This is a genomic window from Pectinatus cerevisiiphilus (genome assembly GCF_004341685.1).
GTDB lineage: Bacteria > Bacillota > Negativicutes > Selenomonadales > Selenomonadaceae > Pectinatus > Pectinatus cerevisiiphilus.
The window spans coordinates 1-115,343 of the sequence record NZ_SMAA01000007.1 but is presented as its reverse complement, the minus strand read 5'-3'; the positions used below and the strand labels follow the sequence as shown (position 1 = coordinate 115,343).

Below are 115,343 nucleotides of genomic sequence, written 5' to 3'. Positions count from 1 at the left end.
GGGAAGACTATGCTTGCTAGAAGAATGCCTTCTATATTACCATCCATGACTAGGCAGGAAGCATTGGAGATAACCAAGATTTACAGTATAGCTGGTCTTTTGAAAAACGGAGCGGGACTTATTCGGCACCGTCCTTTTCGCAGTCCGCACCATACGATATCAAACGCCGGGATGATTGGTGGCGGCCGTATTCCCAAACCTGGTGAAGTTACACTTAGCCATAATGGTGTATTGTTCCTTGATGAATTGCCGGAGTTTAATAAGACAACACTTGAAGTATTGAGACAGCCGCTTGAGGACAGGCAGATTTCAATTGTCCGCATAAATGGCGCATATACCTTTCCTTCTAATTTTATTCTTATAGCCAGCATGAATCCGTGTCCATGTGGATTTCTCGGCGATAAGGACAGGCCTTGTTCTTGTACACCGACCGAGATCAAACGCTATACGAAGAAAATATCAGGGCCGCTTTTGGATAGAATTGACATTCATATTCAAGTACCACGCCTTGCCTATAAGGAAATGATAACTACTGAAAAGACGGAAAGTTCAGCATGCATTAGGGAACGTGTGGAGAAGGCTAGAAAAATTCAGACTGCGCGATTAGCACCATATTCCCTTTACTGTAATGCACAGATGAATCATGCACTTATAAAGGAGCTTTGTTTTTTGACAAAAGGCGCACAGGATATGCTTAGGACGATATTTGACCAACTTAAGCTTAGTGCCCGTTCGTATGATAGGCTTATTAAGGTCAGCAGAACTATTGCTGATCTGGAGAGTTCGTCTACAGTCACAGACCGACATATTGCAGAAGCATTGCAGTTTAAAAATAATACAGAACTTAGGGAACTATAATATTGGCTAAATTATCGAAAGAAGGTGGCAACTTGTCCATTATCTATACAGGAAAAACAAAAAATCTAGGGGTTATAGGTTATCCTATCCATCATTCACTTTCTCCAGTTATCCAAAATACTGTATTGCAAAGCATGGAGTTGGATTATGCGTATATTGCCATGCCTGTAAAAGAAAATGAATTAGAAAGTGCGGTAAAGGGGTTAAAAGCATTAAATTTTAGTGGCTTCAATGTTACAATTCCCCATAAAATAAATATTATAAAATATCTTGATGAAATAGACGGTGCCGCTAGTCTTATTGGGGCGGTAAATACAGTGCTCATAAAAAATGACAGACTTTATGGCTACAATACAGATTATGAAGGCTTTCTAAGCGCTTTTCAGGCCAAAAAATTCTCACTTAAAAATATAAACGGCCTTATTTTAGGGGCAGGCGGCGCTGCACGAGCTGTTGTTTATGGATTACTTAAGGTTGGCGTTGGTTCACTTTGTATTGCAGCGCGGAATGTAGTTAAGGCACAAAAATTAGTTGATGATTTTAAGAAAATGGGTAATATTAAGGCATGCGATTGGGCAGATGTTTCTGTTAATGAAATTTTGCAAAAGGCAGATTTATTGGTGAATACAACGCCATTAGGGATGTATCCCAATGTAGATAAGATGCCTCCGGTAGATATGTCTATACTTTCTTCAAAAGCAATTGTTTATGATGTAATTTATACACCGGAGAAAACGAAATTTCTTATTGAAGCTGAAAAATACGGACATGTTGTTTTAAACGGTGAATATATGCTGGCAGGACAAGGGGCGGCCGCTTTAAAGAAATGGATTGGCTGCAAGGATGTTGATATTGATCTCATGCGTATTGCGTTACATGAGGCTTTGATAAAAAAGATATGACAACTATGGAAAATAATTCCTTGAATGAGCTCGCAGAAAAAACTCTGCGCTCATTTAAGCGAAATAATAATAATTTGAATTCAACAGATCTGAATATAACTGGAGCACCAATAGTCGAATTAGTCGATAAAATCATAAATAACGCAATTTTGCAAAAAGCAAGTGATATTCATTTTGAACCAAGAGAAAAAAATATGTGCATACGTATGCGTGTAGATGGTATTTTAAAGAATTATGCCGTTTTCCAGCGAGAACTGCATCCACTGCTTATTTCCCGTATAAAGATAATCAGCAATATGAATACTGTAGAAAAACGCAAGCCACAAGATGGCAGCATGTCTTATAAATATTCAGATAGGATAATTGATATAAGAATTTCAACCATTCCCTCCATACACGGAGAAAAATTGGTGATGCGACTCCTAAATATCCTAGGACGATGTTTTACGATTAATGAGTTAGCGCTGAGTCCGGCAAATGAAAATATGTTTTGTAAATTATTCCATCGCTCAAGTGGCTTGATTTTAAATACAGGCCCGGTTAATTCTGGGAAAACAGCAACATTGTATGCCGCCTTAAATGAACTGAATGCACCAGAAAAAAATATTGTGACGATTGAAGATCCTGTTGAGTATAAACTTGACAATATCACACAGATACAGATTAATGAAGGAATTGGTCTGACTTTTGAGGAAGCTTTGCGAGCCACTTTACGACAGGATCCTGACATTATTTTAATCGGTGAGATACGCGACGAGCAAACGGCAGCCATTGCTGTGCGCGCTGCTTTGACAGGTCATTTAGTATTGTCCACATTACATACGGGCAGTGCTGTTAATGCTATTTTACGAATGCTTGATATGCGAGTAGAGCCATATTTACTTTCTGAAGCACTTGCTGGATGTCTGTCGCAAAGATTACTGCGTTGTATTTGTCCCCATTGTAAAACTGTTTATAAACCAGTTGAAAATTCTTTGGAGGATGCATTTATGAAGAAATATTCCTTAAAATATTCTTTTTATGGACAAGGGTGTGATTTTTGTGAAAATAGCGGATATCTGGGAAGGATGGCTGTTCAGGAGATTTTTATTGTTCGCTCAGCAATGCGAAAATCTATTTGTAGGCGGGAAGACAGCAGTATATTGAAAGAAATTGCCATGAAAAATGAAATGAAGCCTTTGTTAAATGATGCTATTGAAAAAGTTTTAGAGGGAAAAACAACAATAAGTGAAATTATGAGGGTAATTAATGATGACGATGGATAGCAGTATTGATGATAAATTTAATGACCTTATATTGGCAGTGGGGAAATCATGTTCTGACCTGCATATAACAGCAGGCAGGGAATGTTTCTACCGTGTTGATGGCATTTTGAAAGTTCTACCAGCTGCATTATTCAGTGACGTGGAAATACAACAGCTTGTCCATGTTTTTTTACCGGAAAAGGAAAGGAGGGAATATTTGCGGAAAAATGCCATTGATACTGCGTATACTGCTTGTGGCAGGCGGTTGCGGATAAGCATATACAGGCAGTCAAATCAATATGCTTTTGCAATACGGTTTATCAACAAAGAGATACCGTCAATAGATGATGGTATCTATCCTGAAATTATAAAAAAACTTGTTTTAAAGCATAGCGGATTGATTTTACTCACGGGGCCGGCAGGGTCGGGTAAATCTACGACTCTTTCAGCAATGCTCGCTTATCGGGCGGAGCATAGCCCCTGCCACATAATAACATTAGAAGATCCGATTGAATATATATTTTCATCAACCAAAAGTCTTATACACCAAAGAGAATATGGCAGTGATTTCTTTTCTTTCGCGGAAGCAATGAAAAGTGCATTACGACAAGATCCTGATATCATTTTTCTGGGAGAAATACGTGACCAGCAGACTATGCGTGCTGCCCTTTCGGCTGCCCAGACAGGACATTTAGTGCTTTCCACACTGCATACTGCCAGTGCGGCAGAATCCCTCATCCGCATAGAGAGCCTTTTTAAAGAAGAAGCTGCATTTATCCGCGTCGAACTTTCTATGGTATTGCAAGCAATAATAAGTCAGCAGTTATTGCAGAAAAAAACAGGTGGTAGAATTTGTGCCATGGAAATATTAACAGCGACAGATGCTGTTCGTTCACTAATTGCAGCAGGCCGTCCACAGCAGGTGGTGTCGGTTATGCAGACAGGGAAAAATGAAGGAATGCAGACGATGGAAACTGCCTTGAGTCAATTGCGGCAGAAAAAACTTATCGACTGATTTATGACAACGGAGTGCCTATTGTGAAAAAGTATTTTTACTGTGCCAAAGATTATTCAGGAAAAACATTTAAAGGGAATATATTTGCCGAATCTTCTGATGAAGCAGCTGAAATACTGCGCTCGCAAAAGTATTTTTTACTCGAATTAAAAAGGGAAAAAAAGTATTTTCAACAGTATTTCCAAAGATATTTTCTTTATAAAATAAAACAAAATGATATTGCGATATTTTGTAGACAACTCAGTATTATGCTGCAGTCTGGTATAACTTTAAAAGAATCCCTTGATGTAATAAATACGCAGATGAAAAATAAAAAATTTAAAAATATCTTATATGAAATTTCGCTACAGATTCAGACTGGTAAAAATTTTTCGGATAGCCTGATTATGTATAGGAATTTTTTCCCACAAAGTTTTCTAGCACTTGTTACGGTAGGTGAAGCAAGTGGCAGGCTTGAAGATGTTTTGAAGAAAGCGGCAGAGTACCTTGAACGCGACTATACTGCAAAAGAAAAATTAAAAACAGCAGCTATATATCCGCTTATATTAATTCTTATTTTTCTTAGTACAGCCTGTATTATGTTTATGGTAGTATTGCCTATATTTGCCGATTTATTAAAAAACTTGCAGATAGAATTGCCCTTTTTGACAAGAGTAGTCCTTTTTGTGGGAAATATTTTAAAAGAATATAGTATTTTAACAGGTGGCAGTTTCGTATTTTTAATAATAATTTTTAGATTATTCTGGCAGCAAGAGAAATATCAAGTTGCAGCATATAAATTTTTTTTGAAAATACCATTGTTTGGACGTTTATTGTCTGAACTGCTATTATTGCAATTTTGTAATGAATTGGCGGTGATGCTTTCAGCTGGACTTACTATAGACAAAAGTATTGTCATCGTAGTTGATAATGCGCCGAATATATTGATCAGAAAAATCTTGCAGCGCACACGGGCTGATATAAAAAAAGGCTGTGCATTGTCAGCATCATTGTCGGGTGAATCGTTTTTTCCGCCATTGTTTATGCAAATGCTTATGACAGGAGAAAAGAGCGGTAATTTGGCACCTATGATGGAATTGACTGCCGTATTTTATCAAAATGACGTTGACTTACTTTATAAACGCAGCATTGCTTTTGTTGAACCATGCATGATTGTAATTATTTCAATATTTATTGGTATTTTTGTGGCTGCTGTTGCAATGCCAATGTTTGAAGCAGTATCTTATGTGCCGTCATAGAAAGGATTGAATTTATGCAAAGGAATTTATTGAAGGACCAACGTGGTTTCACTCTTTTAGAAATGATGATAGTCATAGTCATCTTGGGAATCTTAGCAACCTTGGCTATCCCTAAGTTTAGTAATTCTGTCGCTTTGGCTAATACGACGAAAATACAGGCTGATCTCCAAACCTTAAATACAGCAATAGCCATGCATGTAGCAGCACATGGAAAAAAGCCGCAAAATATTAAGACAGATCTTGCAGAATACATAGATAATATAGAAAATCTTAAACCGCCTCAAGGTGAGAGCTACCTACGTACGGGTGAAAAGTTAGCAATAACAGCGACAGCTTATGAGTTGGACAGTGTCAATGCAGCAGCACTTTGCCAAGGACATGCTTTAAAAGAGTTCGGAGCGTCCCAGAAATGAAGCAAATACCGTTATTGATAGAAATAGGTACTTTGCCAATATATTATTTTTATGCTGGAATATCAGCAAAATTTGCTGGTGTAATATTTTTGTTATTTTTCTTGCTCAAAATTTCTTATATTGATTATAAAACATATATAATTCCCGATAAAATGCTGATTTTTATTACATTGGGGGGATTAATACATCATTATTTGAAAAATGAGTTTTTCCTATTTTACGATATTTTTTTTGCAGTGTTATTCATAAGCATAGTATTTTTACCAATTTATTTTTTTACAGATTCTATAGGCGGTGGTGATATTAAACTAAGTTATGCTTTATGCTTATGGCTCCCCTATCCGTTTATAGCTGAGGCAATTTTTTTGGCAGTATTGGCAGCTTCTTTTGTAGGAATTTATTTGTTGCTTAAAGATAAATGTGCATTTAATTCTGCCATTCCTTTCGGTCCTTTTATTGCTTTGGGTACTTTGCTGGTTTTTATATTTTCTAATTAGTTTTTTACATGTCATTATGCGTTAAAAAAATAAATCAGTTGGAGTAAAGAACATTTTCGATTGGAGCATGTCATGAAAAAAGCGCAAAAGGGATTTATGAGTATAGAGTTGATTCTTTCTCTTGCTATAGCGGCTATATTTTTCCTTGTGGCTGTGCCAAAAATGTTGTTAACGGAAAAAATGAGAGTTGATTTTCAGGCACAGTACCTTATAAGTAATTTACGCCTTATTCAACAGGCCAATTTTTCATTGCCTCACCAAGCATGGAGAGAGCCTACGCCATATATAGTTATCAATAGATCTTCTTACGAAGTCTATTTAGATCCTGCGAAACCGCCTGTTATTGCAAATATGCCAGATGATATTGTTTTGACTTCCAATAATGGTGACGTGTTTTCGTTTAACCGTGGTGATAAATCTACAGCTAACGCTGCCACAATAAATATTACAGGAAAAACATATAAGGCCAAAGTTGTTATTCATTCATATGGACGGATAAGGATGGCAGAATAATGAATAATAAAGGTTTTTTTATGCTTGCCCAGGTATTGGCACTGAGTCTATTGTTACTGGCGGCAGCAACACTTTTCAGCGTATTCAACATCTACGCTAAAAATCAGGTGGCAGAGGATGCCCGCTTAACTGCTGTTTACCTTATACAAAAAGAAGTGGCAATGTTTGAAGGCCAATTACTGTCAGCAGAAGGTGCTTACTACACTGGTATTGTAAAAGAGACTGACATAAGTAAAAATAATATACTTTTCCATATGCAAATGTCTTTAGCGGTCAATGGTAAATTAAAAATTATTACGGCAAAAATAAATTGGTTAATAAACAATAGAGAAGCCGATTATACCTTGACTAAGACGGTGTACGTAAATGAGTAGGCAGATAAATAAAAACACAGCGGGCAGTTTGCTGCTTGAAACTTTATTGTCTTTAAATCTTTATGTAGTCATCTTAATAAGTATTTCTATTGTTTTTTTGTCAATGCTGCATATGTATTTACAAAATCTTTATCAGATGGAACTTCGCTCCCAAATGAGATTTGCGATTGAATGTATGGTACAGGACATAAAATATGCTGATTCTGTTACAGTTTACCAAGAAGATGGGCATGATGCGCTGGCCATCACTACACATGCTGTAAGTGGTGGTAATGCGACACCAGAATTTATCAAATACAGACAGGATGATCTGGCTTTTTTCCCACGTATAATAAAAAAAGGGCAGCCGTTAACAGGCGATAATGACTTTTGTTATACTTATGTGCGGTTTTTCTGCCGCCCCTTATCACAGGATCAGGATAATCGTGTCTATATACTTGAACTGAAAGGAACTCATCAGTTTTCTTCCCAATATTTTTATTTAGAAACAGCTGTTGTCAGGCTGGGCAGCCGTCCTTTAAATTGAGAGGTGAGGAATGAATAATAAGGGATTTTCTACTTTAGTGGGATTGTGCTATGTAATACCAATGATATTTATTGCGACAACTTTTTTCCTTTTATCTACCAATGAGCAAAAAACAGAATTATTGTCTACTAACGGGGTTAATGCTCAATATATTGCCGAAAGTGCGCTGGCAAAAACATTTGATTTACTGTGTGCAGATGTATCACTTTATGATGATATTAGGCAGAAAGCTAGCAGTGGTTTTATAACTTACGAGAAGGAACTTTTGACTGAAAGCAGGCAAGAAAATGGGCAACAGGTAAAAGCAAATGTTTATCTGCATTTTTTTAATTATAGGGATTCTTGCTTTACTCTCACTGCGGTAGGAAAGTTTGCCAATGCTTCGAAACGGGTTACGGTGTATATCAAGGAAAATGAACATAAATTTTCTATACTGTGGTGGGATTATCATGAACAAAAACTTTAATGATTTTAAGAAAATTTTTTACAATAACTATACAGACGTAGTATCCTTGGCGGTGTTGGGCAATAATGTATATATGGCCAAGTTGAACCTTACTGGCGATTTATGGCATATAAAAAATATTGAGCATTATTCACTAGAAGAGTTTTTAGCAGCTGATTCATACGATATATTGAGAAATGCAGTTTTAAAAATTGGTTGTAAAGATTTACCTGTATATATAGGCTTGTCTGCTGAGTGGTTTGACACTTTTCCTTGTAATTTCCCGGCAATAGCTGTTAAAGAACTGGAAAAGGCTGTTTATTGGGAAGTACGTGGCAACAGTGCGATAAGCAAGACCTGTTACTATTCCTATGATTACGAGATCTTTCCGGAAGCAAACCATGTTGAAATATATACAGTCGAAAAAGATTTTATCAAAAAACTTTGTCAGACCAGTATAGCAGCGCAGCTTTGTCCCGCGGGAATTTTTCCGCAGCAAGATAGCCAATATGGACAAGCAGGTGATGATATGTTTTGGTTTTCTTGGCATGAGCAAAAAATAATATGTAGAGTATCAATAGAAGGACAGGATGTTCCTCCTTACGTAGTGGCGTTAGTGCAAAATATTTTACTCAGAAATGGTCAGCTTAATTTGCTACCAGAAAACGAAAAACCACCAATCTTGAATTGGCGACATATAATGCCATTAGGTATGGGACTAATTATGCTTCCTTGTATTATTTTTATTCTTTTTTCCCATTTTACAGTACTGGAGGCGAGGGAAGAGTTAGCACAGCAAAAAGTGGCAATTAATAATATGCAGGCTGTAATTGATGAAAAAAATTTAGTTGAAGAACAGCAAGCTGATATACAGCATAGAAAAGATGTATTATTGGCATTAAATCCAAAAAGAATGTCTGCACATGCTGTCTTAAGTAATTTAGGATCTGTATATATTGATTCAGTATGGCTCGATGCTGTTAAAACAGATGAAAACAATGATATCATCATTACAGGGACAAGTTTAAGCTACGAAACATTGGAAGAGTATACAGAAGCTTTAAAAAAATATTATTTCCCCAGTATTTATTTATTGTCTGGAGAAAATGAAAAAGATGCAGAATATATAAAATTTAATTTAAAAATACCTAGCAACAGGTGAAACTATGGTAAAAAAAGATAAATATTATTTAACAGGGATTTTATTGATTCTCGGCATATGTGTTACAGCTGTTTATATCTTGTATTATATTCCTTATAATGCTGAAATGCAGAATATAAAAAATGTTATAAGGGATGACGAGCAGAAGCTGAGAATGCTGAAAACTTTTGCTGTTCAACGGGAAAAAGATGAGAGTTTTATAAATAAAATGGCAATGGACAATTTATATTGGGAAAATAAACTACCCGAGCAGAATGATGAAACGGTTTTTATTTCCTTTTTACAGGAAGCTGCAAAGCATAGTGGTACAGAGATCAGTTCTATTGAGCCAATTTTTCCATTGACTAAAAGTAGTACATACGAAGAAATAATTATAAAGATAAAAATAGAAGGCAATTATTTTCAATTATTGGCTTTTTTGACTCAATTAAATGAAGCTCAAAGATATAATATAGTCGATAAAATAAACATAATTTCCCAAAATAATTTATTAAAGGCTGATATGGCGATAAAAATTTTTTCTCTGCATGAATAGATATAATACCGATAATTGTTTTGTACATAGCATTAAAATTATTTTTGGCAGCAAAAAAGAACGGCCGTATGTTATAAAACATACAGCCGTTCTTTTTTTACGTAAACTTTATTTATATATAAGGGTACTTGCCTCTTACATCATACCAGGCATTCCGCCGCCCATACCACCAGGCATTCCACCAGGTGCAGGAGCATCTTTTTCAGGTTTGTCTGCTACTAATGTTTCGGTAGTAAGAACCATAGCTGCAATGCTAGCAGCATTTTGCAATGCTGAACGTGTAACTTTTGCTGGATCTACTATACCCGCATTTACCATATCAAGATATTCACCAGTAAGCGCATTGAAGCCTTTGCCTGTACCAGCTTTCTTTACTTTTTCAACTACTACAGAACCTTCAAGTCCAGCATTGTCAGCAATCTGACGTACCGGTTCTTCAATAGCGCGTTTTACTATATCTACGCCTGTCTTTTCATCGCCAACAGCTTTGATTTTATCAAGAGCAGGTAAAATGTCGATGAAAGTTGTACCACCGCCTGCAACAATACCTTCTTCAACTGCAGCACGGGTAGCATTTAAAGCATCTTCGATGCGGAGTTTCTTATCTTTCAGTTCTACTTCAGTTGCAGCACCAATTTCCAGTACAGCTACGCCACCAGATAATTTAGCAAGGCGTTCTTGTAATTTTTCTTTATCAAAATCAGAAGTTGTTTCTGCGATTTGTTTCTTGATTTGTTCGCAACGGGCATCAATAGCTTTTTTATCACCAGCGCCGTCTACGATTGTTGTTTCTTCTTTTGAAGAACGAACCTGACGGGCACGGCCGAGGTCTTCAAGTTCTACACTATCAAGTTTTCTGCCGAGTTCTTCAGTTATGACATTGCCGCCTGTCAAAATAGCAATATCTTCAAGCATTGCTTTACGGCGATCACCAAAACCAGGAGCCTTTACTGCTAAGGCTTTGAAGGTACCACGCAATTTGTTGACAACGATAGTAGCCAAAGCTTCACCATCAAGGTCTTCCGCGATGATAACAATTTCTTTACCTTGTTTTACAACTTTTTCGAGAATAGGAAGAATATCACCGATAGCTGAAATCTTGCGGTCGGTAATAAGGATATACGGATCATCCATTACTGCTTCCATTTTGTCGGTATCAGTAACCATGTATGGGGATATGTAACCGCGGTCAAATTGCATACCTTCAACAACAGAAAGATTTGTTGCCATGCCTTTTGATTCTTCAACGGTAATGACACCGTCTTTACCAACTTTTTCCATGGCATCGGCGATTAAATCACCCATTTCTTTGTCGCTGGAAGAAATAGTAGCAACCTGAGCAATAGCAGCTTTGCCTTCAACTTTATGAGCTTTTGCTTTTATTTCTGCTACTAAAGTTTTTACTGCTTCTTCAATACCTTTTTTAATGACCATAGGGTTTGCACCGGCAGCTACGTTACGCATGCCTTCACGAATCATAGCCTGAGCGAGTAAAGTTGCAGTAGTAGTACCATCACCTGCTACATCATTAGTTTTGGTAGCAACTTCTTTAACGAGTTGAGCGCCCATGTTTTCAAACGGGTCTTCAAGTTCTATTTCACGAGCGATAGAAACACCATCGTTAGTGATTGTAGGTGCGCCAAATTTTTTATCGAGAACAACATTTTTTCCTTTAGGTCCAAGTGTTACTTTGACAGCATTTGCTAAGGAATCAACGCCTTTGCCGAGAGAGCGGCGAGCTTCTTCACCAAATAAAATCTGTTTAGCCATTATAAAAAAACCTCCTGAATTCTTAATTTATAAACAAGTTGAATTAGGCTATTGCCAATATATCGCTTTCACGAACAATTAAATAGTCTGTACCGTCAACTTTGATGTCTGTACCAGCATATTTTGAGAAAATAATTTTATCTCCTACTTTTACTTCTGGAGCAACTTTTTGTCCGTTGTCGAGAACTTTACCGCTGCCGACAGCTACGACTTCACCTTTTTGCGGTTTTTCCTTGGCTGTGTCCGGCAGTACGATACCGCTAGCGGTTTTCATATCTCCTTCAGAAACTTTGATTACAACTCTGTCGCCTAGTGGCTTAATCATTGTATGTTCCTCCTTATAAAAACTTAATTACATTTATATTTTTGTTAGCACTCACTTTAGCTGAGTGCTAACTACAGTTCTTATAATAAATAAATTTTGGGAAAAAATCAAGTGTTTTTAAAAAAAATATGTAAAAATTTCTTATCGACAGGGCATGGAAACCTGCTAAATGCTAGAAAAATACTTGCCCATTGATTATTTGCGAGCTGCAAGGCCAACAGCTGTAGTTATCTGATTTCTAATTTATATAGGTTTGATTTTTAAAAAGCGGTTTGTTATAATTTCTAAGGAAGTATATAGATTAGCGATGGGCGAGAGGTGTCTTTGCTTAGCAGAAAATAGAGAATGGTAGTTGTTGGCATTCTTTTTATGTCATGTTAAAGAAAAATTTTTAATGTCCTGCATTGATGCGTGTTATAAATTTGATCGTCGTGATATTTATTTTGTTAAGGGTGTGTTTGTTGCACGCCCTATATTTTATATAAGGCTATTTACTGTTGAGAGGCGGATGACGATGAAAATAAAATTATTTGCTACTGATTTGGACGGAACCTTGTTGACCAGTGACGATAAAATTTCTTCCAAAAACATTCAGGCTATGCGTGACGCTGTAAATGCAGGAATCATGGTGACTTTAGCTACGGGTAGAATGTATTCGTCTGCGGTGCAGTATGCGCGGCAGATAGATATAGATGTACCACTGATAACTTATAATGGAGCACTGATAAAGGCTACATCAGGCAGGGTATATAACGAAAAGTATATTAAGCAGTCAGTTGTAAAGGAAATTGTTGCTTATTGTGCGCAAAAGCAATGGTATTTGCAAGTGAACAGCAATGATGCTTTATATTTTCCTGTTTATCTGGAAAGATCTGCGGCTTATGAAAAGAGTACAGGAATTAAAGGCGAAACTGTCGGTTGGCAGGGATTAGGCCAGAAAAATGAAAATGTGGCAAAAATGCTCCTAGTTACTGAAGATTACGGGAAAAAAGATGGAACAGAAAAAATTCAAGAAGAAAATGAAATGCTTTATGAACTGACACAAAAATTTGCGGGCAAAGTAATGTTGGTAAAGTCAAAAAAAGGATTGATCGAAATAGTTAATCCTGAAGTAAGTAAAGCCAATGCTTTGCATATACTTGCCGGGCGGTTCGGTTTTAGCATTGAAGAAGTAATGGCTATAGGCGATGCCGATAATGATCTACCAATGCTTGAAGCTGCAGGGAAAAGTGTAGCAATGGGAAATGCTGCGGCTAATATTAAAGCAGCATGTGATTATGTAGTTGGCACAAATGACGATGATGGTGTGGCTGAAGCCATATATAAATATGTATTGAATAAATAATTTGTGCAAGCTAGGGTCTAAATGTTGAAGGGAAGTGATGAGGTTGCAGAAGAAAGATGATTTTCGGCTCATTATTGTTACAGGAATGTCTGGCAGTGGTAAAACACAGGCTTGCCGCAATTTAGAAGACTTGGGATATTTCTGTGTTGATAATCTTCCGCCGGTATTTATTCCCAAATTTGCTGAACTATGTGTGCATTCAGCTGGGCATGTGAACAGGGTTGTCCTGGTGGTAGATACGAGAAGCCGTGAGTTTTTTGATACCTTTGTCCATGTTTTAAAACAAATGTATGAAGAAAATAAACCGTTTGAACTTTTGTTTATGGAAGCTTCAGATGAAGCGATTATAAGACGCTATAAAGAAACACGGCGGCGTCATCCTATGGCACCAAATTCACGTATCAGTGAAGGAATCAATATGGAACGGGAACGGTTGGCTGGTGTTCGCAACGAGGCCACCTATATTATTGATACGTCAACGCTGCGCAAAACGGAACTCAAGCAAAAGATTGTCAGATTGTTCGGTGATGCTTATGTTGAACAAATGAGTATAAACATACTTTCGTTTGGATTTAAATTTGGAATGCCGCTTGATGCTGATATGGTCATAGATGTCAGATTTTTACCAAATCCGTTTTATATAGAAAAAATGCGCCATAAAAGCGGAGCTGTGCCAGAGGTAGCTGAATATATAGCTAAGTGGCCTGTTACGCAGCAGTTTATGGAAAAACTTGATGATTTAGTGAACTTTTTAATACCACAGTATATAAAAGAAGGAAAAAGTCAGCTGGTAATTGCTATTGGCTGTACTGGCGGGATGCACAGGTCGGTATTCATTGCCCGGCATTTGTTTGACTTACTAAAAAACAGAGGCTATTTGGCAAATTTGGAACATCGTGATTTGATGAAAAATGACGTTTATGAGCATTTGCAATAGCACTATTATGGAGGCAATGCATTTATGCATCTTTTGAAATGGCTTTATCCTGGTATGCGCTTCAAACGATGGCTGCTTTTATTTGCAGCGGGCGTGCTTTTAACGAGTATCGGCCTGACCATTGTTTTTAATTATAAGTACATCGATGGAGTGGAGGAATTTATCTTCCGCATAGTTTATACTGCTACAGGAACGTATAATTACATGGTGACCAATATTGTCGGTTTTTTTGTTTCCTTTATTGGCCTTATGATAATGCTTATAGCTATGCGGATGACTATAAGGTCTATTATTACGGTGCTGCTGCCAGACAGTTCTGAAAAATTGGTTGATCTTATTTATGAAAAAAGAAAATTGGACAGAGGGCCAGCGATAACCGTTATTGGCGGCGGCACAGGCCTTTCTGTCTTGTTGCGCGGCTTAAAAGAAGTTACTAATAACGTAACAGCGGTAGTTACCGTTGCCGATGATGGTGGCTCTTCTGGTAGATTGCGCAGCGAGTTTGGGATAATACCACCGGGAGACCTTAGAAATTGTCTTGTCGCTTTAGCAGATACAGAACCGCTTATGGAAAAGTTGTTCCAGTATCGTTTTGCCGGAAAAAGTGAGCTTGCCGGACACAGCTTTGGTAATTTATTTATAGCAGCGATGACTCAGGTAACGGGCGATGTGGAAAAAGCTTTGATGGAATCGAGTAAAGTTTTGGCTGTTAAAGGGCGGGTTTTTCCGGCAAGTACAGCTAAGATAAGGCTTGATGCTACTATGCAGGATGGCACTGTTGTGCAAGGGGAATCACAGATACCGCTTGTGCATAAAAAAATTAAACGCGTCCATATTTTTCCAAGGGTGGTTGAACCCGTACCTTCTGCAATAAATGCGATAAAAGATGCTGAAGCTATAATTTTGGGGCCAGGCAGTTTATACACCAGTATTATGCCCAATTTGCTTGTAAATGGAGTAGCCGAAACAATAAAAAGAAGTAAAGCTGTCAAAATATACATATGCAACGTAATGACGCAGCCGGGAGAGACAGACGGGTATACTGTGTCTATGCATGTGAAAGCTATTTTGGAACATGCCGGTATTGGCAGTGTCGATTATGTCCTTGCCAATAATAAACCGATTTCACCACCCCTACAGGATTTTTATGCGAAAAAAGGACAATATCCGGTTGTAATAGATGAAGATGAAATACATGCGCTGGGCGTGGGTTTTGTAAAAGCGGATATTATAAACGAAACGAACGTCATTCATCATGATTCGGAAAAGCTTGCACATAATATAATGCAGATGGTATATGGATTAAAAACAGATACCAAAAGGCGTAAAAAGAGATCTCGTTAAGGGGGTGCGACCATGCCTTCTTTTTCCATGGAAGTGAAAAATGAATTGTCTCATTTTAATGAGACAAACCTTTGTTGTCTTTATGCGGAATTAGCTGCCCTTTTACGGATGGATGGCACCTTTGTTTTGAGTGCGAAACACCATTTAGGAATTAATTTTTCGACGGAAAATGCAGCAGTAGCTCGGCGTGCACTTGCTTTTTTAAAAGGGCTGTGCATTGGTGAAATTAATACAGAGCTTGTTGTGAAACGGTCGCGGCGTTTGCAAAAGAATAATTATTACATTATTAGGGTGATGCCATCTAGCTTAGTCGATGAATTACTTAAAAATATGGGGATTATTAATGCCGATGGATTTAATATGGGAAAAGACAGCAGTTTATTGAGTAAATACTGCTGTAAGGAATCTTACCTGCGAGGCGCTTTTTTGGGTGGAGGATCAGTAAACAAGCCGGACAGAGGTTATCATTTGGAGTTATCTACCAGCAATTATGAATTTTCGCGGCAACTTTTAACGCTTCTAAACCAGTTTAAGTTTCCTGTCGGTAAAACTACACGGAAGGATTATTATGTTTTATATCTTAAGGAAAGTGAAGCAATTATAAGTTTTCTGCGCATGATTGGGGCAGAACAGGTATTAGAAGAATTTGAGAGCACACGTAACTTAAAAGAAGTGCGCAACCAGGTGAATAGGCTGGTTAATTGTGAGACTGCAAATTTGCAGAAAACAGTGGAGGCTTCACTGCGCCAGGTACAAAACATGAAGAAGCTGTTGAAGGATGCAAAGGCAAAAAATTTACCTGATGCTTTAAAAAAGACAGCATGGGCAAGGATCAATAATCCGGATGTTTCATTAAGTGAACTGGCGCAGATCCTTGGCATAGGCAAGTCAGGCGTCAATCATCGTTTGCGGAAATTAGAAGCTATGGCACTCCAATTGAGAAGATGTGAGAATAAATGAGAAATATGCGTAGTTTTATAATTGTAGGTATATTTTTTTTGTTTTTAGGTGGAGCATTCATTATATATTTTTCCCAAACAGAGGAAAAGGGTGTTTTCATCTTGGAATATCATCGGATAAATGACCAGGATGATGATGAATATACAATAACAACAAAAGAATTTAAAGAACAGATGGAATATTTGCGGGAACAGGGATATAAAACAATTTCCTTTATGGATTTTGTACGGGCTAAAAAATATGGTGAAAAATTGCCGGAGAAATCGGTGATTTTGACCTTTGATGATGGATATGAAGATAATTATACAGAAGTTATGCCTATTTTAGCGGGATATGGTATGAAGGGGACAGTGTTTATTATAAGTAACCGGGTGGGGTTAGAAGGTTACCTGACATGGGAACAGCTGAAAGAGATGCAAACCGCGAATATAGAACTTGGCGGTCACACTGCAAACCATTTGCCTTTGGCGTCACTGCCACCTCAGAAGATAGATGATGAACTCAGATTGTCAAAATTGCTGATGGAATGGAATGGCTTGCAAACAATATATTTCTTTTCTTATCCGAATGGTTCGTATAATGATACAGTAATAAAAGATCTGCGGAAAAATGGATATTTAACTGCTGTTACAGGCACCCCTGGGGTAAATACTTTTGCAACTGATCCTTATCGTTTGCAAAGAACATACATTCCCCGATCAAAATTAGGATTGTTGGACTTTAAGCTGAGATTGCTGAAAAGCAGACTTTATACAAAATTTAATATAAGGCAAAATATAATATAGAATCTTGCGAGGAAAAATGGATTTTTTAAAACATGTATTATTATTTATTTTTGCTGCAATTATAATTAGCAGTACTTTATTTTGCAGCACTGTGCAGGCACGTCATCGGGAAAAACCGCAAAATACAGTAACAGAAGAGGTCAAGAATGATAAAAGTAAAGTGAATGCACAGGCAATTGGTGCAGGGAGGAAGCATTTGGCAGGAAGTTTTAAAACACAGATAAATAAGATGACAAACTGGCCAGTTAAACGTATTGATAAAGGGGGAACGCTGCTTTTTTCTGATAGTCCTGAAACTGTATATCAGGATGGTATTCTTTATGAGGACACTATCAGTGGAAAGGGGCGGCTCTATTATTATCACGTAAATGGGACTGAAGAGGATAAAAAAGTTGTCGTTATGCTGACAAATACAAATAAGGAAAAAAGTGTTAATTTCCATATTACCCGTTCAGCGGAGGCTGGCCCTAGTGCAGATTATTTATATGTTGGCAAGACTTCCCAATTACGTTATTTTGGCTATCAAATCCCGCAAGATATTTTTATTGACAAGGATAGTGCACGGATATTAGATGGCAGGACAAACAACATCCTGGTTAAAAAAGATGAGTTGGTATGCGGCATATACGATTTTGAAACGAAAAGTCCGGTAAAAATTACAGTGATGATGCTGCCGCTAAATGAGGATCCATATACATTTATGAAGACAGCTTCGGTGTTATTGAAGGATGACAGCAGACTACGTGGTACTTTTAAAAATATGGATCGCGTTTTACAAGGGGAAAAAAGATATAATCCGGAAAATGATGGCACTGTATATTTCACTATTGCGGATGATCGAGACGATGCGTATTTGACAGGCGTTGATGCCACAGATGGCAGTTCTGTCAAAAACTATGGGAACTATGGAATTTTATATTATTTGGATATACCAATGAGTGGAATGGGAAAAGTACATTATTATCTCCAACCATTAGGTGGAGTTTATGCTGGGGCAATGTCTGTACAGATAAATGACGCAATAAATTTCAATGTGCTGCCCACTCCTTCAGAAAGAGCCTTCTTTGGTGAAAATCTCCGAGAGGATTATTATGCGGATCTAGGTGTATACGGAGCAAGGGACAGTCTTTTATTCAAATATTCACCACCAGGAGCTTCTAATCTCCCTGTTAAGATTATATTGTCACCAGAACGATAAATATATTTTTGGTATATATGTTGCTTGCACTGTAAAAAAATTATACAATATACTATGTTATTGATTATTGATATAATAAGGAGGCTTTTTCGTGAAACATATTAAAACAATCAATAAGCCCTATCTGCAAAGCACTTTGAAAACTGGCGGCTGTGGTGAATGCCAGGCTTCGTGCCAGTCTGCTTGTAAAACATCCTGTACTGTTGGTAATCAGGTTTGTGAAAAAAAGCAATAGTGTTTATTTAGTCTAAAAAGGCTGTGTATGCAGCCTTTTTTTAATGTTAGAGAGGATTAAGAGAGGATTTATCGGTCAATGAATAAGAATATCCATAAGTTTCACTATAAAGATGTTTATTTTATACTTGATGTAAACAGTGGAGCAGTCCATGCTGTTGATAAGATGGTTGCAGATATGATGGATGTATTTGATGGTGAAAATGATGAGGCAGTACTAGAGAAGTATAAAGGAATATATAAACCCGAAGAAATGCAAGAAGCCTTGTCTGAATTACACGAGCTAATTAAAAAAGAACAGTTATTTGCACCAGATATCGATGTGCCACCGGTATTTTCAGAAAAAGGAATTGTGAAGTCAATGTGTCTTTTAGTAGCACATGACTGCAATTTGCGCTGCAAATATTGTTTTGCTGATACAGGTGATTTTGGGGCAGCTAGGCAGCTCATGAGCAAGCCAGTTGGTGAAGCGGCTATAGAATATGTAATCAAGCACAGCGGCAGCCGTAAGCATTGTGAAATAGATTTTTTCGGGGGAGAACCACTTGTGAACATGCCGTTGGTAGAACATATAACAGCATATGTTCGTAAACGGGAAAAAGAAACAGGAAAAATTTTTAAGCTTACCCTTACTACTAATGGGATGCTGTTAAATGATAAAAATATTAAATTTTTAAATGATAATAATATAAGCGTGGTTATAAGTCTGGACGGAAGAAAAGAAGTCCATGACCGGATGCGGCCTGATGCTGGTGGACATGCTACCTATGATAAAGTAGTGGCTAATTTTAAAAAATTAGTCAAATCAAGAAATGATGAAAATTACTATATGCGTGGTACCTATACAAAGTATAATCTTGATTTTACAAAAGATGTAATTTCGATGGCTGATGAAGGTTTTGATATTTTATCTATTGAACCTGTTATTGCTAAAGATGCAGATTATGCCATATTAGAAAGTGATTTACCACAAATATTTGATGAATATGATAAACTTGTTGATGTATATTTGCAGTACCGCCGTGAAGGAAAAGGCTTTTTCTTTTTTCATTTTAATATGGATCTCAATAATGGACCGTGTGTGGCAAAACGGCTCAGTGGCTGTGGCGCAGGACATGAATATTATGCAGTAGCCGCAAATGGCGATTTGTATCCATGCCATCAATTTGTCGGGCGTGAAAAATATTTATTAGGCAATATTTTTGATGGGGTGCAAAATGAAAAGCTGCCCCAGTATTTTAGAAACTGCCATGTTCTTAATAAACCTAAATGTCGTGATTGCTGGGCTAGATATTTTTGCAGCGGTGGCTGCCATGCTAATGCGGATTTATTTAATGATGATATATATAAACCGTATGAAGTCGGTTGCGAATTGCAAAAAAAGAGATTGGAATGTGCTATTGCAGTACAAGCTTTAATGAAGATGGAAAAATTTTGAGAAATGAGATTTAATCAACTTTATAGGGGACTTTATTAAAATCTTCTGTAAAATTTTCTCATAAGTGTTTTCATAGTAAAGAATAAGAAGAGGACTTACGGAATAAAGTCTACAAATTTCAGACGAAATTTGTAGACTTTATTTTTATAAACTTTATAAATTAAAGATAATATTCAGATAATAAAGAAGGTATAGCAAATACCGTTAAAAACACTAAGCCAGACAATAAGTTTTATTCATAATTTTCGGTTGGTTCGAACTGATTTATATTACAAGCAAAAACGTTGACAAATAATGGGATTCTATTGTATCATAAACAGTGGAAAGACTGTTAGACTTTTCCGGCAGTTTATATTTTGTAAATTGCCTGGGTAAGGCTGCTGATTGCCTTTTAGCAGTGGGATTATTCAGTCAACATATTCTGAAAGCTTTTTCAGAAAACTTTTTTTAAAATTTTAGGGGGTATTTTTAGAATGGCAGTTAAAGTTGCTATTAATGGTTTCGGTCGTATTGGCCGTCTCGCATTCAGACAGATGTTCGACGCAGAAGGATATGATGTTGTTGCACTTAATGATTTGACAAGTCCGAAAATGCTTGCACATCTCCTGAAATATGATTCTACACAGGGCAGATATAAATACGCTGATTCTGTAGAAGCAGGCGAAGATTCCATTACAGTAAATGGTAAGAAAATCACTATTTACAAAAAACCTAATCCTGAAGAATTACCTTGGGGAAAACTTGATGTTGATATAGTACTTGAATGTACAGGTTTCTTTGCTTCAAAAGACAAAGCTGCTGCACATATCAAAGCAGGCGCTAAGAAAGTTGTTATTTCCGCTCCGGCTGGCACTGATCTTCCTACTATTGTTTACAACGTAAATCATAAGGCTTTAAAAGCAAGTGATACTGTTATCTCCGCAGCTTCTTGTACCACAAACTGCTTAGCCCCTATGGCTGATGCATTAAACAAATTAGCACCTATTCAAAGCGGTATCATGACAACTGTTCATGCTTACACTGGCGATCAGATGATTTTGGATGGTCCTCAGCGCAAAGGTGATCTTCGTCGTTCACGTGCTGCTGCTATCAATATCGTTCCTAACAGCACAGGTGCTGCAAAAGCAATTGGTCTTGTTATTCCTGAATTGAATGGCAAGTTGATTGGTTCTGCACAACGTGTTCCTACACCTACTGGTTCAACTACTATTTTGGTAGCAGTTGTAAAAGGTAAAGTATCTATTGAAGATATCAATAAAGCAATGAAAGCTGCAAAAACAGAATCCTTCGGTTATACAGAAGATCCAATCGTATCTAGCGATATTGTTGGTATGAGATACGGTTCTTTGTTTGATTCAACTCAGACAATGGCTGCTCAGATGGATGATGGCAATACTCATGTGCAGGTTGTTTCTTGGTATGATAATGAAAACAGCTTTACCAGCCAGATGGTTCGCACAATCAAATATTTTGCTGAACTGAAGTAATATTGTTCGGCCTTATGCCTAATAAGGTCCGGCCTTAATAGGCCGGACTTATTTTATGATTAGCGGGGGACTGCAATGAAGAAAAAGACGATCAGAGATATTGATGTAAATGGTAAAAAAGTATTTGTCCGTGTGGATTTTAATGTCCCTATGGATGAAAATCAAAATATTACAAACGATGAAAGAATAAGAGCTACACTGCCAACATTAAATTATTTGTTGGAAAAAAATGCAGCACTCATTCTTGCATGTCATGTTGGCAGACCGAAAGGCCAAAGAGTTCCCGAATTATCTGTTAAGCCGATAGTAAAAAGACTTTCTGAACTTTTGGGAAAAGAAGTCAAATACGCTGAAGACTGTGTTGGCGAACCAGCCCAAAAAGCTGCTGCTGCGCTAAAACCGGGTGAAGTGCTTTTACTGGAAAATCTTCGTTATCACAATGAAGAAACAAAAAATGATCCGGAATTTGCAAAGCAACTCGCATCATTGGCTGATGTCGCAGTAGATGATGCATTTGGTGTTTCCCATAGAGCACATGCATCAAATGTGGGCATTGCCAAATATATCGAAGTTGTCAGCGGTTTCCTTATTGAAAAGGAAATAAAATTTATAGGACAGGCGCTTACTGCACCTAAAAAACCATTCGTGGCTATTATTGGTGGAGCTAAAGTTTCAGATAAAATTGGTGTTATTTCTAACATGCTTGAAAAAGTTGACGCTATTATTATCGGTGGCGGGATGGCTTATACTTTCCTTGCATCCCAAGGCTATAATGTTGGTAAGTCAATTTGTGAAAAAGATAAAATTGCTTTGGCAAAAGAACTTTTGGCTAAGGCTGCTAAAAATGGCGTAAAAGTAGTATTGCCGGTAGATGTTGTTATTGCCGATAAATTTGCTGCTGATGCTGCTACAAAGATTGTACCTGTAGATAAGATTGATCCGGAATGGATGGGTCTGGATTGCGGACCGAAAAGCTGCGAAGAAAATGCCCAGGTATTAAAAAATGCAAAAACTGTTGTTTGGAACGGACCTATGGGTGTATTTGAATTCGATGCATTCGCTAAGGGGACGGAAGCCGTTGCTAAGGCAGTTGCTGAATCTGGTGCAATAAGTATTGTCGGTGGAGGAGATTCCATCGCTGCTTTGAAGAAAACAGGTCTTTCTGATAAGATTACCCATATTTCTACTGGTGGCGGTGCTACTCTGGAATTCCTCGAAGGAAAACCAATGCCGGGAATAGAAGCAATTGAAGACCTTTGATACAATATATTAAAATTAATAGGCATGACAGTTACTAAAGCAATTTGGACTGTTTTGGTGATTTGTTGTGCCTTATAAACTTGTGACTTAGGGGAAAGCCTGAAGAGGCTTATTAAATTGAAAAGGTGGCTTTATTATGCGTAAACCAATAATTGCTGGCAACTGGAAAATGAATAACACTATTGCTGCAGGAACACAGTTGATCAAAGATCTGGCTCCGCTTGTAAAAGAAAACAACAAAGTGGATATAGTGGTATGCCCTACATACACTGCTTTGGCAGCTGTAGCTGAAGCTGCTAAAGGTACTAATGTCCATGTAGGCGCACAAAATGTGCATTGGGCAAAAAATGGTGCGTTCACTGGTGAAATTTCTACAGATATGTTGAAAGAAATCGGTGTCGAATATGTTATTATTGGACATTCCGAACGCCGTGAATATTTTGGAGAAACGGATGAAGGCGTAAATAAACGCTCGAAAGCAGCTTTGGCAGCAGGACTTACACCTATTATCTGTTGTGGTGAAACATTAAAGACACGTGAAGCAGGTACAACAAATAGCTTTGTTAAAGGCCAGATTGAAGCAGCACTTAACGAAATGACAACTAATGATGTTGCTAAAGTTGTTATTGCTTATGAACCTATCTGGGCTATTGGTACTGGTAAAACAGCTACTTTTGAACAGGCAGAAGAAGTATGCGCCGTTATCCGTAAAACTGTTGCAGCAAAATTTGACCAAGCAACTGCTGATAAGGTACGTATCCAATACGGCGGAAGCGTAAAACCGAATACAATTGATGGACTTATGCAGAAACCTAATGTTGACGGTGCTTTAGTCGGTGGAGCTTCATTGAAGGCACCTGACTTCGCACGTATTGTAAATTTTAATTAATAAATCAATAAGCAAGAGGTTATTTACACATGTCAAAACTGAAAAATCCGGTTGCTCTTATTATAATGGACGGATGGGGAATCGGTGCTGCCGATGATCCGAATAATGCCGTGATCCAAGGCCAAACGCCTGTTATAGATAAACTCTTTAAAAATTACCCGCATGCTAAACTGGCATGTTCTGGTGAAGCAGTGGGTCTTCCTGATGGGCAGATGGGTAATTCAGAAGTAGGGCACATGAATATGGGCGCAGGAAGAATAGTATACCAAGAATTAACCCGTATTACTAAAGCTATACGTGAAAAAACTTTTTTTACTAATCCTGTGTTTTTAGATGTTATAAATCAAGTCAAAAAATCTGGTGGGGCATTGCATTTGATGGGGCTCTTATCAGATGGAGGAGTACATAGCCACCAGCAGCACCTATATGCACTTCTTGAACTTGCTAAAAAGAGTGGTCTCAAAAAAGTATATGTGCATGCATTTTTGGACGGACGTGACGTACCTCCTTCCAGTGCAGCAGGTTATATTGCTAAGTTGGAAGATAAGATAAAAGAAATAGGTATAGGAACTATTGCTACTGTAGCAGGCCGTTACTACGCAATGGATCGTGACAAAAGATGGGATAGAGTTGAAAAAGCCTATAATGCTATTGCAAAGGCACAAGGAAACCAAGCCCCAAATGCTTCAGAAGCGATAAAGGCATCTTATGATGCCGGTAAAACAGATGAATTTGTTGTGCCAACAGTTATTGTTGCATATAAGGGAATGCAAGATGGTGATGGAGCAATTTTCTTCAACTTTAGGCCTGACCGGGCGAGAGAACTCACACATGCGTTTACAGATAAAACTTTTAGTGGATTTACCCGCGGTGATGCTATCAAGTTAGTATTTGCAATGATGACGCAGTATGAAAAAGGGATGAATGCCCAAATAGCTTATAAACCGGAAAAGCTTACTAATACTTTAGGTGAAGTTATTTGTAAGAATGGATGTAAGCAGCTGCGTATTGCCGAAACTGAAAAATATGCACATGTGACGTTTTTCTTTAATGGCGGTGTCGAACAACCTTTGCAGGGAGAAGACCGGATTTTGGTACCATCTCCTAAAGTGGCAACATATGATATGCAGCCAGAAATGAGTGCTATCGAAGTTACAGATAAAGTAGTGGCCGCAATAAAATCACAAGAATATGATTTTATTATCTTAAATTATGCTAACGGTGATATGGTTGGGCATACAGGAATTTTACCGGCTGCGGTAAAAGCTGTGGAAACTGTTGATACGTGTGTAGGACGTTTTGTCGATGCTATCAAGTCAGTTGGCGGTACGGTTTGCATTACAGCAGATCATGGTAATGCTGAAAAAATGCTTGATGCAAAAACTAATGAACCTTTTACAGCACATACCACAAACCCAGTTCCTTTTATTGTCGTTAACGATAAAGTAAAAGCAGTTCATGATGGTGCTTTATGTGATATTGCACCAACATTGCTCAAGCTTGCTGGTATTCCTATACCGCCGGAAATGACAGGGAAACCACTCATTAGTTAATTGATGGCGGATAGGCTGGACATATAAGGCGGATATATATTATTGTTTAGTGGAGATATTATAGTAAAGAGAGGAATATAGATATGATTTATTCAGAAGAAGTCAGCAACATGACATGTGTTGCCAAAGGTGTTGAAAATCACGGTCCTGCGCCGATTCCTGAAGAAGGGAAATGGGTACAGTCCAAAGAAATAAAAGATATAAGTGGTTTGACCCATGGTGTTGGCTGGTGCGCACCTCAGCAGGGTGCCTGCAAATTGACACTAAATGTAAAGGATGGCATCATCCAGGAAGCTTTGATAGAAACAGTAGGCTGTTCAGGGATGACCCATTCGGCAGCAATGGCTTCTGAAATTTTACCAGGTAAAACAATCCTGGAAGCACTCAATACTGACCTTGTTTGCGATGCGATAAATACTGCTATGCGTGAACTGTTCCTGCAAATTGCTTACGGCAGAACACAGACAGCATTTTCTGAAGGCGGTCTTCCTGTTGGCGCAGGTCTTGAAGATTTAGGTAAAGGCCTTAGAAGCCAGATAGGTACAATGTATGGTACACTTAAAAAAGGTTCTCGTTATTTGGAAATGACTGAAGGCTATGTAACAAGAATAGCTTTAGATAAAAATAATGCTATCATTGGCTATGAATTTGTTAATCTTGGCAAAATGATGGAAATGATTCATGATGGTGTACCTGCCCAGGAAGCTATGGATAAAGCCAAGGGTTCCTATGGTAGATTTGCTGAAGCCGCAAAATATGTGGATCCGCGTAGAGAATAATATAAGGGAACGGGAAGGAATGAGCGAGTATGGCATTATTTGAAAGTTATGAACGTCGTATAGATAAGATCAATAAGGTATTGAGTGAGTATGGTATTTCCTCTATAGAAGAAACAAAAAAGATTTGCGATGAAAAAGGTATTAATGCTGCTGAAATAGTAAAAAGCATTCAGCCTATTTGTTTTGACAATGCTTGTTGGGCATATACTTTAGGTGCTGCTATTGCAATAAAGAAGGGCTGTACTAAAGCTGCTGATGCAGCAAAAGCCATCGGCGAAGGCCTGCAGGCTTTTTGTATACCGGGTTCTGTTGCCGATCATAGAAAAGTCGGACTGGGACATGGTAATCTGGCATCAATGCTTTTATCAGAAGATGCCCATTGCTTTGCTTTTTTAGCAGGACATGAATCCTTTGCTGCAGCTGAAGGTGCTATTGGTATTGCTGGTAAAGCCAACCGTGTCAGAAAACAACCGTTGCGTGTTATTTTAAATGGTCTTGGTAAAGACGCAGCGCAGATTATTTCTCGTATTAACGGTTTTACTTATGTGCAGACACAGTATGATTATGCTACTGGTAAACTGAACGTTGTAAAAGAAATAGCTTATTCTGATGGTGTTCGCAGCAAGATTAAATGCTATGGTGCTGACAGCGTACAGGAAGGCGTTGCTGTTATGCATAAAGAAGATGTAGATATTTCCATTACAGGGAATTCGACAAATCCGACAAGATTCCAGCATCCTGTAGCAGGTTGTTATAAAAAAGAATGCATCGAAAAAGGTAAAAAATATTTTTCTGTTGCATCTGGCGGCGGCACAGGCCGTACTTTACATCCTGATAATATGGGAGCGGGTCCTGCTTCATACGGTATGACTGATACAATGGGTCGTATGCATTCTGATGCACAATTCGCAGGTTCCTCCTCTGTTCCAGCACATGTTGAAATGATGGGCTTGATCGGTATGGGGAATAATCCTATGGTTGGTGCGAGTGTAGCAGTAGCAGTAGCAGTTGAAGAACATTCGAAATAGGAATAAGAGTGGTAAAGGTGTGTAGGAGGTAATACCTCCTATACATCTTTTTAAGTTGGCATAGCACTTTATATGTATGACAATTTATGATACAATATACGTGCAGTATTATAAAAATGGGAAGAAATATTTTAATTAGGTGGGGGTTTTATGTTGAAAAAAACTAAAATTATCTGTACTATGGGTCCTAATGTTGACAAAGATCCAACAATTCTCGAAGACATGATCAAAAACGGGATGAATGTTGCTCGTTTTAATTTCTCACATGGTGATTATGCAGAACATGACAAACGTATCAATTTGGTGAAACAGACTGCTCGTAAATTAGGCAAAACGATTTCTTTAGTGCTGGATACAAAAGGACCAGAAATGCGTTTAGGTGAGTTTGCCGGTGGTAAAGTATTTTTGAAAAAAGGTAATAAATTTACTATTACTAACGATGATAAAATTGGTGATGAAACACACGTATCAGTAAATCATAAGAATTTGTACACAGAAGTTAAACCTGGCAATATTTTGTTGCTGTCCGATGGCTTAGTAGCACTTCGTGTTGATGAAATTTCTGGTAATAATATCGTTACAACAATTCTTAATGATGGACCGATGAGCACACGTAAACGTGTAGCTGCACCTGGTGTATCACTTGGTTTACCAGCTGTTTCCGAACAAGATAAGAATGATATCATCTTTGGTATCAAACATGATATGGATTTTGTTGCTGCTTCTTTTATACAACGTGCTGATGATGTAGAAGAAATACGCAGTCTTATCGAAGAAAATAACGGGCATATGGAAATTATCCCTAAAATCGAATGTGCCGAAGGCGTTAAAAATATTGATTCAATCATTGCAGCAGCTAACGGAATCATGGTTGCCCGCGGTGACCTTGGTGTAGAAATACCGGCTGAAGATGTTCCTCTTATTCAGAAGGAAATCATTAAAAAATGTAATAAAGTAGGAAAACCGGTTATTGTTGCAACCCAGATGCTTGAAACAATGACAACGAATCCTCGCCCAACACGTGCTGAAGCATCCGATGTAGCTAATGCTATTTTTGATGGTACTGATGCGATAATGCTTAGCGGTGAATCTGCTAATGGTGATTATCCAGTAGAAGCCGTTAAAGTTATGGATTCTATTTCTAAGCGCGTTGAATCAGCTCTTGAATATAAACATATCTTTATAAATAAAGGTTTTACCCGTCATTCAACAACTACAGATGTCATTGCACATGCTACAGTTCAAATGTCTTATGAACTTGGCGCTGCAGCTATTATTGCACCTACCGAAAGCGGTTATACAGCTCAGATTGTATCTAAATACCGTCCGGAAGCAACTATTATAGCTTACACACCAAATGAAAAAGTAGCTCGTCATCTGAATCTCCGCTGGGGTGTAATCCCTATCGCTGGTTCGGATTGGGATGATGTAGAAGAAATGATCACTACTGCCTCTACTGCTGCTATTGAAAAGGGAATAATTAAACACGGAGATAAGACAATTATTACCTCTGGTGTGAAATTCGCTGAAGGCAATACAAGCACCATTCGTATTCGTACAGTTTGATTATCCGTATTTACTTGGGATAATAAGCATAAGGTGTGCATTAACGCTGAGATATTATTATATCTCAGCGTTTTGTTATTCATGCAGGAAAAATAAAAACTACCATCGCTATAAATTAAACTGTCCCTGCTAATTAGCCTTTATGGGTAATTAGCAGGGACAGTTTGAAACGATGATAGTTTTATTTTTGGATGTTTTTATTTTGCCATTAAAGCAGCAATTTTATTGGCCATTTCAGCTGGATTATCAGGCAGTATGCCTTCGATCAAAAGAGCCTGGGTATATAATAATTCACAGTAGTTCTTGAACTCAGTATTGTCTTTACCAAGATCGTGTACTGCTTGCAGACGGGTGAATAGTTTATGATGTGGATTTATTTCTAAAATACGTTTAGCTTTGAACATAGGGTTATTGGCTTCAGCGAAAGCTTGTTCCATTGAAAAACTAGGACCTTGTTCATCAGCAACAAGGCAGACTGCACTGGATTTTAAGCGATTGCTGATTTTAACGTCAGCAACTCTTTCGCCAAGGCTTTCTTTGATGTCCTTGATAAGATTTTCGTTCTTTTTGGCAATATCTTCGTTTTCCTTTTTCGCCTGCTGGGATTCAACATCATCAAGACCGAGATCGCCGCGGCTTATTGAATGGAATTGTTTTCCTTCATATTCACGGAGTGCTTCAATAGCAAATTCATCAACATTGTCAAGCAGATAGAGAACTTCTATATTTTTGTCGCGCAGAAGTTCCATCTGTAGAAGGCTGTCAATAGCCTTGCGATCTTTACCGGTGGCATAATATATTTTCTTTTGGCTTTCCGGCATACGTTCCAGATATTCTTTAAGTGAGCTCAGACCTTTGCTTTCATCTGATGTGGCAAAAAGCAGTAAATTTTTCAATTTATTTATCGTGTCGTTACCGCTGTACATGCTGCCGTATACGCCTATTTTAAGTGATTTACCATATTCGGCCCAGAACTTTTCATACTTTTCACGATCATTTTTAAGCATGCGTTCTAATGTTTTTAAAATGCTGTTTTCTAGATTGCGGCCAATTGTTTTTAGTTCACGGCTCTGCTGCAATAGTTCACGGGAAATATTTAAAGAGAAATCCGGAGAATCAACAAGTCCCTTGACGAAACGCAGATATTCCGGTAACAAATCTTTGCAATTATCCATGATAAAGACATGGCGTGAATATAATTGCAGACCTGGTTGGTAATCTGTATGATAAAGATTAAATGGAGCATGTGCAGGGAAGAAAAGCAGTGAAGTATATTCGATAGTACCTTCAGCTTTATTGTGTAGAACTTCCATAGGATCTTCCCAATCGTGGAAAAGATTTTTATAGAATTCGTTATATTCTTCAGGTTTTATTTCTGATTTATTTTTGGCCCATAGCGGCTGCATTGAATTTAAAGTACGGATTTCATCGCGTTTGATTTTTTCTGCATCTTTTATTTCTTTGCCGTCTTTATCTTTTGGTGTTTCTTCTACGACAAATTTCATTTTTATAGGATAACGTACATAATCTGAATATTTTTTAACGAGACTTTCTATTTTGTTAGTGTCAGTGAAATTTTCTTCTGCTTTATCACCATAGAATTCAGGCAATAATGTCAGGGTAATGGTGGTGCCACGTCTTTTTTTATCACATTCTTCAATTGTATACGATCCGTCACCGGTCGATTCCCATTTATAAGCTTGATTTTGTCCTGCTTTGCGGGTTACCACTGTGATTTTTTCAGCTACCATGAAGGCAGAATAAAAACCTACACCAAATTGGCCGATAAGTTCTTTTCCAGAAACAGCGGCATTACTTTCCTTCGCGTCCATCATTTTCTTTAAGAAAGCCTTGGTACCGGATTTAGCTATTGTACCGATATTTTCAATAAGTTCTTCCTTAGTCATGCCAATGCCGTTATCAGAGATAGATAACGTATGTGATTTTTCATCTGGAACAAGAAAAATTTCATAATCGTCATCGCCTTCTAATAAGTCTTTATTAGTAAGGCTTTCAAAATGGATTTTATCAATGGCATCGGAAGCGTTAGATGTTAATTCACGTAAAAATATTTCACGATTTGTATAGATTGAATGGATCATCAAATCAAGTAATTGTTTAGTTTCTGCTTGAAATTCATGTGTTTCTTTCGACATAATTCAAACCCCTTCATTAATTATTACTTTGTTAGCACTCATTAACAGTGAGTGCTAAGAATTACTTTTACTATACAACGCTTTAAGAAAAAAATCAATACTTTAGGAAAAGTTCATTATATCTAACATATAAATACGAGTGTTGTGATAGGTAAATCGGTTTTATTTTTTATTGTAGTTTTATATGATATTAAGGAAGGGCAGGTTGTATTTGTATAATTTGGGAAGAATAATGCTATTATGTATTTGCCATTATAGAAGAATTCAATTATAATGTATATGAATTTACTTATATTTGAATAATGACTGATGAGAAGGTTTTTTATTCCAGCTGAATATATTTTCTAAATTCGGCTGTGCCGTTGTATTTAGACGGATTTGAATAAAAAACCCTATTTGTTTTATCGCTTAGAAATCAGTTGGTCTATATACAGGGGGATAATATGAAAATACGTGGCTTTGAAGTCGTGACTGCTTATAAAGAAAAAAAAATTATTCTGCCTGAGCGAAAAACAGATAAGAGTGCAGGTTATGATATAGCTTGTGCACAGGATGTTGTCTTAAAGGCGGGAAAAGTGACCATTGTTCCTACGGGGCTTAAAGCATATATGCAAGAAGATGAATATCTGGGTATTCATATCAGATCGAGTATGGCTTTAAAAAATTCGTTGTCATTTATTAATGGGCAGGGAATAATCGATGCTGATTATTATAATAACACCAATAATGAAGGACATATTATGCTGGCAATTTTTAACCATGCCGCTACGGATTTAGCGGTAAAAAAAGGAACACGGTTGGCGCAGGGTATTTTTTATAAATATCTTATGATTGATGGAGACAATAGAAATAAGGGCCTTGTCCGTCAAGGCGGTATAGGTTCTACGGGAGTTTAGTAATGGAAGATTTAGATCTTTTTTCTTATGCTGCTCAAAAGGCTGAAAATGGCAGCAAAAAAAATAATAGGCCATTGGCAGTGAGAATGCGTCCTAAAAATTTTGCTGAATTTATCGGGCAAGAGGAGTCTGTCGGTAAAGGGCATTTTCTACGTGTGATGATTGAAAATGATAATATTCCTTCTTTGATTTTGTTTGGTCCGCCTGGTACAGGAAAAACTACATTGGCGCAAATGATAGCTTCGATGACAAAAAGTGATTTTAAACAGCTTAACGCAGTTTCTTCTGGTATTGCGGATATACGCAAAATTGTAGAGGAAGCTGATCAACAGCGAAAATTTTATCAGAAACGGACAATAATTTTTATTGATGAAATACATCGGTTCAATAAGGGACAACAGGATGTTTTGCTGCCTTATGTCGAAGATGGCAGACTGATCCTGATTGGTGCTACTACGGAAAATCCTTATTTTGAAGTCAATCATGCATTATTGTCACGTGTACGTGTAATCAGACTGCATTCTTTGACGGATGCGCAGATGATCAAAATCATGAGACAAGCATTGGCAGATAAAGAGCGTGGCCTTGGCAGCTTGCAAGTCACTTGTACAGATAAGGAATTGCAGATAATAGTCGCTGTTTCTTCAGGTGATGCGCGTGTGGCATTAAACCTTTTAGAACAGGCTGCAATAATAGCGGATGCAGAGAAGACCAACATCACAGAAAAGATTTTGCAAGAAATAGTCGGTGAAAAGATACAGTCTTATGATAAAAATGGGGATAATCATTATGATACAGTGTCCGCTTTTATAAAAAGTATGCGCGGCAGTGATCCAGATGCAGCCATTCATTATTTGGCGAGGATGCTGGAAGCGGGTGAAGATGCTAATTTTATTGCCCGGCGAATTGCTATTTGCGCAGCTGAAGACGTCGGCAATGCTGAACCGATGGCGCTGGTTGTAGCAATGGCTGCCGTGCAGGCTGTACAGTTCGTGGGAATGCCAGAAGCCCGTCTGCCCTTGGCGCAGGCTGTAACATATATAGCTTCCGCACCAAAGAGCAATGCTTCTTATATGGCTATAGATAAAGCTCTTGCGGATGTGCGTAGTGCACAATGCGGCAGTATCCCCGCCCATTTAAAAGATGCGCATTATAAAGGAGCACAAAAATTAGGACATGGTATCGGTTATAGATATCCACATGATTATGAAGGACATTTTGTAAAACAGCAATATATGCCTTCGGCACTTGCTGGTAGGAAATATTATAATCCTAGCGACAATGGCAAGGAGAAAAATATAAAAGAATATTTGCGGGAACATCAAAATTCTTTGCACAAATAATGTGCTAACTGTTATAATATATAGTAAACATATAATATTAGTAGAGTTTTCGTTTTGCTTAGGGCATTTGGTTTTAATAAGGTGTGAATGGAGGAAGATATATATGAAATTGTCGACGAGAGGACGCTATGGTGTTACCGCTATGTATGAATTGGCACTAAACTATGGCAAAGGGCCTTTGTCATTGCGGACTATTGCTGCTAAACAGGATATTTCCGATAATTATTTGGAGCAGCTTATCTGCGCGCTCAGGAATGCTGGTCTTGTTAAAAGTACACGGGGAGCACAGGGCGGATATGTACTAACAAGGGATCCAGCTGAGATTACTATCGGTGATATAATAACTATAATGGAGGGGCCTATTGCACTGGTGGATTGTTTGCTTAATGAGGCAGATTCCAGCAATCAGATTTGTAAAAAAGCAGAAAAATGCGTTACCCGTGGTGTATGGGAGCGGGTATGCCAAAGCATCAGTGAGGTTTTAAACTCGATTACGCTGGCCGATTTATGTGAAAACAGTAGAAAAACAGCTATTTTGGAGAATAGTATAGTTGAAGCATAGATTTTCTTAATTTATTGTGCGTTATCGGGATGGATACAGGGATTTCCTGTTATCCATCCCTTATTAATTTTATAGCAGGTGAGAGAATTGGTGGAAAAGAAGAAAATAGCCGTTGCTATGAGCGGCGGGGTGGACAGCTCAACAACGGCTGCCATATTATTGGACAAGGGATATGATGTATTTGGTGTTACGATGGTATTAAGTGATGAAGGGAGAGGTTTTACTAAAGAGGATAGCTATGATGAATTGAGCTCAGTCAAGGATGCGCGTAAAGTTTGCAATATGCTGGATATCAAGCATTACGTCATGGATCTTAAAGATGTATTTGCCAAAGAAGTAACAAATTATTTTGTGGATGAATATATGTCAGCACATACACCTAATCCTTGCGTGCGTTGCAATCATTACATAAAGTTTGGTCGGTTGCTCAGTGAATGCCTGAAGCTGGGCGCTGATTATATGGCTACCGGCCACTATGTTACAATAGAAAAAAATGAAGCGGGAAGATATTTGATCAGGCGTGCTGCTGATACACATAAAGATCAGTCTTATGTGATGTATCATTTAGAGCAGGATGTACTTAGCCATATAGTTTTTCCGTTGAGTAAGTTTACTAAGACACAGACGCGCGAAATGGCGCGATCATATAATTTACCAGTGGCAAATAAAAAAGAAAGCCAGGAAATATGCTTTATACCAAATGATGATTATAAAGCATACTTACGAAATCATGCAAAAATGCATTTTGAACCGGGCGATATTGTCGATGTGCACGGTAATGTATTAGGCAGGCATGATGGGTTACCTCTCTATACGATAGGCCAACGGAAGGGATTGGGGATTGCAGCAGCTGAACCTTTATATGTAGTAAGGCTTGACAGTGATAAAAACCAAGTAATAGTCGGTGGCAATAAAGATGTTTTCTCATTGGGCCTTATGGCAAAAAATTTGCATTGGATTCCTTTTGATAGTTTGGAAGGGCCGTTGGAAACGAATGCCCAGATTCGGTATGGAAAAAATGTGTGCAAAGTAACAGTGTATCCATTGGCAAATAATACTGCAAAGGTTATTTTTGAAAAACCGCAGAGAGCTGTTACACCAGGGCAATCAGTAGTTTTCTACGATGGAGATATCCTTCTGGGCGGCGGTATAATAACAGAACCTTTGAAATAAGATTTATTTACCGTTGACAGCTTGAAAGGCAGCTTGACATTTTAATTTTTTACTTTTATACTGGAAACAGGCAAAGGTGCTTATCATGAGTGATAGGTGCCTTTTTTTATTGCATAATAATTTAAAAGTAAAATAATGGAAAGATGTTGTTTTATGTAGTCTGGATGTCTGAGTTTAATTATTGTCTTTAAATAATAGCATGGAGGAAAAATATGTCTGCAAAAATAATTTCAGCGGCAGAATGTCCAGTTGCTGAGTGGGGTGGCGGAACCACTACACAGTTATATATTTGGCCGCATAATTCACAGTATAAAGATAGAAGTTTTAAATTGCGTCTGAGTTCAGCTACAGTGACCACAAATGTATCCCAATTCACGGAATTGACAGGGATAGACCGCATTTTGATGAGTTTGGATAATGTAATTACACTTATCCATAATGGTCAGGAAACAATTAAATTGATGCCCTTTACAGCTCATTTTTTTGATGGTGCAGATAAAACAATCAGTTATGGGTGTTGTACTGATTTTAATGTTATGCTCAAACATGGAGCTTATAAAAATGCTGAACTCTTTACTGATGACAGCAAAAATTTTGTTTTGGAGACAGATTGTGATTATTTTATATATGTAGTAGCAGGAAAGTATAAAATTGTAGATGGGTGTAAAGAACTTACTTTGTGTGCGGGGAAATTACTGCACTTGGATGGTCATTCGGCAAGCACAGTAATAAGTACCGTGGAGTCGGCAAAAATTGTTATTTGCAAAATTGAGTGGTAAATATATTTTAGATATTTTATTCTAAAATATATTAGAAAGCGCACTATCTTTGCTGTATAATAAATATATTAAGTATTAATATTAATATATGAATTATTATATTAATAAAAGAGAGGATAATATATGGGAAAGAATATTGAGACTTTTGAACAATTGACAGTCATGTTGAAATTTATTGCGGATACATCACCTACGTATAAGAAAATTGCCATATATATAAATGATAATTACTTACAGATCGTTTTTATGACAACTAATGAATTGGCCGAACAGGTGGGTGTTAGTCAGGGAAGTATATCAAGGTTTTTTATGGCACTCGGCTACAGGGGATATAATGATTTTTTGCAAAACTTGCAGAATATAGTAAGTAAGGAATTAACGGCACCGAAAAGGCTGCAATTTACAGAAAAGCATGGGATTAAAGATAAATATATGCATTCTATATTTGATAATGAATTGGCAAATATGGAAAAACTCGGTAGTATAATGGAAACTGATGAATATAAGAAAATAGTAAGTATGCTTGCTTCCAGTAAACCTTTAATTTTATTATCAGCACGGATGTCGTCAACCATAGTCCCCTATGTACAGTATATTTTGAATAAAATGAGAGGGATGGTTTATAAATATACACCGTCGTCACCGCAATGGGATACAATAGAGCTTGCTGATCCGGAAAATGTGAACATATTAGCTGTAATGATGCCACGGTATCCGCGTGTTCTTGTGGAAAAGTGTCAAAGGTTAAAAGAAAAAAAATTCCATATATACGGTGTTACTGACAGTGAATTTTCACCACTGATGGAATGTAGTGATGCCGCTGTATGTGTACCGCTTACCGTATCGTCAATTTTTGATATTTATAGTACACCTATGATTTTTTTCAATATACTTTTGCGTGATGCTGCTAAGGAAATTCCGGGAATATCAAAACGAATGGAAGATATAGAAAAGATTGAACTGGAAAATAAAGTTTACTATTGACAATTAGAAAATGAAATTTTATAATAATTACATTAGATTAGAAGCAAAGATGCTTTATTCATTTTGAATAAGGCATTTTTTTTATTATCAACTGAATGATTTATTTATTATATTAAAATATAAATGAAATAATTCAACAAGTAGCTTAATAGGGGATGATGCTGTGTGGTTGAAAAAGTTGACGAAAAGAAAATTTTAATAAATAGTGAACGTTTATTGGCTAGAATTGAAGAAATGTCACAATTTGGATTGGATGAGAAAACAGGTGGGATAAACAGGCAGCTGGGTAGTCAGGCTGATAAAGATACACGTGAGTGGTTGAAAACTATTTGGGAAAAGGATATAGGGTTAAAGGTTACAATTGATGCTGCTGCTAATATGTGGGGAAGTTATGGTAAGCACCTTAGTGACAGGCCTATTGTTTTTGGTTCACATCATGATAGTGTGCCGAACGGTGGGAAGTTTGATGGAGCACTTGGTGTATTGATGGCAATGGAAGCGATGCAGTCGATAAGAGAAAGAAAAATAAAAACACGACATCCCCTTGAAATAATTTCTTTTACTGGTGAAGAACCAAATAGTTTTTCTGTTTCTACATTAGGCAGTAAAATTTTATGCGGGCGGGTAACTCAAAAAGATATAAATATATTCAGTGACCGAGATACGGGACGACCTTTAACAGAGGCAATTGATTGGCTGGGAGGGGATAGCAGGCGAATCAATGAGGCCAGATTGAAAAAGGGAATGATGACGGCGTTCTTGGAATTTCATATCGAACAAGGACAGAATTTATACCGTAAAAAATTGGCAGTGGCAGCGGTAACTTGCATTACTGGTATTTATAGAGAGAGTATAACAATAAAGGGTGAAGCAAATCATGCAGGTACAACGCAGCTGCAAGATAGGCACGATGCATTATGCGCAGCGTCAGAATTGTGTTTATCAATTGAGCAGTTAATGGCGAAGTTTAACGCACTTTCGGTAACAGTAGGGCATATGCAGATAAAGCCGAATGCTTCAAATATTATACCCGGTGAAGTGTATTTTACTATAGATTTGCGTACAGCTTTTCCAGCAGAACGAGAAGAAGCATTATTGTTATTGACAGAAAAAGTAAATGAAATAATGAAAAAACGAAACGTGCAGATAATTCGTAAGTTAAATCTTGACCAACCGGAAATGCCAATGAACGAAACTGTAATCGACGCTGTGGTAAAAGCTATGCAAGAAGAAGGGCAACCACCGGTAAAACTTGTAAGCATGGCTGGACATGATGCAGCCAATATGGCTAGATTGACTAAAGCCGCTATGCTCTTTGCACAGAGCGTTGGTGGTTACAGTCATTGTCCGCAAGAGTATACTGCACCGAGAGAGGTGATTATAGCAGCGCAGGTTTATCTTGATACATTATTGATTTTAGATAAGGAGTTTGAATAATGTCGATAAAAATAATAAAAGCAGCAGCTATCTTTCTTGAAGGAAAACTTGTAAAAAATTTGGCGATAGCAGTAAATATGCATACTGGTAACATCGAAAAAATAGATGCTGAAGAAAAATTAGGTAAAGAATATAACGATGCGCTAAAGGAGGATTGGGGCGGGCTTGTTATTGTTCCAGGCAGTATAAACGCACATAATCATAGTTTTCAAAGTTTGTTGCGCGGCATAGCAGCAGATCGGCCTTTTCTGGAATGGCGAGATAATTCACTGTATAAATTTTCACCGCGTATGCGATTACAGGATATTTATACAGGGGCACTATTTGCTTTTACGGAGATGCTGAAATGTGGAGCAACAACTGTAGCTGATTTTTTTTATCTGCATCAATTTGGCAGCGAAAGTGATGAAGCAGTTATTCAGGCAGCAAAAGATTGTGGGATTAGATTGGTTCTTGCCAGGACAATGTATGATTGGCAGGGTGCACCTTCTGGTTATGTGGAAGATGTGCAGACAGCGGTTAATCGGACGGAATCCCTCATGAAAAAATATACGGGGGGAATGGTGAAAGTTTTACCTGCACCACATAGTCTTCATGCTGCTTCACCAGAAATGATTAAAGCTGGGTATCATCTCGCCCAGAAGTATAATTCACCATATCATATTCATGTAGCAGAAGAAATGTTTGAAGTAGAACAAGTAAAAAAAGAACACAATGGTATGACGCCATTACGTTATCTTGATTATTTAGGTGTAGTTGATGCACATATGTCAATAATCCACGGAGTGTGGCTTAATGAAGACGAAGTGAAGATAATGGGACAAAAAGGAGCACATCTTATTTACTGTCCATCAAGTAATATGTTTCTTGCCGATGGTATCACAAATATTCCAGCGTATATGGCAGCTGCTGTACCTATAGCATTGGGTAGTGATGGAGCCTGTGGCAATAATCGCATTAGTGTATTTGAAGAAATGCGCATGGTATCAATTCTGCAAAAAGCTGAAACGTGTAATGCGCTTTGTGTCAATTTTCATGATGCATTTAAAATGGGAACAGAAAATGGTGGTACTGTATTGGATTTACCTGTCGGTAAAATTACAGTAGGTTGTAAAGCCGATTTTGTTGGCATATCTGTGCAGGATTTTTCTATGCAACCATTGACTAAAAAGGGACAACAATTCCTGCCAAATCTCGTCTATTCTATGCAACCAACAGCAATCAAGCGCGTTGCTGTAAATGGAAAAACAACTGTTATGCAGGGGAAATTAGTAAATATAGCAGAAGAACGTATACTGGAAGAAATAGGAAAAACAATGGAGCATCTTGAGGCAGTATAAAGTATTGCTAAAATTTTATGCAGTCGTTGATTATGCAAAAGGGTAATTCATTATCAAATAAATAATTAATTGGGGAGGTTTACATATGTATTTGACAAAAGAAGAGGAAAAAATGCTGGATGGTGTTTATGGAAAAGGAACACAACTGGCTATGAAAATATTGGTCGCTATAGGGGAAGCTTATGATGCTCCTAAAATGGTGCCTGTAACGCGTACTCATGTAGCGCTTAGTAACCAGGAGGCCGATCTTTGGTTTGCTGAAAAATTAGCGGATGGCGGAGCAAAATGCCGTGTACGGCCAACAGTGAATCCGAGTTTTAATTTGGAACAGTTTCAGGCAATAACTAATATAGACAGCGAGGATGAAAAAATAGTCAAGCGCACGCATGCCGCTTATGTAAAACTAGGGGCAATAATGACTTATGACTGTACGCCTTATTTAGAAAGGAATGTACCACGGTTTGGTGAAATCATTTCATTTTCCGAGTCAAGTGCTACACCCTTTGTAAATTCTGTTTATGGTGCCCGCTCTAACAGAGAATCAGCACAGAGTGCATTGTGCAGTGCTGTTACAGGCGTAACACCATATTATGGTTTTTTATTAAAAGAAAATCGGGCGGGACAGGTGTTAGTGCATGTAGAAGCTGATATGGAAGATGATTTTGCTTATCAGATGCTTGGTTATTTTGCACCAAAAAAAATTGGTTTTGCTATACCAGTATTTGCCGGATTAAAAAATCCCAGCAAGGAGGCTTTAATGAATTTAGGTGCGCAGCTTAATACAGGTGGTAATGTAGCTCTTTACCACATATTGGGTTTTACACCGGAAGCTCAAACTATGGAGGATGCATTCCAAGGGAAAAAACCACAACGTGAAGTAACTATCACAAATGCTGATCTAAAATCTATGCGCGAAGAAATATCTGATAAAAGCGGTAAGATAGATTTTGCTTTGTATGGGTGTCCTCATTTTACGATTGATCAGGTATGTGCTATTGCTGAACTGGTGGATGGAAAAAAACTGGCGGTTCCTTTGTTTATCATGACCTCTGCCTTGACGCGCAATTTGGCAAAAAAAATGGGATATATGGACACAATAAGGGCAGCAGGTGGTGAAATAGTAGAAGATACTTGTATGGATCAGCCATGCTGGAAATTTTTATATGGCAAAAAAGGAATAACAGATTCTCCCAAATGTGCTTATTATACCAAAAGACGGGATATGCAGTTTGTTATAGCACCGCTTAAAGATAGCGTGCTCGCAGCATTGAAAGGGGAATATTAAAATGGAAAAACAATATAAGTGCCATAAAATATCAGGTGGTAAGGTGAGTGGAGAGTTGCTTTTTTCGAAAGATGGAATGTGTTTTTATCTTATTGAACCTAAAAATGGTAAGATTATAGAAAAAGAACACTGCTTATACGGACAGTCAATTGCTGGTAAGATTTTAGTATTTCCTTATGGTAAAGGCAGTTCTGTAGTACAAGCAGATGGCATGTACCAGTTGAAAATGACAGGTATGAATCCCGCGGGCATGATTGTCGTAAATGCTGATACAACCTTGGCGGCAAGTGCAATTATTTTAGATGCACCAATGGTGAATAAGATGGAAGAAAACTTTTATAAAGATTTGCACGATGGTGATATGGTGGAATTAGATGCTGAAAATGGTATTTTAAGAAAACTATAGGCAAAAATTGCATAGAAGATGAGGTGAAGCTAATGAATCGCCTGCTTGTAAAAAATTTGGCTGAAATTGTTACTCCACTTGGTAAAACCGCATTGAGAGGAAAAGCAATGCAGGATGTCAAGGTTTATAAAAATGCGGCTGTTTATTGTGAAAATGGAATAATAAAACTGGTTGGAATAGATGAGCAAGTATTGTCAAAGTTAGATGGTATAACAGATATACAAGTACTGGATGCGCAGGGGAAATGTGCAGTACCAGGATTTATAGATCCACATACCCATTTTTTGTTTGGCGGTACCCGTGCTGATGAATTTATTTCACGGCTTGAGGGTATCCCCTATATGGAGCTGTTAAAAAGAGGCGGCGGTATAGTTAGTACTATGCGACAGACACGGCTTATGACAGAAACGGAGCTGTACAATACTGGTAAAAAAACTCTTGAAAATATGCTAAGGCAAGGATTTACGACAATAGAGGGTAAGAGTGGTTATGGGCTTGATAGAAATACGGAGCTTAAAATGCTGCGGACAATGAAAAAATTACGCAAAGATATGCCAGTTACCTTGAAAACAACTTTTTTAGGAGCACATGCCGTACCACCAGAATTTGCGGATAGGTCAACTGATTATATAGATTTTATAATAGAACAGGTACTGCCGATAATAAAAGAGGAAAATCTTGCGGAATTTTGTGATGTATTTTGTGAAAAAAATGTATTTACAATAGATGAAGCAAAAAAATTGCTTTTAGCGGCAAAAAAAGCAGGTATGAAACTTAAAATTCATGCCGATGAAATAGTGTCAACGGGCGGAGGCAGTTTGGCTGTAGAAATAGGTGCAATAAGTGCCGACCATTTATTGTCTGTTACAGATGCGGATATAGAAAAATTGGCAGTGAGTGATACGACAGCGGTATTATTGCCCATGACAGCATTTTGTATGCGTAAAGAATTTGCTCCAGCTCGCAAAATGATAGATAAAGGCTGTATAGTAGCTTTGGCGAGTGATTTCAATCCGGGCAGTTGTTATTCATATGCAGCGCCTTTTATGCTTGCACTTGCTGTGATCAGTATGCATATGACGATTAATGAAGCACTCACGGCTATTACATTAAACGCAGCAGCGGCGGTGGATGCTGCTGATGTTATTGGCAGCATAGAAAGTGGTAAAAAGGCGGATATTTTACTTTTAAGCAAACCAGATTACCGATTTTTGGTTTATTTAACGGGAATAAATATAGTTGAGCATGTGATAAAAGATGGCAAAATTATATTTTAGAGTAAAAATAAAGGAGCAAAAATAAAATGGTACAGGCAATGACGGAAATAAAATTGGATAATATTTTTCCTGATAAACCAGTATTTATAGAAGGAATACGCAGGGCACCAAGCAGAGGATTTCACTTGACGCAAGAGCAGACAAAAGTTGCCTTAAAAAATGCTTTGCGTTATTTGCCGGCAGAGCTGCATGCAAAAGCAGCTCCAGAATTTTTACAGGAATTAAAAACATATGGCCGTATATACGCTTATCGGTGGAGGCCGCAGGGGCGGATATATGGGAAACCAATAGATGAATATAAAGGTAACTGTATAGAAGGAAAAGCTTTTCAGGTCATGATAGATAATAATCTTGATTTTGAGGTAGCATTATATCCTTATGAATTAGTTACTTATGGTGAAACAGGCAGTGTATGCCATGATTGGCTTGGTTATAGGCTTATTAAAAAATATTTGGAAATATTGACTAATGAACAGACACTGGTAATAGAATCTGGAATGCCACTTGGTCTTTTCCCTTCAAAACCGGATGCACCGCGTGTTATAAACACTAATGCTTTGATGATAGGGATGTTTGATAATGAAAAAGATTGGGAAATAGCCGAAGAAATGGGTGTTGCAAACTATGGGCAAATGACGGCTGGTGGTTGGATGTATATAGGACCGCAGGGAATCGTTCATGGTACTTATAACACATTGTTAAATGCAGGACGTATGCATCTGGGTATTTCTAATGATGGAGATTTGCGCGGGCATTTATTTGTAAGCTCTGGCTTAGGCGGAATGAGCGGTGCTCAACCAAAAGCTGTAGAAATAGCTAATGGTGTTGGCATAATTGCCGAAGTAGATTATTCACGTATAAAGACACGTCTTGAGCAGGGCTGGGTCGGTGAATGTTATGATGATCTTAATAAAGTTTTTGCAGCGGCTAATAAGCATTTACGGGATAAAACAACTATTTCTATAGCGTATAATGGTAACATTGTTGATCTTTTAGAATATGTGGTGAAAAATGATATCAAGGTTGATTTGATGAGTGACCAGACTTCATGCCATGTAGCTTATGAAGGTGGCTACTGTCCGCAGGGGATAAGCTTTGAAGAGCGTACCCGTATGCTGGCGGAAGACAGAGAAACGTTTAGCAAGCTTGTCGATAAAAGCCTGCGCCGTCATTATGAATTGATAATGGCATGTGTCAAAAAAGGAACATATTTTTTTGATTATGGGAATTCTTTTCTTAAAGCAGTTTATGATGCGGGTGTGAAGGAATTATCAAAGAATGGCATTGATGAAAAAGATGGTTTTATTTTACCGTCTTATGTAGAAGATATAATGGGACCGCATCTTTTTGATTATGGATATGGCCCATTTCGCTGGGTATGTCTAAGTGGCAGACATGAAGATCTAGTACAGACAGATAAAGCAGCGATGGAGTGTATAGATCCAAAGCGCAGATACCAGGATAGAGATAATTACAACTGGATCCGTGATGCAGAAAAAAACAAAATGGTGGTAGGAACACAGGCACGCATTCTTTACCAAGATGCTGAAGGCCGTATTAAGATTGCGCTCAAGTTTAATGAGCTGGTTCGCGAGGGTAAAACCGGACCGATAATGTTGGGACGCGACCATCATGATGTCAGTGGCACTGACTCACCGTTTCGGGAAACTTCCAATATTAAGGATGGCAGTAATGTGATGGCTGATATGGCAGTACAGTGTTATGCGGGCAATGCGGCTCGCGGTATGAGCCTTATTTCTCTCCACAATGGTGGAGGTACAGGTATCGGCAAAGCTATAAATGGTGGTTTTGGGCTGGTACTTGATGGTAGTGAACGTGTTGATAAGATTATAAAATCGGCTATACTTTGGGATGTGATGGGGGGCGTTGCCCGTCGCAGCTGGGCACGTAATCCGCACGCAATAGAGACTTCTGTAGAGTTTAATAAAAAGTACGCCGGTAAAGGGCATATAACAATTCCTTTTATTGCTGATGAGGATTTAATAACAAAATTAGTAGATAAGATGTTTATTGAGAAGTGATTTTGTATAATATAGAAGATAATATATAAAAAACCAGTTGTTATTGTATGTTAAAAATATAATAGCAGCTGGTTTTCTATTATTGGAAATGGAGGAAAAAAGAAAAAGCTTATTAAAAATTAGCATTGACAAATATTTGAATATGTAATATATTTGAACATGTTCAAGGAGGGAGGGGAAGTTTTGGAAAAATCTGCTAATAATCAGACAGGCAATGTATCCGCAAGGATTTTGGCAATGGCTAAAGCCCTTTTTGTTGAGCAGGGCTATAAAAAGACAACGATTCGGCAGATTGTGGAAAAATCGGGTATCTTAACAGGCAGTATATATCATTTTTATAAAAATAAAGAAGCTATTTTTCGAGAAATAGTACTTTTAGTAGTGAAGCAGAACACAGTACTTATTAATAAATATTTTGCTGATGAATCGCCTGCTTTTAAATATGCAGCTATGAATGTGATAAGTATAAAAGCTGCTGATGTCAATGAATTTATCAGAGAGTCTTATTATGAAGGATATACATCGAATGCAATTTTTGAGCAGATTGTTGAGCATGTGACGGATACAACAGAAACAATGTTTAAGGAACGCCAGCTTCATTATAGTAGACAAGATTATTATGTCAGAAATCTACTTATCAGAGGAGCGCTACGTAGCTGTGCGGCAAAACTTTATTTTAAAAATGATGAAGTATCATCTAAAAAATGTTCTGATATGTTAGTGGAGATGTCTTTATCATTATTTGAATATAGTAAAGATGAAATAAGGACTGTATTAAAACGTCTGGAACAATTAGATGGGCGTCTAACGAGTATTGCCCATCAATTGATCAGGGATTCAGTTAAGCTATAATATGCTAAAATAATAGGCATGTAGATACGCACTCTACAGTATTGGTAATCAGGTTACTTTATGAAATTATTAATACTTGGTAGAGTGTATTTATATATAATTTTGTTGAACATGTTCAAAAAAGGGGAAAGAGCAGTGAAAAATAAAATACAAGATAAGAAAGTTATATGTATAGCAGTATTAGTAATTATTTTGTTAAATATATGCGGTTGCGGATCACAGGAAACCGCTGAAAATGAAATATGGGGAAGAGCAGATGCCAAAGAAATTGATGTCAATTCTAAAGTGGCAGGCAGAGTAGTGCAACTCTTGGTCAAGGAAGGCGATACAGTAAAAGAAGGACAAGTATTGGCTTATATAGATAAGAGAGATTTGGTAGCGCAGCGGGAACAACTTGTGGCAAATATACAGTCGTTGCAGGAACAAGAAGAACAAGCTTCTGCCCAAAGCTCGTTAAATGGGGGAACAGTATATTCTTCCTTGGATATGGCACAAGCAGGGCTCAAACAGGCTAAAACGGAACTGGATCTTGCTAAGAGCGATTATGACCGTTTTTCCAATCTGGTTGAATCTGGTGCTATTTCCCAACAGATGTTTGATGAATACAAGACTAAATATGAAGCGGCGCAAGCTACTTATATGCAAGCTTCATCTGCGGTAGATAAAGCAAATGCAGGTTTATTGCAGACCGGCGTTGATAAAGCAAATGAAAATGTTGTAGATAAAAAGATCGATCAAGCTAAAGCTGCATTGCAGCAATTGGATGTCCAATTAGATGAAACAACTATAAGAGCGCCTTTTGATGGTGTCATAACAGAAAAATACATAGAAGAAGGGTCAATGATATCATTAGGTACGCCACTTGTTGCTGTCCAAGATCCAACTGATAACTGGGTTGATTTCAAGATACCAGAAACAGAGCTTTCCAAATTCTATGTGAATCAGGATCTTAATTTAATTGCCCGTGACAATACTACCCAAGTGAGCGGGACAGTATCAGATATCAGTAAAAAAGCTGACTTTGCCACACAGCGTGCAACTAGTGAACGCGGTGACAGTACTGATATAATAAGCTTTAATGTAAAAGTTCAGGTAAACTCGGATAAACTGCGCCCTGGGATGAGGTTCAAGTTAAATGGTGGCGCTGCATCATGAAGTTAAAAAAAATAATTCGCGACGAATTTGCCCTCCTTTTTAAGGGCAAATTTCCTATCGCATTGTATTTTTTTATTGTACCGATTCTTTTTTCTGTATTGTTTAGTATGGTTTATGCCCAAAATAGTGTAAAGCATATTCCTTTAGTTATTTTTGACCAAGAAAATAGCTCTATCAGTAGGCAATTAGTTCAGATATATAATGATTCGGAAAAATTTACGATTGTTGATTATGTGCCAGACCAAGAATCTTTTGAGGAAGATTTAGCAACAAATAAGGCATTAGTCGGACTTTCTATCCCACCTGATTTTACGAAAAAAGTAGAATTGGGGGATGCAAGTAATCTGTTATTGGTAGTTAATTCTACTAATAATTTATTTGGTAATGTTGCTCTCATGTACAGTAAGCAAATGAATCAGACCTTTTCTATTGCCATATCGCAGAAACTGTTTGAAGCGGGCGGAATATTGCCTAGCCAATCAATGAATCTGGTCTATCCAATACACATGGGTTTACGCGTATTGAATAATCCTGTCACAGGGTATAAACCATTTATGCTGCCAGGATTGATGCTGAATGGTTTGCAGATAGGCATTTTACTGGCAGTAGGACCGTTGCTGGTGCGGGAATATAAGTCTAAAAAATATGGGAAAGAATATTCATCGTTGTCTTTATTGATAGGAAAAACTATTCCATCCTGGATTTTAGCTGTGCTGTCTTATGTAGTTTCTATGACGGTATTGTTTTTTATTATGGATTTACAAATAGCACATAAAGTAATTGAGTTACTTGCTATAGGTGTAGCGTTCAGTTTTTTTGTCATTCAGGCAATGTTCTTTTTTTCGTCTATCAGTGTGGATGAGGTTTTTTCATTACAGGTTCCACTTGTTTATTTGATGCCTGGATTACTTTTCAGTGGTCTGACATGGCCAGATTTTTTGATGACTTCATTTGGGAAGTTTTTTTCCAGTTTGTTACCAATAAGTTATGCCGCAGTTAATTTAAGAAGTGTGTTATTTTCGGAATCTGATCCGTTTTTGTGGCGTGATGTATCCTATATGCTTTTGTTTGGTTTATTGGCAGCAGCAGTGACGCTAAAGATATTTTCTTTTAGAAGAAAAAAGTCTTATGTGAAGGGATGAAAAGATGACATTTTGGCAAATAATAAAACGAGAGCTTCATCAGATTTTCATAGAGGATTCTAGACGGGTAACATTTTTGTTTGGTGCAGGGATAGCATATCTGCTTTTGTTCGGTGGTTTGTATTACAATAGTACTGTTACACATATCCCTCTCGTCATTTGTGATGAAGCGCAGTCGAGCCTTAGCCGGCAATTAGTACGCAATCTTGATTATGATGAAAGATTTAAAATAGTTGCTGAGGTGACATCTGAAGAAGAAATGCAGCGTCTAATCAATGAAAAAGTAGTATATGCTGCTGTTGATATACCGGCTGATCTTTCTAAGAAGGTTAGGACGGGGTCCTATGCGACAATACTGTGTATGGTAGATGGGAGTAATCTGGTCACTACAAGTGCTTCCAGCATAGCGATGATGGATAGCATCCAGGATCTTTCGAACAAGGTAGCAATAGAAAATGTTTCTTTGAAAGCAGGACTCAGTTATGAAGATGCAAAAAAGAAAGTTGAACCGGTAGAGTGTAATCTGCGTGTCTTGGGGAATCCGACACAAAGCTATCTACAATTTTTTGTTTTAGGGTTGGCAATGATTGCTATGCAGCAAGGGTTGTTTTTTTCTGTTGGGGCATCCATCCAGAAAGAATATACATTGGCAAAATTTAAGCTGCTAACAAAGAAGATTAATTTTGATAAACTGTTAGTAGTAAAATTTTTAATTTATTGGGTGATGTCAATGCTGGCGTTTGGTGTCATTACTTTATTAGCAAGAAATATTTTTTACATAACTAATAAAGGATCTCTGTCTTCTACCCTACTGCTAAGCGGGACTTTCTTTTTCACGGCAGTTTCACTGGGCATGTGTTTGTCAGCTATTTTTTCCAGAGAAATATATTTTGTAAGAGCAGCGCTTATTTATGTTGTGCCGGCGTTTATATTGTCTGGATATACATGGCCGCTCGAATCCATGGATCTATATTCAGGTACACTGGCAAAATTTTCTCCCTTTACGTATATGGGCAACAGTATCAGAAGGTTGTTTTTTACCGGGACTTTGACTGACATGTGGCAGACTTTGTCAATCCTGGCTTGCATGGGAATCTTTTTCCTTGTTGTCTGTAGGTTTATGTTTAGGCGAAGACTACGTAAATGGCAATAGTCCTATTTTATATAAAAGCATATCTTTTTTTACTTGACAAAACCTTTGGGTATAAGTATATTGAAAACAGTAAAAATACTTATGCCTAAAGGTTTTGTTGCATTTTTTAGGGGACGTTAATTTAGTTTTATTATGGCAGTATGGAGATAATTATGCAGTATATTTTATTATTTCTGGAAGGCATTATTACATTTATTTCACCGTGTCTGTTGCCAATGCTGCCAATTTACATATCGTATTTTTCCGCGGGAAAGGCGAATAAAAGAAGGGCATTTTTAAATTCGATAGGTTTTGTCTGCGGTTTTACGTTTATTTTTGTCATAATGGGTGCGTTTATGGGCATCTTTGGCAGATTGTTGCGTGAATATGCAATGGTATTGAACCTTATAACGGGACTGGTCGTCATTGTTTTTGGTTTGAATTTCATGGGCGTGTTTAATTTTTCTTTTTTGAATAGAATTTATGCTAGAAAAGCTGATGTTAAAAACCTTGGCTTTTTTTCTTCAGTGCTTTTAGGCATTGTATTTGCAATAAGCTGGACACCTTGTGTGGGTTTTTTCTTAGGTTCGGCTTTATTGACGGCATCTGTAAAGGCTTCGTTAGTACAGGGAATTACGATGCTGCTCGCGTATTCCCTGGGATTGGGTATCCCTTTTATTGCCAGTGCCGTTTTGCTAGACCAAATGAAGGACGCTTTTTCTTTTATAAAAAGGAACTATCGGTCTGTTAATATGGCAGCGGGCGGTTTGCTGGTTATTGTTGGACTGTTAATGGCAACAGGATATATGGGCGATTTTCTTTCACTTTTGACTTTTTGAAGAGGGTACGGTATGAATAAAAAAACAGGGATTGTTATTTTTGTTGCTTCGTTTGTATTGCTCATAGTTGTGGCATCTTTTGCCTATAATTTGTTGGGAAAAACAGCTTATATGCGGGACAGTGTTGCCGTTGGCGATGACAATACGCTGAGTAGGCAGGGGGATGTTGGTACTGCCAAAAAAATGCCGGCACCGGATTTTACAGTAGTAGACAGTGCGGGAAAGCAGGTAAAGTTGTCTTCACTGCGGGGTAAACCTATTGTCCTTAATTTTTGGGCAAGTTGGTGTCCGCCTTGTAAAAAAGAAATGCCAGAATTTGATAATGTATATAAGCAAGAAGGTAAGGACGTCCTTTTTATGATGGTTGACCTTGTGGATGGGCAGAGAGAAACACAGGAAAAAGGCAGTGCCTATATAAAAGAGCAAGGGTTTTCTTTCCCGGTTTATTTTGATATTAAGCGCGAGGGTATGGATAAATATGGTATAGCAGCTATTCCTTCCACTTTTTTTATTGATCGGGATGGTTATATTGTAACGAGTGCGCAGGGAGCAATTGATGCGTCAGCTTTGCGCAAAGGTATAGAAATGATAAAATAAGGATAAAGTAAAGGCATGGAAAAACATCTGCTTTTCCATGCCTTTACTTTGTCCTTAGCGTCCGTATTTAGCGTTCAGAGGGTTGTTTATCTTTTTCGGGAAAGATCACTACCAATATCATCTTAAAGTTAGTTTCAGCATATACTGCATGCGGATGCTGTGCTGGCATAACAATGGATTCACCAGCGGTTATTTTATGGGAAACACCGTCTATTGTCATTTCACCACTGCCGTCAAGGCAGGTTACGAAAGCATCACCTTTTGATTCATGGGTACTAAGACCTTCACCGGCAGAAAAGGAAAACAAGGTAATACCTACCGCATCGTTTTGGATAAGAGTTTTGCTGATTACCTGGCCATCTTGGTAGGCGACAAGGTCTTTTAAAGCTAATACTTCTGATTCTTTGATATTTTTTAAAATGGTTTGCATTTTTTTAACCTCCCTTGTATTTGTCTTTAGTATAATTTAATTTTGTAAATATTACCGTAATAATTGTTACATTATTACAGTAATATTTGTGTATATCTGACATTTTCCTATAGCTTGCAAAAGAATAAAAAAAGTATTATGATAAATCCAATGAACCGGAATTTGAAATAAAAATATTGAGAAACTGTTGATTGAAAAAATTATTTTGTTGTATGGATGATTGATCGGTCATAGTTTCTGAAAGGCAGATGAAATGGATGAATGAAAAACAATTCCAGAGAATAAGCCATGATAAAGCATTTATTGCGGCTTTGGACCAAAGTGGAGGAAGTACGCCTAGAGCTCTAGCAGCTTACGGGATCAAAGAAAATGAGTATAATGGCGACGATGAAATGTTTGCCAAAGTACATGAAATGCGTACAAGAATCATAAAGAGTCCGGCATTCAGTTCTAAGTATATTTTGGCAGCTATATTGTTTGAAAATACGATGGATAGAGAAATTGATGGGGAATTGACAGCAGATTACCTGTGGAATAAAAAGGGAATCGTTCCTTTTTTGAAAGTCGATAAAGGTTTGGCCGCTGTAAATGATGGCGTCCAACTCATGAAGCCTATACCTAATTTGGATGGTCTTTTAAAACGCGCTTCAAAACGAAATATTTTTGGTACGAAGATGCGTTCAGTAATAAAGCAGACAAGTCCGACGGGAATAAAAGCTATTGTTAAACAACAGTTTGAACTAGGCAGACAAATAGCTGCAGCAGGGCTTGTTCCTATTCTTGAACCTGAAGTAGATATCCATAGTGAAAATCGTGCTGAATCAGAAAAGATATTAAAGGCTGAAATTCTTAAAGAACTTGCTGTATTACCAGCCGATGTTAAATTTATGTTTAAAGTATCCATTCCTGTAGTTGATAATTTTTATAGTGATCTGATAAATGGACAGCCAAATGTTGTTCGCGTGGTAGCCTTATCGGGCGGTTTTTCCCGGAAGGAAGCAAATGACAAACTGGCTCGTAATAAAGGCCTGATAGCCAGTTTCTCGCGTGCGTTGGCTGAAGGGCTTAGTGCACAGCAGAGTGATGCCGATTTTGATGCTGTTTTGGCAGCAAGCATAAAGGATATATATAAGGCATCTATCACCTGATTGTTTGTCTTTTACGTGTATAAACTTAAACTACACTATGTCCTTTGTCCGCTATGCAGCCGACTATTGCAGTCAGGTTGTATGGCGGACTTTCTGTTTCATAAGATCAATAAATGCATAGGATATTTGTTCAGTACTTGTTATATTGACAATTATAAACATATTAAATCAGCTAAAATATTAGCCGATGTATTTTTTATGTTTTGGTATAAAATACAGGAATGGAAATAAATAGGGAATTCTGTACTGGCGGCGGACAGGGAAAGTTGATTTTTGTGATTAATGTATCAATAATTGCCATGCAGAAAATATATGGTTGCTTTTTGTACATCTAAAAACTCAAGCGTTTACATATATAAGATGATATGCAGATGCTGATTACTTTTATGGCAAAGGGAGTTTATATTGATAAATCGTAGAAAATTTTTATTATATGCATTGGGTACTATGGGCAGTGTTTTGCTGTCACCTAAAAATACTTTTATGAAAATTGCACAAGCAGCTTCAGTGGGACGTCCATTACTTTCTCCTTCCGTAAAGGAAACATATTTGAACTTCGTTATGCCATTAGAAAATCGTCAGCAAACCGATATGATTATAATCCATCATGTGGGTGGGACAAATAGAGATGTATCTGCTGCTGAAATACATCAATGGCATTTAGCTAATGGTTGGGCTGGCATAGGCTACCATTATGTTATACGAAAAGACGGGACTATTGAACGCGGCAGGCCGCGCGATGTGATCGGTGCACATTGTTACGGATATAATAAAACATCTATTGGTATCAATTTGGTTGGTAATTTTGAAGAAGCATATCCAACTGAAGCGCAGCTGGCTTCAGGTGAACAGTTGACGGCATATCTATGCCAACTTTATAGATTGAATGCAACTGATAATATTATTTTTGGGCACCGTGACCTTAATGATACGTTGTGTCCGGGAGAGAATTTGTACAATCAGCTAGAAGATTTTAAGCAAGCGGTTTTTGCAAAATTATAGGAGTATATAAAAAGCGGACTGTTCGCTGTGGTAATAGCGATAAAAGGCTTAGACTTGCAAGTAAGACTGCTATATTATATACTTAATAAATATGTAGCAGGTAATTGCTCTAATGGTGGTAATAGGAACAGCATTATTAGTTTTTATTTACCGCGGGTTCAAGTAAATTCACAGGAGGAATAATTTAATGTTCAATCCTATGGGCGGCGGCAATATGGCCGGCATGATGAAAAAAGTTCAGAAATTACAGCAGCAAATGGCAAGGATGCAGGATGATTTAAAACAGAAAACAGTAGAAGTATCAAGCGGTGGCGGTGTGATCAAGGTTGTTATGAATGGGGAAAAGCAAGTGGTTTCCCTGACAATTGATCCTTCAGCAGTTGATCCGCAGGATGTGGAAATGCTTCAAGACCTTATTTCTGCAGCAATCAATGAATCTGTGAAAAAAGTGGATGATATGATGGCATCAGAAATGGGAAAACTTACAGGCGGTCTTAATCTTCCACCAGGGATGTTTTAATGCAGTACATTGAACCTCTGGCAAAATTGATTGAGAATTTGCGTGCGTTGCCGGGAATTGGTTCTAAAACGGCAGCGCGGCTGGCTTACCACATATTGGATATGGAACCATCAAAGGCAAAAGCTTTGGCTAAGGCTATAATTGATGCAAAAGAAAAGATAGGTTTTTGCAATACCTGTTTTAATTTAAGTGATGTTAATCCATGTAGTATCTGTGCGGCAGCAAATAGGGACCATTCTACAATTTGCGTTGTTGAACAACCGCGCGATGTTGCAGCAATGGAACGAATGCGCGATTTTAAGGGTGTTTATCATGTTTTGCATGGCGTATTATCACCGCTTGACGGAATAGGGCCTGACAATATAAGGGTGAAAGAGCTTTTAGTAAGGCTCCAGACTACAAAGGTGAAAGAGCTTATAATGGCTACTAATCCTAATGTAGAAGGTGAAGCAACGGCGATGTATATTGCCAAGCTAGTAAAACCAGCAGGGATAAAAGTCACCCGTATAGCCCACGGATTACCTATGGGCGGAGATTTAGAATATGCGGATGAGATTACTTTGGCAAAGGCTTTAGAAAATCGTCGGGAAATTTGATATGTTATTAAGGAGCTATAAGCAATTATGGAATTTAGTTTGATTATCGCTTTTTTTGTAGGCATAATAATATTGTGTATAGTAACCCGGATACTGTCCTTACCAATGCGCATTTTATGGAAACTTATTTATAATAGTATTATTGGTGCCATCTGTTTATGGTTGGTTAATGCTGTCTTAGGGCTGTCTATAGCCATTAATTTTTTTACGGCCTTATTGGCAGGTATATTAGGAATACCAGGGGTATTACTGATAATAGTCTATTATTTGATCAAATGATTCTGTACTGAAAAATTAGAAGTTAAAGTTAAAAATTATATAAAATACAAAAGCCGGACTTTATTATGTTTATCATAAAGTTCGGCTTTTTGCGATGCATCTTTCGGTTATTTTATTTTAATAATGCCATAATGGATAGAACTATAACGCCCGCCACAGATCAGAGGAAAACCAAGACGATGAAATTCATGGCTTTTGCTGTTTTCTTTAAGTACAACCCGATGTCTGGCAACGCGGCAGGCAGCTTGGATGCTTGCCGGTGTTATTGCTGACATATTGGCAAGGGTGCGTAATGGATTAAAACTAAGGCTGTTGGTTAAGGGATGGCGAAACATAGGATCAAAGTAAACGATGTCAATACTTTTATCTGGTATTTTTTTTAGGTATTCCCCATAGTCCGTATTTATTACACGAATATTGGCCGCAGCTTTAGCAGTTTCCTCTGTCGAAAAAGGGAATAAACCTAAGCCTTCTGCTGTTATCAGTGATATTAAGGGGTTTGACTCAAGGCCGATGACAAGAGATTTGCTTTGGAAAGCACTGACGAGTGCATCAGAGGCAAATCCTAATGTACAATCTAGTACAGACATGCCCTGCTTTAGATCCATTGCGGTGAGCATATTGTCATTTTCGTTTTTCAAAAGTTTTTTTATCCGCAGCTGTGCCATGTTAGGGTGGAAGAACAGTTCACCAGAAGAAGTATTGATGCTTATTTTTCCTTTTTTAACGACAACTGCTATTGTAGAATTGAGCTCTTTTTTTATTTGTGGTAATGATTTATTATTGCGATAAACGAAACGTGCGTGATATTTTTCGGCAAGGAAGTGGGCTTTAGCTATGCAGTTTCCATCTGTTTTGCGTCCTGTGGTAATAAAAAAATTATCCATTTGCCTCATTAATATCAGTCCAGACTGATATTTCTCCGTAAAACAAAATTTTATTGTATTCGTTTAAACATTTTTGCCAGATCACGGTGTTCAAATCTGATGATTGTAGGTCTGCCATGCGGGCATGTATATGGCAACCGAGTTCGTGATAATTCATCAAGGATGATTTTCATTTGTTGCACTGTGAGCTTGTCACCTGCTTTGATGGCTGCCCTGCAGGCTGCTGTAGCCAGGCAGGCATGTCTTATTTCCTGTGGGGTAGGTGTATGCAGGCTGCCTAGAGAAGCAAGTATGCTTCGTATCGTATTTTCCGCATCATCCATGGGAATATCTGCGGGTATTTCTGTCAGCCGGAATTGTTCGGGGCCTGATGCTTCTACATTGAATCCTAGTTTGTATAAAGCAGCTTTATTAGCTTCCAGCAGGTTGTATTCTGCGGGAGAAATATTTAAAAGAACATGTACTAAGAGCTGCTGGGAAACAACACGGTCTTTTGCCAGACCAAAACGGTCATAAAGTATTCTTTCGTGCGCAGCATGCTGGTCTATTATATACATACCATCTTCTCCTTGGGCTATAATATAGCACAAATCGATTTGCCCCAGAGGAAGTAAATCGCCAGCAGCAGGGAGTTGGGCGGGTTGTTCTAATTCATTTAAAATATCTTCATTTTGCATATTTTGGGAAAGGGTAGAAGTGTTCTTTAAGGCATAGACTTTTTCTCGTGCTATTTTGAAGGCATCTTCATTAGCATTTGGATTAAAGGTATTTCCGGTATTCGATAGGCTCTTACTGTAGCTTTCACGTATAAAATTGGCTGAGGGAGCGGCATTATCATAAGCGGGTGGTGTGTGCAATGATTGTTGCAGCATTGTTTTTTCATAACGCGGTTTGATGAACCCCGCTGGTGCGGCAAATGAGTCAAGATTGTGGTCGCTATTGCCAGCGGGGCGGACAGCATCGAGTATTGTTTTGTAAACAGCTTTAAAAAGACGACTTTCATCAGCAAATTTTATTTCTATTTTTTGCGGATGTACATTTATATCAATTGTGTTTTTGGCAATTTCAATGTTTAGGACTGCCAGAGGATAACCGGATTTCGGCAACAGTGAATGATAGGCGTTGTCTATTGCCCGGCTTATCATTCTGCTGGAAATGATTCTGCCGTTGACAATAAAGGTTTGCCAAGCGCGGCTGCTTCTTATGACAGCGGGTTTACTGATAAAACCTGTTATTTTTACGTCATTGTCACAAAAATCAAGTGGCAGCAGTTCGTGTTCAACAGTCCTGCCATATATTCCGGCAATAGCATCTTTGAGTGAGCCAGTTCCTGGCGTAGTGGCCGTAATTTTGTTATTACTTATAAGTTTGACGGCTATCTGGGGATTGGAAAAGGCTAATTTGATTACATAATCACTTATTTTATTTGTTTCAGTAGGAGTTGTTTTTAAAAATTTCTTTCTGGCGGGTGTGTTAAAAAAAGGTCTTCAACCTTAATAGTGGTACCAATTGCGCAACCTGTTTCCCCAATATCGTCAAGTTTACCACCGGTAATTTTAACACTGGTGCCGAGTTCGTCCTGCGGTTTGCGGGTTAAGATCGAAAATCTGGAAACGGCAGCTATTGAGGGGAGCGCTTCACCGCGGAATCCTAAAGTGGATATTTTCTCCAGATCACCTACGGCAGTAATTTTACTTGTCGCGTGGCGAAGAATGGCGACCTGTACATCTTCACGGCTCATTGCGCGGCCATTGTCCTGTACTCTTATAAAACTGGTGCCACCGGCCATTATTTACACTTCAATTTTATCGGCACCGGCATCAATTGAATTTTCCATGAGCTCTTTGACAACGGAAGAAGGTCGTTCAACGACTTCGCCTGCGGCTATTTTATTTATGGTATTTTCATCAAGCACATGGATGTTGCTCATAATTTTCCAGCCTCCCTTTTGGCATGCTGTTGTAATTTATAAAGTATGTTCATTGCTTCTAAAGGTGTCATGGTAGACACATCAAGTTTCATCAGTTCTGTGCTCAGTGTAGAGGCAAATAAGGTATCCATCATCGGCTGCGGTGCAGTCTCTTTTGCAGGCACAGTTGTTTTGGGAGAAGAGTTTTTTTCTTTATCAGCGGTTTCAAGATCGGCCAGTATTTTTTCGGCTCTGTCTGTAACAGCTTTTGGCAAACCGGCTAATTTAGCGACATGAATGCCATAAGATTTATCAGCACTACCGCTGACTATACGTCGTAAAAAGGAAACTTTACTGCCTTTTTCCCTGACTGCCACACAATAATTTTTGACGTGCTTATCATCTTCAAGGTCAGTCAGTTCATGATAATGTGTGGCAAAAAGTGTTTTTGCAGCCACTTTATCGCGGATGTATTCAATCACTGCACGGGCGATGCTCATTCCGTCAAAAGTACTTGTACCTCTGCCTATTTCATCGAGAATAATTAAACTGTTTTTAGTGGCGTATTTTAAAATATGGGCTACTTCATTCATCTCCACCATAAAGGTGCTCTGCCCGCTTGCCAGATCATCACTGGCACCTATCCGGGTAAAGATTCTGTCAACAGGAGAAATTATCGCTTCGCGTGCAGGGATGAAGCTTCCCGCTTGAGCCATTAAAGTCAGAAGGGCAGTTTGCCGCATATAGGTGGATTTCCCAGCCATATTTGGTCCAGTGATGATTAAGATTTCATTTTCGCCGTTATCTAGGATTGTGTCATTGGGAACAAAAATTTCTCGTGTCAGTATTCTTTCTATAAGCGGATGACGGCCATCCTTTATGACAATACTGCCATTGCCATTTATAGCCGGCCGGATGTAATTATAAGCAGAGGCAGTTTCAGCAAAGGCTGTTATGACATCAAGACAGGCAATGTTGTGGGCTGTTACTTGGATACTCGCTACGTGTTTTTTTACTTCTTCACGGACTTCAGTAAAGAGGCGATATTCTATTTGTAGAATCTTTTCTTGGGCACCAAGGATTTTAGTTTCAAATTCTTTTAATGTCGGGGTAATATACCGTTCTGTATTTACTAGGGTTTGTTTGCGGATGTAATTATCAGGAACTTGTTCTAAATTACTTTTGCGTATTTCTATATAATAGCCAAAAACCTTGTTATAACTTATTTTCAAGGATTTTATGCCAGTCTTTTGTCTTTCTTCATCTTCCATATGTTGCAGCAGTGACTGACTGTCTGAAGCCAGATGGCGGTATTCATCCAGTTCCTCATCAAAGCCATCCTTGATTATTCCGCCGTCACGTAAAAGAAAGCCGGGATTATCAGCGATGGATTTTTCGAGTAGGGCAGCTAAGTCTTCATAGGTCTGTATATTTTTGTCAATTTCTTGCAAAAGGGCAGCTTTACTGCCATGTAGTGAACTTTTTAGTTGGGGCAGCGCATAGAGAGATTTCTTTAAAGCAAGCATGTCTCTGGCGTTTGCCGAACCAATCTCTACCCGTGTCAATAGCCGTTCAAAATCATAGATGCTTTTTAACTGGGTGGACAGCTGCTCTCTACGGGAAAAATCGTTGACCATTTCTTCCACTGCATCAAGGCGCTGTTCAATTTTATATCTATCCAGTAAAGGATATTCCAGCCATTTGGAAAGTTTACGGCTCCCCATAGCTGTACCGGTAAAATCAAGTACCGAGAATAAAGTGCCTTTTTTTCCACCATCATGCAAGTTATGTGTTATTTCAAGATTACGCAGGGTATAGGCATCAATAACCAAATTGGTAGACGCATCAAGATAGGTCAGGTGATTTAAATGGCTTAAATCTGTTTTCGCGGTCAGATGGAGATAATCAAGCAGTGTGGCAATGGCCGCGGAAGCTTCTGCTCTGGCAGGCCGATTGTCAGCATCAAAATGCTCAGTAATACGGTCATCCACGGCAGGTGAGATTTCTTTGATCTTGGTAATTACACATTTGGGAATATGCAGGCTTAAAAACTCGCAGATTTTTTCTTTGCAGGAAATCCCTTCAATGATTAATAGCTCAGCCATCATCAAGCGGTATAGTTCATCGCATAAGACTTGGCAGCGGCCAGAACCTTCATAGACGCTATAAAAACATTCCCCTGTAGATATGTCTGCACCGGCTAAGATAAGCTTATTGCCGTTTTCGTGAATGAGGGCAATGTAATTATTCTGTAGGCCGGGAAGGGCAGATTCATTCATGACTGTGCCAGGCGTAACAATTTTTATAATTTCTCTTTTGGTGAGACCTTTAGCTTTGGGGTCACCAATTTGTTCACAAATAGCGACTTTGTAGCCTTTATTAATTAATTTGTTTATATAACCTTCTGCCGCATGATAGGGGATACCGCACATTGGGGATTTGCTTCTGGAGGTAAGGGTAAGTTCGAGTTCTTTGGAAGCAGTCTGCGCATCTTCATCAAACATCTCATAAAAATCACCCAACCGAAAAAACAAGATGGCTTCACCAGATTGTTCTTTCATTTTGTAATACTGCTGCATCATGGGAGTGATTTCCTGTGAATTTTCCTTTGGACAATTTCCTCCATTGTCTTTTTTAAGCATACTGTGCCTCACCTTTTAATATCCATGTCTGGGGATGTGTGATTTTTACATTTAATATATCTCCGGCTTTTTCCGTTCCGCATTTTTGCCAGAGTATTAATTTATTGGTGGAAGTACGCCCTGTATAGACGGAAGCATCCGTCCTGCTTGGACCTTCAACCATAACTTGGACTGTTTTATTGATAAATGTTTCGTTTATCTGTAAGCTGATTTCATTTTGGACTGCCATTAATTTTGCTAAACGTTTTTTCTTTACTATATCGTCCACTTGGTTTTCCATAGAAGCGGCAGGTGTTCCCGATCTTTTGGAATACAGGAATGTATACGCGGCGTCATAACGCATTTGCTTTAGGAAAGAAAGCATCTGTTGGAAATCATCATCTGTTTCGCCCGGGAAACCAACGATAAGGTCAGTGGTAAGACTGCAATCAGGAATGGCAGCGCGTATTTTTTGGACAAGCTGTTGATAAGATTCTACCGTGTAACCACGATTCATAGCTTTTAGAATGCGGTTACTGCCATATTGGACGGGCAAATGGAAATGGGTGCAGATATGTTTACTGTTTTTTATGGTTTCAATTACTTTATCATTTAAATCGCGAGGATGGGAAGTCATATAACGGATTCGTTCTAGGCCGGTTATTTTGTCCAAATTATATAAGAGATCGGCAAAATCACCATCTGCTGAATCTTTGCCATATGAATTGACATTTTGGCCGAGCAGGGTAATTTCTTTTACACCGTCTTGGCTGTACTTTTCTACTTCATCCAGAATTGCCTGCATTGGCCGGCTGTGTTCTCTGCCACGTACATAAGGGACGATGCAGTAAGTGCAGAAGTTGTTGCACCCGTACATGATGGGAACCCATACAGACAGCGAATTGCCTGTGGGCGGTGCGACTTCCTCCGGTGTCCCTCCATCAGCAGGTGCCAGTTTAGTCATATGATGGTGGGAAAGCCTTATATCAGTTATAATATTATTGAGCTCATGAATGTTGTTCGTGCCCAGTACGAAATCTATATGGGGTGCTCTTTTGAATAGAGCATCGCCTTCTTTTTGTGCCATGCAGCCCACTATACCGAAAATGAGTTCGTGGTTGCGTTGTTTTAAATGTTTAATTTCACCAATTTTACCGTATATTTTGTTCTCTGCGCTTTCTCTGACGCAGCAGGTGTTGAGTAAAATTATATCGGCTTCGTCCAGAACGTTGGTCTTTTCAGAACCAAGTGCTTCAAGCTGGGCGCCCATGCGCTGCGAGTCACTTTCATTCATTTGGCAGCCGTAAGTTAAAATTGTATATTTGCTATGTGCCATTAATAGTTACCTCTACAGATCTTGTATTTTATTTCTACGTAATATATTATTATAAACTAGATAGGATATGAAGCGCAATGATAAAAAATAATACATTCGTGGAGAATATGTACATTTTAATTGACAGCACTATGTACAGGTGCTATAATCAACAATCAAATAATACAGTAATCAGATATGCGAAAGATAAGATCGGGCAATGATATTTTTCAGAGAGAGACGCATTTGCTGTGAGCGTTTTAAAATGTTCTGCACGATTACCACTTTCAAGCTATGCAGCGGAAATTTAGTATGCTGCATCGGTCCATCACCGTTAGAGGATGCATGAGCTGGCTGCCGATATTAGGCGGCAAGCAGAGTGGAACCGCGAGTAATTACAACCTCGTCTCTGCATGAATATTATTCATATGGAGGCGGGGTTTTCTATTTTTCTAATGGATGAATACCTATTAGAATTGATTCTTATTGCGAACATGTCAGTAAATAAACAGGGGGTAATATAATGGTAAAAATTACATTGAAAGACGGCAGTATCCGTGAAGTTGAAAATGGTACGACTGCTTTGGCTTTCTTAAAATCATTCAGCAACAGTCTGGCAAAAAAAGCTTTGTCAGCTAAAATAGATGGGGTCAATTCAGATTTAATGACACCGTTGACGAAGGATTGTGCAGTAGAATTTATGACATTTGATGATGCGGATGGACGCTGGGCTTTAAGACACAGTGCCTCTCATGTACTTGCACAGGCCATAAAGCGTATTTATGGAGAAAAGAACGTGCAATTGGCCATTGGACCTGCTATTGAAAACGGTTTTTATTATGATATCGATATGAAAAAACAGCTGGGTCAGGCTGACTTAGATAAAATCCAAAAAGAAATGGAAAAAATAGTCAAGGAAAACCTTCCTATTGTAAGAAGTGAAGTACAAAGGGCAGACGCCATAAAAATGTTTGAAGAAAAAGGCGAAATATATAAGGTCATGCTTATTAAGGACTTGCCTGAAGATGCTCTTATTACCTTATATACACAAGGTGAATTCACCGATCTTTGTGCTGGGCCGCATCTTGTTTCCACCGGAAAAATAAAAGCCATCAAGCTGCAAAACATTACGGGAGCTTATTGGCGCGGTGATGCGAAAAATAAAATGCTGCAACGTATTTATGGTACGGCGTTTGAAAAAAAGGCAGATCTTGACGCGTACCTTCATATGCTTGAAGAAGCGGCAAAACGTGATCATCGTAAATTGGGCAGAGAACTTGATTTGTTCAGCTTACATGAAGAAGGCCCAGGCTTTCCTTTCTTTCATCCAAACGGCATGATTATAAGAAATGAACTCATCAGTTATTGGCGTGCTGTCCATCGCCGTTACGGGTACCAGGAAATCCAGACACCAATTATTTTAAACCGTCGCTTGTGGGAACAATCGGGGCATTGGGAACATTATAAAGAAAATATGTATTTTACTAAAATTGATGGCGAAGATTATGCGATAAAACCGATGAACTGCCCGGGCGGCATACTTATCTATAAGACGCAGCCGCATAGTTATCGCGAACTGCCGCTTAGAACGGCGGAACTTGGCTTGGTTCACAGACATGAATTATCAGGCGCTTTGCATGGATTGATGCGTGTGCGCAATTTCACGCAGGATGATGCGCATATATTTATGCTCCCGTCCCAGATTGAAGAAGAAATACAGCATATAATTGATTTATTCGATGAAGTATACAGCACCTTTGGACTGTCTTATCATGCAGAATTGAGCACGAGACCGAAGAATTCTATGGGAACGGATGAAGTATGGGAAAAGTCAACGGCTGCCTTAAAAAGCGCACTTGAACATAGAGGCTTGGATTATGCTGTCAATGAAGGTGATGGTGCATTTTATGGTCCGAAAATTGATTTCCATTTGACCGATTCCTTAGGACGTACGTGGCAGTGCGGAACGATCCAGCTTGATATGCTCATGCCAGAAAAATTTGAAATGACCTATACGGGCGAAGATGGGCAAAAACATCGTCCTGTTATGGTACATCGCGTTGTATACGGAAGTATTGAACGCTTTATAGGTATATTGATTGAACATTATGCAGGTGCTTTTCCGGTATGGCTTGCACCTATACAGGTAAAAATACTGCCAATCACGGAAAAACACGCTGATTATGCATATGCCTTGAAGAAAAAAATGTTTGATCTTGGCCTTCGGGTGGAAGTTGATAACCGCAATGAAAAAGTTGGCTATAGAATGCGTGAAAGCCAAGTTAAAAAGATCCCGTATATTTTGCTTGTCGGGGATAAAGAATTGGCAGACAATAACGTATCCGTAAGAAAACATGGCGAACAATCGACGAAGACAATGCAGGCTGATGAATTTATAAAAATGCTGCAAAAACAAATAAAAGAAAAGGCTTAAATAGATTTATCCATAAATATGGACGGCTAGAAATATTATATATTTGCGTCCGCTTATGAACCGGTACAGCTATAGATAACTGTACCGGTTTTCAAATTGCGGATGTATAAATATATGGGGAATGCTAAATTACTTAGAATAAAGTTGTATAATCATACAGCTTTTGTTATAATTAGTAAAAAGTAACGTACATTAAATGTAAAAGGAGAGATGATAAAATGGATACTATTGCTGATAAAAAAGATAAGAAGAGTGGACTGGGTGTTATCCGCATAGCTGACGAAGTCGTCAGTATTATTGCCGGATTAGCTGCAACCGAAATTGAAGGTGTCGATGGCATGAGCGGTGGTTTGGTCGGTGGCATAGCTGAAATGCTCGGCAGAAAGAACTTTTCCAAGGGTGTTAAAGTCGAAGTAGGGGAACAGGAAGCTGCTGTTGATTTATACCTTATTGTAAAATACGGCGTTCGTATTCCAGATCTTGCTTTACTCGTACAGGAAAATGTTAAAAAGGCTGTTGAAACAATGACCGGTTTACATGTTGTAGAAGTTAACATTCACGTGCAGGGAGTGGGTCTGCCTCCTGAAGCACAGGAAGAAAAGGAAGAAGTCGTTCGTGTCCGCTGAGAAAGAGGCTTTCTAATGGGGATTATTAGTAGGTTCTTGTTATTTTTTTATACATTATGCATTGCTCTGTTATCTTTGGGCGTTATTGTCCTGTGTACTGGTGTAGTACCTGCTGACGATCTGTGGAATAACATGCTTTATGTGTTTGGACGTGCAGAGACTGTTGGTATTGCTGTTGTAGTCTTTTTAGTCAGCATTGAGCTTATGGGAAATTGTTTTGGCTCAAAGGGCGATAAAGATTTGGGCACCGAGGGCGTTATTGTCCATGGAGCACAGGGAGATGTAAAGATTTCAAAGGCTGCCATAACAGATTTTTGTACAAAGCTTTGTTTCAATATAGCTGGTGTACGTGATGTTAAAGTAAAAGTCAGATTCTTAAAGAAAAGTGATTACGATGATCCGTTTACCAATTTAAGAATACGTTTGATGCTTGGACAAGAATATAGTGCAGTGGACATAGCCAATGAAATACAGAAAAATATTAAGGAACAGCTCGCCCTTTATATGGGGTTGGAGAATGTAACAATGGACATAACTGTGGATAATATATCCAATACTGGCAGTAAAAAGAAACGTGTAGTTTGATATTGGGTTTGGAGTAAATTATGGAAAACTTTTCTTGGAAAAAGTGTATAGAATCTCTTTGGGAAAACCATCGCGGCAAGAGCTTGGGCGTTGTTTTGGGATTAGTGATAAGTTTATCCATTTTGCTTTTTGGTTTTTTCAAAACTATTTTTGTTTTGCTTTGTGTCGGTGTGGGATTGTTTATTGGCAATAAAATAGATAGGGATGACGATTTATTGGAAACTGCGGAAAATGTACTTGACTATATACAAAAGTTTATTCCGCCGATATTTCGTCGATAAAAGGAGAATTTTTCATTTATGAGTCGTAGGCAGGCTCGATGTGCAGCTTTGCAAACTCTGTTTCAGCTTGATTTAAATAATATTCTTGACAGGGAAAATGCTATTAATGCAGTTTTGAGTATTACAAAAGTTTTAAAGGATGCAGATTCTCGTTATATGCGTATTTTAGTGAACGGAGCAATAGATAATAAAGCATATATCGATAAAAAGATCAGCTCGGTTTCAGGTGACTGGCATATTAATAGGATGCCTGCAGTAGATAGAAATATTTTACGTATTGCCGTTTATGAGCTTGAATTTGGCAGTGATGACCTGACTCCTAAAATAATAATAAATGAGGCTGTTGAGCTGGCCAAACAATTTGGAACAGATAATTCCAGCCGGTTTATTAACGGTGTGTTAGGTTCTATTGTTAAAAAATGATCAAAGCCGGGCAAACGCCCGGCTTTTTGCTTAAAAAGGATATTTATGGCTATTTATAGTGTAAATCAAATAAATGCGTATATCAGTGAATTGATGTCATCTGATGCTCTTTTAAAAAGAATAATAGTGCGCGGTGAAATATCAAATTTTAAATTTCATTCCTCTGGGCACTGTTACTTTACGTTAAAGGATGAAACCTCTGCTATAAAGGCTGTTATATTTCGCCGTTTCGCACAAAAATTACGTTTCAGGCCGGAAAATGGGATGCTTGTGTTGGCGTGTGGTAATATTAACGTTTATGAGCGGGACGGAGTGTATCAATTATATGTAGAGCAGCTGGTACCAGAAGGGGCAGGTGCTTTAAGCTTACGCTATGAACAATTAAAAAAACAATTGGCAGAAGAAGGCTTATTTGCAGAAGAAAATAAGAAGGCCTTACCAATGCGTCCTAAATGCGTGGGTATTATTACTTCTAAAACGGGTGCTGTAGTGCATGATATATTTAAGGTAGCTTCAAATCGTGACCCGTCTGTGCGGTTATTGCTTTTTCCTGTTTCTGTGCAGGGAAAGGATGCAGCAGGGCAGCTGGTAGAAGCACTGCATTATTTTAATGCGCACCGGAATTTATGTGATGTTATTATAATTGGCCGCGGTGGTGGTTCCATGGAAGATTTATGGCCTTTTAATGAAGAAAACGTAGTGCGGGCCGTATATGCTTCTAATATACCGGTTGTTTCTGCGGTTGGGCATGAAACCGATTATACACTGACAGATTTTGTCAGTGATGTCAGGGCAGCTACACCTTCCCATGCAGCAGAGCTTTGTGTTCCTTCGCGGGAAGAATGGTTACGCAGGTTAGCTTTATTGGAAAATCATGCGACAGATGTGGTACGGGAGAATATAAATATCCGCCGTGAACAGCTGCATAAATGTATGAACAGTATTGTATTTAAAAATACATATTATCTTTTTGGTGCTAAATACCAGCAGCTTGATTTGTTTTTGACACAATTGGATAATGCGTTGCAAAAAAAGCTTGATGCCAAAAAAAATATGCTTTCCATTTTAGCAGGTAAGATTTCTTTGTTGAATCCCCAGGCAGCATTACAAAGAGGTTATTCTATGGTTTATAAAGGAAAGCAGGTAGTTAAAAGCACAGCTGATTTAAAACGCAGTGATAAATTAAAAATTATTTTGACAGATGGGCAAGTTTTGGTTTCTGTCGAGGATATAGCAAAGGATATGTAAGTATGCCAAGAAAGAAAAGAAGCTTTGAGGATGCTGTAGGTGAATTAGAAGGCTTAGTAGATGAATTGGAAAAAGGCAGTTTACCGCTCGATGATATATTGAAAAAATATAAGGAAAGTACGCAGCTTATTAAGTTTTGCCGTGAAGAATTAGATAATGCTGATAAAACAGTATGTGAACTTTTGGCAGTAAATGGGGCAGGAGAGCAAGTCCCCGTTGATATCAATATGAACGTGAAGGAAACAAACAATGAATGAATATATGAAACATAAAGTGGATTTAATAAATAAAACTTTACTGGAGTTATATTCAAAAGATACTGCATTGAATATGATTTTAGCACAGGCTATGAATTATAGTCTCACTGCCGGTGGCAAAAGGCTCAGACCTGTTATGTTGATGGCTGCTGCTGATACTGTGGGGGCTGATGGCGACAAATATGTGCGTATTGCCTGTGCGCTTGAAATGATTCATACATATTCACTCATTCATGATGATTTACCTGCTATGGATAATGATGATTATCGCCGTGGTAAATTGACAAATCATAAAGTGTATGGTGATGCCATGGCTATCTTGGCAGGGGATGCTTTACTCACCATGGCTTTTGAAGTGATTTCTTCTGAAGCAGGTATAGATCCTGCTGTTTTGCTGCGCGTGCTTTGGGAAATAAGCCATGCCGCCGGACCGGAAGGTATGGTGGGCGGTCAGGCACTCGATCTGTTGGCAGAAAATAAACAGATAACACTGTCTGAACTTCGGCAATTACATTCTGCTAAAACTGGAGCATTATTTTGTGCTTCGGTAAGGGCTGGTGGTATTTTAGCCGGAGCTACATCTTCAGAACTGGCAGCACTTACTGACTATGCCAGGGAATTTGGTCTGGCTTTTCAAATTACAGATGATATATTAGATGTAATTGGTGATGATAAAAAAATTGGTAAACCCGTTGGCAGTGATGAAAAAAATCATAAGTCTACATATGTGTCATTGCTTTCGCTTGATGAGGCAAAGCATCTGGCAGAACAGTCAATTGCCAATGCTGTTTCAGCACTGGCACCATTTGGTGCTAAAGCTGAATTCCTTAGTGTGTTGGTAAAAAAATTATTGGCTAGGCAAAATTAAAAGGAAGTGCACTCTTGAATATTTTGAAAAATATAAAGCGGACAAGTGATCTAAAATTGCTTTTACCAAATCAATTAACGCAACTTGCCGAAGAAATAAGGCGGCTGATTATTGGTGTAACATCTGCAAACGGTGGTCATCTCGCTTCCAGTCTGGGTGTTGTTGAATTGACGATAGCACTCTATAAAGTATTCAATTTCCCGATAGATAAGCTTGTTTGGGATGTAGGCCATCAAGCTTATGCACATAAAATTTTGACAGGGCGTCGCGATAAGTTTTATACACTGCGTAAAAGTGGCGGGTTAGCCGGTTTCCCCAAAAGGACTGAAAGTATATATGATGCGTTTGGGACAGGCCATGCCAGTACGTCTATTTCTGCTGCGCTGGGGATGGCCGCGGCCAGAGATATTGATAATGAAGATTACAAGGTAATAGCGGTGATCGGTGATGGCGCTTTGACAGGCGGTGAAGCCTTTGAAGCGTTAAATAATGTCGGTGCCTTAAAGAAGGATATGCTCATTATTTTAAATGATAATGAAATGTCTATCGCTAAAAATGTCGGCGCACTGTCTTCATATCTGTCACAGATACGGACGGCACCCGAATATACAAAGGCTAAAAAAAATTTGGGTAATTTTTTGCATCATTTACCCAAATTGGGTGATACCGTTTATAAAACAGCAGGAATGCTCAAGGACAGCATAAAAAATGCTTTTATTGCCGGCGGACTCTTTGAAGAAATGGGAATTTCCTATATAGGACCTGTGGATGGCAATAATTTGTTTGAATTGATAAATGTATTGCAGCGGGTAGAGAACATACGAGGCCCGGTATTACTGCATATTTTTACAAAAAAAGGAAAAGGTTATATTCCTGCTGAAAATAAACCAGATAAATTTCACGGCATAGGCCGTTTTGATATACAAACTGGCGAGAGCCTCAGCAGTCCTACGACTGTACCAACTTATACGCAGGTTTTCAGTAAAACATTATTGGAAATGGCACGAACTGATAAGGATATAGTAGCCATCACGGCTGCTATGCCTGGAGGGACAGGGCTGACTCCGTTTGCGCAGCAATATCCGAAGCGCTTTTTTGATGTGGGGATTGCTGAAGAACATGCTATTACTATGGCTGCCGGATTGGCGGCAGCAGGTAAAAAACCTGTCGTTGCGCTTTATTCGACTTTTGCGCAGCGTGGGTATGACCAAATTCTGCACGACATATGTTTGCAAAAGCTGCCTGTTACGCTTTGTTTGGATCGGGCAGGTATAGTCGGAGAAGACGGTCCTACCCATCACGGGGTATTTGATTATTCGTTTTTACGGCATATTCCTAATATAATGATCATGGCGCCTAAAGACGAAAATGAACTGCAACGCATGATGTATACTGCATTGGCTGGTAAGGCACCTGTGGTTTTGCGCTATCCGCGTGGTCAGGCTTATGGTGTTCAGATGGATAAAGAACCGCAGCCAATTGCTATAGCAAAGGCAGAGATTTTAGAGACCAAAGGAGAAATAGCAATAGTTGCTATTGGTACAATGGTATATCCGGCAGTGGAGGCGGCAAAAAAATTGGCGGCTGAGGGAATTTTTTGCAGCGTAGTCAATGCCAGGTTTGTCAAACCGTTAGATAAAAATCTTTTATTAAAATTAGCAGCGACAAAGAAATTTATTTTGACTGTTGAAGAAAATGTTTTGGCTGGAGGATTTGGTTCGGCTGTATTGGAACTTTTATGCCAAAATGGAGCACTGCAATGTGCAGTAAAATGTATGGGCTTACCAGACCAGTTCATTCCGCAAGGTTCACGCAAAGAACTTTTGCAAATGAATAACCTTACAGCTGAGGGAATAGCTTCTTTTATAAAAGAAAATATAGAGATAAATAAGATAAATCCTACCGGTGCATTATGATACAGATTATTGGGAGGAGCTGCATAGAAGGATGAGCAAGCAAAGGTTGGACGTCGTTTTGGTGGAGAAAGGGCTGGTACATAGCCGCGAGCGGGCTAAAACCACTATCATGGCGGGGTTGGTACTGGTAAATGAACAAAAAATAGATAAGGCGGGTACACTGATAGATCCAACTTTACCAATAAGAGTATTGGGTGACAGTATCGGTTATGTGAGCCGCGGTGGCTTGAAGCTGGAAAAAGCAATGAAGGTTTTTGCCATTGACCTGACAGGAAAAACTTGTATTGACATAGGTGCCTCGACAGGTGGTTTTACTGATTGTGCATTGAAAAACGGAGCAAAGAAGGTTTTTGCTATCGATGTTGGTTATGGACAGTTGGCTTGGAGTCTGCGTACCGATAAACGCGTAGTAAATATGGAAAGAACGAATATACGTTTTGTTACACCGGCTGATCTGGGGGAACAAGCTGATTTTGCGTCTATTGATGTAGCCTTTATATCACTGACAAAAGTTCTTCCAGTGGCAAAAGAATTATTGGTTAATGACGGTGAAATCGCTGCCCTGATAAAACCCCAATTTGAAGCAGGTAGAGAAAACGTAGGGAAAAAAGGGGTTGTACGTGATCCAGACATCCATAAGGCAGTCATCAAAAAAATTGCTGATTTTGCACTGACAACAGGGTTTGAAATCAAGAATATGACATTTTCACCCGTTAAGGGACCAGAGGGTAATATTGAATATCTTATTCATTTAAAAAATAGTGATACACCAGCGCTTTCTAGTTTGCAAGATACAGAGATAGATCGTGTCGTTGCTGAGGCACATAAAACTCTTGATATAAAAAAATAATAGAGGAAGAAAAATGAGAATAGGTATTTTCCCAAATTGCAAGAAAGCAGCCAGTAAGGATACTCTTGATAGAGTGATGACATTTTTGGCAAAACAAGATGTGGATGTTTTTGTGCCGCAAGAAATGGCGGAGCTCTTTGGTTATGAAGATATCGGCGTAGATAATATCCTCAAAGCGGAAATAGATGTCGGTATTAGCATTGGCGGTGATGGTACATTACTTGGTGTTTGCAGATTGTTAGCGCCACATAATATACCTGTGTGCGGTATCAATATAGGGAATCTGGGCTTTTTGGCAGATATTGAGGTTCCTGAATTGGAAAATAAATTGCTCAAGATATTAAATGGCAATTATAATATAGAACAACGCTTAATGCTCGCCGGTTATATAAAAAAAGATAATGCGCTTAAATTGGCGGGGTATGCAGTAAATGATATTGTACTGACAAGTGCAGGCGTGGCCCGCATGGTAGGCTTGGAAATGGAGTTTGATTCTTATAAAATACCCAGCTATCGTGCTGATGGTCTTATTGTTTCGACTTCTACTGGATCAACGGCTTATTCCCTTTCAGCAGGAGGGCCGATAATAAATCCTAAGGTGAAAGTGCTTTTAATCACACCTATTTGTCCACATACCTTTTATGTACGTCCTATGATAATAAATGAAACAGAAGAAATAAGTATAAAGGTCAAGGATACGAGCCAGGAAGTAATACTGACTTTTGACGGGCAGGATGTATATCCTATTGCTTCAGATGAACAAGTGGTGGTTTGTAAGGCACCTTTTTCTGCTAAAATTATAAAATTTGACGACAAAAATTATTACAAGATTTTATTGAATAAATTGATTCGGAGTAATTAAAATGCAGACACTCAGTAATGCAATACAGGTTAACCATTGTCTTTTAAAAGAAGTGGTAAAAGATGCCAAACTACTCGTTGATGCTACTTGTGGCAATGGCCTTGACACATTGTTTTTAGCACGTAATGCCCAGGGTGCGCATATATACGCATTTGATATTCAGCAAAAAGCCATAGATAATACCAAAGAAATAACTAAAGAATATGTAAAAAATATATCTTATATATGCGATTCGCATATAAATATAAAGAAATATGTGAGAGATAAATCCATCGATGCAGTCCTTTTTAATCTAGGCTATTTGCCGGAAGCAGCACATGAGATAACTACCCATGCTGATACGGTAATAAAGACCGTTGACATAGTAAAAGATTTACTAAAAACCAATGGCATAATTTCAATTGTAGCTTATCCAGGGCATGATGAAGGCTATAACGAATATCTAAGTTTGCTGAAATATACTAAAATGATGGATAAGCATATTTTTACAGCGTGCTGGTATAGACTGCACAACCATATCAATGCTCCGGCATTGTGTTGGATAGAAAAACAGGGGTGAATTTAGATGAAATCACTGAGACATGAGAAAATTAAAAGCATTATTGAAAACTCAATTATTGAAACACAAGAAGAACTTGCCGAAGCATTGCGCAATCATCATATTGACGTAACACAGGCTACAGTTTCAAGAGATATTAAAGAAATGATGCTGATAAAAATACCTACAGATGATGGCCGTTACCGTTATGCGTGTCCTTCTGATAAAAAGTTTTTCTTTTCTAAAAATCGTATGGAACGTATTTTCCATGACAGTGTCATCGACATTGATTGTAGTGAAAATATTATTGTCGTAAAGACACTGCCGGGAGCCGCAAATGCTGTTGCCTCAACCTTGGATTATGCAAAATGGCCAGAAATAATTGGAACTGTGGCAGGTGATGATAATATTTTAGTCGTTATCAAACCTTTATCTGCTGTAGAGAAAGTAATGAAAAAACTGGAAAAATTTATATCTTGATATTGTTGGTAAAGAGGGATATGTCTGTATGCTGAAAACATTGACTGTATGGAATCTTGCGCTTATTGATCATTTGCAGGTCAATTTTGACAACGGGCTTAATATACTGACTGGTGAAACAGGAGCAGGTAAATCCTTGTTGCTGGGAGCATTGGGTTTATTAATGGGACAGCGGTCAAATACCGAGACTATAAGAAATGGTGGCAGCTATCTGCGGGTTGAAGCTGTCTGTACTATTGATAGCAAAATGATACATAATTTTTTGGAAGAAAAGGCTATCCTTGATGAAACCGACGAAATCATCATAGTCAGGCAGATAAATAAAAACGGTAGAAATATCATCCAGATAAATGGTTGCCAAGTTACAGTAGCAGTTTTAAAAGAATTAGGTGAGCTCTTGATTGATATTCATGGACAAAATGAGAACCAGTCATTATTGCGCCCTGAAGAACAATTGGCTTTGGTTGACCGTGCTGCACCGGACTTTGAAGAATGCATGAAAAAATACCAAGAAGCATACAGCAGGTATAAAATGGCTGTGAAAGCTTTAACAGAAAAAGAAGATGCATCAAAAAATTATGCGGAACGGATAGAGATGCTCAGATGGCAAAATGATGAAATTGAGGCAATAGCTATTCAGCCTGATGAAGACAAAAAGCTCGAAGAACAGATAAAAAAATTGTCCAATGCGGAAAAAATAGCTGACTTAGTAAAATCGACGCATATGTTGCTTTCAGATGATAGCAGTAATGCGGCTGTTTTGACATCCTTATCGCAAATCCAAAAAAATTTGGAAGCACTTTTAAAATATGACCAAAGTTTTGCCAATACAAAAAAAGTAATTGATGATGCTTATATACAGTTGCAGGAAACCAGCTATGAAGTACGCGATTATATAGATAGTATTGATTATGAGCCAGCAAAATTGAATTCCCTTTTACGGCGCAGTGATGATATCGAAAGACTCTGTAGAAAATATGGTCCAGAAGTTGATGACGTTTTGGCTTATCAGAAAAGAATAAGGGATGAGCTGGACGAGATAGAAAATTACGATATTATAATAAATAATCTGCGTGCAGAAGTTGATTCGGCAGAAGAAAAATTGAAAAAAGCTGCTGGTGAGTTGAAAAATTTACGTAAAACGACGGCGGCATCATTATCCGGCTTGATAAGGGAACAATTGCTTGATCTGGGAATGCATGATGCCCAATTTGTCATAGAGATTACAGATACGCAGGAATATAGTAAAACTGGTACGGAAAATGCTCAGATATTATTTTGCGCAAACATCGGCGAAGAATGTAGGCCGCTTCAAAAAACCGCATCAGGTGGTGAATTGTCACGTATTGCCTTGGCAATAAAAACAGTGACAGCGGCAAATGACAGCGTAGGTATAATGGTGTTTGATGAAATAGATGCAGGCATAGGTGGTAAAACGGCACAGATGGTAGCTGAACGAATAGTGAAAATAGCTGCCTTCAAACAAGTATTGTGTATTACCCATTTACCGCAAATAGCCTGTATGGCAGATGCCCATTTTTATATTGATAAAGTGGTGCAGCAAGAGCATACAATTACGCGTATTAAAAGACTTTCTTCAGGGGAACAGCTCAATGAAATAGCGCGTATGGCTTCAGGGATTGACATAACGGCAGCTTCGTTGGATAATGCAATGGAGATGCTTAACAATGCCAAACTGAAAAAAAGGTTGCAAAAAAAGTGAACTTTTGAGCACGTTATAAGTGAGTTAAAATTATTTTGATATGGAGATGGCAATTATGTATGAAGATTTAATTGAAAAAAAAATTTCTTCTGTAGATGTTTTTGATGGTAATCTGCTGCATGTAAAAAAAGATGAAGTGGAGCTGCCCAATGGGCGTCATGCCAGCAGAGAATGGATAAAACATCCTGGCGCATCGGCCGTCATACCATATACCGCTGAAGGGAATATCATTATGGTGCGGCAGTATCGTTATCCTGTTCAGCAGGTGACATTGGAAATACCAGCAGGAAAACTTGATCTAAAGGGGGAAGAACCGCTGGAATGTGCTAAACGTGAACTTAGTGAAGAAACAGGCTATACTGCTGGAAAATACACAAAGCTTTTTACATTGGCAACTACCGTTGGTTTTTCTAATGAACATATACATACTTATTTAGCGGAAGATCTTAAAGCAGGTAAAATGCATCCAGATGATGACGAATTTCTTAACTTAGTGACAATTCCTTTGGCAAAGGCTATAGAAATGGTATATAATGGTGAAATAATAGATGCAAAATCTATTTCAGCGATACTTTTAGTCGACAGAATCAAAAATAAAAAATGCTGAGTGTTCAGCGATAGGAGGTCCTTATGTTTGGTTTTGGCCCTGAAATGATCTATGGAATTCCGGGTCTTATTATTGCTCTGACGGTTCATGAATATGCACATGCCAGAGCCGCAGTATATTGCGGTGATTTTACCCCTCGGCTGCAGGGCAGACTCACTCTAAACCCTATAGCACATATTGATCCGTGGGGCCTGATTGCGTTGTTTCTTTTTAAATTTGGTTGGGCTAGGCCTGTCATGATAAACCCAAGAAATTTTCGCAATATGCGGCGGGATGATATTCTTGTTTCGCTTGCCGGTCCAGCGTCCAATATCGTAGCAGCTTTTGTTGCCGGAATAGTATTGGCGCTTCTTTATAAATTTGGTTATATGGAACAATGGTTAACACAGGTTTTACTGATGGTAATGATTTATAATGTGAATTTCGCGGTATTTAATATGCTGCCTATCCCTCCACTGGATGGATCGAGAATACTAATGAACATTTTACCTTATGAACTCGCCAGACAGTATGCGCAGATAGAACGCTATAGTATGGTTATTCTTGTAGTTTTTTTATTACTCGCTAATACCCGTATGCTGGGAAACTTTCTGAGTCTGTTTACTATACCAATCATGAACTTGATTAGATTTGTTATGGCATTGCTGATTCAAATTTAAATACACCAATATTGAAAAATACACACACCATACGGGCTCCCGCTGACAAATGAGGGCCTGTGTGGTGTGCGTGGGTATAGGATGATATTATGTCTTTAGAATATAAAGTACATTTAAAAGCTTTTGAGGGTCCGCTCGATTTGCTTTTGCACTTAATTGAAAAAAATAAAATTGATATTTATGATATACCGGTGGCTGTTTTGACAGAACAATATCTTACTTATCTTAATCAGTTCCGTGAATTTAACATTGAAATAGCCAGCGAATTTTTACTTATGGCGGCAGAATTACTACAAATAAAATCACGTATCATGCTGCCAGAACGGCAACATGAGGCGGAAGACCAGCAAGAAGATGATCCGCGGCAAGAACTTGTGGAACGCCTTTTGGAATATCGCCGTTTTAAGGAAATAAGCAATGTGCTTGATGAAATGGCAGCGGTACAGGAAAAAATTTTTTACAGGGAATCAAGTCTCGGGCCTGTGCGGTATTTACCACCGCAAAATTTGGATATGAAGATGCTATGGCAGGCTTTCCAAAATGTGATGGAAGGCCAATTGGCTAATGAGCCTATAAAAAAGGTCACTCGGGATAAGTTCAGTGTACAGGATAAAATGCTTATAATATTAAAATTGTTAAAAGATAAAGAACAAAATACCTTGCCTTTTACAGAAGCATTCAGTGATGACAGTAATAGAATGGAAATGATTGTTACTTTTTTGGCAATGTTGGAATTAATAAAATTACAAAGAATATCTATAAAACAAAATTATTCTTTTTCACCGATATATATTTTTTTGAGGAATGATGAAGAAAATGTTTTATGAAAAATTGAAGGCACCACTTGAGGCAATGCTGTTTGTTTGTGCCGATCCATTACCTGTTGAACAGATAGCGGAGATTTTGGAAGTCGATACGGAAAATGTTGCAGCTTTGATAGCAGAACTGCAGAAAGATCTGAATAGGGATGGCTGTGGCCTTATGATAAAAAAGATAGCTAATTCCTATCAAATGTGTACAAAACCGGAAATGGCTAGTTACTTGGAAAAATTGACAGCAATAACAGATAAAAAATTATCTGCACCGGCAATGGAAACATTGTCTATTATTGCCTTTAAGCAGCCAATAACTAAACAGGAGATTGAAAACATACGGGGTGTCCGCGCAGACAGTATTATAAATAAGCTTTTAGAACGGGAATTAATTCAGGAACTGGGGCGGAAAAAGGTAGTAGGGCGTCCTATTATGTATGGAACGACAAATACTTTTTTGAAATGCTTTGGATTGGCCGATCTTAACCAATTGCCGTCGCTGCCTTTTTGATGAGGAGATAAGTTGCAATATCAATTAGGTAATATATATGATGTATTTGACAAATAATCTTAAAATAGATACAATAAACAAATGAAAGCAAAGGCGCTTATCTTATGATAGGTGCCATTTTTTTACTTATTCAATAAATAAATATATCATTAATTATATAAAAAGATTTTTTAAATTAATACATTATTCTAATTATGAGGGAGAATTTTATGGCTATCTTACTGGAAGATAATACAAAATATAATTTACCGAGAATGTATAAAATAAGGCAGATTTTTCCAAATGATGAATTAGTAAACATTCCAGAAATAATAAGACAGAAAATGATGGTTACTGATGTGTCTAAAAAAATTTTACCTGGAATGCGTGTGGCTGTTTGTGTAGGAAGCAGAGGTATAAAAAATATACTTACAATAGTTTCTACGGTAGTGAATGTACTGCTCGAAAAAGGAGCTAAACCGTTTATCTTATCAGCTATGGGAAGCCATGGTAATGGAACAGAAGAAGGACAAAGAGAGATTTTGTCAAGCTATGGTATTACTGAAGATAATTTACACATACCAATAGTAACAAAGGTTAATGTGCGGAAAATAGGAGTACTTTCAAGTAATGTACCATTATTTTTTGATCAAGAAGCTATAAAAGCAGATTTGATAATACCTATTAATCGAATAAAGATACATACAGACTTTGTTGGTGACATTCAAAGCGGACTTTGTAAGATGCTTGTGATAGGATTAGGAAATCAAAAGGGGTGCTCAACTATTCATGAAGTGGTCCCTTCTAAATTTTCTCAAATAATTGAAGAGGGAGCCAAGACAATCATCGAGAAAACAAATGTAGGGTTTGGTGTTGCTATTCTTGAGAATGGATATGATAAAACAGCATGTATAGATGTTATCCCAGCAGAACATATAGTTGCACAGGAGAAAATACTTTTAAAGACAGCAAAAAAATATATGCCTTTCATTAGATTAACTGCAGTTGATGTGTTGATTATGAAAGAAATTGGTAAAAATATTTCAGGAGCTGGATATGACCCTAATATAGTAGGAAGAAGTTCCGTATTAAAAGAATTTATGTTACCATTTCCCAAAATAAAAAAAATGATATTATTGGATATAACTGATAGTTCTCATGGTAATGGTATAGGATTAGGTTTGTTTGATATTATTACAAAAAAGGTATTTCATAAATTGGATTTTGAAGCCATGTATACAAATGCAGTGGCTTGTAAATGTATAGAAGATGTTAAAATACCACTTATGGTTGATACAGAAGAGGAAGCTATCCGTATAGCTGTTCGGACTATTCGTAATGTGCAAAAGAAAAACCTAAAAATTGTTCGTATTAAAAATACTTTACAATTAGAGTATATAGAAGTATCTGAAGCTTTATTGCCCGAAGTGAAGAAAAATGAATATATGGAAGTTCAAACATGATACTGCAAAAGTTATGATTAAACAAATAATAAAATAATATATATTGACAAATTTCTTATTTCATATTATTATAAAATACATAAAAGCAATGGTGCTTATCTTATCCGAGATAAGCACCATTTTTTATTTATAATTTTATATAAATGAAATTATCATTAATAATTAAAAATGATTTATTTAAATTATGATGTATGGAGGTATGTGTGGTGGCTATAAAATAATTATGTAATAAATATTTATATATTATAGGAGGAAAAAATGAATTCATTATTAGATGCATTTATGCCTAAAGAAAAAATAAAATCCACACATGTTTTTTTTATAGCAACGGTGGCTTTTGCAATAATTTTAGGAATATGGGCAGTATTTACATTAACGGGTAAAGTAGATCCATTTTTTTTACCACCTCCAACTGAGGTAGTAAAAACTGCAATAAATTTATTTACACAAGGAGATTTTATAAAAGATATAGGTATAACAGTATTTCGTGTTATGGCTGGATTTATAATAGCAGCAGTGATTGCGTTGCCATTAGGACTTATGATCGGGACATATGCACCTGTTTCGGCTTTTTTGGAATATGTGGTTTCATTTGTTAGATATTTACCTGCCTCAGCATTTATTCCTCTGTTCATTTTGTGGATTGGTATTGATGAACCAGAAAAAATTGCTGTAATAATCTTAGGAAGTTTGCCACAATTAATTTTAATGATTGCAACTAATGTCCGTAATGTACCCTTATCCATGATAGAGGTATCTTATACACTAGGGACTACTAAAGCAAATGTGTTGTGGAAGATAATTCTTCCTAAAGCATTACCAGATATAATGGACACTTTTCGAACAGTTTTAGGATGGGCATGGACTTATGTAATAGTAGCAGAGTTAGTAGGAGCATCTTCCGGAATTGGTTTCATGATAATACAATCACAAAGAATGATGAATACGGCTAATATTTTTGTAGGCATCCTTACGATAGGGCTTATAGGCATGATAATAGATGTCTTATTTAAAATTTGTCATAAAAAATTCTTTTTTTGGAATAATTGATAACTAAGAGGAAGGAATATAAATGCAGATAAAAGACGTAGAAACTAGTAATACAGGTCTTGATGTAGATAATGTAACTAAGATATATGAGACTCAAAAGGGGAATATCTTGGCATTGGATAATATCAGTTTGCATGTAAAACCTAATGAATTTCTAGCACTATTAGGAACATCAGGATGCGGTAAATCAACTTTATTGCGTATAATTTGTGGACTGGAAAAAACTACAGAAGGTAAAATAATTAATCAAGGGAAAACAATAACAGGTCCAGGTGCAGATAGAGGAATGGTTTTTCAGGCATATAATCTTTTTCCGTGGATGACGATTTCTGAAAATATACAATTCGGTTTAAAACAAAAAAAGCATCTGGTAGACAAGTAAGAGAAATTGCTGAGCATTATGCTGACTTAGTAGGACTAAAAGGTTTTGAGAACCAATACCCCAATTCTTTGTCAGGAGGGATGAGACAACGAGTAGCTATAGCAAGGGCATTGGCTAATGATCCGAGTGTATTGCTTTTAGATGAACCGTTTGGAGCTCTTGATATGCAGACAAGGGGGGTAATGCAGGAACTTTTGCTTGATATTTGGCAAAAATCACCTAAAACAATAATAATGGTGACTCATGATATTGATGAAGCTATTTTCTTGGCAGACAGAGTGGCAATAATGTCTGCTAGACCGGGAAAAATTAAAGAAATATTAGATGTAAAGGATGGAATACCAAGACCACGTAATTATCATGTTAAAACATCACAATCATTTATTGAGTACAAAGAACGCGCAACTGATATTATTCGAGAAGAAAGTATGAAACTTCTAAAATTGAGTTGAGAGGAGGAAAGGCTTATGTATTTAATACGAAAATTTGTTACAGAAGAGAATCAAGAAACACGGCTCGTCATAGGCTATACTTATGAATTGGAAAGTGCAGTGGAATTTATAGAATTTAATTATGGGAATCCAAGTAATATGGAAGCAATAATAGGTGGAAATGTACTGTATTATAATGAAGAACATAAAAAGATAGCTTTTTGGGTAAGAGAAATTAATTTGATTCAAAAGGGTGATAAGTTTTAATGGCGTTTTATATGGGAGCATCTATTATATATAGGAGGATTATATTATGAATTTTATTTGGCAAAAATTACTTGTAGTTGGAATGGTTTTAGCTGCATTGCTAGCAGTAGCAGGGTGTGGTAATACAAGCCCTTCTTCTTCTGGATCAGGAGAAGAAGGGAAAAATGAAAAGGTAATTATTGGACAATCCTCATGGATTGGCTTTGCTCCACTTTATATAGCAGAAGAAAAAGGTTTTTTTAAGGAACATGGCGCTGATGTGGAAATACAGTCTATTGAAAGTAAGACAGATAGTAAAACGGCACTGGCTGCAGATAGAATACAAGGGGTTTCTACTGATATGTCAACACAGGTCATGAATGCAGCGGCAGGAATAGATTTAGTGCAAATTTTAGCTCTTGATACTTCAGCAGGTGGTGATGGTATAGTTGCCAAAAAAGAATATAATACGATAGAAGATTTAAAGGGAAAGAAAATAGCACTTGATACGACTGGGGGGGCCGATTATTTTTGGTTTCAGTATTTACTTCAGCAAAAAGGAATGACATTGAAAGATTTTGACGTACAGAATATGTCTGCTGGAGATGCAGGAGCAGCTTTTGTCGCCGGTAAAGTAGATGCGGCAATTACATGGCAACCATGGCTTTCTAAAGCAGAAAAAACCGATTTTGGACATACATTAATTGATAGTAATGCAAATCCTGGAGTAATTGTTGATACATTTGCTATGAAGAAATCTTATATAAAAGAACACCCTCAGGCTGCAAAAGCAATAGTGGCAGGCTGGTATGAAGCACTTGAGTATATGAAAACAAATAATGATGATGCTATAGCTATAATTGCAAAGAGGGTTGGTGAAAAACCAGAGAGTGTTAAAGATGAATTAAATGATGTAAAATTTTATGATAAAGTTGGTAACGAAAAATATTTTGGGACATCAGATACAAAGGGAGATTTTTATAAAGTTACAGCTTTAGCGGCAAAACTTTGGAAGGATCTTGGCTTGATTGATAAAGAAATAGATGCAAATTCTATTATAGATGGATCTTTCTTAAACGCACAGTAAGCCAATGATCTTATAGAAAATAATAAACTAATTTATTAACAAATATAGAACTCCTAATCGTATTATTATACGATTGGAAGTTCTATTTATTTTTCATAGGAGGGCAACGTGTTTAGTATTTGAGAAGGGAAATATGTACTTTATGGAGAAATATGTTATATGATATACGTTTTCAATAAGTTTTTTTACAGTTTAGCTGTATTCTTAAGCTTAGTAGAATCAGTATATTAGAATACGAGAAAAGAAAAAAATATATAAAAATTTGAAATCATATTTATAAACAGTGATATTTTATGTTACAATAAATATGATTCTATTTTTGGGGGAATTATGTTGACTAGATTAAAAGATGCACTTGACCACATTGCTGCAGCAGTTATCAAGCAGCGAGATTTATTGAATCGACTGGATTCTATTGGTGATAGTGATCATGGAACCAATATGGCTCGCGGTTTTGCTGCAGCTATAGACGCTTTAGATGCACTAGAAGATCTGAGTACCAAAAAAGTTTTTTCTGTTGTAGGGACTGCCTTTTCAGAAAATATTGGCGGTGCGTCCGGCCCTCTGTATGCAACAGCATTTTTACGAGCGGCAGCACTTTGTGATGAAAATACAGCTTTTAATGTAAAAACTGTAGAAAAACTTCTAGGTGCAGCAATAGATGGGATAAAAAAACGTGGACATTCTGATACCGGCGAAAAAACAATGCTTGATGTATTAATTCCTGTGTATGAATGTTTTACACCTGAGAAGGCTGGCGATAAGACTTTGTATAAATGCATAGAAACTGCAGTAAAGGCAGCAAAAGAAGGACTTGATTATACAAAGACTATTCCTGCAACTAAGGGGCGCGCTTCGTACATTGGGGAAAGAAGTATCGGACATGAGGATCCAGGAGCAATGTCTTCTTTGATTATGGTTCGTGAATTATTCAATTTTTTGAAATATTAATAATGACTGCTATATCTATTCGCAAGATAGATATAGCAGTCATTATTTCTGAAAATTTATAATTAATTAATTATTTATATTGCATTTTAGGGGAATGTTTGTTATAATACAAATGAAGAAAGATAAACCTAATATAGTTCTTATATAGGTATTGTTTTTCTGGTATATAAAGTTTAATATTGATCAATATAAAGAAATTCTTGCGGAAAGATTAGAAGGGACGTGACAAATTATTAAATTCCTTTATGCTTTTCTGTTTGGTAGCAATTTTTGCTGAGGTGTACGAGGATTGAAGTTACTGTTACCTAGATAAGTAATATAGACACTATATTGTGGAAATTGTCAGAGGGTAAGTTTATATTTATAATAATGCGCCGCATTAAGTTTAAAGTATAATTGAATAGATCGTGTATGTTGAATGTTTTCAATTATATTGAATGATAGCGATTACGCGTCATTTACAATTAGCTGGCTATGTTTTATAAAGTGCGTGTTTTTAATCGCGAAAAAATATGCACAGACAAAAGAATAAAGAGGTATTGATATTGAATTATTGTTGAAAGCAGCTTGTGTAATAGAAACGCAAGCTGCTTTTATTTATTATATTATTGATACAAAGATACAAAAAAAGGATACCGTAGGAAAATGAACTGCCCCCATTCGTTAGATTTTGAGGTCTAACTTTTGGAAGGCAGCTCACATTCTACGGTATCTTTTTTATGATGTTTAATTATTTTTTCCGCCGGAGTTTTTTCATTAAATTACGTCCTGGTAACAGATGTATAACTTTTACTCCTGTATTTTGAATACGGCGCAATGGAGCCATTTTGATTTTAATGTGAGGCTTCATATCGGAAATGGTACCAAAGTCGCCTCTACATAAATAAGTCATTTTAATTTCTTCAGGTTTAACTACCTTACGTAATGCATGAACAGCTTTTTCTGGTAAATTATTCTGCTTGCAGATAAATAAATCAATAGCAGCATATTTTAGAGTTGGATATGCATGGATGGTAAGATGTCCTTCATCTAAAGGAATAAAAATGATGAAATGATTTTCGTCAAAAGTGGTCACATATGGCTGCGAAGGAGTGAACCCTACATTGGAGAGGGTATTTTTTAAAGCATCCGACAATAAAGGGGCGCTTTGTAATTTTTCCGGTTTACAGTTATACATATCAATAACGAGCTGGCGTGCTAAAATATTCACACAAATACTCCTTTATTCGAGGAAGTCTTTCAGTTTTTTACTACGACTGGGATGACGCAGTTTTCGTAATGCTTTAGCTTCTATTTGACGAATGCGTTCGCGTGTTACACCGAAACTTTGGCCTACTTCTTCCAGTGTTCTAGCACGTCCATCATCAAGACCGAAACGAAGGCGTAAGACTTTTTCTTCTCTTGGGGTAAGTGTTTTGAGAACATCTTCAAGCTGTTCCTTTAAAAGTACAAATGAAGCAGCTTCAGCTGGTGCAGGAGCATCGTGGTCTTCGATAAAATCACCGAGATGGGAATCTTCTTCTTCACCAATAGGAGTTTCCAAAGAAACTGGTTCTTGGGCGATTTTCATGATTTCCCGAACACGTTCTACACTAACTTCCATTTCTTTGGCAATTTCTTCTGGTGTTGGATCGCGGCCTAAAGATTGTAAAAGTTGGCGGGAAACACGGATGAGTTTATTAATTGTCTCTACCATGTGGACAGGAATACGGATAGTACGTGCCTGGTCTGCGATAGCACGGGTTATAGCTTGTCTTATCCACCATGTGGCATAAGTACTAAATTTATATCCTTTGTTATAATCAAATTTTTCCACGGCTTTTATAAGGCCAAGGTTACCTTCCTGTATAAGATCAAGGAAGAGCATGCCGCGACCAACATATCTTTTGGCAATGCTGACAACAAGACGCAGATTTGCTTCAGCCAATCTTTTTTGCGCGTTTATGTCACCATTTTCCATCTGTTTTGCCAGCGTTATTTCTTCAGCGGCACTCAATAAAGGAACGCGCCCAATTTCTTTTAAATACATACGGACGGGATCATCTATGTTTATCCCTTCGGGTATGCTAAGGTCAATATCTTCATCTGTTTTACTGTCTGTATCACTACTCGCAACTGCTCCAGCAGGAGCTTTTTCGTTTGAACCTTCATCAACGATATCAATGCCTTTTTTTGTGAACTTTTCATAGAGATCATCTATTTCTTCCGGTGAAAGGTCAACGTTTTGCAATGCTTCCATTACTTCTCCGTAAGTCAGGACGCCGCCCTTTTTCTTTCCCTTTGAAAGTAAGATTTTTATGAATTCGGCACTTTGTGAGATAGCAGCAGGTGTCTGTTTAGTTATTTGTTGCATTCACAGGCCTCCTCCCCAATATTATATAATAATATAAACCATTTTGTGTAATACTCAATTAACTTCATCCATTTCTTTTATAATTCGCTGAATTTCTTTAAGTTCCTGCTGAAATCCATTATCACCTTTTCGTTCTAGTTCATCAGCTTTTAAACTATGTTCGCGGTAACTCTTTTTTAAGTATGCTAAATGGATTGTTTTTAGATAATCATCTAATAAATTAGCGTCAGATTCATTTTTATTTTCCACTATACAGCGTGATAATTCCACACAGGCTTCATCACTTAAAAGCTGCGAAAGATTAATATCATTAATTGGCTGGTTAAGTGCAGCCCTTTTTGCAGCAAAAGATAATATCTCACGGTGGAATTGGTTGTCGAGCTCATCTATGGATATTGATGCTAAAACATAATCAAGTATATCCGGTTCATGCCAGATTTTATTGATGATATAGCGGCCTGCCTTAACGACTGCATTATCGCCTGAAGTATCTACGGAAGGATTTAACTTTACTACAGGAGCTTCATGAAAGCTTTTATTGCGTCGGTATTTTTGTAATTCTGCACGCAGGTCCGTTTCATCGATGCCCAACGCTTGGGCAATTCGTATTGTGTATCCATTGGATTCCACTAGGTTGTTGACAGAAGCAAGAACCGGCAGTATAAACGATACGGCTTTTACTTTACCGTCAAGTGACGCATAGTCAATGGTATGCATTATATGATACAGATGAAAATCAATAAAATTCAGGGCTTTGTCAATAAGTTTAGAAAAAGCAGTTGAACCATGTTTGCGGATGAATTCATCAGGATCCTTGCCATCTGGCAAAAGAATAACTTTCACATTGGCACCGCTGTTTCGCGCAATTGATAAAGCACGTATTGTAGCTGTTTGACCGGCTGCGTCGCTGTCATAACAAAAATAGATATTTGGTGAATAACGCATCAGTTTTTTGCATTGTTCGGCAGTGAAGGCCGTACCTAATGAGGCAACAACATTACTGACCCCATTACTTGCTAAGGCAATGGCATCCATATAGCCTTCTACGATAATGGCATATTCCTGTTGGCGGATAAATTTTCCTGCTTCGTTTAGACCAAACAATAAACGGCGTTTATTAAACAGGGGTGTTTCCGGTGAATTTAAATATTTTGGTTGGCCGCTGTTGAGGATACGGGCACCAAAACCGACTGTACGTCCCTTTTCATCTATGATGGGAATCATTATACGCTCTCGAAAACGGTCATAACAGCCTTTGGATTTTTTCTTTACTACAAGGCCGACTTGCAGTAATAATTCTTCACTAATGCCGCGTTTTATAAATGCAGATGATAATTTGTCCCACCCGGGTGGTGCAAAGCCCAAATGGAACTTTTCGATAATTTCCTTATTGATGCCGCGTTTTTGTAGGTATACTATACCAGGTTTTCCATATCCGGTCTTTGTAAGGCAATTATAAAAAAAGGTCTGTGCCATTTCATGGATTTTGTATAGATTTTTTATTTCTAAAGCTTTTTTGAGCTGTGCTTCTGACTGTTTTTTTTTCGGAACAGGAATATTAAGCCGTTCAGCTTGGAGCTTTATCGCTTCTCCGTAAGAGATATTTTCTATAAGCGATAGAAATTTAAATACATTCCCGCCTTTATGGCAGCCGAAACAATAGAAAAAACCTTCATCCGGTACTACGGAAAACGAAGGTGTATTTTCTCTATGAAATGGACAGCAGCCCCAGTAATTATGACCGCGTTTTTTCAGTGGGACATAGGAGGATATTACTTTTAAGATATCGGATGAAGAATAGACTCTTTCTACGAAGTCATTATATAAAGCATTGTCTAACATCACATTCACCCGTGTACTTGAAAATTTAGTGAGATAAGTAAATAGGATTCTACAACTAATACTAAATTTCCTTTAATAAATTTTTCGCAAACATAATAATTCATTTTTATAAATTTGTTTGTTATGAATAAAATTCAATAAAAGTTTTTGATATCCTTTTTTTGTTGTAAATTCGTTGGTTTTTTATATTAAATTATGTTAGGATATAAAATATATCATTAATTTGGGAGGAAGTCGAATTGGATATGAATGCGATATTGGCAGACGTTCTGAAAGAATTTCAAGAATTGGCGAAAATACCAAGACCATCAGGCCATGAAAAAAGAGTTAGCAACTATATTGCCCAAAAACTCAGCAGCATGGGACTTGAAGTGTCACAGGATGAATATAATAATGTAATTGCTGATAAAAAGGCGGCAGACGGATTTGCTGCTGCACCACTGGTCATGTTACAAAGTCATATGGATATGGTTTGTGTTGCTGAAGAAGGTATAAAATATGATCCGCTGCATGATCCTATAAAAGTAAAAAATAATGGTGAATTTTTATTTGCGGAGGGAACCAGTTTAGGTGCAGATGATGGCATAGGCGTTGCCAGTATATTTTATCTCATGGCACAGGATTTTGCGCATGGTCCTTTACGGGCTGTTTTTACAGTCGATGAAGAACAAGGGATGAGCGGGGCGCGTGGTCTTGATAAAAAATATTTAGATGGGGTTTCCTATATAATTAATTGTGATTCCGAAGATTATGATGTAGTAACGGTGGCCAGCGCAGGCAGTGTGCATGTCGGTTTTGAAAGAGAATTTAGCTTCTGCCATACTGAAAAAGGTTATCAAAGTGTACGTATTGGTTTAAAAAATTTACTTGGTGGACATTCAGGAACGGAAATAGATAAAAATAGGTGTAATGCAATTAAGGCATTGGCCTTTATCTTGCGTGGACTACAGGAAGAAAACATAGAGTTTGTCCTTTCCCAGATAAAAGGCGGCACAGCTGATAATGCCATTGCCTCTGAAGCTTTTGCGGATGTGGTATATAAAGCTAAGGACGAGCAGAAAATAGCATCGGTTTTGGAACAACAAAAGAAAGAATTTGAAGAAGTATATGGAGAAATAGAGAAAAATGTTGTATTTATTTTTGAAAAAATTGATACACCATCAGATGTATTAAGTAGTATTGACACTAAGTCGCTTATTGCTCTTTTATGTGTACTGCATAGCGGTGTATATGCTATGTCCCAAAAAGTAAAAGGGTTACCTGAGTTATCTGCTAATGTGGGCCGTTTAAGTTTAGAAGCTGGGAAGATTGTCATCCATTTGCTGGCAAGGAGCGCCACTAATGCGAACCTTTCGTTCATAAAAAGAACATATAAGGCCTTGGCAGGGATGAGTGGCTTTAATGCGGTATTTGCACCAACTTCACCGGCGTGGAATGGTGATCCGGATAGTAAGCTGACACGGATTATGACAGAAACATTTGCAGAACAAAATAATAAGAAAATGCGTGTCGAATGTATTCATGGCGGACTTGAATGCAATTATTTCGCAGATAAAAAACCAGATGTTGATATCGTTTCAATAGGCCCAAATAATCTGGACATACACACACCACAGGAAAGATTGCAGCTTGATACGGTAGTACCACAGATACTGCTTATGAAAGAAGTTCTCACAAAAATTGCCAGAGGCGGTAAGTAAGCACCATGGTCAGTAAAGGAGTTTTAAAAAAACCGCGCATTGATGCTATCGAATACATGCGGGGGATTTCTATGCTGGGTGTTATTGGCATTCATGTAGGTTCACAATATATAATAAACACCAATGCGAATATACACCTTATCGCTGTTTTTGAGATATTGACAAGATTTTCTGTACCGATATTTTTCTTTATTTCTGCTTTTGGTCTTTTTTACAATTTGGATACATCAGCAGGATTTAATTATCGGCAGTTTATGAAAAAACGTTTCAAAACGGTATTTGTGCCATATTTGTTCTGGTCATTTTTATATATATCCATATACGCCTTGCGTTATCATGACCTTTCAATGTTCAATCCGCTGCATATAGTCTATGTGCTGTTTTTGGGACTTGCTTGCTATCAGTTATATTTTATGGTGATTTTGATATGGTTTTATCTGCTTATGCCCTTGTGGATATACATGGTAAAACGCAGCACTGGTATACGCTTGTGCTTGCTATTAATCATACAGATAGCAATTGACTATTATTCAAGTTTTATGATGAATCCATATGGTATAGCAAACCCACTCGTGCGGGATTTACTCGTATATCGCTTAAATTACTGGGTAATCCATTATGTGTTTATATTTATTTTGGGCGGTTATTTGGCAGTACATTTCGAAGACTTCAAGTTATTTATGAAAAACAGGCGCATATGGATAAGTGCGTTCTTTGTCTTATCTTTGGGCGGACTGCTGATATATTATTACTATTGTGTTTTTGGTGTAGGGTATACTGCTTTGGAAGCAATCAACACTGCACATCAACTTTCTCCTGCTGGAATAATCTATACTATAGGGGCATCAGTATTCCTGTTTAGTGAGTTTTACAATCGCAAGTGGCCTGAATTTTTGAGAAAAACATTTTCTTTGTTAGGCCGTCATTCTTATTTCGCGTATTTATGCCACCCTGTTTTTATATCAATTTTTGCGGCGATAATGGTTAGGCTGAATTTGCTTATGACAGCAGTGAACAGCATGGTATTTTATGTGGCTGTAGTATGTTGTTCCGTCATTAGTGCAGCATTTTGCCGTTGGTTTTCAAAAAAATACTGTCCATATATAAATTCTTTGACCATTGGTGTATATGCAAAGCATAAATAAGATCTTGCATTACTTATAAAGTTATGTTATATTAGTCCTACTGTGTGTTATTTAATGAGCTAATTTAAGGAGGCGTATTATAGATGTCTAATGTTTGTGATATTTGTGGCAAAGGTGAAATGGCCGGTATGAACGTCAGCCATTCCCATTTGAAAACAAAACGTAAATGGAAGCCTAATATTCAACGTGTGCATGCTGTTGTAGACGGTGAAGTAAAAAGCATCAATGTTTGCACTCGCTGTATGCGTACTAACAATAAAGTTCAGCGTGCTAACTGATTCGCGCTCTTTATTTTTATAGAGCCCTTATCCCGAAAGGATAGGGGTTTTTTCTATTTGATTTATTTGATTAGGAGAAAATATGTTTTCGGCAAATATAATAAAAGCAAAAAATGAAGCATTACAAGAATGTAAACAGTATTTTATACATCCAGATGAGATTGCGGAAAAAAACACATTAAAAGTTTTGAGTGCGATGAGAAAGGTAAAAGTTTCTGATGCGCATTTTAACACTTCCAGTGGATATGCCTATGATGATATAGGCAGAGGTAAACTGGAAGAACTTTATGCTGAGGTTTTTAAAACCGAAGCTGCGCTTGTGCGGACACATTTCGTATCAGGCACACATACATTGGCGACGGTGCTATTCGGCATTTTACGGCCGGGAGATGAGCTGGTATCAGTGATGGGGGCACCTTATGATACGATGCGTACCGTTATCGGTTATGAAAAAGATACACCAGGCTCGTTGAAGGAATTTGGCATAGGCTATAGGGAAGCCGGACTGACAGCCGATGGGCACGTAGATTATGAGGCTGTACGAAAATGTATAAACGTAAAAACAAAAATGGTTTTGATACAGCGCTCCCGCGGCTATAGTATGAGACCAACATTGACGGTAGCAGAAATAAGCGATATATGCAGTTTTGTAAAGAAAATAAAACCAGATTGTATATGTTTTGTAGATAATTGTTATGGTGAATTTATTGAAGAACAAGAACCTACAGAAATCGGTGCTGATATAATGGGTGGTTCTTTGATAAAAAATCCTGGTGGTGGATTGGCACCTACAGGGGGATACATAGTCGGAAAGCGCAAATTGGTGGAGTTGGCATCTTATCGGTTAACCGCTCCAGGAATGGGAGCTGAGCTGGGGGCATCATTGGCAAATAACCGACTGCTTTTCCAAGGGCTGTTTTTGGCACCGCATGTAGTGGCCCAGGCAGTAAAAAGCGCTGTTTTCGCAGCGGCTTTTTTCCGTCGGCTTGGTTATAATGTCCACCCGGGAGTTGGCGATAAACGTGGTGATATAATTCAGGCTATTGAATTGAAAACCAGAGAAAAGCTTATCGCTTTCTGTGGCGGCATACAAAAATATTCACCAGTAGATTCTTTTGCTTCACCTGAGCCTTGGGATATGCCGGGATATACGGATCAAGTTATAATGGCAGCAGGAACATTTGTGCAGGGCGCATCCATTGAATTGAGCGCAGACGGACCTATGCGGGCACCATATGCCGTTTATATGCAGGGCGCACTAACTTTTGAACATGGACTTATAGCAGCTATGGGAGCTGCACAAGAGATTGAAGACTTAAAAGAAGACAAATAAAAAACGATTGGAATAAAGTATAAAATACCCCCGCAACGTTAGATAGTAAAAACTAACTTTGCGGGGGTATTTCAAGTTTCCAATTTACCTCTATTTATCATTTTCCAAGGTAAAAAGGTCTTTATGCTGATTGATAATAGCAGCCATCAACTGCTTTCCAAGTAGATTGGGATGCAGTCCGTCGGGTGAATATTTTTCGTCCAGATTGCCATTTTTATCATAAAAATATGGTTCAAGATCAATGTAATAAGGCAGTGTACGGATATAGGCATTTACTTCTTCCATTTTGGGTTTCCAGTCAGGATCTGTGTCAACATTGAATACTGTTTCGATATTAGTTATATTCAAAGGAAGTAAAGTCATAAATATAGGGCGTATATTGTTATGCATACATTTTTCAAGAATGCCTTGAAGGTCGTTTATGATCATTTGGGCGCTGACACTGCTGTCCCTAAGACTATTTGTGCCGGACATGATCAATAGGCTGCGTGGGGTAAAAGGCAATACATCTCTATCAAAACGCTCGAGGGACATATGGGAGGTATCTCCGCTTCTGGCAAGGTTTATTGTCGGAAAGTCCAGATAGGTTTGGTAGTTATATTCTAAATTGGCAGGTGAATATGATACATTGCCGCCGCCATGGCTGATACTGTCACCAAAAACGGCTATAGGTACTGAACGTTCCGCAGGAGAGGTGACAACCATCTTTTGGGAGTCTGACCAAGTACCGATTGTTCTGCCGGCTTCATCGATACCGCGTACACGCCAATAATAGGTTCCCGGAGTGATTAATGACCTGGGGTCATAGGCACTGAAAAGATTGTTGACAACAATAGTTTCGAGCCGGTCTGGGGAAGGTTCCGTATCATTTTCTTGAACAGGGGGATGGTCGAGCAGCTCCACTTCATAACGGGTGGCATTATACATCGGCAGCCAATGGTATACAGGGTAAAGGGGAAGAATGGTGTCAGGCAGGGTATCATATGAGTCGATAAGTGGTTTTTGAGGAGCTGATAAATCTCTATTTATGTATATTTCTTGAAGTTTTGAAAAAATACCAATAGGATTGCCGTGGATATCAAGTGCCCTTACGCGCCAGAAAATATGTGGATTGTTTAAATATGGAGTCAGATCAATTTGATAACCATGCGTAAATATATTCCGACTGCTGTAAAGATGATTTGTATGCGATAATTCGTTGCCAGTGGGATTATCAGGCTGGCCTGATAATAGTTCCAGTTCATAGTAGACTGCATTTGGTACTGTATGCCAGACAAGGTATGGGCGGCTGCTGGCGGGAGAACCTGCCGTATAATTAGTAATCGGTGTAGGGATAAGCGGATCACCAGTGAAAATAGGATCGCCTACGAATGGTGAAGAGGATATAATGCCAAACATTCCGTGTGCTCTCACACGATAATAAGTAGGGTAAATAGTAGGTGGTAGTTGATATGTATTGGTAAAGGAAAAATCTCTTTTTAAAAGGTGAAAAGGGGTTTTTACAGCGGGACTATCAGGCGCTTTAGCAAAAATATCTATTTCGTAATAACTGGGATAAGGCAATCGCTGCCAGGAAATAATGTTATCTTTACTAACCTGTACTTGCCAGGAAAATTCTTCAAGCTTTAAAACATCAGTTTTTTCTGTTAAAAAGATGCATACTAAAGTAAAATACAAAATGATAACAGCAAAGACTGCAAATTTTTTCATTTTATCAGCCCCGATGGCTATTTTTATGTTTTGTAAAAGGTAAAACACAAAAATGTATTTTAACACATTTTTACGAAGAATAAACTATTTATTTTAAAAAAGTTTAAATACTAATAGACAAGAAAAAATTTTTTCTTTAATAAATTATTATAACGAAAAGATATGTGAAGGTAAAGTAATTGTGTAAATATTGCACTAGCTTACTTGACGATATGAAATTTAAATCTTATAATAAAAGCCATGTGCTTTAGGGACTATCAAGGATAAATCCTGTTGGTAGGCCCCTTTTTGGCATTCGTAGGGGAGGTTATTTATGAACGCGCTCTTTGAAAAAATTGCATCTGACCCAAGTGTAATGGCATTGACAAATTGCTATAATCGAAGTAAAGGTCAGGGTTATATATATGGATTAGCGGGCTCGCAAAAACATGTTATAACAGCTTCCTGTTACGCGCAGAAGCCGACTACATTGGTTATTATTTGCAGTAATAGTGAAGCAGCAGGGGAATGGCTGGCTGATTTGAACACTCTTTTACCGGAAGATGTGACCATAGCAGAGCTGCCTGTACTTGATATGATGACTGTAGATGCTACGGTCAAAAGTATGGAACTGACGGCGAAACGCATGGAAGTACTTGGCCGGTTGACACAAGGGGCACCTATGGTTGTTGTAGCCAGTACGGCTGCAGCTATACAAAAGAATTTGTCTAAGGCAGATTTTGATAAATACAGCCTGCAAATAAAGATAGGCGATGAACTGGAACGGGAATCGTTGCTTGGCAAACTTGCGGAACTCGGTTATGAAGGTATAGACCAGGTAGAACATATGGGGCAATTTAGCTCACGCGGCGGAATTGTTGATGTTTTTCCAATAAATGCGGTGGAACCATTTCGTATAGAATTTTTTGATAATACTGTGGAATCAATACGGGTTTTTTCTTTGGATTCACAGCGGTCAATTAAAAATGTAGGAATTGTCAACATAATGCCGCTGGCTCCAGAAGAAAAAGCCGGAGATAAGGCTGTATTTTTGTCATATTTACCGGAAAATTCTGTTATATTTTTTGATGAACCTTTGCGTATACGGGAAGAAATTTCTACTTTGATCAAGGAAATTCCCGAAGTGAAGGATAATATTTTTTCATGGGAACAGCTTTTAACGGCAGCTTGTGCGAAAAATGTAATATATTCTTCACTGATGCTGCAAAAAATACAATTTGCTGAACCGGATACTTCTATCAGTATTACGGTCAAGACAACTGCTCCGTTCCAACGGCAGTTGGAATTACTATGTGAAGAATTAAAGAATTGGCTTGCCAATAAAAATGATATTATAATTTTGATGGATGATGACCAAAAAGCTGAATATATGCATGATATACTTAATCAGCATAAAATTGCCGCTAATTTTTCCCATTCAGGTAAATTTACAAAGGATCTTGTTTGTATAATGACAGGTTCTTTGGCAAATGGGTTTGAATTACCGCAGGCTCATTTAGTCGTGATCACAGAAAAAGATATTATGGGAAGGCAGAAGAAGCGCGCTGTTTTACGACAGCGGAATAAAGGCGAAAAAATACTGCATTTCCGCGATATCAATGTCGGTGATTATGTAGTACATATCAATCACGGGATAGGTAAATATCTTGGGGTAAAGACCATTACGGTAAATGGTGTGCATCGCGATTACCTGCATATAAAATATGGTGGGGACGATAAGCTTTTCGTACCAACAGACCAAGTCCATTTATTGCAAAAATACATTGGCAGTGAAGGCGATGTACCAAGGCTTAGCAGGATGGACGGTGTCGCTTGGAATAAAGCTAAGGCCAAAGCTAAAGCAGCTGTTGAAAAGATTGCAAGAGAACTTGTAAAATTATATGCGGAAAGAAAAGAAGGAAAAGGCTATGCATTTTCACCTGATACGCCTTGGCAGCGTGAATTTGAAGAAGCCTTTCCCTATGAAGAAACACCTGACCAACTGACAGCAGTAAAAGAAATTAAAGCCGATATGGAAAAAGAAAAACCAATGGATAGGCTTTTGTGCGGTGATGTTGGTTTTGGTAAAACAGAAGTAGCTGTACGGGCTGCTTTTAAAGCTGCTATGGATGGTAAGCAGGTAGCTGTACTGGTACCTACAACTGTACTAGCGCAACAACATTATCAGACCTTTTCCAGCAGATTTGAAGGATTTTCACCGGTAATTGATGTAATATGTCGTTTCCGCACACCGAAAGAACAAAAAAAGACACTGGAAAAGTTAGCGGTAGGCCAGGTTGATATCCTTATTGGTACACATGCGATCTTAAATAGCAAAAAGGTCAAATTCAGTAACCTCGGCTTACTTATTGTCGACGAAGAACAGAGATTTGGCGTTAGACAGAAGGAAAAAATAAAGCAGTTAAGTAAAAATCTTGATGTGCTCACTTTGAGTGCAACCCCGATACCCCGTACGCTCCATATGTCTCTTGTCGGAGCCAGGGATATGAGCGTTATTGAAACACCGCCAAAGGAACGTTTTTCTATTCAGACTTATGTCATTGAAAATAACGATGAAATTCTTTGCGATGCCATAAGAAGGGAAATGCGCCGTGGCGGGCAGGTTTATTTTATATATAACCGCGTTGATACTATTGATAAAATGTATTTAAAACTGTCTGATATGCTGCCTGAGGCCCGCATAAAAACAGCTCATGGGCAAATGCCGGAAAGTATGCTGGAAAAAGCGATGATGGACTTTTACGAAGGCAAATATGATATTTTGTTAGCTACGAGCATCATTGAAAATGGGCTGGATATATCTAATGCCAATACCATTATAATTTATGATGCGGATAAGTTTGGCTTATCGCAGATGTATCAGATGAGAGGCAGAGTGGGCCGTTCTAAAAATATGGCATTTGCCTATTTCGTTTACCAGAAGGACAGGGTTCTCACGGAAACAGCGGAAAAACGGTTACAGGCCATAAAAGATTTTGCTGAGCTTGGTTCAGGCTTTAAAATAGCCATGAGAGATCTCGAAATACGCGGGGCAGGCAATCTGCTTGGTTCACAGCAGCATGGACATATTGCCAGTGTAGGGTTTGAAATGTATTGCAGGATGCTGGAAGAAGCTGTAGAGCAAATGCGTAAGGGCAAACAGCTCAAAGTACAGGAAGAGCCGTTGATAGAAATAAAAGTTGACGCTTATATAGATGGCGGTTATATAAATAATGCCATGCATAAAATGGAAATTTATCAAAGAATTGCTGCATTGCGAAATGAAAAACAGATAAATGGTCTGAAGGAAGAATTAGCAGACCGTTTTGGTAAAATAACACTGCCGGTGGAAAATCTTTTAAAAATAGCAGATGTAAAAAATCATGCTAGGGATTTGGGTATAAAATCGATTGTAGAGAAAAAGGATTATATTGATTTTACGTTACAGCAGGAACATTCCGTAAAACCAGAAAACCTTTTACTTGTGCGTAAATACATGGGCAGTTTAGTAAAGTTTATCCAAGGGAAGAATAATATAATACAGTTTAAGCTTACGCCGAAAACAGCAGATAATCCATTGAACGTTGTTACACGTGCATTGAAATGGCTGGAGGGTAAAGGCATACAGCAGTGAAAGGAATATCTTTGAATGGGAAGTATAAAGATAATAGGGCTTGGTCCTTCAGGTGCAGAACTTATCACTAAAGAAACGTGGGAACTGATGGAGCAGGCGGAGAATTTATGCCTGCGCACAAAATATCATCCGGCAGTAACTGATTTGGCAAAGGCAGGTATAAAGTTTTTTTCATATGATTATTTGTACGAAAGGGAAAAAGCCTTTGAGGATGTTTATAAGCAAATAAGCAGTGATGTTGTACAGCGTGCCCAAAAAGGTGAAGATGTTGTCTACGCGGTGCCGGGTAGTCCTATGGTAGCAGAAAAAACTGTCGGTTTTATAAAAAAATTGGCAGCTAGTGAAAAAATTTCTGTGCAGATATATCCTGGTATGAGTTTTTTGGAAGTGCTTTATACACAACTGGGAGTAGATCCGATAGATGGCCTTTTAATAACGGACGCGCTTTCTTTGACTGAACAAGCGGCGAATGTGTCTACGGGGATGGTAATTACCCAGTTATATGATGTACATACTGCATCGGAAGTGAAGCTCACTTTAATGGAGGAGCTGCCTGATGATTACGAAGTAATATTGCTTTATAGGCTGGGACTGCCAGAAGAAAAAATATATAAGCTGCCTTTATATGAAATTGATCGACATAAAGAAATTGATTATCTGACAAGTCTTTATGTGCCTGCACTTCCCCATAAGCAAAAACAATTTACATTGTCACCGTTAGAAGCTATAATAAAAAGACTGCGAGCACCGGGAGGCTGTCCATGGGACATTATACAGACACATAAGACATTGCGGCAGAATCTCATAGAAGAAGTGTATGAAGTCATTGAGGCAATTGATTTTGAAGATCCGAAGCTTTTATGTGAGGAATTAGGCGATCTTTTGATGCAGATTGTGTTCCATGCCCGTATGGCTGAAGAAACAGGCCTTTTTTCCATGCAGGATGTTGTTGATGGGGTGACAGAAAAATTGGTTCGGCGCCATCCACATGTTTTTGGTGATGTGACTGTAAAAGATGCGGGTGAAGTGCTCCTGAACTGGGAAGCAATAAAACGACGGGAAAAGAGTGAGCGCAAGTCAGTCTTGGACGGTGTGCCGAAAGATTTACCGGCACTCATGAGTGCATATAAACTTCAGAATAAGGCAGATAAGGTTGGCTTTGACTGGAAAAATATAACGCCTGTATGGGAAAAACTCAGTGAAGAAATAAATGAATTAAAAGAGGCGGCAGCTTCCGGCAATCATGCAAGAATAGAAGACGAGTTAGGGGATGTTTTGTTTACCGTAGTAAATTTATCCCGCTTTTTGAAGGTAGGGGCAGAACTTGCTTTGCTTGCTAGTAATAGAAAATTCCGCAACCGTTTCACATATATAGAAAAAAAGGTTCAAGCACAGCATCAGGCATGGCAGGACTTTACTTTAAAAGAGCTTGATAAGCTATGGGATGAAGCTAAAAGTTTTGAAAAAAACAGTTAAGATACAGTATAAATAAGATTAATGCTATAGTGTTAAAAGTGTAAAAATTTAACCCTAAATAGAACGTTTTTTATAAAAAAACTATAAATTTTTATAAATTTTATAGATAAAAAAAGGAAAAGCGTAAGTTACAGCGAATTGAGAGTATCGTAACAAAATCAAAAGGAGGCTATATTCGTGAATAAATCCGAATTAGTGGCTAGCGTTGCTGAACAGGCTGGCTTAACAAAAAAAGATGCTGAAAAAGCAGTTAATGCTATTTTCGCCAGTGTACAAGATACTTTAGTGAAAGGTGAAAAAGTACAGATCATTGGCTTTGGCACCTTTGAAGTAAGAGCACGCGCAGCTCGTAAAGGACGTAATCCTCAAACCGGTGACACCATTGAAATACCGGAATCCAAAAACCCTGTATTTAAAGCAGGTAAAGCATTGAAAGATGCAGTGAATTGATTTTATTTGCGGAGTCTGGCAATTTATGCCAGGCTCTGCATTTTTTTTAGGAGCTGTAAAAATGAGGACAATAGTTATAACAGGCGGTACTTCTGGAATAGGCTTGGCTACGGCGCAGTTGTTCTTGGACAGAGGAGATGCTGTTGTTGCGGTAGCCCGCTCAAAAGAAAAATATGATGCTGCCCTAACCAAACTCACAGAAGGACAAAACCGATACTATTTTGTTCAAGCAGATATAAGTAAATGCGGACAATGCAAAAATGCGGTGGATAAAATCGCAGCCCGATTTTCTACAGTTGATGTACTGGTGAATTCTGCTGGTATATATCAAGAAAAGCCAATCAGTGATGTTGAAGAAAAAGATTTTGACGAAATCATGGGTGTCAATGTGAAGGGCACATATTTCATGTGTAAATATATGTTGCGGCTTTTGCAGCAAAGTACATCGTCTCCGGCTATCGTTAATGTTTCTTCAGATGCGGGGGTAAATGGCAATTACTTTTGCAGCGTATACTGTGCTTCTAAGGGGGCTGTAACGATATTTACTAAGGCATTGGCACTTGAACTGGCCAGCTATAGTATAAGAGTTAACTGCATCTGTCCAGGTGATATAGACACGCCGCTTACGCAGAGCCAGTTTGACGGAAATATAGAAGCCGCACAGGAGACTGCCTCAATATATCCATTGGGACGTATTGGAACAGCAAGAGAAGCCGCTTCAGTAATATATTTTTTGGCTTCAGCGGAAGCTTCATTCGTAACAGGGGCAGCTTGGGCTGTAGATGGAGGACTGACTTCCTGTTAAGATATATGTATAATAATATTCAGTTTTCTTTATTTTATATTGATTTATTATATAAAGTCAGTTATAATCAATTTAAATGGAAGAAAGGCTGGTATTCGGATAAATGGAAAAAAATCAAGTTTTGGATAAAGATCAAGCCTTGGAAAATGCCCTTAAGCAGATTGAACGTGATTTTGGGAAAGGTGCCATAATGAAATTGGGAGAAGCTTCTATTAATATGAATATAGAGGTTATCCATTCGGGAAATCTGGCTCTTGATATAGCATTGGGAGTCGGTGGCATGCCGCGCGGCAGAATAGTAGAAATCTACGGACCTGAGTCTTCCGGTAAGACTACAGTGGCACTGCATGTAATAGCTGAAGCCCAAAAAGCGGGGGGGACGGCAGCTTTTATTGATGCGGAACATGCGCTTGATCCTGTTTATGCCAAGAAGTTAGGCGTCAATGTGGATGATTTGCTCATATCCCAACCAGATAACGGGGAACAGGCATTGGAAATAACTGATGCATTAGTGCGCAGCGGTGCAATTGATGTAGTGGTAGTCGATTCTGTAGCAGCACTTGTACCTAAGGCTGAAATCGAAGGCGAAATGGGTGATTCCCATGTCGGTTTGCAGGCGCGCCTGATGTCCCAGGCAATGCGTAAACTCACAGGTTACATAAGCAAATCGAGAACTACAGCAATATTCATAAACCAGATTAGGGAAAAGGTCGGCGTTATGTTCGGTAGTCCTGAAACCACTACAGGCGGACGGGCTTTAAAGTTTTATGCTACAATACGGTTAGATGTGCGGAAGATCGACACGATAAAACAGGGAAATGATATCGTTGGCAACAGAACGCGCATAAAAGTCGTGAAAAATAAAGTGGCACCACCTTTTAAACAGGCAGAATTTGATATAATGTATGGGGAAGGCGTTTCCCGTGAAGGTTGTATTGTCGATTTAGGAACAAATTTAGAGATAATAGATAAAAGTGGTACATGGTATTCTTACGAAGGAACAAGATTGGGGCAAGGTAAGGAAAACGCTAAATTATTCCTCAAGGAAAATGCGAATATTGCACAGGAAATAGAGGATAAGATTAGAGATAAAGTAATGCCGGTAGTAAAACCTGAACCACCTAAGGGTAAGGATACGCAAGATAAGGAAAAAAAGAACACAGCCGAAAATAAGGTGATCACTGATGCGGCTAAAAAGCAATAAGTCGGCTTTAGCCAAAGCTGTGGATTATCTAGCAGTACAGGATTATTCGGTGAAACAAATAAGGGATAAACTTTTACGCCGTGGTTATCAACCAAGTGAGATAACGGCGGCTATTGATAAACTGATCGAAAAAAAATATCTGGATGATGAACAGCTTTGCCGTAGATATTGGCAGATGTATCTGACGGAAGGGAAATGCAGCATTAGGCAGATAAAAGCCAAACTTGTGGTAAAAGGATTTGCTTCGGCTATTATTGACAGATATGTTCCGCAAGATTGGGATGATTATGAGAGAACTACAGTATGCAGTATTTGGCAGAAGAACAAGAAAAAAAATATTGATTCTGTTAAATTTATGCAATATCTTTACCGCAAGGGCTTTTCTATGTCGAGTATTCATTATGCGGCTGATAAATTCGCTAATGATGAACTTATATAGAAAGATTTATATAGATGGTGCTTTTTTTACTATATATAAATTTAATTGCTATATGTATAATAGAAAAATTGTACATATGTAAAACTTATAAAGAACTTTTAGGAACTGCTGTCCTTTGGTACAGCAGTTTTTTAGTACAGAATAGGTTGACAGTGCCGAATAGACGTACTATCATTTATACAAATAAATTTTAGGCAGTATTTTAAGAAAAGGAGAATGTGACGTGGCGTATTTTTTCGAAGAACCATCCCATACTTTTGGTGAATATCTATTAGTTCCTGGTTATTCTTCAGATAAATGTATTCCGGCAAATGTTTCATTACAAACCCCGTTAGTAAAATTTAGAAAAGGGGAAGAACCAAAAATAAAATTAAATATTCCAATGGCATCAGCAATAATGCAGGCTGTTTCTAACGACACGATGGCGATTGCCCTTGCTAAAGAAGGCGGCGTTTCTTTTATTTATGGTTCTCAACCGATAGAACAACAGGCTGAAATGGTTTCCCGCGTAAAAAATTATAAATCGGGTTTTGTAAGCAGTGATTCTAATATTAAACCGACTACAACCCTGGCAGAAATACTGGAATTGAAGGATAAAACGGGACATTCCACCATGGCTGTCACTGATGATGGTACAGCTACCGGCAAATTGGTGGGGATAGTCACCAGCCGTGATTACCGCATTACACGCATGTCCATGGATCAGACGGCAGAAGAGTTTATGACCCCGTTCGCTAAACTTGTTTATGCTGATGCTGATACGACCAATTTATCTCAGGCTAATGATATGATCTGGGATAATAAATTGAATATGCTTCCTCTCGTAGATAAGAACCAGCGTTTGCGTTATATGGTTTTTCGTAAAGATTATACTGATAATAAACAAAATAAAAATGAACTCATTGATGAAAAAAAGCGTTATCTTGTAGGCGCCGGTATAAATACACGCGATTATGCTGAACGTGTTCCAGCTTTATTGGCAGCTGGTGCAGATGTTCTCTGTATAGATTCATCAGAAGGATTCAGCGAATGGCAAAGTATTACCTTGAAATACATACATGAAAAATTTGGCAATGATATTAAGGTGGGCGCCGGAAATGTGGTTGATGGCGAAGGTTTCCGTTTCTTGGCAGATGCCGGGGCTGATTTCGTCAAGGTTGGTATTGGCGGCGGTTCTATTTGTATCACACGCGAAACCAAAGGCATAGGTCGCGGCCAGGCTACAGCAGTTATTGATGTTGCCAGAGCCCGTGATGAATATTATAAAGAAACAGGAATTTATGTACCTATTTGTTCGGATGGCGGTATTGTCCATGATTACCATATGACCTTGGCTTTGGCCATGGGCGCTGATTTTATGATGCTTGGCCGGTATTTCTCCCGTTTTGATGAAAGCCCGACTAATAAAGTACGTATAAATGGTACATACTTGAAGGAATATTGGGGCGAAGGTTCAAACAGGGCGCGCAACTGGCAAAGATATGATATGGGCGGCGATAAAAAATTATCTTTTGAAGAAGGCGTTGATTCATATGTACCTTACGCAGGTCCTTTAAAAGATAATGTAGAACTTTCTCTTAGTAAGATGAGATCAACCATGTGCAATTGCGGTGCGGTAACGATAAAGGAATTCCAGCAAAAATCGAAATTGACTTTGGTTTCTTCGACGAGTATAGTTGAAGGCGGTTCACATGATGTTATTTTGAAAGATAAATTTTCTCATGAATGAACTTATTTATAATTAATGGTATAATAAAAACAGCCATTACGTTTTGGTAATGGCTGTTTTTTAGTGGAGGATAACATGAAGGTAAAACTTATAAAATATACGCCGGAGCCGGAACGAATGGTAGCTATGGCAGCGCGGCTCTGTTATTCACCGATAGGTGCGGAAGAATTAGTAGAAAAAATGAGCGATAAGCAAGTGGAAAATCTTGTAAAAAAAATAGTGAAGATGGGACATGCTTCTACTGTTGAACATGTCAGCTTTACATTTGCCATTGAGGGAATCTCACGCGTGCTCACCCACCAGTTGGTAAGGCACCGGATAGCATCTTATTCCCAACAATCGCAGCGTTATGTTGCGGAACATGATTTTGAGTACATAACACCGCCGTCTATTCGCAAAAATGCAGCAGCAGCAGAAAAGTTTGATAAATTAATGCGGCAAATAAGACAAACTTATGATGAACTGACGCAAATGGACATTCCCAAAGAAGATGCGCGGTATGTTTTGGCAAATGCCACTGAGACTAAAATCGTGGCGACCTTTAATGCAAGATCCTTGCTGCATTTTTTCTCTTTGCGATGCTGTCAGCGCGCCCAGTGGGAAATAAGGCAAATGGCATATATGATGCTCAAAGAAGTAAAGGCGGTTGCGCCACTGCTTTTTAAAAATGCAGGAGCTTCTTGTGTCGCAACAGGTGCTTGTCCTGAGGGAGATATGACCTGTGGGTTATTTGACGAGATGATAAAATTACGTGAAGAATGATGAATGGAGAAGGAAATGCCTTTTAATAAGAAGAATTTAGTAAAAACAAAGAATAAAAAAAATAGATATAGTGAACCTTTTAATAAGAATAGGAAACATAGGGTAGATAATAAGGAAAATCAGTTCCCAGCTGAAAAAATGGTCAAATCAAGAACTGCCAAAAAGGTAGCAGAAACTTTTACGCAGACGCAAGAAGTTTCGCCTGATATAGTCATTGGCCGTAATGCTGTCAGAGAAGTATTGAAAAGCGGTAGACCGATTAACAAAATGCTGGTAGCAGAAAATGCGCATGGCGGTTCATTACAAGAAATACTGTCAATGGCTAGAAAAGCTAGGGTTATTGTGCATACAGTCAGCCAGAATAAGCTTGATCTTCTTTCGGGGACGGGACATAACCAAGGTGTAATTGCTTATACACCGCCTGTCGATTATGCCGATCTGGACGATGTTTTAGCTGATGTTGCCAAAAAGGCAGAAGATCCGTTTTTTATTTTGCTGGATGAGTTAGAAGATCCGCATAATTTAGGAGCTGTGCTCAGAACAGCGGATGCAGTTGGTGCGCATGGTGTCATAATTTCCAAGCGACGCAGCTGTCCACTTTCTACTACTGTTGCTAAAACTTCAGCAGGAGCGATAGAATACGTGCCTGTCATCCGTGTGAATAATATTACCCAGACGATAACCGCAATGAAAAATAAAGGTTTTTGGGTAGCGGGAGCAGATTCAGAAGGAGAAACACTGTTCTATGATGCTGATTTAAAAGGTCCGTTGTTGTTAGTAGTAGGCAGTGAAGGTAAAGGGATAAGCCAGCTAGTGCGGCAGTCTTGCGACTTTTTGGTAAAAATACCGATGCGTGGCAAAATAAATTCTCTTAATGCCTCTAATGCTGCAGCAATACTTATGTATGAGGTTTTGAAACAGCGTACGAAATAGAGGGGGATTTTGGTATGAACGTCAAAATGCGTGCACATCTTATCGTTGATGGATATAATGTCATAAATTGTTGGCCTGAATTATTGAAACAAAGCAACGATCTGGAACATGCCCGTGATAAATTAATTCATATTTTACTGGAATATGGTGCTTATGAAAAATATGATGTTACAGTTGTTTTTGATGCGTTATATACATCTTCAGCACAATCCTTTGAACAATTGAATGGACATTTTGAAACTGTTTATACCAAAAAGAAAGAAACTGCGGACAGCTATATTGAACGTTTGGCATATGAATTAGTACATGATGGAAAAGAAGTATTTGTGGTTACTTCCGATGGAGCAGAGCAAAATGTTGTGTTAGGAGCCGGAGCCTATCGGATGACGGTGAAAGAACTGAGTAAGGCCGTTACAGTGACTAAAAAAAAGCTGCGTAATCGTTGCGCAAGTGATGCAGCAATGTCTACAGGAAGAAATGAAATAGCTGACAGAATTGAACCTTCTGTCTCTAAAAAGTTAGATATACTACGTAAAAAACATTTTGATAAGTAAGTAGGCAGTATATTGGCAGCCTGTTTTTAGTACAGACTATGAAGCAAATAATTGTAAGTGATTGTTTATACGAATAAATTTCCGTAACAGTATTTGTATGTGCACATATAAAGCACATCATGGTACTTTTTACAGAATCTTTATTTTGCGTTTAAATGTTTAATGACATACTTTGATGACATAGTTTACATTTATAATATCTGGTGTTATAATAAAAATATCAACTTCAGCATGTATTTTAGAGAGTGGGTGTAAACCCACTCTTTAGTATTATAGGCAGTATTATTTAGGAGGAACAATGGCCGGACGAATAGAAATTGAAGCAGAAAAGCTGGTAACAAGGTTGCTTTCGGGGACAGAGTACGAATTGGTGGACCTTGAGTATGTAAAAGAACGGGACTGGTATTTGCGCATTTTCATTGATAAAAAGAATGGCGTTGATCTTGATGATTGCCAAAAAGTAAGTCGCATTGTTGATGATGAATTGGCTAAGTGCGATTTTTTGCAGAGTAGTTATATATTAGAAGTTTCTTCACCAGGATTAGATAGACCATTAAAAAATGATCGTGACCTTGAAAGAGAAATGGGAAAACAGGTTGATATAGTGACCTATATACAGATAGAGGGAAAAAAAGAATTCACGGGTAAACTAAGTGCTTTTTCTAATGATAGTATTACTCTTGATGATTCTATGGTTGTTCCTCGGGCGCAGATCGCATCAATACGCCTGCATATTGAGTTTTAAATATTATTTTTAGGGGGATATGGATTTGGCTACCAAAAATAAAGGTTTCTTAGAAGCCTTTCGTGAAGTCGGCAAAGAAAAAGGAATCGCCTTGGATGTACTGTTTGATGCCATAGAAGCGGCCCTGATTTCTGCTTATAAAAGAAATTTTAATTCAGCACAAAATGTGAGAGTTTCACTTGATCGTACTACAGGTGAGTTCCATGTTTATGCGGTAAAAAATGTTGAAAATGAAGTAAAAAATGATATAACAGATATTTCACTGGACGATGCCCATAAAATAAACCCGGATTATCAGGTTGGCGATGTCATTGAAGAAGAAGTCACGCCAGCTAATTTCGGGCGTATCGCTGCCCAGACGGCAAAGCAGGTTGTGGTGCAGAGAATACGTGAAGCTGAAAGGGGCATTATCTATGAAGAATATTCGAACCGTTCCAATGATATCCTGACTGGTATTGTCCAACGCACCGAAGGTAAGAATGTGGTCATTGACCTTGGCCGGACAGAAGCTCTTTTGACGCCAGCAGAACAAATTCCTACGGAACAGTATATTCCTAATGAACGGTTGAAATTTTATATAGTTGAAGTGAAAAAAACGACAAAAGGTCCACAGATACTTTTATCGAGGACTCATCCAGGACTTTTAAAAAGACTTTTTGAGCTGGAAGTACCGGAAATAAGCGACGGAACTGTAGAAATAAAATCCGTTGCCAGAGAACCGGGAATGCGTTCGAAGATAGCTGTTTATTCGAAAGACGAAAACATTGATCCTGTAGGTTCTTGTGTTGGTCAAAAAGGTCTTCGGGTACAAGCTGTTGTTGATGAATTGCGCGGTGAAAAGATAGATATCGTAAAATGGAACCAAGATCCGGCAAAATATATTGCTAATTCGTTAAGTCCTGCTAAAGTGGTTTCCGTCGCAATAAAAGAAAATGAAAAAATTTCTAAAGTAATTGTACCAGATTATCAGCTTTCTTTGGCTATTGGCAAAGAAGGGCAGAATGCACGCTTGGCTGCAAAATTAACAGGATGGAAAATTGATATAAAGAGTGAATCTCAGGCAGACCAGAATGGCATTGCCGAAGATATGGAAGTAGTTAATGTAACAAGTGAAAAGTCGTTCTCGCTTGACTGATATAAAGGAGCGATAATTATGGGTGGAAAGAAAAAAATCCCGGAACGCATGTGCGTTGGCTGTCAAAAAATCCGCAGTAAAAAAGATATGATTAGAGTAGTTAGAAGTCCTGAAGGTGAATTTGCCATTGACCGCACCGGCAAAAAATCGGGACGAGGAGCTTATATATGTGCAGATTTTCATTGTCTGGAAGCGGCAATAAAAGGACATCGACTGGAAAAATCTTTTAAATGTCCGATTGATGCAGAAATATATGAAGAGTTGAAGGTAGGATTTCTTAATACAGATGCTTGACAATAAACAACAAAGATTGGCCAATTTATTAAGCATGGCTTCCCGTGCCAATAAAATAATTTCTGGTGATTTTGCTATAAGTAAAGCGGTGGCAGCTGGCGGTGTGAAATTGCTGCTTGTCGCTGGAGATATAGCATCGAGTACCAGTTTAGAATATAGAGAAATTGCTTCTAAATATAGAATCCCGCTTATTATTTTGGAAATTGATAAGCATAATTTGGGATACTGTATCGGTAAAAATGAACGTGCTGCAGTTGCGGTATGTGACGAAGGTTTTGCAGAAGCGTTAAAAAAAATATTAGAATGACATCAAATATATGGGGGTGGATCGATGTCCAAATATAGAATATATGACTTGGCAAAAGAATTTTCAACAGATAGTAAGACCGTTTTATCCATATTAAAAACGCACGATGTGAATGTAAAGAGTCATGCTAGTACTGTAGGTGACGATGAACGGAAAATAGTAGAAAATACTTTAATGCAGAAAAAGAAACCTGCTGTTGCACCAAAAAAAGAAACTGATAAGGTTAATATACCCAAAACGGAAAACCATCAGGAAAATAATAAAAAAAGTGATACTAATAAGCAGAATAAGCAAAAAAGTTTTAATAAGGCACGCTCTGCACAAAGTAAACAGCAGTATGAAAAAAAACAAACATATAGAGGTAATGGTAATATAAAAACTACAGTACAAGCACAAGACAATAATAAAATGCATAGTAATGAAAATAAAGAAACCGCTAATACTGTTAGCGTAAACAAGGCTGCGGAAAGACCATATAGAAGTCAGCAGGCAGCGGAACATAATGACCAAAAAAATATAGCAAGACCGGTTGCTACCCATAGTGCTGTTGCGACACGAAGTGACCATAACGGTGCTAATGTAGAAAATAAAAACAGCAATAATAGAGCGGGACAAGAAAATAGACCTAACCATGCTAATAGAGTAAATCAGGGTAGAACAACCAGCCCAAATAATAGTAGACCTGGTCAGGGCAATAGTAGACCAGCTAGCCAAGGCAATAGACCTACTAGCCAGGGCAATAGACCGACTGGCCAGAGTAATAGACCGACCAGCCAGGGCAATAGACCTACTAGCCAGGGCAATAGACCGACTGGCCAGAGTAATAGACCTACCAGCCAGGGTAATAGACCTACTAGCCAGGGTAATAGACCTACTAGCCAAAGCAATAGACCAGCTAGCCAAAGCAATAGACCAGCTAGCCAGGGCAATAGACCAGCTAGCCAGGGCAATAGACCTACTAGTCAGGGTAATAGACCAGCTAGCCAGGGCAATAGACCTACTAGTCAGGGTAATAGACCAACTGGCCAAGGCAATAGATCAGCTAGTCAAGGGAATAGACCAAATGGTCAAGGCAATAGATCGGCTGGCCAAGGTCAAAATGCTGGACAAAATAGGAACAATCGGAAAAATTGGCGAAACAGCAGGAATAATAGAAATAACAGGAATAACAGAAATCATCCAGTACAGCAAAAACAAGAAATAATACGTCCGAAAGTAATAAAGGTTGGCGAAAATATTTCTGTCAAAGAATTAGCCAGCAAAATGACTTATACGGTTACTGACGTTATAAAGAAACTTATGATGCTCGGCATAATGGCTACTATTAATCAGGAAATAGATTTCGATACAGCTGTGTTGGTTGCTGCTGAATTCAATATAAATGTTGAAGAATTACCACCAGAAGTAGATTTAACAGAAATCCCTGAAATAAAAGATGAAGAAAAAGATTTATTACCGCGTCCTCCTGTCGTTACAGTTATGGGACATGTTGACCATGGTAAGACTTCTTTACTTGATGTAATCAGGAAAACATCTGTAACTACAAGTGAAGCTGGCGGAATAACCCAGCACATTGGTGCTTATCAGGTTATGTGTAAAAATAGAAAAATTGTATTTCTTGACACACCTGGACATGAAGCTTTTACTGCAATGCGTGCGCGTGGCGCACAGGTTACCGATATTGCCGTTCTGGTAGTAGCAGCAGATGATGGCGTAATGCCGCAGACCTTAGAAGCTATAAACCATGCTAGGGCAGCTAAAGTACCAATTGTCGTTGCAATTAATAAGATTGATAAACCAGGCGCAAACCCAGAACATGTTAAACAACAGTTGGCAGAACATGAACTTGTTGCAGAAGACTGGGGCGGCGAAACAATAATGGTTCCTGTTTCTGCTAAAAAGAAAATGGGAATAAATGATTTATTGGAAATGATTTTACTCGTGGCGGAAATGCAAGAATTGAAGGCAAATCCAAACAGGGAAGCCCGCGGTATTATAATAGAAGCCCAACTTGATAAAGGACGTGGACCAGTAGCCACTGTGCTCGTGCAGAATGGTACATTGCATGTAGGTGATTCTATAATCGCTGGCACAGCCTATGGTAAAGTTCGTGCTATGATCAACGACCGTGGTGAAAAGGTCAAAAAGGCCGGCCCATCCGTTCCAGTTGAAGTATTAGGTCTATCTGATGTACCTGCTGCAGGGGATGAAATGGCCGTTTTGGAAGAACATCTCGTACGTACAATAGCAGAAAAACGTATTGGTAAGCAGCGTACAGAACTTATCAATAATAAAAAGGTATCACTTGATGACTTATTCCAGCAAATAAACGAAGGCAATATAAAGGATCTTAACATATTGCTGAAGGCTGATGTCCAAGGTTCATTAGAAGCATTGCAATCATCCTTGCTTGGTCTTAATAAAAGCGATGAAGTACGCGTTAGCATAGTTCATTCGGGTGTTGGTGCCGTAAATGAATCAGATGTTATGCTGGCATCTGCGGCTAATGCTTTGATTTTGGCCTTTAATGTACGGCCTGATGCCAATGCCAGAAAATTGGCTGACACAGAAAAAATTGATATACGTACGTATAGAGTAATTTATGAAGCAATAAATGATATTGAAGCAGCCATGAAGGGCATGCTTGCACCTAAATACAAAGAAGTTATCCAAGGAAAAGTAGAAATACGCCAAGTTATGAAATTTTCTAAGGCTCTCGTTGCAGGTTCGTATGTGGTTGACGGGAAAATTTCTAATACATCAAAGATACGCATACTGCGTGATAATATTGTCGTACATGAAGGGCAGATTGAATCATTACGCCGGTTTAAAGATGATGTAAAAGAAGTTGCCGCAGGTTACGAATGCGGGATAACTATTGAAAATTATCGTGACTTCAAAGAGGGCGACGTTATCGAAGCTTATACAATGGAAGAAATAGCTCCGCAGGATTTATAATGTGTCGGTATAGAAGGTTGTGAGAAAATGGGCGTTCGTGTTGAGAAAATACAAGAACAAATAAAACAGGAAGTCAGTGCTATCATATTGCGTGAATTGAAAGATCCGCGCATAGGTTTCGTTACAGTCACAAAGGTAGATGTGTCTAGTGATTTGGGAAATGCTAAAATATATGTCAGCATATTGGGTAACAAAAAACAATTTGCGGATACCTGGGAAGGCTTACGGCATTCTGTGGGATATATTCGGCAGGAATTGGCAAAACGGATAAGAATTAGGTTTATTCCGGAGATAGCTTTTTATCCGGATACTACGATACAGTATAGTGCCCACATCCAAGAACTCATTAATGAGATTCATCATGCAGGAGAAGGGAAACCTGAGGATGAAAATAACAATTAATGAAGCGGCAGTAAAAATAAATGATGCACAGAGTATAATTATAGCGCCGCATGTTAATCCTGATTGTGATGGATTAGGTTCTACGTTAGGGCTTTACCATGCATTGATCAAAAAAGGGCATAAGGTAAGAATTTTTGTTGATGATGATATTCCTGAGGCTTATCATATTCTGCCGGGATGGGAAATTTTTGAAAGACCTGTGCAAAAAATAGATAATGTAGACCTCTTTATTGTCCTCGACGCTGAACCAGAACGGACAGGGCGTGTCAGGGAAATCACAGATGCACCGATTCTTAATTTTGACCATCATCGTTCAAATACAAAAACTGCTGATTTTCTGTATTTGGCACCAGAAAGGGCAGCTACGGGAGAAATAATCTACGAACTGTTAACAGCGCTTGATGTGGATATGGACCATGATATAGCTATGTCTATTTATACGGCAATAGCTACTGATTGCGGCTTTTTTCGCTATTCTAATACCACGGCGTTTACCATGTATACAGCGGGGAAATTGCTTGAATATGGAGTCAAGCCTAATCTCATATCTGAGGCTCTAGAAGAAAAAAAATATGCAGACCTAAAAACAATGGCAGATGTTATTTATTCGATTGAATTGCATAATGGCGGAGCTATAGCAGTAGCTAGTGCTGATAAAGCTGTTATGGAAAAATGTGATAGCACTGAAGGTTTTATAGACTGTGTGCGCATCATAAAGGGTGTCGATGTGGCAGTGTTAGTAAAATATGCAGATGAGGCCTTAACCCGTGTGAGTATGCGCTCCAAAAAGACTGACGTCGCTGCTGTTGCTGAAAACTTGGGCGGAGGCGGCCATATAAGGGCGGCCGGTTGTAGCTTAAATATGCCTTTGGATGAGGCGCGAAAAAGGGTAATTGCGGCTATAAGTGAAGCCATGATGGAGAAGCAAAATGTCGATTAATGGGTTTATAAATGTACTAAAACCACCAGGTATGACATCCCATGACGTAGTTAGTCTTATGCGACGTATCTACAGAACAAAAAAAATTGGGCATGCCGGTACACTGGATCCTGCGGCGGCGGGTGTATTACCGATTGCTATCGGTTATGCGACGCGGCTTTTAGAATACATGGCCGACACAGATAAAAAATATAGAGCTGAAGTAAAACTGGGACTAAGCACTGATACTGGTGATTATACAGGCACTATCCTCAAACAGGAAGAATTTAGTATGCCTCCTGAGGATAAAGTGAAAAAAGTCCTAATGGATTTTTGTGGAGATATAATGCAAGCTCCGCCTGTATACTCAGCAATAAAGATAAATGGACAAAAAGCATGTGATCTTGCTCGGCATAATATTGAAGTAAAATTAGAACCGCGGCATATAAAAATACATGACATAGTCTTTTTACGTTCCTTAGAAGATGGTTTTTCGATGGATGTACATTGTTCAAAAGGAACCTATATACGATCTTTATGTACTGATATTGGTGAAAAATTGGCTATCCCAGCAACAATGGGATTTCTTTTGCGCACAGCGGTAGGGAAGTTTGACCTTTCTGAAGCTAGTACCATTGAGGAATTGGCACAAAATCCACTGGCGGCTGTCCAAGGCATAGACATACTGCTGGATCAAATGGAAGAATACAATGTGGATAACGAAGTACTTAGTGCTTTTCGGCAAGGCCGAAAGATAGCATATAGCGGCAGCAAGAAGTATAATGATGACACTGTTTTACTCATCCATAGTGATGCTGTATTTGCTGGAATCGGCAAAATAAGTGATGCTGGAGCATCTGTTATTCCCCATAAAGTTTTTAATGATAAATAAAAATTTGGTAGTAATGAATATACTCCCTCTATAAAAAACAATGTTTAAATGTTGTTTTCCATAGAGGGAGTTTTATATTGGAAGATGGTGTCAATGCTTTATTCCTTTTGCGTTTATTATTATGATTTTGGCAATTGTTGTAACTGGTAAGTGTATTTTTTAGTGTACTTGCTGGTGAAAATATGCTTTTCGTAGTAGAATAAGAACCATAAAATTGTATAACAGCTAGGGGTGCCTGCAAAGGCTGAGAGTAGATGTATTTACATACTATAACCCTTTACCTGATCTGGGTAATGCCAGCGAAGGGAAGCGTACGGTTAAAACACCGCTTTCCTTACAGAAAGCGGTGTTTATTTTTTTAGAAACGGTGATTAATTATGGAACAAACTTTTTACGCTAAAATACTGTCTATTTTAGCGCAGCCAACCAGTATTTTTATGTTAGTAGGTCTTTTTATTCTTATTGCAGTTTTCCTTTATCTGAAAAAAATAAAATTGACTACTAAAATGCTCACGCATATCGGTTTACTACTCGCACTCACAGTGATATTAAACATGATTCGTATATATCATATGCCTCAGGGAGGAAGTGTAACGTTAGGCGGTATGGTTCCACTTCTCTTAATAGCCTATTGTTATGGTCCTGCTGTAGGCTTTTTAGCCGGTTTTATCTATGGACTTATTAATTTACTACAGGATCCATTTATTCTTCATCCTGTGCAGGTACTTTTTGATTATCCGTTACCTTATATGGCTATTGGCCTTGCAGGTTTTTTCCGCAAAAGATTTCTTTTGGGGGCTGTAGTTGGTATAGCCGGCCGCTTTGTCTGCCATTTTATTTCTGGGGCAGTTTTTTTCGGTAGTTATGCACCAGAAGGTGTATCTCCTTATTGGTATTCGTTTTTATTTAATGCGTCATATCTTGTACCTGATTTAATTATTTGTCTGCTTATTTTACGTATTCTGCCGATAAAAACATTGATTAGGCAAATGGGGAGTAATCGCCCTTTATAGTATTAATACATGCTAAAAAGTATCATAACAGCAAAATATGCTGATGTATTTTTAATTTTTATATGAGAATATGTTATAAGCTCAATGAATTTCGAGTGAAATACAAATAAATTCTACATAAAATTCTAAAATTGTGAAGCAAGAATTTTCTGCTTATTAAAAGCCTGAAATGAAACCTAGCATTGCTATCGTTTCGTTTCAGGCTTTGTGATTATAAGAACGTATTAATTGGGCAATAAATTTGTAGGTTAATAAAATATATTACTATGCATGAAAGTAATATATATGTATATTTTATAGAATTAGACGCTATATTATAAAGATGTTATTATCATATCAACAAAGTAATCAATGCTCCTGAATACAGCATAAAGATTACAATAAAAGCTGTTATCCATTTTTAGCAAAATTTGTATAAGGAGGAACTACAATGTTTGATGTGAGCAAACTATTGACTGTAGGCCAAAATTCGATGTTAAGAAAAGTTGTCCAAAGATCAGATACTGCGGCGAGCTATTCGAAAGACCTAAATAGGTTTTTATCAACGACAGCTGTTATTGATATGGCTATCAGAGCATCTATGGATACAATAGATAAATATTTACCAGATGGTTTTGTAAGCATAGGTTTTACAATGAAATTTACCCATACAGCAGCGACGAGCTTGGGAATGAGTGTGACTGTAAAAGCAAGCATAATCAATATTGAAGACCATGAAGTTGATTTGCGTATCGATGCTTGGGATGAACAAGGTGAAATTGGGCACGGGCTGCATAAGAGAAGTATTGTTAGTAGAAAACATTTATATGAAAATGCAGAGCACAGAACGCGGTTTTTGTCTAACCAACGTATTGATGAAAATAAATAGGAGGAATGCAAGATGATGATTTCTGATAACATGGCAGGTGCATTATCCTTAAGTATAATAGATTTTATCTTAAGTTTTGTATTCATAGCAGGAATTGGGGCCATATTATATTTGTTCCCATATATTAACAAACTCGGAGAAATAAAAGAAGAAGACAAATACTAAAAGGCTGAAAGGATGATTTATATGGTCGACTTCGGCATGTTAATGAACGCGATGTTCCAACAGACAGGGTTAACGTCAATATCAATAGGCAACATTGTGATGATAATTATTGGTGCAGTCATGCTGTACTTGGGAATAGGTAAGAAATATGAACCATTTTTACTCGTAGGGATAGGTCTCGCCTGTATCGTAACAAACATCCCTGGTTCCGGCCTTGCTGAACCAGGTGGACTTTTCTACTATGCATACCAGGGTGTGGAGTTATTGATATTGCCGCCATTGATTTTTCTTGGTGTTGGCGCTATGACAGACTTTGGTCCTATGATTGCCAATCCAGCGCTAGTTATTTTAGGGGCAGCGGCCCATCTGGGTATCTTCGTGGCATTAATTGGTTCTAAAGCATTGGGCTTTTCGCTGGCAGAAGCATGTTCTATCGGTATTATTGGTGGGGCAGACGGACCTATGGCTATTTACACCACTATGCAGTTGGCTCCTCATTTGCTGCCGCAAATATCGGTAGCTGCTTATTCATACATGGCTTTGATGCCGCTTATTCAGCCACCTGTGATGAGACTACTTACGACAAAAAAAGAACGCCAAATAATTATGAAACAGCCCCGTTATGTATCCCGTTTAGAAAAAGTAGTTTTTCCTATCGTTATTATCATTATAGTAAATTTATTTCTCCCTCCAGTGGCACCACTTATTACGATGCTTATGCTGGGAAACCTGTTACGCGAATGTTTGCTTTTAGATAGAATGGCAGAAACCGTATCAAATTCTCTGCTTAATGTAATAACATTAATTTTGACAGTAGCAATTGGCTCTACAATGAAAGCTGATACTTTTTTAACAGAACAGACATTGTTAATCATATTCCTTGGCCTCGTAGCATTTGTATTCGGTACTGCTTCAGGAGTAGTTTGTGCCCGTATAATGAATAAGATAAGCAAAGGAAAAATAAATCCGTTAATTGGGTCAGCAGGAATAGCCTCAGTGCCTATTGCTGCACGTGTATCCCATATTGTTGGCCAGGAAGAAAATAAAAATAATTTCTTAATAATGCATGCCATGGGACCTAATTTGGCCGGAGTTTTCGGTACAGCAATCTCAGGTGGTATCATGTTAGCATTGTTAGGCCATTAATTATGATATTCAACCATGCCATAATTAAATAGAAGACTGTGCCAGAGGGCAAAATATAATTTTACCTTCTGGTACAGTCTTTTTATTGTATAAAAGAAAACCACGCGATAGTCGCGTGGTTCCAGAGAGCTTAAGCGGTGAACCCTAATGTGCTAACCTGTAAATAAGCCTGCCAGCTTA

At 38.1% G+C, this 115,343-nt stretch carries 113 protein-coding genes, 1 pseudogene, 1 riboswitch and 1 other annotated feature (1 of these 116 running past the window's edge); of the genes and pseudogenes, 102 read left to right on the top strand and 12 right to left on the bottom strand.

The features are described 5' to 3' along the window. From EDC37_RS06380 to pilO, 13 genes are all read left to right on the top strand, one after another. Positions 1-858, top strand: the 3' portion of a protein-coding gene (locus EDC37_RS06380) for a YifB family Mg chelatase-like AAA ATPase (protein WP_132549143.1). 675 nt of this gene lie to the left of the window's left edge; 858 of the gene's 1,533 nt are visible here — the last part of the coding sequence; its start codon lies off the left edge, out of view; its stop codon occupies positions 856-858. A 2-nt stretch (positions 859-860) separates the two neighbouring features. Then, positions 861-1,760, top strand: coding sequence for a shikimate dehydrogenase (locus EDC37_RS06375; protein WP_231040090.1), 900 nt, complete (start codon positions 861-863; stop codon positions 1,758-1,760). A gap of 5 nt (positions 1,761-1,765) precedes the next feature. Next, positions 1,766-3,025 carry a GspE/PulE family protein gene (locus EDC37_RS06370; protein ID WP_165874473.1) on the top strand — a complete coding sequence of 420 codons (1,260 nt, stop codon included), beginning with the start codon at positions 1,766-1,768 and terminating at the stop codon, positions 3,023-3,025. Beyond that, entirely contained in the window at positions 3,009-4,019 is a 1,011-nt protein-coding gene (locus tag EDC37_RS06365) for a type IV pilus twitching motility protein PilT (RefSeq protein WP_132549137.1), read from the top strand. The genes EDC37_RS06370 and EDC37_RS06365 overlap by 17 nt, the downstream gene beginning before the upstream one ends. A 23-nt stretch (positions 4,020-4,042) precedes the next feature. After that, a complete protein-coding gene (locus tag EDC37_RS06360) occupies positions 4,043-5,257 on the top strand; it encodes a type II secretion system F family protein (protein WP_132549134.1) in 1,215 nt (404 codons plus the stop codon). 14 nt (positions 5,258-5,271) lie between these two features. Then, entirely contained in the window at positions 5,272-5,670 is a 399-nt protein-coding gene (locus EDC37_RS12605) for a type IV pilin protein (RefSeq protein ID WP_132549131.1), read from the top strand. Further along, positions 5,667-6,167: a prepilin peptidase gene (locus EDC37_RS06350; protein ID WP_132549128.1), complete on the top strand. Its 501-nt coding sequence runs from the start codon at positions 5,667-5,669 to the stop codon at positions 6,165-6,167. Before EDC37_RS12605 ends, EDC37_RS06350 begins: the two co-directional genes overlap by 4 nt. A 72-nt stretch (positions 6,168-6,239) precedes the next feature. After that, positions 6,240-6,680 carry a pilus assembly FimT family protein gene (locus tag EDC37_RS06345; RefSeq protein WP_132549125.1) on the top strand — a complete coding sequence of 147 codons (441 nt, stop codon included), beginning with the start codon at positions 6,240-6,242 and terminating at the stop codon, positions 6,678-6,680. Continuing rightward, the gene (locus EDC37_RS06340) at positions 6,680-7,054 is read left to right on the top strand and encodes a hypothetical protein (protein ID WP_132549122.1); all 375 of its coding nucleotides are present in this window, start codon (positions 6,680-6,682) and stop codon (positions 7,052-7,054) included. The genes EDC37_RS06345 and EDC37_RS06340 overlap by 1 nt, the downstream gene beginning before the upstream one ends. Then, a complete protein-coding gene (locus tag EDC37_RS06335; protein WP_132549119.1) occupies positions 7,047-7,580 on the top strand; it encodes a hypothetical protein in 534 nt (177 codons plus the stop codon). Before EDC37_RS06340 ends, EDC37_RS06335 begins: the two co-directional genes overlap by 8 nt. Positions 7,581-7,590: 10 nt before the next feature. Continuing rightward, complete coding sequence (locus tag EDC37_RS06330; RefSeq protein WP_132549116.1) at positions 7,591-8,046, top strand: hypothetical protein; 456 nt, start codon at positions 7,591-7,593, stop codon at positions 8,044-8,046. After that, complete coding sequence (locus EDC37_RS06325; RefSeq protein ID WP_132549113.1) at positions 8,030-9,187, top strand: hypothetical protein; 1,158 nt, start codon at positions 8,030-8,032, stop codon at positions 9,185-9,187. The genes EDC37_RS06330 and EDC37_RS06325 overlap by 17 nt, the downstream gene beginning before the upstream one ends. A 4-nt stretch (positions 9,188-9,191) precedes the next feature. Further along, complete coding sequence (gene pilO, locus EDC37_RS06320) at positions 9,192-9,722, top strand: type 4a pilus biogenesis protein PilO (protein WP_132549110.1); 531 nt, start codon at positions 9,192-9,194, stop codon at positions 9,720-9,722. A gap of 135 nt (positions 9,723-9,857) precedes the next feature. On the opposite strand, the gene groL is transcribed toward pilO, so the two are convergent. Together groL and groES are read right to left on the bottom strand one after the other, a co-directional pair. Further along, entirely contained in the window at positions 9,858-11,492 is a 1,635-nt protein-coding gene (gene groL, locus EDC37_RS06315) for a chaperonin GroEL (protein WP_132549107.1), read from the bottom strand. 43 nt (positions 11,493-11,535) lie between these two features. Further along, positions 11,536-11,817 (bottom strand): co-chaperone GroES, encoded by a 282-nt coding sequence (gene groES, locus EDC37_RS06310; protein ID WP_132549104.1) that lies wholly within the window; start codon positions 11,815-11,817, stop codon positions 11,536-11,538. Between the two features lie 514 nt (positions 11,818-12,331). On the opposite strand from groES, the gene EDC37_RS06305 reads away from it, so the two are divergent. The 15 genes from EDC37_RS06305 to pyk all read left to right on the top strand — a co-directional run bounded on the left by EDC37_RS06305 (position 12,332) and on the right by pyk (position 28,620). Further along, positions 12,332-13,162 (top strand): Cof-type HAD-IIB family hydrolase, encoded by an 831-nt coding sequence (locus EDC37_RS06305; protein ID WP_165874472.1) that lies wholly within the window; start codon positions 12,332-12,334, stop codon positions 13,160-13,162. 37 nt (positions 13,163-13,199) lie between these two features. Then, complete coding sequence (gene rapZ / locus EDC37_RS06300) at positions 13,200-14,099, top strand: RNase adapter RapZ (protein ID WP_196589907.1); 900 nt, start codon at positions 13,200-13,202, stop codon at positions 14,097-14,099. Between the two features lie 24 nt (positions 14,100-14,123). Beyond that, positions 14,124-15,443: a gluconeogenesis factor YvcK family protein gene (locus EDC37_RS06295; RefSeq protein ID WP_132549095.1), complete on the top strand. Its 1,320-nt coding sequence runs from the start codon at positions 14,124-14,126 to the stop codon at positions 15,441-15,443. A 12-nt stretch (positions 15,444-15,455) separates the two neighbouring features. Continuing rightward, positions 15,456-16,403 (top strand): DNA-binding protein WhiA, encoded by a 948-nt coding sequence (gene whiA / locus EDC37_RS06290; RefSeq protein WP_132549093.1) that lies wholly within the window; start codon positions 15,456-15,458, stop codon positions 16,401-16,403. 101 nt (positions 16,404-16,504) lie between these two features. Continuing rightward, a complete protein-coding gene (locus tag EDC37_RS06285; RefSeq protein ID WP_243642174.1) occupies positions 16,505-17,188 on the top strand; it encodes a polysaccharide deacetylase family protein in 684 nt (227 codons plus the stop codon). A gap of 16 nt (positions 17,189-17,204) precedes the next feature. After that, positions 17,205-18,386 (top strand): copper amine oxidase, encoded by a 1,182-nt coding sequence (locus EDC37_RS06280; RefSeq protein WP_132549089.1) that lies wholly within the window; start codon positions 17,205-17,207, stop codon positions 18,384-18,386. 91 nt (positions 18,387-18,477) lie between these two features. Beyond that, complete coding sequence (scfA, locus tag EDC37_RS06275) at positions 18,478-18,621, top strand: six-cysteine ranthipeptide SCIFF (RefSeq protein WP_132549087.1); 144 nt, start codon at positions 18,478-18,480, stop codon at positions 18,619-18,621. Positions 18,622-18,699: 78 nt separating this feature from the next. Continuing rightward, positions 18,700-20,058 (top strand): thioether cross-link-forming SCIFF peptide maturase, encoded by a 1,359-nt coding sequence (scfB, locus tag EDC37_RS06270; RefSeq protein WP_132549085.1) that lies wholly within the window; start codon positions 18,700-18,702, stop codon positions 20,056-20,058. 473 nt (positions 20,059-20,531) lie between these two features. Next, a complete protein-coding gene (gap, locus tag EDC37_RS06265) occupies positions 20,532-21,545 on the top strand; it encodes a type I glyceraldehyde-3-phosphate dehydrogenase (protein ID WP_132549082.1) in 1,014 nt (337 codons plus the stop codon). A 75-nt stretch (positions 21,546-21,620) separates the two neighbouring features. Continuing rightward, a complete protein-coding gene (locus EDC37_RS06260; RefSeq protein ID WP_132549079.1) occupies positions 21,621-22,805 on the top strand; it encodes a phosphoglycerate kinase in 1,185 nt (394 codons plus the stop codon). Between the two features lie 136 nt (positions 22,806-22,941). Then, positions 22,942-23,694: a triose-phosphate isomerase gene (tpiA, locus tag EDC37_RS06255; protein ID WP_132549076.1), complete on the top strand. Its 753-nt coding sequence runs from the start codon at positions 22,942-22,944 to the stop codon at positions 23,692-23,694. 29 nt (positions 23,695-23,723) lie between these two features. Further along, a complete protein-coding gene (gene gpmI / locus EDC37_RS06250) occupies positions 23,724-25,247 on the top strand; it encodes a 2,3-bisphosphoglycerate-independent phosphoglycerate mutase (RefSeq protein ID WP_132549073.1) in 1,524 nt (507 codons plus the stop codon). A gap of 83 nt (positions 25,248-25,330) precedes the next feature. Further along, positions 25,331-26,026, top strand: coding sequence for an iron-sulfur cluster assembly scaffold protein (locus EDC37_RS06245; RefSeq protein ID WP_132549070.1), 696 nt, complete (start codon positions 25,331-25,333; stop codon positions 26,024-26,026). Between the two features lie 29 nt (positions 26,027-26,055). Next, positions 26,056-27,054, top strand: coding sequence for a GGGtGRT protein (locus EDC37_RS06240; protein ID WP_132549067.1), 999 nt, complete (start codon positions 26,056-26,058; stop codon positions 27,052-27,054). Between the two features lie 150 nt (positions 27,055-27,204). Further along, positions 27,205-28,620: a pyruvate kinase gene (gene pyk, locus EDC37_RS06235; RefSeq protein WP_132549064.1), complete on the top strand. Its 1,416-nt coding sequence runs from the start codon at positions 27,205-27,207 to the stop codon at positions 28,618-28,620. Positions 28,621-28,817: 197 nt separating this feature from the next. Here pyk and htpG read toward each other — a convergent pair whose 3' ends face one another. Beyond that, positions 28,818-30,776, bottom strand: coding sequence for a molecular chaperone HtpG (htpG, locus tag EDC37_RS06230; protein WP_132549061.1), 1,959 nt, complete (start codon positions 30,774-30,776; stop codon positions 28,818-28,820). A 443-nt stretch (positions 30,777-31,219) separates the two neighbouring features. Between htpG and EDC37_RS06225 the strand changes: the two genes are divergently transcribed. The 18 genes from EDC37_RS06225 (at position 31,220) to EDC37_RS06140 (ending at position 50,017) form a co-directional block, all read left to right on the top strand. Beyond that, complete coding sequence (locus EDC37_RS06225; protein ID WP_132549058.1) at positions 31,220-31,672, top strand: dCTP deaminase/dUTPase family protein; 453 nt, start codon at positions 31,220-31,222, stop codon at positions 31,670-31,672. 2 nt (positions 31,673-31,674) lie between these two features. Continuing rightward, entirely contained in the window at positions 31,675-33,015 is a 1,341-nt protein-coding gene (locus EDC37_RS06220; protein WP_132549057.1) for a replication-associated recombination protein A, read from the top strand. Positions 33,016-33,118: 103 nt separating this feature from the next. Next, entirely contained in the window at positions 33,119-33,577 is a 459-nt protein-coding gene (locus tag EDC37_RS06215) for an RrF2 family transcriptional regulator (protein WP_132549056.1), read from the top strand. Between the two features lie 90 nt (positions 33,578-33,667). Continuing rightward, positions 33,668-34,750, top strand: coding sequence for a tRNA 2-thiouridine(34) synthase MnmA (gene mnmA, locus EDC37_RS06210; protein ID WP_196589909.1), 1,083 nt, complete (start codon positions 33,668-33,670; stop codon positions 34,748-34,750). A 212-nt stretch (positions 34,751-34,962) separates the two neighbouring features. After that, entirely contained in the window at positions 34,963-35,529 is a 567-nt protein-coding gene (locus tag EDC37_RS06205) for a HutD/Ves family protein (protein WP_132549054.1), read from the top strand. A 123-nt stretch (positions 35,530-35,652) separates the two neighbouring features. Next, the gene (locus EDC37_RS06200; protein WP_132549053.1) at positions 35,653-36,513 is read left to right on the top strand and encodes a MurR/RpiR family transcriptional regulator; all 861 of its coding nucleotides are present in this window, start codon (positions 35,653-35,655) and stop codon (positions 36,511-36,513) included. A 165-nt stretch (positions 36,514-36,678) separates the two neighbouring features. Then, on the top strand, positions 36,679-37,950 hold the full coding sequence (locus EDC37_RS06195; RefSeq protein WP_132549050.1) for a Zn-dependent hydrolase: 1,272 nt from the start codon (positions 36,679-36,681) through the stop codon (positions 37,948-37,950). Next, entirely contained in the window at positions 37,950-39,290 is a 1,341-nt protein-coding gene (locus EDC37_RS06190; protein WP_132549047.1) for an amidohydrolase family protein, read from the top strand. The genes EDC37_RS06195 and EDC37_RS06190 overlap by 1 nt, the downstream gene beginning before the upstream one ends. Before the next feature lie 85 nt (positions 39,291-39,375). Beyond that, on the top strand, positions 39,376-40,575 hold the full coding sequence (locus tag EDC37_RS06185; RefSeq protein WP_132549044.1) for an aconitase X catalytic domain-containing protein: 1,200 nt from the start codon (positions 39,376-39,378) through the stop codon (positions 40,573-40,575). 1 nt (position 40,576) lies between these two features. After that, complete coding sequence (locus EDC37_RS06180) at positions 40,577-40,981, top strand: aconitase X swivel domain-containing protein (RefSeq protein WP_132549041.1); 405 nt, start codon at positions 40,577-40,579, stop codon at positions 40,979-40,981. 32 nt (positions 40,982-41,013) lie between these two features. Next, entirely contained in the window at positions 41,014-42,258 is a 1,245-nt protein-coding gene (hutI, locus tag EDC37_RS06175; RefSeq protein ID WP_132549038.1) for an imidazolonepropionase, read from the top strand. Between the two features lie 26 nt (positions 42,259-42,284). Next, positions 42,285-44,300, top strand: coding sequence for a urocanate hydratase (locus tag EDC37_RS06170; protein ID WP_207900818.1), 2,016 nt, complete (start codon positions 42,285-42,287; stop codon positions 44,298-44,300). Positions 44,301-44,483: 183 nt separating this feature from the next. Beyond that, complete coding sequence (locus EDC37_RS06165) at positions 44,484-45,152, top strand: TetR/AcrR family transcriptional regulator (RefSeq protein WP_165874471.1); 669 nt, start codon at positions 44,484-44,486, stop codon at positions 45,150-45,152. A 135-nt stretch (positions 45,153-45,287) separates the two neighbouring features. Beyond that, positions 45,288-46,307, top strand: coding sequence for an HlyD family secretion protein (locus EDC37_RS06160; protein ID WP_243642173.1), 1,020 nt, complete (start codon positions 45,288-45,290; stop codon positions 46,305-46,307). After that, positions 46,304-47,449 (top strand): ABC transporter permease, encoded by a 1,146-nt coding sequence (locus tag EDC37_RS06155; RefSeq protein WP_132549034.1) that lies wholly within the window; start codon positions 46,304-46,306, stop codon positions 47,447-47,449. The genes EDC37_RS06160 and EDC37_RS06155 overlap by 4 nt, the downstream gene beginning before the upstream one ends. Positions 47,450-47,453: 4 nt before the next feature. Then, positions 47,454-48,602, top strand: coding sequence for an ABC transporter permease (locus EDC37_RS06150; protein WP_132549032.1), 1,149 nt, complete (start codon positions 47,454-47,456; stop codon positions 48,600-48,602). A gap of 152 nt (positions 48,603-48,754) precedes the next feature. Further along, entirely contained in the window at positions 48,755-49,420 is a 666-nt protein-coding gene (locus tag EDC37_RS06145) for a cytochrome c biogenesis CcdA family protein (RefSeq protein WP_132549030.1), read from the top strand. 12 nt (positions 49,421-49,432) lie between these two features. Further along, a complete protein-coding gene (locus EDC37_RS06140; RefSeq protein WP_132549028.1) occupies positions 49,433-50,017 on the top strand; it encodes a TlpA family protein disulfide reductase in 585 nt (194 codons plus the stop codon). 67 nt (positions 50,018-50,084) lie between these two features. On the opposite strand, the gene EDC37_RS06135 is transcribed toward EDC37_RS06140, so the two are convergent. Beyond that, positions 50,085-50,447 (bottom strand): cupin domain-containing protein, encoded by a 363-nt coding sequence (locus EDC37_RS06135; protein ID WP_132549026.1) that lies wholly within the window; start codon positions 50,445-50,447, stop codon positions 50,085-50,087. A 257-nt stretch (positions 50,448-50,704) separates the two neighbouring features. Here EDC37_RS06135 and EDC37_RS06130 point away from each other — a divergent pair, with 257 nt between their 5' ends. From EDC37_RS06130 to EDC37_RS06110, 5 genes are all read left to right on the top strand, one after another. Continuing rightward, the gene (locus EDC37_RS06130; protein WP_132549024.1) at positions 50,705-51,595 is read left to right on the top strand and encodes a fructose bisphosphate aldolase; all 891 of its coding nucleotides are present in this window, start codon (positions 50,705-50,707) and stop codon (positions 51,593-51,595) included. 405 nt (positions 51,596-52,000) lie between these two features. Beyond that, on the top strand, positions 52,001-52,597 hold the full coding sequence (locus EDC37_RS06125; protein WP_231040091.1) for a peptidoglycan recognition protein family protein: 597 nt from the start codon (positions 52,001-52,003) through the stop codon (positions 52,595-52,597). Between the two features lie 187 nt (positions 52,598-52,784). Continuing rightward, positions 52,785-53,117 carry a YbaB/EbfC family nucleoid-associated protein gene (locus tag EDC37_RS06120; protein WP_132549022.1) on the top strand — a complete coding sequence of 111 codons (333 nt, stop codon included), beginning with the start codon at positions 52,785-52,787 and terminating at the stop codon, positions 53,115-53,117. Further along, positions 53,117-53,713, top strand: coding sequence for a recombination mediator RecR (gene recR / locus EDC37_RS06115; RefSeq protein ID WP_132549020.1), 597 nt, complete (start codon positions 53,117-53,119; stop codon positions 53,711-53,713). Before EDC37_RS06120 ends, recR begins: the two co-directional genes overlap by 1 nt. A 27-nt stretch (positions 53,714-53,740) precedes the next feature. Beyond that, positions 53,741-53,992: a pro-sigmaK processing inhibitor BofA family protein gene (locus tag EDC37_RS06110; protein WP_196589911.1), complete on the top strand. Its 252-nt coding sequence runs from the start codon at positions 53,741-53,743 to the stop codon at positions 53,990-53,992. Between the two features lie 107 nt (positions 53,993-54,099). On the opposite strand, the gene EDC37_RS06105 is transcribed toward EDC37_RS06110, so the two are convergent. From EDC37_RS06105 to miaB, 4 genes and pseudogenes are all read right to left on the bottom strand, one after another. Next, positions 54,100-54,879: a class I SAM-dependent methyltransferase gene (locus EDC37_RS06105; protein ID WP_165874470.1), complete on the bottom strand. Its 780-nt coding sequence runs from the start codon at positions 54,877-54,879 to the stop codon at positions 54,100-54,102. A 50-nt stretch (positions 54,880-54,929) separates the two neighbouring features. Then, positions 54,930-56,809, bottom strand: a pseudogene (mutL, locus tag EDC37_RS06100) (DNA mismatch repair endonuclease MutL). Beyond that, positions 56,806-59,430, bottom strand: a complete 2,625-nt coding sequence (mutS, locus tag EDC37_RS06095; RefSeq protein WP_231040092.1) for a DNA mismatch repair protein MutS — start codon at positions 59,428-59,430, stop codon at positions 56,806-56,808. The pseudogene mutL and the gene mutS overlap by 4 nt, the downstream one beginning before the upstream one ends. Further along, positions 59,423-60,745, bottom strand: a complete 1,323-nt coding sequence (miaB, locus tag EDC37_RS06090; RefSeq protein WP_132549014.1) for a tRNA (N6-isopentenyl adenosine(37)-C2)-methylthiotransferase MiaB — start codon at positions 60,743-60,745, stop codon at positions 59,423-59,425. Before miaB ends, mutS begins: the two co-directional genes overlap by 8 nt. Before the next feature lie 173 nt (positions 60,746-60,918). Continuing rightward, positions 60,919-61,138, top strand: a binding site (T-box leader). Positions 61,139-61,247: 109 nt separating this feature from the next. Here miaB and thrS point away from each other — a divergent pair. From thrS to dhaL, 25 genes are all read left to right on the top strand, one after another. Further along, positions 61,248-63,158 (top strand): threonine--tRNA ligase, encoded by a 1,911-nt coding sequence (gene thrS / locus EDC37_RS06085; RefSeq protein WP_132549012.1) that lies wholly within the window; start codon positions 61,248-61,250, stop codon positions 63,156-63,158. A 218-nt stretch (positions 63,159-63,376) separates the two neighbouring features. Continuing rightward, positions 63,377-63,784 carry an Asp23/Gls24 family envelope stress response protein gene (locus EDC37_RS06080; protein ID WP_132549010.1) on the top strand — a complete coding sequence of 136 codons (408 nt, stop codon included), beginning with the start codon at positions 63,377-63,379 and terminating at the stop codon, positions 63,782-63,784. Positions 63,785-63,799: 15 nt separating this feature from the next. Beyond that, positions 63,800-64,369 (top strand): alkaline shock response membrane anchor protein AmaP, encoded by a 570-nt coding sequence (gene amaP, locus EDC37_RS06075; protein WP_132549008.1) that lies wholly within the window; start codon positions 63,800-63,802, stop codon positions 64,367-64,369. A gap of 20 nt (positions 64,370-64,389) precedes the next feature. After that, complete coding sequence (locus EDC37_RS06070; RefSeq protein ID WP_132549006.1) at positions 64,390-64,650, top strand: DUF2273 domain-containing protein; 261 nt, start codon at positions 64,390-64,392, stop codon at positions 64,648-64,650. Between the two features lie 18 nt (positions 64,651-64,668). Beyond that, positions 64,669-65,073, top strand: coding sequence for a transcription antitermination factor NusB (nusB, locus tag EDC37_RS06065; protein ID WP_132549004.1), 405 nt, complete (start codon positions 64,669-64,671; stop codon positions 65,071-65,073). A gap of 45 nt (positions 65,074-65,118) precedes the next feature. Further along, entirely contained in the window at positions 65,119-66,321 is a 1,203-nt protein-coding gene (gene xseA, locus EDC37_RS06060) for an exodeoxyribonuclease VII large subunit (protein WP_132549002.1), read from the top strand. Between the two features lie 2 nt (positions 66,322-66,323). Continuing rightward, positions 66,324-66,578 carry an exodeoxyribonuclease VII small subunit gene (gene xseB / locus EDC37_RS06055; protein ID WP_132549000.1) on the top strand — a complete coding sequence of 85 codons (255 nt, stop codon included), beginning with the start codon at positions 66,324-66,326 and terminating at the stop codon, positions 66,576-66,578. Next, entirely contained in the window at positions 66,571-67,446 is an 876-nt protein-coding gene (locus tag EDC37_RS06050) for a polyprenyl synthetase family protein (RefSeq protein WP_132548998.1), read from the top strand. Before xseB ends, EDC37_RS06050 begins: the two co-directional genes overlap by 8 nt. A 14-nt stretch (positions 67,447-67,460) precedes the next feature. Then, a complete protein-coding gene (gene dxs, locus EDC37_RS06045; protein WP_132548996.1) occupies positions 67,461-69,362 on the top strand; it encodes a 1-deoxy-D-xylulose-5-phosphate synthase in 1,902 nt (633 codons plus the stop codon). Positions 69,363-69,393: 31 nt separating this feature from the next. Continuing rightward, positions 69,394-70,212 carry a TlyA family RNA methyltransferase gene (locus EDC37_RS06040; protein WP_132548994.1) on the top strand — a complete coding sequence of 273 codons (819 nt, stop codon included), beginning with the start codon at positions 69,394-69,396 and terminating at the stop codon, positions 70,210-70,212. A gap of 13 nt (positions 70,213-70,225) precedes the next feature. Next, the gene (locus EDC37_RS06035; RefSeq protein WP_132548992.1) at positions 70,226-71,074 is read left to right on the top strand and encodes an NAD(+)/NADH kinase; all 849 of its coding nucleotides are present in this window, start codon (positions 70,226-70,228) and stop codon (positions 71,072-71,074) included. 1 nt (position 71,075) lies between these two features. Then, positions 71,076-71,633: a tRNA 5-(aminomethyl)-2-thiouridylate-methyltransferase MnmM gene (gene mnmM, locus EDC37_RS06030; protein WP_132548990.1), complete on the top strand. Its 558-nt coding sequence runs from the start codon at positions 71,076-71,078 to the stop codon at positions 71,631-71,633. Positions 71,634-71,639: 6 nt separating this feature from the next. Next, positions 71,640-72,092, top strand: a complete 453-nt coding sequence (argR, locus tag EDC37_RS06025) for an arginine repressor (RefSeq protein WP_132548989.1) — start codon at positions 71,640-71,642, stop codon at positions 72,090-72,092. A 28-nt stretch (positions 72,093-72,120) separates the two neighbouring features. Further along, positions 72,121-73,815, top strand: coding sequence for a DNA repair protein RecN (gene recN, locus EDC37_RS06020; RefSeq protein WP_132548987.1), 1,695 nt, complete (start codon positions 72,121-72,123; stop codon positions 73,813-73,815). Positions 73,816-73,870: 55 nt separating this feature from the next. Next, positions 73,871-74,422 carry an NUDIX domain-containing protein gene (locus EDC37_RS06015; RefSeq protein WP_132548985.1) on the top strand — a complete coding sequence of 184 codons (552 nt, stop codon included), beginning with the start codon at positions 73,871-73,873 and terminating at the stop codon, positions 74,420-74,422. A gap of 23 nt (positions 74,423-74,445) precedes the next feature. Next, entirely contained in the window at positions 74,446-75,081 is a 636-nt protein-coding gene (locus EDC37_RS06010) for a site-2 protease family protein (RefSeq protein ID WP_132548983.1), read from the top strand. An 89-nt stretch (positions 75,082-75,170) separates the two neighbouring features. Beyond that, positions 75,171-75,908 carry a segregation and condensation protein A gene (locus tag EDC37_RS06005; protein WP_132548981.1) on the top strand — a complete coding sequence of 246 codons (738 nt, stop codon included), beginning with the start codon at positions 75,171-75,173 and terminating at the stop codon, positions 75,906-75,908. Then, entirely contained in the window at positions 75,898-76,404 is a 507-nt protein-coding gene (gene scpB, locus EDC37_RS06000) for an SMC-Scp complex subunit ScpB (protein ID WP_132548980.1), read from the top strand. Before EDC37_RS06005 ends, scpB begins: the two co-directional genes overlap by 11 nt. Before the next feature lie 209 nt (positions 76,405-76,613). Further along, positions 76,614-77,846, top strand: a complete 1,233-nt coding sequence (locus EDC37_RS05995; RefSeq protein WP_132548979.1) for a nickel pincer cofactor-dependent isomerase, group 22 — start codon at positions 76,614-76,616, stop codon at positions 77,844-77,846. A gap of 258 nt (positions 77,847-78,104) precedes the next feature. Next, positions 78,105-78,896, top strand: coding sequence for an ABC transporter permease (locus EDC37_RS05990; RefSeq protein WP_132548978.1), 792 nt, complete (start codon positions 78,105-78,107; stop codon positions 78,894-78,896). Between the two features lie 22 nt (positions 78,897-78,918). After that, complete coding sequence (locus EDC37_RS12600) at positions 78,919-79,278, top strand: ATP-binding cassette domain-containing protein (RefSeq protein WP_279388544.1); 360 nt, start codon at positions 78,919-78,921, stop codon at positions 79,276-79,278. Next, complete coding sequence (locus EDC37_RS12595) at positions 79,239-79,730, top strand: ABC transporter ATP-binding protein (protein ID WP_341539304.1); 492 nt, start codon at positions 79,239-79,241, stop codon at positions 79,728-79,730. The genes EDC37_RS12600 and EDC37_RS12595 overlap by 40 nt, the downstream gene beginning before the upstream one ends. Positions 79,731-79,745: 15 nt before the next feature. Next, positions 79,746-79,976 (top strand): hypothetical protein, encoded by a 231-nt coding sequence (locus EDC37_RS05980; RefSeq protein ID WP_132548975.1) that lies wholly within the window; start codon positions 79,746-79,748, stop codon positions 79,974-79,976. A gap of 46 nt (positions 79,977-80,022) precedes the next feature. Then, positions 80,023-81,042, top strand: a complete 1,020-nt coding sequence (locus EDC37_RS05975) for an ABC transporter substrate-binding protein (RefSeq protein ID WP_132548972.1) — start codon at positions 80,023-80,025, stop codon at positions 81,040-81,042. Positions 81,043-81,372: 330 nt separating this feature from the next. Beyond that, on the top strand, positions 81,373-81,993 hold the full coding sequence (gene dhaL / locus EDC37_RS05970; protein WP_330998884.1) for a dihydroxyacetone kinase subunit DhaL: 621 nt from the start codon (positions 81,373-81,375) through the stop codon (positions 81,991-81,993). 730 nt (positions 81,994-82,723) lie between these two features. Here dhaL and EDC37_RS05965 read toward each other — a convergent pair. Genes EDC37_RS05965 through dnaG form a run of 3 tightly spaced genes read right to left on the bottom strand, consistent with a single transcriptional unit; the run spans position 82,724 to position 86,188 of the window. Beyond that, entirely contained in the window at positions 82,724-83,203 is a 480-nt protein-coding gene (locus tag EDC37_RS05965) for an S-adenosylmethionine decarboxylase family protein (RefSeq protein WP_132548969.1), read from the bottom strand. Positions 83,204-83,215: 12 nt separating this feature from the next. Further along, positions 83,216-84,346: an RNA polymerase sigma factor RpoD gene (gene rpoD, locus EDC37_RS05960; protein ID WP_132548966.1), complete on the bottom strand. Its 1,131-nt coding sequence runs from the start codon at positions 84,344-84,346 to the stop codon at positions 83,216-83,218. A 54-nt stretch (positions 84,347-84,400) separates the two neighbouring features. Beyond that, complete coding sequence (gene dnaG / locus EDC37_RS05955) at positions 84,401-86,188, bottom strand: DNA primase (RefSeq protein ID WP_132548963.1); 1,788 nt, start codon at positions 86,186-86,188, stop codon at positions 84,401-84,403. Between the two features lie 245 nt (positions 86,189-86,433). Here dnaG and pepD point away from each other — a divergent pair, with 245 nt between their 5' ends. From pepD to EDC37_RS05935, 4 genes are all read left to right on the top strand, one after another. Next, positions 86,434-87,888: a beta-Ala-His dipeptidase gene (pepD, locus tag EDC37_RS05950; RefSeq protein ID WP_231040102.1), complete on the top strand. Its 1,455-nt coding sequence runs from the start codon at positions 86,434-86,436 to the stop codon at positions 87,886-87,888. Positions 87,889-87,893: 5 nt separating this feature from the next. Further along, entirely contained in the window at positions 87,894-89,033 is a 1,140-nt protein-coding gene (locus tag EDC37_RS05945) for an acyltransferase (RefSeq protein WP_132548957.1), read from the top strand. An 83-nt stretch (positions 89,034-89,116) separates the two neighbouring features. After that, complete coding sequence (gene rpmB, locus EDC37_RS05940) at positions 89,117-89,311, top strand: 50S ribosomal protein L28 (RefSeq protein ID WP_132548954.1); 195 nt, start codon at positions 89,117-89,119, stop codon at positions 89,309-89,311. Between the two features lie 82 nt (positions 89,312-89,393). After that, positions 89,394-90,644 (top strand): methionine gamma-lyase family protein, encoded by a 1,251-nt coding sequence (locus tag EDC37_RS05935; protein ID WP_132548951.1) that lies wholly within the window; start codon positions 89,394-89,396, stop codon positions 90,642-90,644. Positions 90,645-90,734: 90 nt separating this feature from the next. On the opposite strand, the gene EDC37_RS05930 is transcribed toward EDC37_RS05935, so the two are convergent. Beyond that, a complete protein-coding gene (locus tag EDC37_RS05930) occupies positions 90,735-92,354 on the bottom strand; it encodes an SGNH/GDSL hydrolase family protein (RefSeq protein ID WP_132548948.1) in 1,620 nt (539 codons plus the stop codon). A 313-nt stretch (positions 92,355-92,667) separates the two neighbouring features. Here EDC37_RS05930 and mfd point away from each other — a divergent pair, with 313 nt between their 5' ends. The 22 genes from mfd to EDC37_RS05825 all read left to right on the top strand — a co-directional run bounded on the left by mfd (position 92,668) and on the right by EDC37_RS05825 (position 115,163). Further along, positions 92,668-95,967, top strand: coding sequence for a transcription-repair coupling factor (gene mfd / locus EDC37_RS05925; RefSeq protein WP_132548945.1), 3,300 nt, complete (start codon positions 92,668-92,670; stop codon positions 95,965-95,967). Positions 95,968-95,982: 15 nt separating this feature from the next. Continuing rightward, positions 95,983-97,443, top strand: a complete 1,461-nt coding sequence (gene yabN, locus EDC37_RS05920) for a bifunctional methyltransferase/pyrophosphohydrolase YabN (protein ID WP_132548942.1) — start codon at positions 95,983-95,985, stop codon at positions 97,441-97,443. 177 nt (positions 97,444-97,620) lie between these two features. Then, complete coding sequence (locus EDC37_RS05915) at positions 97,621-97,893, top strand: HU family DNA-binding protein (protein ID WP_132548939.1); 273 nt, start codon at positions 97,621-97,623, stop codon at positions 97,891-97,893. Positions 97,894-97,954: 61 nt separating this feature from the next. Continuing rightward, positions 97,955-98,698: an SDR family NAD(P)-dependent oxidoreductase gene (locus EDC37_RS05910; protein ID WP_132548936.1), complete on the top strand. Its 744-nt coding sequence runs from the start codon at positions 97,955-97,957 to the stop codon at positions 98,696-98,698. A 103-nt stretch (positions 98,699-98,801) separates the two neighbouring features. Then, positions 98,802-99,902 (top strand): recombinase RecA, encoded by a 1,101-nt coding sequence (gene recA, locus EDC37_RS05905; RefSeq protein WP_132548933.1) that lies wholly within the window; start codon positions 98,802-98,804, stop codon positions 99,900-99,902. Further along, positions 99,883-100,341 (top strand): regulatory protein RecX, encoded by a 459-nt coding sequence (locus EDC37_RS05900; RefSeq protein WP_132548930.1) that lies wholly within the window; start codon positions 99,883-99,885, stop codon positions 100,339-100,341. Before recA ends, EDC37_RS05900 begins: the two co-directional genes overlap by 20 nt. Positions 100,342-100,564: 223 nt before the next feature. Beyond that, a complete protein-coding gene (locus EDC37_RS05895) occupies positions 100,565-102,070 on the top strand; it encodes an IMP dehydrogenase (protein WP_132548927.1) in 1,506 nt (501 codons plus the stop codon). 75 nt (positions 102,071-102,145) lie between these two features. Beyond that, a complete protein-coding gene (gene thyX, locus EDC37_RS05890; protein ID WP_132548924.1) occupies positions 102,146-102,832 on the top strand; it encodes an FAD-dependent thymidylate synthase in 687 nt (228 codons plus the stop codon). Between the two features lie 138 nt (positions 102,833-102,970). Continuing rightward, a complete protein-coding gene (rlmB, locus tag EDC37_RS05885; RefSeq protein WP_231040103.1) occupies positions 102,971-103,765 on the top strand; it encodes a 23S rRNA (guanosine(2251)-2'-O)-methyltransferase RlmB in 795 nt (264 codons plus the stop codon). Positions 103,766-103,779: 14 nt separating this feature from the next. Beyond that, positions 103,780-104,319 carry an NYN domain-containing protein gene (locus EDC37_RS05880; RefSeq protein ID WP_132548921.1) on the top strand — a complete coding sequence of 180 codons (540 nt, stop codon included), beginning with the start codon at positions 103,780-103,782 and terminating at the stop codon, positions 104,317-104,319. A 298-nt stretch (positions 104,320-104,617) separates the two neighbouring features. After that, positions 104,618-105,064 (top strand): ribosome maturation factor RimP, encoded by a 447-nt coding sequence (locus EDC37_RS05875; RefSeq protein ID WP_132548918.1) that lies wholly within the window; start codon positions 104,618-104,620, stop codon positions 105,062-105,064. Between the two features lie 19 nt (positions 105,065-105,083). Then, a complete protein-coding gene (gene nusA / locus EDC37_RS05870) occupies positions 105,084-106,199 on the top strand; it encodes a transcription termination factor NusA (RefSeq protein WP_132548915.1) in 1,116 nt (371 codons plus the stop codon). 18 nt (positions 106,200-106,217) lie between these two features. Next, positions 106,218-106,493: an RNase P modulator RnpM gene (gene rnpM, locus EDC37_RS05865; protein WP_132548912.1), complete on the top strand. Its 276-nt coding sequence runs from the start codon at positions 106,218-106,220 to the stop codon at positions 106,491-106,493. Beyond that, on the top strand, positions 106,486-106,800 hold the full coding sequence (locus EDC37_RS05860; protein ID WP_132548909.1) for a L7Ae/L30e/S12e/Gadd45 family ribosomal protein: 315 nt from the start codon (positions 106,486-106,488) through the stop codon (positions 106,798-106,800). Before rnpM ends, EDC37_RS05860 begins: the two co-directional genes overlap by 8 nt. A 24-nt stretch (positions 106,801-106,824) precedes the next feature. Continuing rightward, the gene (gene infB, locus EDC37_RS05855; RefSeq protein ID WP_132548906.1) at positions 106,825-109,758 is read left to right on the top strand and encodes a translation initiation factor IF-2; all 2,934 of its coding nucleotides are present in this window, start codon (positions 106,825-106,827) and stop codon (positions 109,756-109,758) included. A gap of 27 nt (positions 109,759-109,785) precedes the next feature. Then, positions 109,786-110,160 (top strand): 30S ribosome-binding factor RbfA, encoded by a 375-nt coding sequence (rbfA, locus tag EDC37_RS05850; protein ID WP_132548903.1) that lies wholly within the window; start codon positions 109,786-109,788, stop codon positions 110,158-110,160. After that, positions 110,144-111,100 carry a DHH family phosphoesterase gene (locus EDC37_RS05845; protein ID WP_132548900.1) on the top strand — a complete coding sequence of 319 codons (957 nt, stop codon included), beginning with the start codon at positions 110,144-110,146 and terminating at the stop codon, positions 111,098-111,100. Before rbfA ends, EDC37_RS05845 begins: the two co-directional genes overlap by 17 nt. Next, entirely contained in the window at positions 111,090-111,971 is an 882-nt protein-coding gene (gene truB, locus EDC37_RS05840) for a tRNA pseudouridine(55) synthase TruB (protein WP_132548897.1), read from the top strand. Before EDC37_RS05845 ends, truB begins: the two co-directional genes overlap by 11 nt. 217 nt (positions 111,972-112,188) lie before the next feature. Beyond that, a riboswitch (TPP riboswitch) is annotated at positions 112,189-112,296 on the top strand. Positions 112,297-112,348: 52 nt separating this feature from the next. After that, the gene (thiT, locus tag EDC37_RS05835) at positions 112,349-112,984 is read left to right on the top strand and encodes an energy-coupled thiamine transporter ThiT (protein ID WP_132548894.1); all 636 of its coding nucleotides are present in this window, start codon (positions 112,349-112,351) and stop codon (positions 112,982-112,984) included. A gap of 430 nt (positions 112,985-113,414) precedes the next feature. After that, positions 113,415-113,852: a thioesterase family protein gene (locus tag EDC37_RS05830; RefSeq protein WP_132548891.1), complete on the top strand. Its 438-nt coding sequence runs from the start codon at positions 113,415-113,417 to the stop codon at positions 113,850-113,852. Between the two features lie 12 nt (positions 113,853-113,864). Beyond that, the gene (locus tag EDC37_RS12270; RefSeq protein WP_165874469.1) at positions 113,865-114,017 is read left to right on the top strand and encodes a hypothetical protein; all 153 of its coding nucleotides are present in this window, start codon (positions 113,865-113,867) and stop codon (positions 114,015-114,017) included. A gap of 12 nt (positions 114,018-114,029) precedes the next feature. Next, entirely contained in the window at positions 114,030-115,163 is a 1,134-nt protein-coding gene (locus EDC37_RS05825) for a sodium ion-translocating decarboxylase subunit beta (protein WP_196589914.1), read from the top strand. Positions 115,164-115,343: the final 180 nt, after the last annotated feature.

Coding starts and splice junctions, on each gene's coding strand:
- EDC37_RS06370 (WP_165874473.1), top strand. CDS start 1,766: ATGGAAAATAATTCCTTGAATGAGCTCGCAGAAAAAACTCTGCGCTCA.
- EDC37_RS06365 (WP_132549137.1), top strand. CDS start 3,009: ATGATGACGATGGATAGCAGTATTGATGATAAATTTAATGACCTTATA.
- EDC37_RS12605 (WP_132549131.1), top strand. CDS start 5,272: ATGCAAAGGAATTTATTGAAGGACCAACGTGGTTTCACTCTTTTAGAA.
- EDC37_RS06350 (WP_132549128.1), top strand. CDS start 5,667: ATGAAGCAAATACCGTTATTGATAGAAATAGGTACTTTGCCAATATAT.
- EDC37_RS06345 (WP_132549125.1), top strand. CDS start 6,240: ATGAAAAAAGCGCAAAAGGGATTTATGAGTATAGAGTTGATTCTTTCT.
- EDC37_RS06340 (WP_132549122.1), top strand. CDS start 6,680: ATGAATAATAAAGGTTTTTTTATGCTTGCCCAGGTATTGGCACTGAGT.
- EDC37_RS06335 (WP_132549119.1), top strand. CDS start 7,047: ATGAGTAGGCAGATAAATAAAAACACAGCGGGCAGTTTGCTGCTTGAA.
- EDC37_RS06330 (WP_132549116.1), top strand. CDS start 7,591: ATGAATAATAAGGGATTTTCTACTTTAGTGGGATTGTGCTATGTAATA.
- EDC37_RS06325 (WP_132549113.1), top strand. CDS start 8,030: ATGAACAAAAACTTTAATGATTTTAAGAAAATTTTTTACAATAACTAT.
- pilO (WP_132549110.1), top strand. CDS start 9,192: ATGGTAAAAAAAGATAAATATTATTTAACAGGGATTTTATTGATTCTC.
- groL (WP_132549107.1), bottom strand. CDS start 11,492: ATGGCTAAACAGATTTTATTTGGTGAAGAAGCTCGCCGCTCTCTCGGC.
- groES (WP_132549104.1), bottom strand. CDS start 11,817: ATGATTAAGCCACTAGGCGACAGAGTTGTAATCAAAGTTTCTGAAGGA.
- EDC37_RS06305 (WP_165874472.1), top strand. CDS start 12,332: ATGAAAATAAAATTATTTGCTACTGATTTGGACGGAACCTTGTTGACC.
- rapZ (WP_196589907.1), top strand. CDS start 13,200: ATGAGGTTGCAGAAGAAAGATGATTTTCGGCTCATTATTGTTACAGGA.
- EDC37_RS06295 (WP_132549095.1), top strand. CDS start 14,124: ATGCATCTTTTGAAATGGCTTTATCCTGGTATGCGCTTCAAACGATGG.
- whiA (WP_132549093.1), top strand. CDS start 15,456: ATGCCTTCTTTTTCCATGGAAGTGAAAAATGAATTGTCTCATTTTAAT.
- EDC37_RS06280 (WP_132549089.1), top strand. CDS start 17,205: ATGGATTTTTTAAAACATGTATTATTATTTATTTTTGCTGCAATTATA.
- scfB (WP_132549085.1), top strand. CDS start 18,700: ATGAATAAGAATATCCATAAGTTTCACTATAAAGATGTTTATTTTATA.
- gap (WP_132549082.1), top strand. CDS start 20,532: ATGGCAGTTAAAGTTGCTATTAATGGTTTCGGTCGTATTGGCCGTCTC.
- EDC37_RS06260 (WP_132549079.1), top strand. CDS start 21,621: ATGAAGAAAAAGACGATCAGAGATATTGATGTAAATGGTAAAAAAGTA.
- tpiA (WP_132549076.1), top strand. CDS start 22,942: ATGCGTAAACCAATAATTGCTGGCAACTGGAAAATGAATAACACTATT.
- gpmI (WP_132549073.1), top strand. CDS start 23,724: ATGTCAAAACTGAAAAATCCGGTTGCTCTTATTATAATGGACGGATGG.
- EDC37_RS06245 (WP_132549070.1), top strand. CDS start 25,331: ATGATTTATTCAGAAGAAGTCAGCAACATGACATGTGTTGCCAAAGGT.
- EDC37_RS06240 (WP_132549067.1), top strand. CDS start 26,056: ATGGCATTATTTGAAAGTTATGAACGTCGTATAGATAAGATCAATAAG.
- pyk (WP_132549064.1), top strand. CDS start 27,205: ATGTTGAAAAAAACTAAAATTATCTGTACTATGGGTCCTAATGTTGAC.
- htpG (WP_132549061.1), bottom strand. CDS start 30,776: ATGTCGAAAGAAACACATGAATTTCAAGCAGAAACTAAACAATTACTT.
- EDC37_RS06225 (WP_132549058.1), top strand. CDS start 31,220: ATGAAAATACGTGGCTTTGAAGTCGTGACTGCTTATAAAGAAAAAAAA.
- EDC37_RS06220 (WP_132549057.1), top strand. CDS start 31,675: ATGGAAGATTTAGATCTTTTTTCTTATGCTGCTCAAAAGGCTGAAAAT.
- EDC37_RS06215 (WP_132549056.1), top strand. CDS start 33,119: ATGAAATTGTCGACGAGAGGACGCTATGGTGTTACCGCTATGTATGAA.
- EDC37_RS06205 (WP_132549054.1), top strand. CDS start 34,963: ATGTCTGCAAAAATAATTTCAGCGGCAGAATGTCCAGTTGCTGAGTGG.
- EDC37_RS06200 (WP_132549053.1), top strand. CDS start 35,653: ATGGGAAAGAATATTGAGACTTTTGAACAATTGACAGTCATGTTGAAA.
- EDC37_RS06190 (WP_132549047.1), top strand. CDS start 37,950: ATGTCGATAAAAATAATAAAAGCAGCAGCTATCTTTCTTGAAGGAAAA.
- EDC37_RS06185 (WP_132549044.1), top strand. CDS start 39,376: ATGTATTTGACAAAAGAAGAGGAAAAAATGCTGGATGGTGTTTATGGA.
- EDC37_RS06180 (WP_132549041.1), top strand. CDS start 40,577: ATGGAAAAACAATATAAGTGCCATAAAATATCAGGTGGTAAGGTGAGT.
- hutI (WP_132549038.1), top strand. CDS start 41,014: ATGAATCGCCTGCTTGTAAAAAATTTGGCTGAAATTGTTACTCCACTT.
- EDC37_RS06170 (WP_207900818.1), top strand. CDS start 42,285: ATGGTACAGGCAATGACGGAAATAAAATTGGATAATATTTTTCCTGAT.
- EDC37_RS06155 (WP_132549034.1), top strand. CDS start 46,304: ATGAAGTTAAAAAAAATAATTCGCGACGAATTTGCCCTCCTTTTTAAG.
- EDC37_RS06150 (WP_132549032.1), top strand. CDS start 47,454: ATGACATTTTGGCAAATAATAAAACGAGAGCTTCATCAGATTTTCATA.
- EDC37_RS06145 (WP_132549030.1), top strand. CDS start 48,755: ATGCAGTATATTTTATTATTTCTGGAAGGCATTATTACATTTATTTCA.
- EDC37_RS06140 (WP_132549028.1), top strand. CDS start 49,433: ATGAATAAAAAAACAGGGATTGTTATTTTTGTTGCTTCGTTTGTATTG.
- EDC37_RS06135 (WP_132549026.1), bottom strand. CDS start 50,447: ATGCAAACCATTTTAAAAAATATCAAAGAATCAGAAGTATTAGCTTTA.
- EDC37_RS06130 (WP_132549024.1), top strand. CDS start 50,705: ATGAATGAAAAACAATTCCAGAGAATAAGCCATGATAAAGCATTTATT.
- EDC37_RS06120 (WP_132549022.1), top strand. CDS start 52,785: ATGTTCAATCCTATGGGCGGCGGCAATATGGCCGGCATGATGAAAAAA.
- recR (WP_132549020.1), top strand. CDS start 53,117: ATGCAGTACATTGAACCTCTGGCAAAATTGATTGAGAATTTGCGTGCG.
- EDC37_RS06110 (WP_196589911.1), top strand. CDS start 53,741: ATGGAATTTAGTTTGATTATCGCTTTTTTTGTAGGCATAATAATATTG.
- EDC37_RS06105 (WP_165874470.1), bottom strand. CDS start 54,879: ATGGATAATTTTTTTATTACCACAGGACGCAAAACAGATGGAAACTGC.
- mutS (WP_231040092.1), bottom strand. CDS start 59,430: ATGCTTAAAAAAGACAATGGAGGAAATTGTCCAAAGGAAAATTCACAG.
- miaB (WP_132549014.1), bottom strand. CDS start 60,745: ATGGCACATAGCAAATATACAATTTTAACTTACGGCTGCCAAATGAAT.
- thrS (WP_132549012.1), top strand. CDS start 61,248: ATGGTAAAAATTACATTGAAAGACGGCAGTATCCGTGAAGTTGAAAAT.
- EDC37_RS06080 (WP_132549010.1), top strand. CDS start 63,377: ATGGATACTATTGCTGATAAAAAAGATAAGAAGAGTGGACTGGGTGTT.
- amaP (WP_132549008.1), top strand. CDS start 63,800: ATGGGGATTATTAGTAGGTTCTTGTTATTTTTTTATACATTATGCATT.
- EDC37_RS06070 (WP_132549006.1), top strand. CDS start 64,390: ATGGAAAACTTTTCTTGGAAAAAGTGTATAGAATCTCTTTGGGAAAAC.
- nusB (WP_132549004.1), top strand. CDS start 64,669: ATGAGTCGTAGGCAGGCTCGATGTGCAGCTTTGCAAACTCTGTTTCAG.
- xseA (WP_132549002.1), top strand. CDS start 65,119: ATGGCTATTTATAGTGTAAATCAAATAAATGCGTATATCAGTGAATTG.
- xseB (WP_132549000.1), top strand. CDS start 66,324: ATGCCAAGAAAGAAAAGAAGCTTTGAGGATGCTGTAGGTGAATTAGAA.
- EDC37_RS06050 (WP_132548998.1), top strand. CDS start 66,571: ATGAATGAATATATGAAACATAAAGTGGATTTAATAAATAAAACTTTA.
- EDC37_RS06040 (WP_132548994.1), top strand. CDS start 69,394: ATGAGCAAGCAAAGGTTGGACGTCGTTTTGGTGGAGAAAGGGCTGGTA.
- EDC37_RS06035 (WP_132548992.1), top strand. CDS start 70,226: ATGAGAATAGGTATTTTCCCAAATTGCAAGAAAGCAGCCAGTAAGGAT.
- mnmM (WP_132548990.1), top strand. CDS start 71,076: ATGCAGACACTCAGTAATGCAATACAGGTTAACCATTGTCTTTTAAAA.
- argR (WP_132548989.1), top strand. CDS start 71,640: ATGAAATCACTGAGACATGAGAAAATTAAAAGCATTATTGAAAACTCA.
- recN (WP_132548987.1), top strand. CDS start 72,121: ATGCTGAAAACATTGACTGTATGGAATCTTGCGCTTATTGATCATTTG.
- EDC37_RS06015 (WP_132548985.1), top strand. CDS start 73,871: ATGTATGAAGATTTAATTGAAAAAAAAATTTCTTCTGTAGATGTTTTT.
- EDC37_RS06010 (WP_132548983.1), top strand. CDS start 74,446: ATGTTTGGTTTTGGCCCTGAAATGATCTATGGAATTCCGGGTCTTATT.
- EDC37_RS06005 (WP_132548981.1), top strand. CDS start 75,171: ATGTCTTTAGAATATAAAGTACATTTAAAAGCTTTTGAGGGTCCGCTC.
- scpB (WP_132548980.1), top strand. CDS start 75,898: ATGTTTTATGAAAAATTGAAGGCACCACTTGAGGCAATGCTGTTTGTT.
- EDC37_RS05995 (WP_132548979.1), top strand. CDS start 76,614: ATGGCTATCTTACTGGAAGATAATACAAAATATAATTTACCGAGAATG.
- EDC37_RS05990 (WP_132548978.1), top strand. CDS start 78,105: ATGAATTCATTATTAGATGCATTTATGCCTAAAGAAAAAATAAAATCC.
- EDC37_RS12600 (WP_279388544.1), top strand. CDS start 78,919: ATGCAGATAAAAGACGTAGAAACTAGTAATACAGGTCTTGATGTAGAT.
- EDC37_RS05980 (WP_132548975.1), top strand. CDS start 79,746: ATGTATTTAATACGAAAATTTGTTACAGAAGAGAATCAAGAAACACGG.
- EDC37_RS05975 (WP_132548972.1), top strand. CDS start 80,023: ATGAATTTTATTTGGCAAAAATTACTTGTAGTTGGAATGGTTTTAGCT.
- dhaL (WP_330998884.1), top strand. CDS start 81,373: ATGTTGACTAGATTAAAAGATGCACTTGACCACATTGCTGCAGCAGTT.
- rpoD (WP_132548966.1), bottom strand. CDS start 84,346: ATGCAACAAATAACTAAACAGACACCTGCTGCTATCTCACAAAGTGCC.
- dnaG (WP_132548963.1), bottom strand. CDS start 86,188: ATGTTAGACAATGCTTTATATAATGACTTCGTAGAAAGAGTCTATTCT.
- pepD (WP_231040102.1), top strand. CDS start 86,434: ATGAATGCGATATTGGCAGACGTTCTGAAAGAATTTCAAGAATTGGCG.
- EDC37_RS05945 (WP_132548957.1), top strand. CDS start 87,894: ATGGTCAGTAAAGGAGTTTTAAAAAAACCGCGCATTGATGCTATCGAA.
- rpmB (WP_132548954.1), top strand. CDS start 89,117: ATGTCTAATGTTTGTGATATTTGTGGCAAAGGTGAAATGGCCGGTATG.
- EDC37_RS05935 (WP_132548951.1), top strand. CDS start 89,394: ATGTTTTCGGCAAATATAATAAAAGCAAAAAATGAAGCATTACAAGAA.
- EDC37_RS05930 (WP_132548948.1), bottom strand. CDS start 92,354: ATGAAAAAATTTGCAGTCTTTGCTGTTATCATTTTGTATTTTACTTTA.
- mfd (WP_132548945.1), top strand. CDS start 92,668: ATGAACGCGCTCTTTGAAAAAATTGCATCTGACCCAAGTGTAATGGCA.
- yabN (WP_132548942.1), top strand. CDS start 95,983: ATGGGAAGTATAAAGATAATAGGGCTTGGTCCTTCAGGTGCAGAACTT.
- EDC37_RS05910 (WP_132548936.1), top strand. CDS start 97,955: ATGAGGACAATAGTTATAACAGGCGGTACTTCTGGAATAGGCTTGGCT.
- recA (WP_132548933.1), top strand. CDS start 98,802: ATGGAAAAAAATCAAGTTTTGGATAAAGATCAAGCCTTGGAAAATGCC.
- EDC37_RS05900 (WP_132548930.1), top strand. CDS start 99,883: ATGCGGCTAAAAAGCAATAAGTCGGCTTTAGCCAAAGCTGTGGATTAT.
- thyX (WP_132548924.1), top strand. CDS start 102,146: ATGAAGGTAAAACTTATAAAATATACGCCGGAGCCGGAACGAATGGTA.
- rlmB (WP_231040103.1), top strand. CDS start 102,971: ATGGTCAAATCAAGAACTGCCAAAAAGGTAGCAGAAACTTTTACGCAG.
- EDC37_RS05880 (WP_132548921.1), top strand. CDS start 103,780: ATGAACGTCAAAATGCGTGCACATCTTATCGTTGATGGATATAATGTC.
- EDC37_RS05875 (WP_132548918.1), top strand. CDS start 104,618: ATGGCCGGACGAATAGAAATTGAAGCAGAAAAGCTGGTAACAAGGTTG.
- nusA (WP_132548915.1), top strand. CDS start 105,084: ATGGATTTGGCTACCAAAAATAAAGGTTTCTTAGAAGCCTTTCGTGAA.
- rnpM (WP_132548912.1), top strand. CDS start 106,218: ATGGGTGGAAAGAAAAAAATCCCGGAACGCATGTGCGTTGGCTGTCAA.
- EDC37_RS05860 (WP_132548909.1), top strand. CDS start 106,486: ATGCTTGACAATAAACAACAAAGATTGGCCAATTTATTAAGCATGGCT.
- infB (WP_132548906.1), top strand. CDS start 106,825: ATGTCCAAATATAGAATATATGACTTGGCAAAAGAATTTTCAACAGAT.
- rbfA (WP_132548903.1), top strand. CDS start 109,786: ATGGGCGTTCGTGTTGAGAAAATACAAGAACAAATAAAACAGGAAGTC.
- EDC37_RS05845 (WP_132548900.1), top strand. CDS start 110,144: ATGAAAATAACAATTAATGAAGCGGCAGTAAAAATAAATGATGCACAG.
- truB (WP_132548897.1), top strand. CDS start 111,090: ATGTCGATTAATGGGTTTATAAATGTACTAAAACCACCAGGTATGACA.
- thiT (WP_132548894.1), top strand. CDS start 112,349: ATGGAACAAACTTTTTACGCTAAAATACTGTCTATTTTAGCGCAGCCA.
- EDC37_RS05830 (WP_132548891.1), top strand. CDS start 113,415: ATGTTTGATGTGAGCAAACTATTGACTGTAGGCCAAAATTCGATGTTA.
- EDC37_RS12270 (WP_165874469.1), top strand. CDS start 113,865: ATGATGATTTCTGATAACATGGCAGGTGCATTATCCTTAAGTATAATA.
- EDC37_RS05825 (WP_196589914.1), top strand. CDS start 114,030: ATGATTTATATGGTCGACTTCGGCATGTTAATGAACGCGATGTTCCAA.